General features: G+C 71.4%; 85 protein-coding genes and 2 pseudogenes. 37 read left to right on the forward strand and 50 right to left on the reverse strand.

All coding sequences use genetic code 11. The annotated features are described in order from the left end of the window. The first annotated feature begins 191 nt into the window (after positions 1-191). Entirely contained in the window at positions 192-680 is a 489-nt protein-coding gene (locus KUA19_RS32960) for a M48 family metalloprotease (protein WP_217402413.1), read from the forward strand. Between the two features lie 54 nt (positions 681-734). After that, a pseudogene (locus tag KUA19_RS45070) lies at positions 735-1256 on the forward strand (M48 family metalloprotease); the annotation flags it as partial. On the opposite strand, the gene KUA19_RS32970 reads toward KUA19_RS45070, so the two are convergent. Both KUA19_RS32970 and KUA19_RS32975 read right to left on the reverse strand, forming a co-directional pair. Beyond that, positions 1224-1409 (reverse strand): hypothetical protein, encoded by a 186-nt coding sequence (locus KUA19_RS32970; RefSeq protein ID WP_217402415.1) that lies wholly within the window; start codon positions 1407-1409, stop codon positions 1224-1226. The pseudogene KUA19_RS45070 and the gene KUA19_RS32970 overlap by 33 nt on opposite strands. A gap of 28 nt (positions 1410-1437) precedes the next feature. Beyond that, complete coding sequence (locus KUA19_RS32975) at positions 1438-3225, reverse strand: ABC transporter ATP-binding protein (protein ID WP_217402417.1); 1788 nt, start codon at positions 3223-3225, stop codon at positions 1438-1440. An 82-nt stretch (positions 3226-3307) separates the two neighbouring features. Here KUA19_RS32975 and KUA19_RS32980 point away from each other — a divergent pair, with 82 nt between their 5' ends. Genes KUA19_RS32980 through KUA19_RS32990 form a run of 3 tightly spaced genes read left to right on the forward strand, consistent with a single transcriptional unit; the run spans position 3308 to position 5949 of the window. Beyond that, on the forward strand, positions 3308-3967 hold the full coding sequence (locus KUA19_RS32980; RefSeq protein WP_217402419.1) for a ThuA domain-containing protein: 660 nt from the start codon (positions 3308-3310) through the stop codon (positions 3965-3967). 30 nt (positions 3968-3997) lie between these two features. Further along, positions 3998-5311: a M48 family metalloprotease gene (locus KUA19_RS43370; protein WP_217402421.1), complete on the forward strand. Its 1314-nt coding sequence runs from the start codon at positions 3998-4000 to the stop codon at positions 5309-5311. Positions 5312-5316: 5 nt separating this feature from the next. Beyond that, positions 5317-5949 (forward strand): MBL fold metallo-hydrolase, encoded by a 633-nt coding sequence (locus tag KUA19_RS32990; RefSeq protein ID WP_217402423.1) that lies wholly within the window; start codon positions 5317-5319, stop codon positions 5947-5949. Between the two features lie 160 nt (positions 5950-6109). Here KUA19_RS32990 and KUA19_RS44765 read toward each other — a convergent pair whose 3' ends face one another. Beyond that, positions 6110-7801, reverse strand: coding sequence for a stealth family protein (locus tag KUA19_RS44765; RefSeq protein ID WP_217402425.1), 1692 nt, complete (start codon positions 7799-7801; stop codon positions 6110-6112). 108 nt (positions 7802-7909) lie between these two features. On the opposite strand from KUA19_RS44765, the gene KUA19_RS33000 reads away from it, so the two are divergent. Beyond that, the gene (locus tag KUA19_RS33000) at positions 7910-9484 is read left to right on the forward strand and encodes a glycosyltransferase family 39 protein (RefSeq protein WP_217402427.1); all 1575 of its coding nucleotides are present in this window, start codon (positions 7910-7912) and stop codon (positions 9482-9484) included. On the opposite strand, the gene KUA19_RS33005 is transcribed toward KUA19_RS33000, so the two are convergent. Further along, on the reverse strand, positions 9481-10119 hold the full coding sequence (locus tag KUA19_RS33005; protein ID WP_217402429.1) for a pyridoxamine 5'-phosphate oxidase family protein: 639 nt from the start codon (positions 10117-10119) through the stop codon (positions 9481-9483). The two genes, KUA19_RS33000 and KUA19_RS33005, sit on opposite strands and share 4 nt — an antisense overlap. A 294-nt stretch (positions 10120-10413) precedes the next feature. Between KUA19_RS33005 and gltX the strand changes: the two genes are divergently transcribed. Next, positions 10414-11847 (forward strand): glutamate--tRNA ligase, encoded by a 1434-nt coding sequence (gene gltX, locus KUA19_RS33010; protein ID WP_308167782.1) that lies wholly within the window; start codon positions 10414-10416, stop codon positions 11845-11847. Positions 11848-11908: 61 nt separating this feature from the next. On the opposite strand, the gene KUA19_RS33015 is transcribed toward gltX, so the two are convergent. Further along, positions 11909-12499, reverse strand: coding sequence for a copper resistance CopC family protein (locus tag KUA19_RS33015; RefSeq protein WP_217402431.1), 591 nt, complete (start codon positions 12497-12499; stop codon positions 11909-11911). 398 nt (positions 12500-12897) lie between these two features. Here KUA19_RS33015 and KUA19_RS33020 point away from each other — a divergent pair, with 398 nt between their 5' ends. From KUA19_RS33020 to KUA19_RS33060, 9 genes and pseudogenes are all read left to right on the forward strand, one after another. Beyond that, positions 12898-13539, forward strand: a complete 642-nt coding sequence (locus KUA19_RS33020; RefSeq protein ID WP_217402433.1) for a hypothetical protein — start codon at positions 12898-12900, stop codon at positions 13537-13539. A 42-nt stretch (positions 13540-13581) separates the two neighbouring features. After that, entirely contained in the window at positions 13582-14403 is an 822-nt protein-coding gene (locus tag KUA19_RS33025) for an LppM family (lipo)protein (RefSeq protein ID WP_217402435.1), read from the forward strand. Between the two features lie 542 nt (positions 14404-14945). Further along, positions 14946-16148, forward strand: coding sequence for a PucR family transcriptional regulator (locus KUA19_RS33030; RefSeq protein ID WP_217402437.1), 1203 nt, complete (start codon positions 14946-14948; stop codon positions 16146-16148). A 119-nt stretch (positions 16149-16267) separates the two neighbouring features. Continuing rightward, positions 16268-17194, forward strand: a pseudogene (locus KUA19_RS33035) (ACP S-malonyltransferase); the annotation flags it as partial. An 8-nt stretch (positions 17195-17202) separates the two neighbouring features. Continuing rightward, positions 17203-18153, forward strand: coding sequence for a beta-ketoacyl-ACP synthase III (locus KUA19_RS33040; protein ID WP_217402441.1), 951 nt, complete (start codon positions 17203-17205; stop codon positions 18151-18153). Between the two features lie 63 nt (positions 18154-18216). Next, complete coding sequence (locus KUA19_RS33045; RefSeq protein ID WP_212826145.1) at positions 18217-18459, forward strand: acyl carrier protein; 243 nt, start codon at positions 18217-18219, stop codon at positions 18457-18459. A 17-nt stretch (positions 18460-18476) separates the two neighbouring features. Next, entirely contained in the window at positions 18477-19703 is a 1227-nt protein-coding gene (gene fabF / locus KUA19_RS33050) for a beta-ketoacyl-ACP synthase II (RefSeq protein ID WP_217402443.1), read from the forward strand. Between the two features lie 31 nt (positions 19704-19734). Beyond that, on the forward strand, positions 19735-21147 hold the full coding sequence (locus KUA19_RS33055) for an acyl-CoA carboxylase subunit beta (RefSeq protein WP_217402445.1): 1413 nt from the start codon (positions 19735-19737) through the stop codon (positions 21145-21147). Between the two features lie 165 nt (positions 21148-21312). Further along, positions 21313-21843 carry an XdhC family protein gene (locus KUA19_RS33060; protein WP_308167783.1) on the forward strand — a complete coding sequence of 177 codons (531 nt, stop codon included), beginning with the start codon at positions 21313-21315 and terminating at the stop codon, positions 21841-21843. A 101-nt stretch (positions 21844-21944) separates the two neighbouring features. Here KUA19_RS33060 and KUA19_RS33065 read toward each other — a convergent pair whose 3' ends face one another. Both KUA19_RS33065 and KUA19_RS33070 read right to left on the reverse strand, forming a co-directional pair. Continuing rightward, positions 21945-23576: a glycoside hydrolase family 3 protein gene (locus KUA19_RS33065; protein ID WP_372451924.1), complete on the reverse strand. Its 1632-nt coding sequence runs from the start codon at positions 23574-23576 to the stop codon at positions 21945-21947. A 151-nt stretch (positions 23577-23727) separates the two neighbouring features. After that, the gene (locus KUA19_RS33070) at positions 23728-24222 is read right to left on the reverse strand and encodes a DUF3145 domain-containing protein (RefSeq protein WP_217402446.1); all 495 of its coding nucleotides are present in this window, start codon (positions 24220-24222) and stop codon (positions 23728-23730) included. 270 nt (positions 24223-24492) lie between these two features. Here KUA19_RS33070 and KUA19_RS33075 point away from each other — a divergent pair, with 270 nt between their 5' ends. After that, complete coding sequence (locus KUA19_RS33075) at positions 24493-24819, forward strand: hypothetical protein (RefSeq protein ID WP_217402448.1); 327 nt, start codon at positions 24493-24495, stop codon at positions 24817-24819. A gap of 119 nt (positions 24820-24938) precedes the next feature. Here the strand turns inward: KUA19_RS33075 and KUA19_RS33080 are convergent, their stop codons facing one another. Next, on the reverse strand, positions 24939-25583 hold the full coding sequence (locus KUA19_RS33080; protein ID WP_308167786.1) for a carbonic anhydrase: 645 nt from the start codon (positions 25581-25583) through the stop codon (positions 24939-24941). Between the two features lie 263 nt (positions 25584-25846). Here KUA19_RS33080 and KUA19_RS33085 point away from each other — a divergent pair, with 263 nt between their 5' ends. Next, positions 25847-26548 carry a DedA family protein gene (locus tag KUA19_RS33085; protein ID WP_308167787.1) on the forward strand — a complete coding sequence of 234 codons (702 nt, stop codon included), beginning with the start codon at positions 25847-25849 and terminating at the stop codon, positions 26546-26548. A 112-nt stretch (positions 26549-26660) separates the two neighbouring features. Then, positions 26661-28829 (forward strand): HelD family protein, encoded by a 2169-nt coding sequence (locus tag KUA19_RS33090; protein WP_217402450.1) that lies wholly within the window; start codon positions 26661-26663, stop codon positions 28827-28829. A 63-nt stretch (positions 28830-28892) separates the two neighbouring features. Here the strand turns inward: KUA19_RS33090 and KUA19_RS33095 are convergent, their stop codons facing one another. The 3 genes from KUA19_RS33095 to KUA19_RS33105 all read right to left on the reverse strand — a co-directional run bounded on the left by KUA19_RS33095 (position 28893) and on the right by KUA19_RS33105 (position 33859). Next, positions 28893-30170, reverse strand: a complete 1278-nt coding sequence (locus KUA19_RS33095) for a hypothetical protein (RefSeq protein ID WP_254550472.1) — start codon at positions 30168-30170, stop codon at positions 28893-28895. Between the two features lie 14 nt (positions 30171-30184). Then, on the reverse strand, positions 30185-31711 hold the full coding sequence (locus tag KUA19_RS33100; RefSeq protein ID WP_217402452.1) for an alkaline phosphatase D family protein: 1527 nt from the start codon (positions 31709-31711) through the stop codon (positions 30185-30187). Between the two features lie 174 nt (positions 31712-31885). Continuing rightward, positions 31886-33859: a beta-galactosidase gene (locus tag KUA19_RS33105; RefSeq protein ID WP_308167789.1), complete on the reverse strand. Its 1974-nt coding sequence runs from the start codon at positions 33857-33859 to the stop codon at positions 31886-31888. 184 nt (positions 33860-34043) lie between these two features. Between KUA19_RS33105 and KUA19_RS33110 the strand changes: the two genes are divergently transcribed. From KUA19_RS33110 to KUA19_RS33125, 4 genes are read left to right on the forward strand one after another with little or no spacing between them, the layout of a single operon-like run. Continuing rightward, positions 34044-35339: an ABC transporter substrate-binding protein gene (locus tag KUA19_RS33110; RefSeq protein ID WP_217402457.1), complete on the forward strand. Its 1296-nt coding sequence runs from the start codon at positions 34044-34046 to the stop codon at positions 35337-35339. A gap of 39 nt (positions 35340-35378) precedes the next feature. Beyond that, the gene (locus tag KUA19_RS33115; protein ID WP_308167790.1) at positions 35379-36269 is read left to right on the forward strand and encodes a carbohydrate ABC transporter permease; all 891 of its coding nucleotides are present in this window, start codon (positions 35379-35381) and stop codon (positions 36267-36269) included. Beyond that, complete coding sequence (locus KUA19_RS33120) at positions 36266-37135, forward strand: carbohydrate ABC transporter permease (protein ID WP_217402461.1); 870 nt, start codon at positions 36266-36268, stop codon at positions 37133-37135. Before KUA19_RS33115 ends, KUA19_RS33120 begins: the two co-directional genes overlap by 4 nt. Further along, entirely contained in the window at positions 37135-38148 is a 1014-nt protein-coding gene (locus KUA19_RS33125) for a LacI family DNA-binding transcriptional regulator (protein WP_217402463.1), read from the forward strand. Before KUA19_RS33120 ends, KUA19_RS33125 begins: the two co-directional genes overlap by 1 nt. A 217-nt stretch (positions 38149-38365) precedes the next feature. On the opposite strand, the gene KUA19_RS33130 is transcribed toward KUA19_RS33125, so the two are convergent. Next, positions 38366-40531 carry a carbohydrate-binding module family 20 domain-containing protein gene (locus tag KUA19_RS33130; RefSeq protein ID WP_308167791.1) on the reverse strand — a complete coding sequence of 722 codons (2166 nt, stop codon included), beginning with the start codon at positions 40529-40531 and terminating at the stop codon, positions 38366-38368. A gap of 487 nt (positions 40532-41018) precedes the next feature. Here KUA19_RS33130 and KUA19_RS33135 point away from each other — a divergent pair, with 487 nt between their 5' ends. Beyond that, complete coding sequence (locus KUA19_RS33135; RefSeq protein ID WP_217402465.1) at positions 41019-42404, forward strand: FAD-dependent oxidoreductase; 1386 nt, start codon at positions 41019-41021, stop codon at positions 42402-42404. A gap of 185 nt (positions 42405-42589) precedes the next feature. Here the strand turns inward: KUA19_RS33135 and KUA19_RS33140 are convergent, their stop codons facing one another. The 3 genes from KUA19_RS33140 to KUA19_RS33150 all read right to left on the reverse strand — a co-directional run bounded on the left by KUA19_RS33140 (position 42590) and on the right by KUA19_RS33150 (position 44809). Next, positions 42590-43378, reverse strand: a complete 789-nt coding sequence (locus KUA19_RS33140) for an oxidoreductase (protein WP_217402467.1) — start codon at positions 43376-43378, stop codon at positions 42590-42592. 51 nt (positions 43379-43429) lie between these two features. Then, positions 43430-43936 (reverse strand): DinB family protein, encoded by a 507-nt coding sequence (locus tag KUA19_RS33145; protein ID WP_217402469.1) that lies wholly within the window; start codon positions 43934-43936, stop codon positions 43430-43432. 180 nt (positions 43937-44116) lie between these two features. After that, complete coding sequence (locus KUA19_RS33150) at positions 44117-44809, reverse strand: HAD family hydrolase (protein ID WP_217402470.1); 693 nt, start codon at positions 44807-44809, stop codon at positions 44117-44119. Between the two features lie 87 nt (positions 44810-44896). Here KUA19_RS33150 and KUA19_RS33155 point away from each other — a divergent pair, with 87 nt between their 5' ends. Further along, complete coding sequence (locus KUA19_RS33155) at positions 44897-45808, forward strand: GNAT family N-acetyltransferase (RefSeq protein WP_217402472.1); 912 nt, start codon at positions 44897-44899, stop codon at positions 45806-45808. A gap of 7 nt (positions 45809-45815) precedes the next feature. On the opposite strand, the gene KUA19_RS33160 is transcribed toward KUA19_RS33155, so the two are convergent. The 7 genes from KUA19_RS33160 to KUA19_RS33190 form a co-directional block, all read right to left on the reverse strand. After that, entirely contained in the window at positions 45816-47045 is a 1230-nt protein-coding gene (locus KUA19_RS33160) for a hypothetical protein (RefSeq protein ID WP_217402473.1), read from the reverse strand. After that, complete coding sequence (locus tag KUA19_RS33165; protein ID WP_217402475.1) at positions 47042-47560, reverse strand: SigE family RNA polymerase sigma factor; 519 nt, start codon at positions 47558-47560, stop codon at positions 47042-47044. The genes KUA19_RS33160 and KUA19_RS33165 overlap by 4 nt, the downstream gene beginning before the upstream one ends. Positions 47561-47657: 97 nt before the next feature. Next, positions 47658-49211: a long-chain-fatty-acid--CoA ligase gene (locus KUA19_RS33170; protein ID WP_217402477.1), complete on the reverse strand. Its 1554-nt coding sequence runs from the start codon at positions 49209-49211 to the stop codon at positions 47658-47660. After that, entirely contained in the window at positions 49208-49675 is a 468-nt protein-coding gene (locus KUA19_RS33175; protein WP_217402479.1) for a MaoC family dehydratase, read from the reverse strand. The genes KUA19_RS33170 and KUA19_RS33175 overlap by 4 nt, the downstream gene beginning before the upstream one ends. Further along, the gene (locus KUA19_RS33180; protein WP_217402481.1) at positions 49672-50844 is read right to left on the reverse strand and encodes an acyl-CoA dehydrogenase family protein; all 1173 of its coding nucleotides are present in this window, start codon (positions 50842-50844) and stop codon (positions 49672-49674) included. The genes KUA19_RS33175 and KUA19_RS33180 overlap by 4 nt, the downstream gene beginning before the upstream one ends. A gap of 17 nt (positions 50845-50861) precedes the next feature. Further along, on the reverse strand, positions 50862-51614 hold the full coding sequence (gene fabG, locus KUA19_RS33185; RefSeq protein WP_217402483.1) for a 3-oxoacyl-ACP reductase FabG: 753 nt from the start codon (positions 51612-51614) through the stop codon (positions 50862-50864). Positions 51615-51711: 97 nt separating this feature from the next. Further along, entirely contained in the window at positions 51712-52863 is a 1152-nt protein-coding gene (locus tag KUA19_RS33190; RefSeq protein ID WP_217402491.1) for an acyl-CoA dehydrogenase family protein, read from the reverse strand. A gap of 112 nt (positions 52864-52975) precedes the next feature. Here KUA19_RS33190 and KUA19_RS33195 point away from each other — a divergent pair, with 112 nt between their 5' ends. The 3 genes from KUA19_RS33195 to KUA19_RS33205 all read left to right on the forward strand — a co-directional run bounded on the left by KUA19_RS33195 (position 52976) and on the right by KUA19_RS33205 (position 56260). Then, on the forward strand, positions 52976-53662 hold the full coding sequence (locus tag KUA19_RS33195; protein WP_217402493.1) for a TetR/AcrR family transcriptional regulator: 687 nt from the start codon (positions 52976-52978) through the stop codon (positions 53660-53662). 61 nt (positions 53663-53723) lie between these two features. Continuing rightward, positions 53724-55184: an aldehyde dehydrogenase family protein gene (locus KUA19_RS33200; protein WP_217402495.1), complete on the forward strand. Its 1461-nt coding sequence runs from the start codon at positions 53724-53726 to the stop codon at positions 55182-55184. Next, positions 55181-56260 (forward strand): zinc-binding dehydrogenase, encoded by a 1080-nt coding sequence (locus tag KUA19_RS33205; RefSeq protein ID WP_217402497.1) that lies wholly within the window; start codon positions 55181-55183, stop codon positions 56258-56260. The genes KUA19_RS33200 and KUA19_RS33205 overlap by 4 nt, the downstream gene beginning before the upstream one ends. Positions 56261-56334: 74 nt before the next feature. On the opposite strand, the gene KUA19_RS33210 is transcribed toward KUA19_RS33205, so the two are convergent. From KUA19_RS33210 to KUA19_RS33255, 10 genes are read right to left on the reverse strand one after another with little or no spacing between them, the layout of a single operon-like run. Beyond that, complete coding sequence (locus KUA19_RS33210; protein WP_217402505.1) at positions 56335-57657, reverse strand: MFS transporter; 1323 nt, start codon at positions 57655-57657, stop codon at positions 56335-56337. Further along, on the reverse strand, positions 57654-59012 hold the full coding sequence (locus tag KUA19_RS33215) for a circularly permuted type 2 ATP-grasp protein (protein ID WP_217402507.1): 1359 nt from the start codon (positions 59010-59012) through the stop codon (positions 57654-57656). The genes KUA19_RS33210 and KUA19_RS33215 overlap by 4 nt, the downstream gene beginning before the upstream one ends. Positions 59013-59043: 31 nt before the next feature. Continuing rightward, positions 59044-59508, reverse strand: a complete 465-nt coding sequence (locus tag KUA19_RS33220; protein ID WP_217402509.1) for a YbaK/EbsC family protein — start codon at positions 59506-59508, stop codon at positions 59044-59046. 58 nt (positions 59509-59566) lie between these two features. Next, positions 59567-60292: an ABC transporter ATP-binding protein gene (locus KUA19_RS33225; RefSeq protein ID WP_217402510.1), complete on the reverse strand. Its 726-nt coding sequence runs from the start codon at positions 60290-60292 to the stop codon at positions 59567-59569. Then, positions 60285-61070 carry an ABC transporter ATP-binding protein gene (locus KUA19_RS33230; RefSeq protein ID WP_254550473.1) on the reverse strand — a complete coding sequence of 262 codons (786 nt, stop codon included), beginning with the start codon at positions 61068-61070 and terminating at the stop codon, positions 60285-60287. The genes KUA19_RS33225 and KUA19_RS33230 overlap by 8 nt, the downstream gene beginning before the upstream one ends. Further along, on the reverse strand, positions 61063-62007 hold the full coding sequence (locus KUA19_RS33235) for a branched-chain amino acid ABC transporter permease (protein WP_254550474.1): 945 nt from the start codon (positions 62005-62007) through the stop codon (positions 61063-61065). The genes KUA19_RS33230 and KUA19_RS33235 overlap by 8 nt, the downstream gene beginning before the upstream one ends. Next, the gene (locus KUA19_RS33240) at positions 62007-62900 is read right to left on the reverse strand and encodes a branched-chain amino acid ABC transporter permease (protein WP_217402514.1); all 894 of its coding nucleotides are present in this window, start codon (positions 62898-62900) and stop codon (positions 62007-62009) included. The genes KUA19_RS33235 and KUA19_RS33240 overlap by 1 nt, the downstream gene beginning before the upstream one ends. Before the next feature lie 9 nt (positions 62901-62909). Then, on the reverse strand, positions 62910-64067 hold the full coding sequence (locus KUA19_RS33245) for a branched-chain amino acid ABC transporter substrate-binding protein (RefSeq protein WP_217402516.1): 1158 nt from the start codon (positions 64065-64067) through the stop codon (positions 62910-62912). Between the two features lie 14 nt (positions 64068-64081). After that, positions 64082-65365 carry a hypothetical protein gene (locus KUA19_RS33250; RefSeq protein ID WP_217402517.1) on the reverse strand — a complete coding sequence of 428 codons (1284 nt, stop codon included), beginning with the start codon at positions 65363-65365 and terminating at the stop codon, positions 64082-64084. Between the two features lie 17 nt (positions 65366-65382). Beyond that, on the reverse strand, positions 65383-66960 hold the full coding sequence (locus tag KUA19_RS33255; RefSeq protein ID WP_217402518.1) for a B12-binding domain-containing radical SAM protein: 1578 nt from the start codon (positions 66958-66960) through the stop codon (positions 65383-65385). A gap of 438 nt (positions 66961-67398) precedes the next feature. On the opposite strand from KUA19_RS33255, the gene pip reads away from it, so the two are divergent. Then, positions 67399-68400 carry a prolyl aminopeptidase gene (gene pip / locus KUA19_RS33260; RefSeq protein WP_217402519.1) on the forward strand — a complete coding sequence of 334 codons (1002 nt, stop codon included), beginning with the start codon at positions 67399-67401 and terminating at the stop codon, positions 68398-68400. Positions 68401-68422: 22 nt separating this feature from the next. Here pip and KUA19_RS33265 read toward each other — a convergent pair whose 3' ends face one another. Further along, positions 68423-71173: a helix-turn-helix transcriptional regulator gene (locus tag KUA19_RS33265; protein ID WP_308167794.1), complete on the reverse strand. Its 2751-nt coding sequence runs from the start codon at positions 71171-71173 to the stop codon at positions 68423-68425. A 72-nt stretch (positions 71174-71245) separates the two neighbouring features. After that, positions 71246-71860 carry a TetR/AcrR family transcriptional regulator gene (locus KUA19_RS33270; RefSeq protein WP_217402523.1) on the reverse strand — a complete coding sequence of 205 codons (615 nt, stop codon included), beginning with the start codon at positions 71858-71860 and terminating at the stop codon, positions 71246-71248. A gap of 412 nt (positions 71861-72272) precedes the next feature. Between KUA19_RS33270 and KUA19_RS33275 the strand changes: the two genes are divergently transcribed. Beyond that, entirely contained in the window at positions 72273-73493 is a 1221-nt protein-coding gene (locus tag KUA19_RS33275) for an acetyl-CoA C-acetyltransferase (protein WP_217402525.1), read from the forward strand. A 155-nt stretch (positions 73494-73648) separates the two neighbouring features. On the opposite strand, the gene KUA19_RS33280 is transcribed toward KUA19_RS33275, so the two are convergent. From KUA19_RS33280 to KUA19_RS33310, 7 genes are all read right to left on the reverse strand, one after another. Next, positions 73649-74929 carry an ABC transporter substrate-binding protein gene (locus KUA19_RS33280; RefSeq protein WP_254550475.1) on the reverse strand — a complete coding sequence of 427 codons (1281 nt, stop codon included), beginning with the start codon at positions 74927-74929 and terminating at the stop codon, positions 73649-73651. Positions 74930-75010: 81 nt separating this feature from the next. Further along, positions 75011-76069: a branched-chain amino acid ABC transporter permease gene (locus KUA19_RS33285; RefSeq protein ID WP_217402527.1), complete on the reverse strand. Its 1059-nt coding sequence runs from the start codon at positions 76067-76069 to the stop codon at positions 75011-75013. After that, positions 76066-76944, reverse strand: coding sequence for a branched-chain amino acid ABC transporter permease (locus KUA19_RS33290; RefSeq protein WP_217402529.1), 879 nt, complete (start codon positions 76942-76944; stop codon positions 76066-76068). The genes KUA19_RS33285 and KUA19_RS33290 overlap by 4 nt, the downstream gene beginning before the upstream one ends. Positions 76945-76971: 27 nt before the next feature. Next, entirely contained in the window at positions 76972-77688 is a 717-nt protein-coding gene (locus KUA19_RS33295; protein ID WP_217402531.1) for an ABC transporter ATP-binding protein, read from the reverse strand. After that, positions 77685-78482 (reverse strand): ABC transporter ATP-binding protein, encoded by a 798-nt coding sequence (locus KUA19_RS33300; protein WP_217402533.1) that lies wholly within the window; start codon positions 78480-78482, stop codon positions 77685-77687. Before KUA19_RS33300 ends, KUA19_RS33295 begins: the two co-directional genes overlap by 4 nt. Before the next feature lie 170 nt (positions 78483-78652). Then, complete coding sequence (locus KUA19_RS33305) at positions 78653-79777, reverse strand: acyl-CoA dehydrogenase family protein (RefSeq protein WP_217402535.1); 1125 nt, start codon at positions 79775-79777, stop codon at positions 78653-78655. Further along, positions 79774-80976: an acyl-CoA dehydrogenase family protein gene (locus tag KUA19_RS33310; protein ID WP_308167795.1), complete on the reverse strand. Its 1203-nt coding sequence runs from the start codon at positions 80974-80976 to the stop codon at positions 79774-79776. The genes KUA19_RS33305 and KUA19_RS33310 overlap by 4 nt, the downstream gene beginning before the upstream one ends. 225 nt (positions 80977-81201) lie before the next feature. Here KUA19_RS33310 and KUA19_RS33315 point away from each other — a divergent pair, with 225 nt between their 5' ends. Then, positions 81202-81417, forward strand: coding sequence for a DUF3311 domain-containing protein (locus KUA19_RS33315; protein ID WP_308167796.1), 216 nt, complete (start codon positions 81202-81204; stop codon positions 81415-81417). Beyond that, a complete protein-coding gene (locus KUA19_RS33320; RefSeq protein WP_217402536.1) occupies positions 81414-83045 on the forward strand; it encodes a sodium:solute symporter family protein in 1632 nt (543 codons plus the stop codon). The genes KUA19_RS33315 and KUA19_RS33320 overlap by 4 nt, the downstream gene beginning before the upstream one ends. A 163-nt stretch (positions 83046-83208) precedes the next feature. On the opposite strand, the gene KUA19_RS33325 is transcribed toward KUA19_RS33320, so the two are convergent. The 7 genes from KUA19_RS33325 to KUA19_RS33355 all read right to left on the reverse strand — a co-directional run bounded on the left by KUA19_RS33325 (position 83209) and on the right by KUA19_RS33355 (position 90523). Beyond that, entirely contained in the window at positions 83209-84102 is an 894-nt protein-coding gene (locus tag KUA19_RS33325; RefSeq protein ID WP_372451929.1) for an alpha/beta hydrolase family protein, read from the reverse strand. 222 nt (positions 84103-84324) lie between these two features. After that, complete coding sequence (locus KUA19_RS33330; RefSeq protein ID WP_217402540.1) at positions 84325-85536, reverse strand: hypothetical protein; 1212 nt, start codon at positions 85534-85536, stop codon at positions 84325-84327. Continuing rightward, positions 85533-86057, reverse strand: a complete 525-nt coding sequence (locus KUA19_RS33335; RefSeq protein WP_217402541.1) for a SigE family RNA polymerase sigma factor — start codon at positions 86055-86057, stop codon at positions 85533-85535. The genes KUA19_RS33330 and KUA19_RS33335 overlap by 4 nt, the downstream gene beginning before the upstream one ends. 210 nt (positions 86058-86267) lie before the next feature. After that, on the reverse strand, positions 86268-87656 hold the full coding sequence (locus KUA19_RS33340) for a DUF1996 domain-containing protein (protein WP_217402543.1): 1389 nt from the start codon (positions 87654-87656) through the stop codon (positions 86268-86270). Positions 87657-87998: 342 nt separating this feature from the next. Then, on the reverse strand, positions 87999-89201 hold the full coding sequence (locus KUA19_RS33345; RefSeq protein WP_217402544.1) for a hypothetical protein: 1203 nt from the start codon (positions 89199-89201) through the stop codon (positions 87999-88001). Continuing rightward, positions 89198-89722, reverse strand: coding sequence for a SigE family RNA polymerase sigma factor (locus tag KUA19_RS33350; protein WP_217402546.1), 525 nt, complete (start codon positions 89720-89722; stop codon positions 89198-89200). Before KUA19_RS33350 ends, KUA19_RS33345 begins: the two co-directional genes overlap by 4 nt. A gap of 165 nt (positions 89723-89887) precedes the next feature. After that, the gene (locus KUA19_RS33355) at positions 89888-90523 is read right to left on the reverse strand and encodes a hypothetical protein (RefSeq protein ID WP_217402597.1); all 636 of its coding nucleotides are present in this window, start codon (positions 90521-90523) and stop codon (positions 89888-89890) included. Positions 90524-90871: 348 nt separating this feature from the next. On the opposite strand from KUA19_RS33355, the gene KUA19_RS44770 reads away from it, so the two are divergent. The 3 genes from KUA19_RS44770 (at position 90872) to KUA19_RS33370 (ending at position 95799) form a co-directional block, all read left to right on the forward strand. Then, positions 90872-93913: a putative bifunctional diguanylate cyclase/phosphodiesterase gene (locus KUA19_RS44770; RefSeq protein ID WP_217402548.1), complete on the forward strand. Its 3042-nt coding sequence runs from the start codon at positions 90872-90874 to the stop codon at positions 93911-93913. Between the two features lie 22 nt (positions 93914-93935). Beyond that, positions 93936-95195 carry an aminotransferase class I/II-fold pyridoxal phosphate-dependent enzyme gene (locus KUA19_RS33365; RefSeq protein ID WP_308167797.1) on the forward strand — a complete coding sequence of 420 codons (1260 nt, stop codon included), beginning with the start codon at positions 93936-93938 and terminating at the stop codon, positions 95193-95195. A gap of 115 nt (positions 95196-95310) precedes the next feature. Then, on the forward strand, positions 95311-95799 hold the full coding sequence (locus tag KUA19_RS33370) for a DUF309 domain-containing protein (protein WP_217402550.1): 489 nt from the start codon (positions 95311-95313) through the stop codon (positions 95797-95799). 30 nt (positions 95800-95829) lie between these two features. Here the strand turns inward: KUA19_RS33370 and KUA19_RS33375 are convergent, their stop codons facing one another. Continuing rightward, positions 95830-96291, reverse strand: coding sequence for a T6SS immunity protein Tdi1 domain-containing protein (locus tag KUA19_RS33375; RefSeq protein ID WP_217402552.1), 462 nt, complete (start codon positions 96289-96291; stop codon positions 95830-95832). Positions 96292-96419: 128 nt separating this feature from the next. Continuing rightward, positions 96420-98534: an acyltransferase family protein gene (locus KUA19_RS33380; RefSeq protein ID WP_217402554.1), complete on the reverse strand. Its 2115-nt coding sequence runs from the start codon at positions 98532-98534 to the stop codon at positions 96420-96422. 438 nt (positions 98535-98972) lie between these two features. On the opposite strand from KUA19_RS33380, the gene KUA19_RS33385 reads away from it, so the two are divergent. Both KUA19_RS33385 and KUA19_RS33390 read left to right on the forward strand, forming a co-directional pair. Next, a complete protein-coding gene (locus tag KUA19_RS33385; protein ID WP_217402556.1) occupies positions 98973-99215 on the forward strand; it encodes a hypothetical protein in 243 nt (80 codons plus the stop codon). After that, complete coding sequence (locus KUA19_RS33390; RefSeq protein WP_217402562.1) at positions 99202-101652, forward strand: acyltransferase family protein; 2451 nt, start codon at positions 99202-99204, stop codon at positions 101650-101652. The genes KUA19_RS33385 and KUA19_RS33390 overlap by 14 nt, the downstream gene beginning before the upstream one ends. The last annotated feature ends 128 nt before the right edge of the window (positions 101653-101780 follow it).

The following is a 101780-nucleotide window of genomic DNA, read 5'->3' on the forward strand; positions in this document are numbered from 1 at the left end:
CCGCCGTCCCTGTGGGGGGGTCACCCGTTTGGGTTTGTACACACCCCACATCGGTTGTCCCCCCGCGGTGTATCTACCGCTCGTACCCGTAGCGGCACAGCATCGGCAAGGCCAGGGCGGTCGTCGCCGGGCGGGTCCCCCGCCCGGAATACCGTCTTGACCTGGTCATCGCGCGTTGGCAGGATGCGCCGGTGCTCACCCAGGAGATCATCGGCGTCCCGCCGCAGACCTGCCCCTGCTGCCACCACGCGCTGGAGCCGGACCCCCTGGTCGGCCGCCTCACGAACTGGCAGCGCAGGTGGACCCACCGCCTCGGCCACCGCCTGGACCAGGAGCATTTCGCACAGATCGCCGCGGCGGGCCCCGGCTGCCCCGGCCGCACCCTGAGCGGTACGGTCCTGGCCGCGGTCTCCCTGCTGGTGATGCTCGGACTGCTCGTCCTGGCCGGGACCGGCGCACTGTTCCTGGTGCAGGGCGCGCTGCCGTTGAAAATGGTCGGGCTGATCCTGCTCGCGCTCGCGGTGCAGCTGCGGCCCCGGCTGGGTCGGGTCAGCAGGGTCCGCGAGTCCTACGACGAGATCCGGCGCGACCGCGCCCCAGCTCTGTTCGCGCTGATCGACCGGACGGCCGACAGGGTCGGCGCACCCCGGCCGCATCATGTGCTGCTCGAATCCGAGTGAAACGCCGGCGCGTGGGTCGTCGGCCTGTCCCGACGCCGGGTGCTGACCCTGGGCATGCCGCTGTGGCTGGTGCTGCGACCGCAGGAGCGGGTGGCCCTGCTCGGCCACGAGTTGGGCCACTTCGTCAACAACGACAATCGCCGCAGCCTGCTCACCCAACCCGCGCTCACCGTCTTCGGCCGACTGGCGTACCTACTCGACCCGGACCACCTGTTCGACGGGTTCCGCGGCCGTGGCGGCCTCGTGCTGATCGTCGCCTGGCTGGCGCAACTGTGCACCTGGCCGCTGCTGTGGCTCTGCTCTCGGGCCTGCTGGCTGCTGGACCTGGGCTGGTACGTGCTCGGCGCCCACCAGTCGCAACGCGCCGAATACCACGCCGACTCGCTGTCCGCCCGAGTCGGCGGCAGCGAGGCGGCGCTGTCGCTGCTGGACGTGCTCACCGGCGACAGCGTGTTCCCCGCGATCCTGGGCAGCCGCGCACGCGGTGGCGGTGGCGCCGCGCAATGGCGCGAGTCGGTCGAGCTGACGCGCGCCGAGCGGACGTCACGCCTGGGCCGCCTGCGCCAACTGACGCTGCGCGAGCAGGCGTCGCCGTTCGCGTCGCACCCGCCGACCGGGCTGCGCCATCGGATGCTCGCGGCGCAGCCACCGACCGACCCGGCGGTGGTGCTCGCCGCAGAGCAGGCGGCGCAGATCGACGCCGAATTGGCCGAGCTGGTGGAGCGGCACCGGCGGATCATCGCCGAGAGGTGGTGCGTCAGTCGGCCTCGACCAGGGGTTCGACCAGGAACTGGTGGGCGGCGAGCTCGCGGTAGAGCGGGCTGGTCTCCAGCAGTTCGTCGTGGCGGCCGGTGGCCACCACCCGGCCGTGTTCGAGCACCACGATCTGGTCGGCGTCGACCACCGTGGACAGGCGGTGGGCCACGATCAGCAGCGTGCGACCGCTGGCGACGGTGTCGATCGCGGCGCGCAGCGCGGCCTCGTTGCGCGCGTCCAGGTTGCTGGTCGGCTCGTCGAGCAGCAGGATCGGCGGCCTGGCCAGCAGCGTACGGGCGATGGCCAGGCGCTGGCGCTCGCCGCCGGACAGCAGCACCCCACCCTCGCCGACCTGTGCGTCCAGGCCCAGCGGGGTGCGCTCGACCAGCTCGCCGAGGTTGACCGCGTCGAGCACCTGGCGCATCTGCTCCTCGGTGGCGTCCGGTGTGGCCAGCCGCAGGTTGTCGCGCAGGGTCCCGGCGAGCACGGGCGACTCCTGCTCGACGTACCCGAGTCTGGCCCGCAGGGTGTCGTGGTCCAGGTCGCGGATGTCGGTGCCGCCGACCCGGATGCTGCCGGAGCTGACCTCGTAGAAGCGCTCGACCAGCGACAGCAGGGTGGACTTGCCCGCACCGGACGGCCCGACCAGCGCGGTGCGGGTCCCGGCCGGGGCACGGAAGCTCACTTCGTGCAGCACCGGTGCGGGTTCGGTGCCCTCCTGGGCCGCGTACGCGAAGCCGACCTGGTCGAACTCGATCGCGGGGGCATCGGCCGCGACGGCGCGACGCGGCTCCGGCACGACCGGTGCCTGCTCACTCTCCAGCGGGATGACCAGGACCTCCTCCATCCGCTGCAGCGCCCCGAGCCCGGCCTGCAGCTGCGTGTACGCGTTGAGCGCCTGCCCCAGCGGCATGACCAGGAAGAACACGAACAGCACGAAGGCCACCAGGTCGCCGACGGTGATGGTCCCGTTGGCCACGCGGGCCCCGCCGACGCCCAGGACCAGCAGGAACGAGCCCTGGATCGTGGTCACCATGGCGGGCTCGACGATGGCCTGCAGTCGCGCGATGCGTACGCCCGCGCGGTAGGCCTGCTCGGCGCTGTCGGTGACGGTGGCGGTCTCGCGGGCCTCGGCCCGGCTGGCCCGGATGGTGCGCGCGGCGGTGATCGAGCGCTCGACGGCGGCGGTCATGTCGCCGATGCGCTCCTGGGCCTGCCGGGACATGCCCCGCACCTTGCGGGCGAAGTAGATGCCGCCGGACAGGCCGATGACCAGGCCGACCAGGGTCACCCCGAACAGGACCGGGTCCAGCACCACCATCGCGGTGGCGGCGCCGACCACCATGATCGCGCCGGTGACCGTCTCGAACAGGCCGGAGGTGACCACGGCGCGCAGCAGGGTGGTGTCGGCGCCGACGCGGGAGAGCAGGTCACCGGTGCGGCGGCTGTCGTACTCGGCGATGGGCAGGCGCAGCAGGTGTGCGGCCAGGCGGCGGCGTGCGGTGAGCACCAGGCCCTCGGCGGTGCGCTGGAGCAGGTAGTGGCGCAGCCCGTTGATCGAGGCGGCGCCCACCAGCAGCGCGACCAGCCCGAGGACGCTGGCGGTGACCGGGGTGCCGTGCTGCAGCCCGTCGATCACGTTGCGGGTGAGCACCGGCTGGGCCAGCGTGCCCAGGGTCGTGATCAGGGACAGGCCTGCCACCAGCAGCAGCGAGGAGCGATGGGTGCGCAGGTAGGGCCAGAGGGTGCGTAGGCCGACCTTGGGCGCGGTGGGGGGTTCCGCCGACATGCCCCGACTCTACCTGCCGACCGGTAAGCAACGTCGGAACCGCACTTTCCCTCGCGCCAGGTAAGCGCTTACCCTGTCCGGCATGCGCAGCGCGTTGATCGTCCGGGGCGGGGCCGAGTTCCACGACCCTGTCGGCACCACCGACAGCTTCCTGCCGTTCCTCAAGGAGCAGGGCTTCGCCGTCACCATCGCCGAGGACCTGGCCGTCTACGACGACCGCGACCTGCTGCACGCCACCGACCTGGTGGTCAACTGCTGGACCGCCGGCGGCGACGCACTCACCCCGCAGCGGGCCGGCAACCTCGACGACGCCGTACGGGCGGGCACCGGGCTGGCCGGGTGGCACGGTGGCATCGTCGCCGCGTTCACCGAGCGCCGCTACCAGTGGCTGACCGGCGCCTGGTTCGTCTGCCACCCGTCGAACTTCGTCAAACACACGCTGACCGTGCGGCCCGAGCGCGCCGACCACCCGATCGTGGCCGGGATCGACCGGGTAGAGCTGGACACCGAGCGCTACTGGCTGCTCGCCGACCCGCTCAACGACGTGCTGGCCACCATCACCTTCCCGGTCGAGGACGGCGAGCCCTGGCACGAGCCGGTGACCCACCCGGCAGTGTGGACGCGACAGTGGGGCGCCGGGCGGATCTTCGTGTCCACCGTCGGGCACCACCTGCCCGATCTGGACGTGCCGGCGATCCGTACCCTCACCGAGCGCGGCATGCTCTGGGCCGCCCGGCATTGACAGCGCGGCACGCGGTGATCAAACTGCCTCGTGCCCTTCGCCAAGACCGACACCGCGACACCCGTCCTGTGCCCCGCGTGCCAGTCCCCCCTGGTCAGCGAGAACGACGCGGCGCCCTGGTGCGAGCGGTGCGAGTGGAACCTCGCCCACTTCCCGGCGCCGCTGGGCGTGATCTGGCTGTTCCGGTGGCTGCACCGGCGGGAGCGCCACCTCGGCTTCGCCTCCCACGCCCGGCTGGTCCGGGAACTGGCCACGGTCCAGGCGCGACAGTCGCTGCGCCCGCAGACCGTGGTGCTGGTCGGCGTCTCGGCACTGCTGCTGCTCATCCCGCTGGCCGCGGTCGCCGCGGGGGCCTGGCTGATCGCGGTCAGCGGTGGGTTCTTTCCGCCGATCCTGCTCGGGCTGCTGCTGATCGCGGCGGCCTACGCGCTGCGGCCCCGGGTCACCCGGTTGACGGATGTCACGCACGACACGTACCCGCTGTCGGCGGACAAGCAACCGGAACTGTTCGCGCTGATCACGCGTACGGCCGCGGCCGTCGGCGCGCCCATGCCCGACCATGTGGCGCTGACCGAGCGGGCCGAGGCCTGGACCGCCGTCGCCGGTCTGCGCGGGCGCCGGGTGCTGGGGCTGGGCATCCCGTTGCTGGTGGCGCTGGATCCGCAGCAGACGGTGGCGTTGCTGGCCCACGAGCTGAGCCATTTCACCCACCGCGACAGTCGGCGGGCCCTGCTGACCATGCCCGCGCGGACGATGTTCGGGCGGCTCGCCCGCGCCCTGCGGCCGCCCCGGCGCGACGCCCTGGAGCTGCACCTGCGCGGCGCCTACGCCCTGGTCATCGGCGTGTGGCAGCTGGTCGGCGGGTTGCTGTGCTGGCTGCTGTACAGCGCGCACTTCGCCATGAACCTGCTGGCCGAGCGGGTCAGCCGTCGCGACGAGGCACTGGCCGACCTGGGTGGCGCCCGAGCCGCGGGAAGCCTTGCGGCGCAGCGGCTGACCGAGCAGTTGGTGCTGCTGCCGGTGATCCTGCCGGTGGTCGACGGCCGGGTCGAACCGGGCGAGGCGCTGGCCCGCTGGCGGGCCGGGCTGGCCGCGGCGCGCGAACGGCACGCCGGGCGTACCGGGCGGCTGCTGCAGCTGTCCAACCGCACCTACGCCTCCCTGTTCAGCAGCCACCCGGCGCCGGGGCGGCGCCACGACCTGCTCAAGGCGGCCCCGTTCCAGCAGGCCACGGTGGTGGTGACGCCCGAGCAGGCGCTGCGGCTGGACGCGGAGCTGCACCCGTACGCCGAGGCGCTGCGCGGCGAACTGGCCAAGCGGCAGCAGGCATTCGAGCTACTGTGAGCCGCATGCGTCTGATCAAGTACACCCACGCCTGCGTCCGGATCGAGCACGACGGCCAGGTGCTGGTGATCGACCCGGGCACGTGGAGCGAGGACGAAGCGCTGACCGGGGCGAACGCGGTGCTCGTCACGCACGAGCACGCCGACCACATCGACGTCGACCGCGTCGCCGCCGCGGCGGCGGCCGATCCGGACCTGCGCGTCTACGCCCCCGACCCGATCGCGTCCCAGCTCGGCGAGCGCGGTGCGACGGTGGTCAAGGTCGCCGTGGGCGACACGGTCACCGCGGCGGGGCTGCCGGTGGAGGTCGTCGGCGGCCTGCACGCCGAGATCTACGAGGGCCTGCCGGGCTGCGCCAATGTCGGGTTCGTCGTGGCGGGCGACGTCTACCACCCAGGCGACTCGTTCTTCGTGCCGCAGCAGCAGGTCCGCACGCTGTTGGTGCCGACGTCGGGCCCGTGGTTCACCATGGCCGGGATGCTGGACTTCGTCCGGGCGGTCAAGCCGCAGCGGGCCCACTCCATCCACGACGCCATGCTCAGCGAGCGCGGCCTGAACGGCGTCGACCGCTGGATCGACTGGAAGGGCGACACCGAGTACACCCGGATCGACCTCGGCCAGTCGGTAACCCTCTCCTGACCGACCCTCCCCGCGAACGCCAGGTGCCCGGCAACCCGAAGATCATCGGAGGTGCCGGGCACTCGTGCGTATCAAGGACCCTCTTTCCCCCGATTGCCCGGCAAGTCGAGCGATCTTGGGCCCGGACCCGGGGCCTGGACCCCGGGACCGGAGTGGACGGTCAGGCGGTGACCTTGGGCTGGGCGGTGTCGGGCTCGCGGCGCTGCTGGGTGAGCTCCATCCGGCCCACGTTGCCGGTCAGCTCCCAGGGCGCCTTGAACGGGAAGTACGCCTCCATGAACTCCCGCACCATCTGCGCCTGCTCGTCGAGGTCGGCGACCGACGAGTTGGTGTCGTTGAGGCAGAACACGTCGGTGTTGCGCTGGCGCACCAGCCGGGCCAGCATCACCGGCGCGACCAGGCGGCCCAGGTCGATGTAGACGTGGGCGATGCCGGCGGGCACCGAACGTCCGGTGCTGTGCGCCCAGTAGTGCGCCAGCGACGAGGGAATGGACAGATCGCCGCGGTCGCGGAACTGGTGCGAGGCGGTCGCGTGCGACTCGTCGCGCATCTCGGTCTCGATCTCCTCCAGCACACTGCGCAGCAGCGGGTACGGCACGTGCCGCATCTTCTGGTAGACCTGCGTGCCGAACCGGGACTGGATCAGCCGCCGGTTGTTCTTGGCCGCCACGTCCACCGGGTGGTCGGCCGGGGCGGGCGGGTTGAGGTCGACCAGCGAGCTGGACGGGAAGAACTTGGCCACCCCGTTGGCGAAGAAGAACTGGCTGGGCAGCACGGGGCGGCCCAGGATCATGTCGTCGTTGAAGTAGAGGAAGTGCTCGGACAGGCCGGGCACCCGGTGCAGCCGCGACTCGATGGCGTGCGAGTTGAACGTGGGCAGCACGCCCACATCGCCGAAGATCTCCCGGTGGGTGACCAGGGTGACCCGCGATGAGGACAGGTCCAGCCAGGACGGCACCTGGTCGTCGGTGACCAGGTAGATGTGGTTCACCCAGGGCGCGAAGGCGTGCAGCGAGCGCATCGAGTAGAGCAGCTCGTCGCGCGAGGTGAAGCGGGAGGCGTTGGTGGCCAGTCCGTTGAACGAGTCGTCGGCGCCCATCGCGTTGGACTTGCGCGCCAGCCAGGCCGGGTCGTCGCCGTCGACCCAGGTGTAGACGACGTCGATCGGGAACCGCACGTCGTTGGGGCCGGGCTCGGCGTAGACGGCGCGGCTGCGGAAACGCGGTTCGGCCGTGGCGGGCATGAACTGCGACAGGCGCTGCGCGGGGACGTACTCGACCGGCGTGTCGACGCTGACGACGGTGCCGACGCGGTGCGGTCGCGGTCCGACCAGGCGCGGGCCGTCCCAGCCCGGCCCCTGCACGGTCTCCCAGAACTCGATCTCGCAGGCGTACGCCCCGTCGAGCAGCGCGTTGCCCTCGGGGCTGGTCACGGCCTGGTAGACCTGCACCACCCGGCACCGCTGCGGGCTGGTGCGGCGGCCGTTGCCGTCCATGGGACGCACCACCATGCCGGGCGCGGCGGGCTGACCGCGCAGCAGCCGCAGCACGGCGGCCCGGTGCTCCACGCCGACCGCGACGACGCTGCACCGCGGGTCGATGTGCGGCACGCAGAAGTAGTCCAGCCCCTCGTCTTCCAGCAGACCGAGCACGATCTGCAGGTTGCCGTGCCACGCCGTGGCCGGGGAGGCGCCGGGGATGGCCACGGCGGGCACCCCGTGGCTGCGCACTCGACCCTTACCTGAGCCGCCGACCAGCAGCTTCGCGATGCGGACCCGCTGGCGCAGCGGAAGACGGCACGCCGCGGCACGCAGCGCGGGTCGGGGCAGGAGGCGTTTGACAATCTGCTTCACAACGACCCAACATAAGCGATAAGGGCCCAAAGCCCGTGTATTGCCGCAATAAGGACTTTTCATGTTCACGCGCCCCACGGCGCATTCGCCCTGCACAGGAGACAACGCGTGACCCGCCTATCCGTGCACGCCGACAATCGGCTGACGCGCAGCCTGCCCGTCACGGGCCCCGCGCTCGTCACCCTGCTCGCCGTCCTACTGGGGCACGACCGGCGGGCGCTGTGGCGCGACGAGTACGCCACCTGGTACGCGGCGACGCTGTCCCCCGCCGACCTGAAGCACCTGCTCTCCAACGTAGACGCCGTCTTCGCGCCGTTCTACCTGTTCACCCGCGCGTGGATCACCCTCTTCGGGGACAGCCTCACCAGCCTGCGACTGCCCTCGGCCCTGGCGATGGCGGTCACCGCGGGCCTGCTCGGGGCGCTCGGGCGGCGGCTGTTCTCGCCCGGCACCGGCCTGGTCGCGGGCATGCTCTTCGCGGTGCTGCCGTCGGTGTCGCGCTACGGCGAGGAGGCCCGGCCGTACGCGTTCGCGCTGGCCACCACCGCCGGGGCGACCCTGCTGCTGCTGCGCGCCCTGGAGCGGCCCGACCTGGTGCGCCGCTGGGTGCCGTACGCCCTGATGGTGACCTTGATCGGCTGGTCGCACCTGGTCGCGCTGACGGTGCTCGGCGTGCACGCGCTCGCGGTCCTGGCCACCGCCGCGCCGCGCCTGGTCGCCCTGCGCAACTGGACCGTGGCCGCCTTCTGCGGCGGCCTGCCGGTGGTGCCACTGCTGCTGCTGGGCAGGGGGCAGAGCCGCCAGATCGGCTGGATCGAGACCCGGGAGGAGTCGATCCGCTCGTTCGTCACCGCGGTCTTCGGCTCACTCACCGTCGGCCTGCTGGTGCTGGCGCTGGGTGTGCTGGCGATCCGGCTGGGCGACCCGCGCCGGCGGCTGCTGCTGGCCTGGGCGCTGCTGCCCCCCGCCCTGGTGCTGGCGGCCACACCCGTGGTGAACCTGATGCTGTCGCGGTATCTGCTGTTCACGCTGCCCGCGTGGGTGCTGCTGGCCGCCGTCACGCTGCGGCGGGGCGCGGCGCTGGGCGTGACCGCGTTCGTCGCCGCCGCCAAGGGCCGGTTCGCGCCGGTCACCCCGCGCAGCGGGCGGGCCTGGGCCGTGGTGGCGGCGAGTCTGGCCGCGCTGGGCGCGTTGGCGCTGCCCGGTCAGCTCGACGCGCGTACGCTGCCCGCGGGCAACCAGGCCGACCTGCGCACCGCCGCGCAGATCATCAAGGCACGGCTGGAGCCCGGCGACGCCATCGCCTATGGCGGCACCTCGCACGGCGGACCTCGGGTGTTCCGCCGCGGCATGGCCTTCGAGCTGCGCGACGTGACCGCGCCGAAGGACGTGTTCGTCAGCGTCCCGGCCCAGGCCGCCGGCACCTTCAACGCGGTGGAGTGCACCGACCCGGTGGCCTGCGCGCGGGGCGTACGGCGGCTGTGGCTGGTCACCTCGGCCCCGGACACGAACCTGTACGGCTGGCTGCCCGCCACTCGCGCCGAGCTGATGCGCACCGAGTTCACCGCGCAGTTCGAGCAGCGCACCCAGGGCGTGGCCGTGGTGCTGCTGGTCCGCTCGCCGCAGCCGAAGCCACAGGTCCCGGCCGGAGCCGAGCCCGCGGCGGCCAAGGTCCAGCCCTAGGGCTTGGGCGTGACGTACAGCTTCTCGGCGTACGAGGGGCCGTAGTACTCCCGCAGCTCCTCCAGCGTCTCGACGGTGTACTGGACGCTCTTGATGATCTCCGGGTGCGGGGGCACCGCGTCGGGGTTCCAGTCCTCGTGCTGCCACAGGCGCGAGCGCAGGAACGCCTTCGGGCAGTGGTGGAAGACCTGCTCGATCTCCACCAGCAGGGCCAGCTGCGGCCGGTGCCCCTTCACGATCATCTGATCGAAGAACGGGGCGTCGCGCAGCAGTCTGGCCCGCCCGTTGATGCGCAGCGTGTCGGTGCGCCCCGGGATCACGAACAGCAGCCCGACGTGCGGGTTGGCCAGCACGTTGCGGAAGCCGTCCGCGCGGCGGTTGCCCGGCCGCTCCGGCAGCGCGATGGTGGTGTCGTCGACGACGTGGGCGAACCCGGCCGGGTCGCCCTTGGGTGACACGTCGCAGGTGCCGTCCGCGTTCGCGGTCGCCACCAGGCAGAACGGCGCCGCGGCCAGCCATCGCCGGTCCATCTCGTGCAACCGGGTCCGCTCCTTGGCCACCGACCGGGGCTGCGGCTCGCCCAGCAGCTCGCGCAGCTCGTCCTCGGATGTGATCTCCACGTACTCCGCGCGCATCTGCCACGCTCCTTCCGGTGGAAAACTATTACATTGCGCCCGCCTTCGCGGGGGCGGCGATCGGCTCTACTGCTGGCGCCCGCCTTCGCGGGCGCGGCGATCGGCTCTACTGCTGGCGCCCGCCTTCGCGGGCGCGGCGATCGGCCTTTGAAGCCGACCGCACCGGCGCGTCGCTACATCGCTGCGCGATGCCACGCTCCTTTACCGGTGCGGTCGGCGGCCGATCGCGGGTCGGCGGGGCGGGCCGATAACCTCGTGGCGGGGGGACGGGGGTGGCGCCGTACCCTGGAGACCGTGACGGTACGTGTGCGATTCGCCCCATCTCCCACCGGCATGTTCCATGTCGGTGGCGCCCGGTCAGCCCTGCAGAACGCGGTCTACGCCAAGCAGCACGGCGGCGTGTTCGTGCTGCGCATCGAGGACACCGATGCCGCGCGCAACCGCCCCGAGTGGACCGAGGGCATCCTCTCGGCGCTGGAGTGGATCGGCATCGCCCGCGACACCTACGAGGGGCCGCTGTTCCAGTCGTCGTACCTCGCCGAGCAGACCAAGGCCGCCCAGCAGCTGTTCGACGCGGGCCGGGCGTACTACTGCGACTGCACTCGCGACGACGTGCAGGCCCGCACCGAGAACAAGTTCTCCGGGTACGACGGCTTCTGCCGCGACCGCGGCCTGACCCCGGGCGAGGGGCGCGCGCTGCGCTTCCGTACCCCCGACGAGGGCGTGACCAAGGTCGTCGACCTGATCCGGGGCGAGCCCACCTTCGAGAACAAGCTGATCGAGGACTTCGTCATCGCTCGTGGCGACGGCTCGCCGGTGTTCCTGCTGGCCAACGTGGTCGATGACGTGACCATGGGGATCACCCACGTGATCCGGGCCGAGGAGCACCTGCCCAACACGCCCAAGCAGCAGCTGCTGTGGCAGGCGCTCGGGCACGAGCCGCCGGTCTGGGCGCACGTGCCGGTCGTGGTCAACGAGAAGCGGCAGAAGCTGTCCAAGCGCCGCGACAAGGTGGCCCTGGAGATGTACCGCGACGAGGGCTACCTCGCCGCCGCCATGCGCAACTACCTGATGCTGCTGGGCTGGGCGCCCTCGGGCGACCGCGAGATCGTGCCCTGGTCGGTGATCGAGGACGAGTTCCGCCTGGAGCAGGTCAACCCGTCCTCGGCGTTCTTCGACGAGAAGAAGCTGCGCGCGTTCAACGGCGAGTACATCCGGGCGATGAGCGTGGCCGAGTTCACCGACGCGTGCGCGCCGTGGCTGACCGGGCCGTTCCCGACCGAGCAGGAGCGGGCCGACCGGGGGTACGGCATCGTCGCGCCGCCGTGGGACCCGGCGAAGTACGACCCGGCGGTGTTCGCGCAGGTGGCCGAGCTGGTGCAGACCCGCATCGCGCTGCTGTCCGAGGTGGTCTCCTACGTGGACTTCCTGTTCCTGGACGAGCCGCTGCTGGACGAGGCGGCCTGGGCCAAGGCGGCCAAGGACGCGGGCATCCTGCCCGACGTGACCGCGGCGCTGCGGGACCTGCCGTCCTGGGACGCCGAGTCGATCAAGAACACGCTGGTCACGGTCGGTGAGGCGCATGGGCTCAAGCTGGGCAAGGCGCAGGCGCCCGTGCGGGTCGCGGTGACCGGCCGGTCGGTCGGCCTGCCGCTGTTCGAGTCGCTGGAGGTGCTGGGCCGCGAGCGTACGCTCGCCCGCCTGGCGAAGCTGACCCCCGCGTCCTGATCACGGACGAGAAAGGGCCCGCCGGTGTCACCGGCGGGCCCTTCTTCGCTCGGTACGGCCGTCAGGCCTGACCCCGTCGCCGCTTGACCAAGTTGAGCAGTCCACCGACGAGCAGACCAGCCACCACCGCCCCGCCGATCCAGGGCCACCACGGCTTGTCGTCGCCGCTGTTCGGCTGCGCCTGCGCGGGGCTGGGCGAACCGGGTGCGGCGGTGCTGGGCGAGGCACTGGGTACGGTCGCCGACTCCGTGACCGGCGCCGGGCTGGGCTGCCCCGCCAGCGTGAACGTGTAGCTGCCCTGCACCACGTGGCCGTCCTCCGAAGACACTTCGTAGGCCACCTGGTACGCGCCCCCGGTCGTCCCGGAGAACTTCGCCGAGATGGTCTTGCCGCTGATCGCCGGAGCGTCCGCCGCGCTCGCGCCGTCCGGGCCGGTCACGGTGAGCTTCGCGCCGTCCTTCTTGAGCGTGGCCAGGAACTTCAGCGTCACCTGGGCGGGCGGGGCGGTCAGCGCCGCGTTCTTGGCCGGGGACGCCGACACCAGCGAATTGTGCGCCCAGGCAGGCTGCGCCACCAGCGCCAGCAGGGCGGCCGCCACGGCTGCCACGAGGGCGTATGCCCAGGTGCGGGTGCGCTGGACGGGGTTGGTCACGTCGTTCTCCACTCGATCGGGCAGGTCTGTCCGCGGTTGGTCGACGGTACCCGGCGATTGGTTCCCGGACGGACGTCCTTTCCCTCCCGCGTTCGATCGTCACCCGTGGCACATGTCACGATCACGCGCCGTCCAGAACGGAGCCCCATCCGGATTTCGTGTCCTAAACGTGACTATCCATTCGGCAACCTGACGCCCTCCGCGCGGGTCTTTGACTGGTATCACCAGTCACACTGTTCTCAGGTGACGCCACCCACCCCCGGGTGGGTTCAGGTGACACGCGACCCGTCCCGCCGGGCGGGTCTCAGGTGAAACCGCCCACCCCTCGGGCGGGCCGAGGTCGTACAGCGAACGGGGCAAGTATGGGCCGGAGCATCCGCCGGAAGATCATCGCAGGGATGTTCACCGCATTCCTGCTGCTGGCGAGCGCCCCGGCGGCGCACGCGTCGGCGCCGAGCCCGGCCCCGAAGCCGCCACCCCGGCCGTCGGCCAAGCCCAGCCCCTCGCCCGACCTGAAGACCATCACCATCACCGGCGACGGCATCACCGCCCCGCTGACCATCAGCTCGGCCGCCAACCAGCGCGTGTTCGCGCTGGTGATCAGCGAGGTCGACTGGCTGGCCAGCCGTACCTCCGCGCTCAAGGCGCCCGCCGCCGACAAGCTCGGCCCCAAGTTCACCGTGGTCACCACGGTCAACGGCGCGGTCAAGCAGAGCTACGACCTCTACCCGATGGCCGCGGGCGGCCCCCGCGTCTTCCGGCCCCAGGCCCAGCCCGACAAGCGCAAGGTCACCGCGGCGTGGTTCTACGGCCGCCTCAGCATGCCGTCGAGCCTGCGCGCCGCCGGTGTGGCGCTGGGCACCCCCGGCCTGAACGAGGGCGGTGGCGGCGGCGGCATCGTCGAGACCCCGCAGGCCGAGCCCGACATCGAGGCGATGGTCGGCGACTGGCAGAAGTTCGTGGGGCTCAACGGCGCGGTCGTGGTGGTCATCGCGATCGGCGTCTTCGCCATCGCGTACCTCATCCGCCGCCGCGTCTAGCCGCCGCTTCCGGTCCCGGTCGGGTCGGCGGATACTGACGCGATGCCACAGCTCCGCCGACCAATCCGCGCCCTGGCCGCCCTCGCGCTCGTCGCGTTCGGCCTGTCCGGCTGCATGAAGCTCGACATGGACCTCACCGTCAACAGCAACGACACCCTGGACGGGACGGCCATCGTCGCGCTGGACCGCTCACTGTTGTCGATGAGCGGCAAGAGCCCCCAGGAGGCGTTCGACAGCGCCGGGGACAGCGTCAAGGACCTGCCCAAGGGCTCCCGGACCGAGGTGTACGACGACGGGAAGTTCTACGGCAAGAAGATCATCTACGACGACCTGTCCTTCGCGGCGTTCAACTCCGGCGCGGCGGGCGCCCCGCGGATCGAGCACGCGAACGGGAAGTACACCTTCACCGCCGACCTCAAGACCGGCGCCAGCGACCTCGGCCCGCAGGCCGAACTGGCGCGGCCGTTCCTGAGCGGCATCCAGATCACCATCGCGCTCACCTTCCCGGGCGACATCGTCGAGCACGACTCGCGCGCCCAGGTGGACGGACGCAAGGTCACCTGGCGCCTCAGCCTCGGCGAGGACAACCGGCTGCGCGCGGTCGCCGAGGACGGACCGGCGTTCCCGTGGGTGGTCGTCGCGGCCGTCGGCGGCGTCGCGGGCCTGGCCGTGATCGTCGGCATCGTCGTACTCGCCGTCTGGCTCACCCGCCGCCACGCCACCCCGGCACCGGCCGATCCCGCCTCACCCGCGTACCCCGCCGACGAGTCCCACCCCATGAGCGCGCTCACCGCCCCGACTCTGCACACCCCCACCCTCGGCGATCCCGCCTCACCCGCTCCCCCACACCACGACCAGCCCTGACGCCCCCAGCCGCCGACCCGACCCGGCTGGCGGCTGGCGGCTGGCGGCTGGCGGCTGGCGGCTGGCGGCCAACGATGATCGCCGTCTTCGGTCACTATCTCGGCTGTAGGACGCCCTTTTGACCGACGACGGCGATCATCGACCGGAACAGCCCCGAAGATCGCGGTCTCCGGTCACTTCGCTGCACAGGCCATGGCCGAAAACCCGGATTCTGACCGGAAACGACGATCACCCACGACGGCACCCGGCACAGCACCCACGAAGATCACGGTCTCCAGTCAAAACGCTGCACGGGCCATGAGCTGCCTCCGCGCCCGAAGATCGTCGGCCGCCATCGTCACCTGCCGTCAGCGCGTCGCGCCGGACCGCAGCCAGCGCGTCGCGCCGGACCGCAGTCAGCGTCGCTCCGGACCGCAGCCAGCGTCGCGCCGAACCGCGGTCAGCGATATGGGTGGACCGGACCGCGGTCAGCGATTGGGGTGGACCGGGTGGGTGGCGGCGTGATCGGGGTTGGGGCACGGGCGGCTACCTATCATTGGCGCATGACCCTCGCGCGGCCGGAGCCGCTCGCCGCGACGCTGCGCCAGATCGAGCGCGCCGCCGGAGCGCTGGCCACCGCGAGCGTGTCGCGCATGGACGAGACGCTGCCCTGGTTCCGCGAGCTGCCCGCCGACCAGCGTTCCTGGGTCATGCTGGTGGCTCAGGCGGGCGTGCAGTCGCTGGTGAACTGGCTGCGCCAGGGCGGCAGCAGCGGCGGCCCGCAGGCGGTCTCCGACGAGGTGTTCGACGTCGCGCCGCGGGCGCTGGCACGCAGCATCAACCTGCAGCAGACGGTCGCGCTGATCAAGGTGACCATCGACGTGGTCGAGGAGCAGGTGCCGTTCCTGGCGGTCAAGGGCGAGGAGCAGCAGCTGCGCGAGGCGGTGCTGCGGTACTCGCGGGAGGTCGCGTTCGCGGCCGCGCGGGTGTACGCGCGGGCCGCCGAGTCGCGCGGCGCCTGGGACGCGCGGCTGCAGGCACTGCTGGTCGACGCGCTGCTACGCGGCGACTCCGCCGACGTGCTGGCCAGCCGGGCGGCGGCGCTGGGCTGGACCGACGCGCCACCGGTGGTGGTCGTCGTGGGCCGCTCCCCGGGCGGGGAGGCGGCGGTGGTGCTGCACGGGGTGCACCGGGCGGCGCGGCGCGCCGATGTCGAGGTGCTCGGCGGCGTACACGGGGATCGGCTGGTGGTGGTGGTCGGCGGGGCGGTGGATCCGCTGGCGGCGGCGGGCAAGCTGCTGCCCGCGTTCGGGCCGGGCCCGGTGGTGGTGGGCCCGGCGGTGCCCGCGCTGGAGGCGGCCACCGAGTCGGCGCGGGCGGCGATGGCGGGCTACCGGGCGGCCCCGGCCTGGCCCGCGGCGCCCCGGCCGGTCAACGCCGACGACCTGCTGGCCGAGCGGGCCCTGGCGGGGGACGGGGAGGCCCGGCGCATCCTGCGCCACTCGGCGTACGGGGCGCTGGCGCGCACCAGTGGTGAGCTGTTGGAGACGCTGGACTCGTTCCTGATCCACGGTGGGGCTCTGGAGGCGACGGCACGCGCCCTGTTCGTACACCCGAACACTGTGCGTTACCGCCTGCGTCGAGTGGCTGAGGTCACAGGGTTCGCACCGCTGACTCCCCGTGACGCTTTCACGCTCAAAATCGCCCTCGCGTTGGGCCGCCTGGAGCCTGGTACGCAGGGAGAACAGCACTCCAAGAGCCCCTAAACCAGGACAGAATTCCGCGCCTACTCGCCGATCTTTGTCGACTACCGACAACAACGGTAGGAGGATTTAGTCATCCCCGGCAACGGCGCGCCCGGCCGAGATCCCTCAGGGTGGAATACGTGCTCGCCGTACTCTCCCCGGGCCAGGGTGCCCAGAAACCAGGTTTCCTCAAGCCGTGGCTCGCCCTCGAGGGAGCCGAGGCGCGCCTGCGCTCGTGGTCCGACCTCGCCGGGGTGGATTTGGTGCATCTGGGCACCGAGGCGGATGCTGAAGAGATCAAGGACACTGCGAAGACCCAGCCGCTGCTGGTGGCCGCGGCGCTGCTCGCCGCAGACCACCTGCCGATGGCGGACGTGTCGGTCGTCGCCGGCCACAGCGTCGGCGAGCTCGGCGCCGCCACGCTGGCGGGCGTGCTCACCCCGGAGTCGGCGATCACGCTGGCCGGAGTGCGCGGCCGGGAGATGGCCGCGGCTTGCGCCGTGGAGCCCACCGGCATGGCCGCCATCCTCGGCGGCGACGAGGCCGAGATCCTCGCCGCACTGGACGAGCACGGCCTCTACCCGGCCAACCGCAACGGCGCCGGGCAGATCGTCGCCGCGGGTGCGCTGAGCGCGCTGGACGCGTTCGCCGCCGCGCCGCCCGCCCGGACCCGCGTGATCAAGCTGCAGGTCGCGGGCGCGTTCCACACTCCGTTCATGGCCCCGGCCCAGGCCGGGCTCACCGCTGCCGCTGCCGCGGTCACCCCCGCGCAGCCGCAGCGCCAGCTGCTGTCCAACGCTGACGGTGCGGCCGTCACCGAGGGTGCCGAGGTGCTCAGCCGATTGGTCCGCCAGGTCACCTCGCCGGTGCGCTGGGACCTGTGCATGCGCGCCCTGGCCGACCTCGGCGTGACCGCCGTGATCGAGCTGGCGCCCGCGGGCACGCTTACGGGTCTGGTCAAGCGCGAGCTGAAGACCGGTACCCCCGAGATCGTCAACCTGAACACCCCGGACGACCTGGCCGCTGCCCGCGACCTGATCGCCCGGCACGGTTCGAGCCCGTCGGGAGAGCACGCATGAGCACCACCGCCACTGGCAGCAAGGTCCTGGCCTTCGGGCACTACCAGCCCGCACGGGTCGTCACCAACGACGATCTGGCGCAGATGGTCGACACCAACGACGAGTGGATCCAGTCACGGGTCGGCATCAAGGAGCGGCGCATCGCCGACTCCGAGACCGTCGCCGACATGGCCGGGTTCGCCGCCGAGAAGGCACTGGCCGCCTCGGGCCTGACCGCCGCCGACATCGACCTGGTGATCGTGGCGACCTGCTCCTCGATCGACCGCAGCCCGAACGTGGCCTGCCGGGTCGCCGACAAGCTCGGCATCAACGGCGCCGCCGCGTTCGACCTGAACACGGCCTGCTCGGGCTTCTCGTACGCGCTGGCCAACGCCGACCACGCGATCCGCGCGGGCGCGGCCCGGCACGCGATCGTCATCGGCGCGGAGAAGCTGTCGCAGATCACCGACTGGTCCGACCGGTCCACCTGCGTGATCTTCGCCGACGGCGCGGGTGCCGCAGTGGTGACGGCCACCGCCGAGGGCGAGGAGCCCGGCGTCGGCCCCGTGGTGTGGGGTTCGGAGCCCAGCGACGCGATCGCGATCGAGGGCTGGCAGCCGTACATCGTGCAGGAGGGCCAGAAGGTCTTCCGCTGGGCCACCGGCACCGCGCCGTCCATCGCGCTGCAGGCCTGTGAGAAGGCCGGGGTCTCCCCCGCCGACCTGGGCGGCTTCGTCCCGCACCAGGCCAACCTGCGCATCATCGAGCCGCTCGCCCGCAAGATCGGCGCCGACCCGTCGGTGCTGTCGCGCGACATCATCGAGTCGGGCAACACCTCGGCGGCGAGCATCCCGCTGGCACTGTCGAAGATGATCGAGCGCGGCGAGGTGAAGTCCGGCTCGCCGGTGCTGCTCGTCGGCTTCGGCGGCGGCCTGACCTATGCCGGTCAGGTCATCCGCTGCCCCTAGTACGACCGACCCGCGCTCGCGGGAACGGATCGAAACCACCAACCCGAAGGGAAACACAGATCCATGGCTACTCGTGAAGAGGTCGTCAGCGGCCTGGCCGAGATCCTCGAAGAGGTCGCCGGCGTGAACCCCGACGACGTCTCCGAGGAGAAGTCGTTCACCGAGGACCTCGATGTCGACTCGCTCTCCATGGTCGAGGTCGTCGTGGCCGCCGAGGAGAAGTTCGGCGCGAAGATCCCGGACGACGAGGTCCAGAACCTGAAGACCGTCGGTGACGCTGTCTCCTTCATCGTCGCCAACTCCTGAAGTTTGCGAGAACTGACGTGACCAAGCCTGACGTTGTCGTCACTGGTCTGGGCGCGACGTCCCCGCTCGGCGGGGATGTCGCGTCCACCTGGGACGCGATGCTGGCCGGCCGCTCCGGGGTCAGCAAGATGACCCAGGAGTGGGCCGAGCTGCTGCCCGTGAAGATCGCCGCGCAACTGGCGGTGGAGCCGATCGAGGTCATCGACCGCGTGAAGCTGCGCAGGCTGGACCGGTCCGAGGCGACGGCGCTGATCGCCGCCGCCGAGGCGTGGGCCGACTCCGGCCTGGCCGCCGCGGGCATCGACCCGGAGCGGCTCGGCGTCGTGGTCGGTTCGGGCATCGGCGGGGCACAGACCCTGCTGGCCCAGGACGACATCCTGGAGGCGTCCGGCGCGCGGCGGGTCAGCCCGCACACCGTGCCGATGCTCATGCCCAACGGTCCCGCCGCCTACGTCGGGCTGGAGTACGGCGCCCAGGCCGGGGTGCACGCCCCGACCAGCGCCTGCGCCACCGGCGCTGAGGCGATCGCGTGGGGTCTCGACATGATCCGTTCGGGTCGTGCCGACGTCGTGATCGCCGGCGGCACCGAGGCGGTCATCCACCCGCTGCCCATCGCCGGTTTCGCCTCGATGCGCGCCATGTCGACGCGCAACGACGAGCCGGAGAAGGCCTCGCGGCCGTGGGACAAGGGCCGGGACGGTTTCGTGCTCGGTGAGGGCGCGGCCGTGCTCATCCTGGAGCGGGCCGACCATGCCGCGGCCCGGGGGGCGCGGGTCTACGCGCGCCTGGCGGGCGCGGGCATGACCTCCGACGGGTACGACATCGTCCAGCCGCACCCCGAGGGCACCGGCGCCGCCCGGGCCATCGCCAAGGCGCTGCGCGACGCCGACGTGGCCAAGTCGGACGTGGTGCACGTGAACGCGCATGCCACCTCCACCCCGGTGGGTGACATCGCCGAGATCGCGGCGCTGCGGGCCGCGCTGGGTGAGCACCCGGTGCTGACCGCGACGAAGTCGATGACCGGGCACCTGCTCGGCGCGGCGGGGGCGCTGGAGTCGATCGCCACGATCCTGGCGATCCGCGACAGCGTCGTGCCGCCGACGATCAACCTCGACGACCCGGACGACGCCCTGACGATGGACGTGGCCGCGCACAAGGCCCGTCCGCTGCAGATCCCGGCGGCGCTGAACAACTCGTTCGGCTTCGGCGGGCACAACGTCGCCCTGCTCTTCACCCGACCCTGATCGGACGAGGAGACCCCGCAGGAGACCCGGGATGACCACCACCTCGGCGGCCGTCGACTCGTCGGCGGCCGACCACCGGGACCCGCAGGCACGGCTGCGCGCGCTGTTCGACGCGGGCACCGTGCGCACACTGGTCGGCACCGACGAGTCGGGCGTGCTGAGCGCCCGCGGTGAGATCGACGGCACTGCCGCGATCGCCTTCGCCACCGACGCCACCCGCATGGGCGGCGCGCTCGGAACCGAGGGCTGCACGCGCATCGTGGACGCGGTCGACGCGGCGGTGCGCGAGCGGCTGCCGGTGGTCGGCCTGTGGCACTCCGGTGGTGCCCGGCTGGCCGAGGGTGTGGTCGCCCTGGACGGGGTGGGTCAGGTCTTCGCGGCGATGGTCCGCGCCTCCGGCCGGGTGCCGCAGATCTCTGTGGTGCTCGGCCCGGCGGCGGGCGGAGCCGCGTACGGTCCCGCGCTGACCGACATCGTGATCATGAGTAACGCGGGCCGGATCTTCGTGACCGGCCCGGAAGTGGTCCGCAGCGTCACCGGCGAGCAGGTCGACATGGAACGGCTCGGCGGCCCCGAGCCGCACGGCCGCCGCTCCGGGGTGGTGCACGTGACCACCAAGGACGACGCCTCGGCGCTGGCCGAGGCGCGCCGGGTCGTCAAGCTGCTCGGGGCGCAGGGCCGCCTGTCCCCGGCCGACGTCGCCGACGCCCGGGACCTGTCGGCATCCATGCCCCCGCAGACCAACCGGGCGTACGACGTCAAGCCCGTGGTCAAGGCGCTGCTCGACGAGCCCGGGGTGGAACTGCACGCCAAGTGGGCGCCTAACGTGGTCACCGTGCTGGGCCGCTTCGCCCGGCGCACCGTCGGCGTCGTCGCCAACAACCCGATGCGGCTGGGTGGCTGCCTGGATGCGTCCGGTGCGGAGAAGGCGGCCCGGTTCGTGCGCATGTGCGACTCGCTGGGCGTGCCGCTGATCGTCCTGGTGGACGTGCCCGGCTACCTGCCCGGCCTGGGCCAGGAGTGGGACGGCGTGGTGCGGCGCGGTGCGAAGCTGCTGCACGCGTTCGCCGAGGCGGTCGTGCCCCGGGTGACCCTGGTGACCCGCAAGGCGTACGGCGGCGCGTACATCGCCATGAACAGCCGCGCGCTGGGCGCCACCGCGGTCTTCGCGTGGCCCGGCGCCGAGGTCGCCGTCATGGGCGCGAGCGCGGCCGTGAACATCCTGCACCGCCGCAAGCTGGCCGCCGCCCCGGCCGAGCAGCGTGAGGCGCTGCGCGTACAGCTGGTCGAGGAGCAGGCCAGAGTGGCCGGCGGGGTGCAGCGCGCCCTGGAGATCGGCGTGGTCGACGACATGATCGAGCCGACCGAGTCGCGCAAGCGGCTCGCCGAGGCGCTGGCCAACGCGCCCGCCGCCCGCGGCGCCCACGGCAACATCCCCCTCTGACGGAGTGCCCACGGCAACATCCCCCTCTGACGGAGTAAGGAAGGGCCCCTTCTTATCGCTTTCCGTAGCAGAAGGGCCCTTCTTAACCCCGGCCACGGGCGGGGCGCCGGCCCGCTCGGGCGGGACGAAGGCGAATCGGGGCGCCGGGCGGCATAGGGTGGCGGGGTGGGACACACGCACACCGATCCGGCCTGCGCGGCGGCGCACGGCGAGATGATCGCACCGGCGGGCAGCCGTACCCTCGTCGCGGTCTTCAGCTCTCCCGTCGCCGCGCATCTGCTGCACATCGGCCGGGATCTCGGCTATCGGACCGTCCTGGTCGAACCGGACCTGGGCCGGGTCGCCGACGGCGGCCACGGCGGACCGTCGCAGCTGGCCAGTAGTGTGGACCCGTCCTTCGCCGACGGCGACGCCGACGTGGTGGTGACCGATCACGACCGGCCGGAACTGGGCACGCTGCTCTACGCCGCGCTGCAGACTCCGGCCCGCTGGATCGGCGTCATGGGCAGCCCCCGGCACACCGCCCCGCACGTGGCGGCACTGCGCGGGCTGGGCGTGGACGAGGCGGGCGTGGCCCGGGTGCACCGTCCGATCGGGCTGAACATCGGCAGCCGTACCCCTGCCGAGATCGCCGTCGCGACCCTGGCCGGACTCATCGCCGACCGCAACTCCCGCCCCGGCGGCTTCACCTTCTGACCGACCGGACCGCCCTCGATCATTCAAGTTGCCGGGCAACCGGGCGTATGACCCCGCAAGATATCCCCGATTGCCCGGCAATTTGAATGATCGACAAAGCGTCAGGCGCAGGTGGTGCGGGAGAGGCCCGCCACCTCGACAGGGGCGCGGCCGGACGGTTTGGCCTTGCCCGCCAGCACCTGCGCCAGCGCGTCCATGGACAGGTCGCTGGAGGAGTACGTCGCCAGCAGCACCTTCGCGTTCGACTGCCCGAGCAGGTACGGCGTGTCCATCGCGACCGTGACCGCGGCCCCGGTGTTGAGGTCGGCCTTGGCGTCGCCGTAGCCGACCAGGTGCACCACGCTGCCGCCGGTGTCCACCACGGTCACCCCGGCCTGCTTGAGGGCGGCGGTCAGCCGCGCCTTGGCCTTGTCCCGCCCCTTCGCCGTGGTGACCCGCAGCGGCCCGCTGACCAGGGGCAGCTTGCACTCGCCGCGCAGCAGGGTGATCGCGGCCGCGGCGGCCGGAGCGACCTGCGGCGAGTGCGTGCCCACGATGGACAGCGCCGGGGCCTCGCGGTCCAGGCTGAACCTGAGCTTGAGGATCCGGCTGACGGCCTCGACGATCCGCGAGCGCGGCAGCGTGCCCGCGCGCAGCGCGTCGACGATGCCCTTGTGCGCGGCGGAGACGTTCGGCGTCATCAGGATCAGGTCGTTGCCCGCCAGCAGCGCCTTCACGGCGGCGTCGCCGGGCGAGAACTTCATCGCCGGGGCCATGTTCATGCCGTCGGTGACCACGACGCCGTCATACTTCAGCTCGCCGCGCAGCAGGTCGGTGAGCACCTTGTGCGAGAAGGTGGCCGCGACGCCCGGGTCGATCGCCTGCACGTCCAGGTGGCCCGACATGATCAGCGGCACGCCCGCGCGGATGCCCGCCTTGAACGAGGCCAGGTCGTCGCTGTCGAGCAGCTGCCGGGTCTGCTTGAGCACGGGCAGGTCGGTGTGGCTGTCGGCGGTGGTGTGCCCGTGTCCGGGGAAGTGCTTGAGGGTGGCGGCCACGCCCCCGGCGCGCAGGCCGCGTACGGCGGCGGCGACCTGCTCGCCCGCGGCGCGCGGGTCGGAGCCGAACGAGCGGGAGCCGATCACGGCGCTGCCCGCCGGGCCGAGCACGTCGGCGACGGGCGCGAAGTCGACGTTGACGCCGACGGCCGACAGCTCGGCACCGGCGGCGCGCCAGGCGCTCTCGGTCAGCCCGGGGTTGTCCGCGGCGCCGAACGCCATCGCGCTGGGCAGCATGGTCACCCCGTCGGTGAGCCGGGTGACCACCCCGAACTCCTGGTCGGTTCCGATGAGCAGCGGCAGGTCGGCGGTGCCACCGGTGGCGGCGTTCTGCAGGCCGGTGGTGAGCGCCCGCACCTGGGCCGGGTTCTCCACGTTGTTGACCGGCTGGTTGGCCGCGGTGGGGTCGTTGCCGCCGAAGCCGACGAGGATGAGCCCGCCGAGGTGGTACTTCTGCACCATCTGCGCGGGGGTGTCGACTCCGGCCAGGGCCTGGTTGCTCTTCGCGGTGCCCGGGGAGACGTCGGTCGCGGAGCGGCCGTAGGCGTACGGCATCAGCACCTGACCGGCCAGCTCCTCGTCGGACAGGTGCTTGACGATGCCCGCGACCTTGGCCGACAGGTCGGACGGGTCCTGCATGGGCAGCGCACCCCCGTTGGTCGGCGCGGTCCCGCAGCCGCCCGCCGCGACCGCCACGGCGCTGAGCGCACAGACAGCGGCACCGATTCCTCTGAGTTTCCGCGTCGACGAGGTCACGCGCACATCCCACCAGCCGGGCAGTGCGGGGTCAACCGTTACACGCGATCCGTATCGTCCTTACGGACGATCCCGGCCTGGCTACGATGGGCTAACCCGCCCTGGTCAACAGGGTTACCGGGGCTCCTTCGGCGGCGTAGCGGTACGGCTCGAGCTCCGCGTCCCAGGAGGTCCCCATCGCCTGGTCCAGCGCGTGGGCCAGCGACTCCGGGCTGCGGGCGGACGCGATGATGCTGCGCAGCCGGTCCTCGCCGAGTTGGATGTCGCCCGCCGCGCCCATCGCCGCGCGGAACAGGCCGCGGCCGGGCACGTGCATGAAGCGCTCGCCGTCCACGCCCGGACTCGGCTCCTCGGTGATCTCGAAGCGGAGCATCGGCCACTGGCGCAGCTCATGCGCGATCTCCGCCCCACTGCCGGGGCGGCCGGACCAGCCGCACTCGGCCCGCCGGGCACTGGGCTCGACGGGCTGCACGGTCCAGTGCAGGTTAACCGCGCCACTTTTCAGGGCGCGCGAAATCGCCCACTCGACGTGAGGACACACGGCGAGCGGGCTCGAGTGGACGTGTACGACGCCACGCGTAGGCACGTTGACCTCCCGAGACTGAACAGGCTCGTCTTCCCCTACGGCCTGGTGCCACGGACGATCTCCACCATGATGACGGCTGGGGCTGATGTGGCGCCAGCGAATCGCGAAACTCGCCGGATGAATTGTCCGTGCGGGCCATCTCGCGCGCGGCGGACGGTGTCACGGTGGTGACGCACCGACGTCGGTCACCGGACGACCCGCCGCCCGTCGAGGTCACCACGGGTGTCGTGTAGAGTTGGCGGGTCAACCAGACTTTCCAAGGAGTACGTCGTGGCGAGCAACACCTCCAAGACCGCGCGCGCCTCAGTCCGGGCCGGTGAGGCCAAGGGTGGCGCGCTGAGCGTGCTCGGTGAGTTCAAGTACATCATCCCGCTGAACAACGGCAAGCACGCCTACGTTCGCAACCTCACCAACGGCAAGACCGTGCACCTCAGCACGTCGTCGGACGCCTTCGTCGAGGAGATCCGCGTGCTGGCCGGTGCCGGCCACGCCGCCAAGATCCGGGTTGAGCTCGCCGCGCTGAACACCGCCCACCCGGGCCACGGCTGGGACGCCACCGAGAAGCGACTGGCCGAGGCCGGCGTCTTCGGCGAGTGAGTCGTGCCAGGACCGCCCGCGGCTGAGCTCGCAGGCTGGAACTGAAAGCCCCGGTCACCGAATGGTGACCGGGGCTTCTTTCATGCCCGTGGCAGGGCAGCTCAGGTGGGTCGGACGGGTCAGATCAGGCTGACGACGCCGGTGTCGAGGTCGTACACGGCGCCGACGACCTGGACCTTGCCCTCGGCGACGGGAGCGGCCAGGCGCCCGACGGAGCGCAGCTGCGCGGCGGTGCGTTCGACGTGGCGGCGCAGCGCCTTGGGCACCGCCTGCGGGTCGTCCGCGCCGACCTCGGTGACGGCCGGGGCGATCTCCTCGACCAGGTAGCCCAGGAAGCCGTCGGGCCGCGATCCCGTGCGCACGGCCTCGACGGTGGCGGCCACGGCGCCGCACCGCTCGTGCCCGAGCACAAGAATCAGCGAGGCGTGCAGCTCGGTGACGGCGAACTCGACCGAACCGATCACGGACCGGTCCAGTACGTGTCCGCCGGAGCGCACCACGCAGATCGAGCCGAAGTTCTGGTCGAACACCGCCTCCAGCGGCACCCGCGAGTCGATACAGCCCACGACCACCGCGTACGGCTCCTGGGTGCTGGAACGGGCGGCCGCCTCGCCGATGTGGTGGCCGTAGCGGGGACGTCCCGCCGCGAACCGGCGGTTACCCGCCAGCAGGTCTGCCAGCGCCTCAGCCGGCCCCGGGTTTTCCCCCGGGCCGTCGTCGGGCACGGTCTCTTGCATCGTCGGCGCAGTCTCGGACAGCGTCATGCCCTTACTCTGGCTGGTCTGCGGTACGCGCGGGAAGGTTACGCGAGGGTAGTGCGACGATTCTCACCGGCGCGGCCCCTGCGCGCGGCGGCTCTACGGTCGCGGATCCGACTTACGGGAAACCCGGAGATTCGGATGATTCGCTGCTCCGGCGATGTTCTCGCGTTCCCCGGTCGGGTATCTTTTCGGCGGCGCCGAGCCGTCGCGACCGCGACGATCGCCGCACTCGCGCGAGTTCTGCGCGGCCGTCGGAGGGGGTGCTCGTGGATTCCGTCACCGCGTGGTTGGAGACCCTGCCGCCGCTCGTGATCTACATCATCGTCGGGCTGGTCATCGGCACCGAGAGCATGGGCATTCCGCTGCCCGGCGAGATCGTGCTGGTCAGCGCGTCGCTGCTGGCCGCGACCACCGACTACGCCTCGCCGTGGGGGGTGGCGATCGGCGCCGCGATCGGCGCCATCGTGGGCGACTCCATCGGGTACGCCGTGGGCATGCGCGGCGGCCGCCCGCTGCTGGAGCGGCTGGGCCGCAAGTTCCCCAAGCATCTCGGCCCGGCGCAGATCGCCCGCGCGGAGACGATGTTCGGGCGCTGGGGCACCTGGGCGGTGTTCTTCGGCCGCTTCGTCGCGCTGCTGCGCATCCTGGCCGGGCCGATGGCCGGGGCGCTGCGGGTGCCGTATCGCAAGTTCCTGGTCGCCAACGCCGCGGGCGGCATCGTGTGGGCCTTCGGCACCACCTTCGCCATCTATGCGCTGGGCGCGGTGGCCGAGCACTGGCTCAAGCGCTTCTCCTGGGCCGCGCTGATCGTGGCGCTGGTCTTCGGCCTGGGCTCCACCTGGTATCTCAAGCGCCGCGCCCACCGGCACGGCGCCGAGGACAATCTGACTGAGACGGTCGAACCGGACATCGCGCTCGCTGAAGTCGCCCCGAACGCCAAGAAGTCCGCCAAGGAGCGGGTCGGCTGACGTCCAGCCTATCGGGTGCCACCACCGGCCGCATCGCCCCGGTGATCGATCTTCGGTACGGGGCGAGCCCGTACCCTATCGGGGCACCTTTTGCCCGCGGCCCGGGAGACTCATGTCAGACAACACCCTGCACGAAGAGATCGCCTCAGAGCAGCAGCACGTGGACCGGGTCTACGCCCGGCTCGCCGGGCTGCGCGCCGAGGCGGCGCAGGCGGAGGCCGACGGCTACCAGCTCGCCCGCGTCGGCAACTACGGCGCCCTGGTCGAGCGCGACGCGATGGTCTTCCACGCGGCCCGGCGCCGCCACAGCTTCGACACCGAGCACGAGGGCCTGGTCTTCGGACGGCTCGATCTGCACCCGGACCGGGTGGAGACGGAGCCGACCGATGCGGTGGCCGACCCGGAGGCGGCGGGCTGGGACGAGCGGCCCCGCTACATCGGCCGCCTCGGCGTGCGTACCGAGCAGGCCGAGCCGCTCCTGATCGACTGGCGTGCCCCGGCCGCCGCCGCCTTCTACCGGGCCACCGCCGCGCAGCCGCTCGGGGTGATCCGTCGCCGCATGATCTCGTCGTTCGGCGAGAAGGTCACCGGCATCGAGGACGACCTGCTCGACCCGGCCAACGCGCCCGAGAGCATGACCGTGATCGGCGACGGGGCACTGCTCGCGGCGCTGAGCCGGGCCAAGGGCACCGGCATGCGCGACATCGTCGCGACCATCCAGCACGAGCAGGACCTGGCGATCCGCTCCCCCGCGTCCGGGGTGACCCTGGTCGAGGGCGGGCCGGGCACCGGCAAGACCGCGGTGGCGCTGCACCGCGCCGCGTACCTGCTCTACGCCGACCGGGCCCGGTTCGCCGGGGGCGGCGTGCTGATCGTGGGCCCGTCACCGGTGTTCGTGGAGTACATCGAGACGGTGCTGCCCGCCCTCGGCGAGGACTCCGCCACGCTCAAATCGACCGGCCAGCTCGTGGTGGGCGTCAACGCCGTACGGGAGGAGACCGCCGCCGTACGCGCGGTGAAGGGCTCGCTGCGGATGCGCCGGGTGCTGCGCCGCGCGGCCGAGGACGCTCCGCCGAGCAACCCCGACGGCCTGCGCATCCGCTACCGGGGCGAGTGGCTGGTGCTGACCCGGCAGCAGGGCGAGGAGATCCGGCGGCGGGTGGGGCGCGGCAACCGCCGCAACGAGATCCGGGCCAAGGCGTTCGGTGCGGTGCTCGACCAGCTGTGGGCCCAGGCCAAGCCGAAGCTGGCCCGGCTGGAGCAGTCGCGGTTCGACGAGGAGCTGACCGAACACGAGGGCTTCCGGAGCTTCCTCAAGGCGTGGTGGCCGATCGTGCGCCCGATCGACGTGCTGGGCTGGCTGGGCGACCCGCGCCGGCTGCGCCGCTACGCCGAGGGCACGTTGTCGGGCGAGGAGCAGCGGCTGCTGAGCCGTGCCCTGGCGCCGCTGCGCGAGTCAGGGCCGAGCATCGACGACGTGCCGCTGCTGGACGAGCTGAGGGAGCTGGTCGGCCTGCAGCCGGTGCCCAAGCGGCGGCGCCGGGAGGCGTACACGGTGGGCGGGGTGCGCGAGGTCGCCACGGCGTACGAGCGGGCCCGCGCGAGCCTGGCCGCCGACCCGCGCGAGCGTGACTACCGCGACTACGCGCACGTGGTGGTCGACGAGGCGCAGGACGTGACCCCGATGCAGTGGCGCATGATCGGCCGCCGGGGGCACGCGGCGAGCTGGACCATCGTCGGCGACCCGGCCCAGTCGGCCTGGATCGGCGACCCGCGTGAGCCCGTCCGGGCGCGGGACGAGGCACTGGGCGGCCGCAAGCGGCACCCGCACCGGCTGACCACCAACTACCGCAACTCCACCGAGATCTTCGAGGTCGCCGCCGAGGTGATTCGACAGGTCTCGCCGGACCTGCCGCTGCCGAAGGCGGTGCGCAGCACCGGCGTGGCCCCGGTGCACCGCCTGGTCGAGCCGGCCGGGCTGGAGCAGGCGGTCCGGGAGGCGGTGGCGGCGCAGCTCGGCGAGGTCGAGGGCACCGTCGGCGTGATCACCGCGGACGCGAGCGTACGCGAGCGGGTGCGCGAGTGGCTGGCCGAGCACGCGCAGGAGCGGCTGCGGGTGGTCACCGCGCTGGAGGCCAAGGGGATGGAGTACGACGGTGTCGTGCTCGTCGAGCCCGCCGCGATCACCGCCGGCACCGACGCGGGCCGCCGCACGCTGTATGTGGCCCTGTCCCGCGCCACCCAGCGCCTGGTGACCATCGCCACCCAGCCGTGGCGCTGAGACTGTGGGTTAAGAAGGGCCCCTTCTTCTACGCAATGCGATAAGAAGGGGCCCTTCGTTGCCTCACCAGTCGGAGTTGGCGGCGCCGAGGCCCAGGCGGACCTGGTCGAACAGGTTCCCGTCGTTGTCGTCGGTGAACGACAGCGCGATCTCGCCCCAGGCGGAGACGGCGACGGCGCCCTGCTCCTGGCGGCCGGTGGTCGTGTCGGTGTAGGACTGCGCGGCCAGGCGACCGGCGGTGGTGCCGTCGGGGTTGTAGCCGCGCGCCCACACGTCCAGGCCGTTGGCCGGGGTGGTCCAGGCGACCACGGTGGCGGCCTGGTCGTCGATGCCGACGCTGGGCGAGATGGCGCCCGCCTCGCTGGACACCTCCAGGTCGCCGTGGCGGGCGGTGCCGTCGGCCTTGAACGAGCGGGCCCACACCCCGGCGGTGCCGGTGTGGTCGGACTCCCAGGCCACGGTGAAGTCGCCGGTGAAGTTCGCCGCGATCGAGGCGTGCCACTGCTGGTTGCCGCCGTTGACGTTGGCGGTGCGGCGGGTCAGGTTCACCGCGCCGTTGGCCCTGGCCAGGCGGACCAGGCCGATGTTGTAGAACGCGTTGGCGTCGGAGTCCTCGTCCCAGACCACGAGCGCGTCACCGGCGGCGGAGACGGCGACGTCCGGGCGGTGGTGGGTGCCGGTGGTCTGGCTGGCGGTCACCTCGTACGCCTTGGTGGTGACGTTGGTGTAGCCCGCCGCCTTGACCAGGGAAACGGTGGCGCCCTCGGCGATGTCCTCCCAGACCACGGTGAAGGCGACCGCGGTGGTGCTGTTCGGGGTGCCGTCCGGGTCGACCGCCACCTTCGGCACGATCTGCTGCCCGGCGGTGTCGGCGTTGGCGCGGCCGGAGCCCAGCACCGTGCCGGTCGGACCGACGACCTGGTAGGGGATGTTGAAGAACCCGTTGCCGTCCGGGTCGTCGGCCCAGACCACCACCGCGTTGCCCTTGTCGTCCAGGCCGACGTCGGGGGTGATGTGCTTCCAGTTCGTCCCGGCGGTGCCGCCGGTGGACAGCTTCTTCTCGTAGACGGCGACGCCGTCCTTGAACAGCCGGAGGTAGACCTCCGAGTGGTTGTTGTCCTCGGGGGCGGCGGTGTCGCGGTCGTCCTCCCAGACGACGGCGACGTAGCCGTTGCGGTTGGTGGCGATCGCGGCGCCGTCCTGGTCGCCGGTGGCGACGCTGTTGGCGGTCGACCAGGTGACCGTGGCGGGCGCGGCGTACGCCGGAACAGCGGTCAGGGTGAGCGCGGCAGTGGCCAGCGTGGTCAGCGAGACCGCGGCCAGGGGTGCGAGGCGGGTCATGGGAACGGGTTCTCCTAGATCTGCTGCAGGCCGGGCTGGCCGTCGGCGATGGCGTACGAGCGCAGCGTGGTCACCGGCGCGCCGTGCTCGGTGACGGTGGCCACCGAGCGGAAGTCGGCCCGGACCTGGCTCTGGCTGATCGTGGTGAGCACGTAGCCGCGCCGGTCGGAGTAGAACTTCAGGTGCGGGTTGGTCGCCACATCGGGGATGGTGGTGGTCGCGGTGCCGTTGCCGCCCGAGGTGATCGAGGTGCAGACCAGTTCGGTGCCGATGGTCGCCGAGTTGGCGTTGGCGTAGTCGGCCTTGAGGTTGTTGGCCCAGGCGGCGTGCACGTCGCCGGTGAGCACCAGCGGGTTGCGCACCTGCCGGTCGAGCCAGCCCTGTTGGATGCGGGCGCGCGAGGCGCGGTAGCCGTCCCAGGCGTCCATGCTGGACGCGCCGGCGGCGTCGAACCGGCGGGCGAAGAAGACCTGCTGGCCGAGGATGTCCCAGGTGCCGTAGTGCTGGGCCAGGCCGTCGAGCAGCCACGCCTCCTGGGCGGTGCCGGGCAGGCTGCGGCTGGCCAGGTCGGCGTCGGCGCAGACCTTCCAGCCGTCGCCGCAGGCCTGGTCGTTGCGGAACTGGCGGGTGTCGAGCATGTGGAAGGTGGCCAGGTTGCCCCAGCGAACGCGGCGGTAGAGGGGAATGCTGTTGCCGACCGGCGCCTGGGCGGGCCGCAGCGGCATGTTCTCGTAGTACGCCCGGTAGGCGTCGGTGCGGCGCTGGGTCCACTGCGCGGTGGTCAGCGCCGGGCTGCTGTCGTTGCGCACCATGTTGGCGTAGTTGTTCTCGACCTCGTGGTCGTCGGGCACCACCAGCCAGGGTGCGACGGCGTGCGCGGCCTGCAGGTCCGGGTCGGACTTGTAGAGCGCGTACCGGCGGCGGTAGTCGGCCAGCGACACGATCTCGCTGCCCACGTGCTCGCGTACCGAGCCGGCGGTGGCGGCGTCCTCGTAGATGTAGTCGCCGAGGTGCAGGATCAGGCCGGGGTTGTCCTCGGCCATGCGCCGGTAGGCGGTGTAGTAGCCCGACTCGTAGTGGGCGCAGGAGGCGAAGGCCATCACCAGGTCACGGCCGAAGGTGCCCGTGGCGGGGGCGGTGCGGGTGCGCCCGACCGGGGAGATGTGGCCCTGGGCGCGGAAGCGGTAGTAGTAGTCGCTGTCCGGGCTCAGACCGCCCGCGACCACGTGCACCGAGTGCGCGTCGGCGTAGCGTGCGGTCACCGTGCCCGAGGCGACCAGCGTGCCGAAGGTCGAGCTGGTGGAGACCTGCCAGTCGACGGCGACGTCGGCGTTGGCCATGCCGCCCTGGCCGTCGGCGTTGAGCGGGGTCGGCGCCAGGCGGGTCCACAGGACCACGCTGCTCGCGTCGGGCTCACCGGAGGCGACACCGAGTTTGAAGGGGAAGGGCGCCGCCGCGTACGCGAGGCTGCCGGCGGTGAGCGCGGACCCGATTGTGGCGAGTCCACCCAGGACGAAAGTGCGACGACCGAGGGGGTTCATGGGCCGTAGATTCATTGATACATATGAACATAATCTTGAACGTAGGTGAACCCAGAATGTCCACAGACCCTCCAGATCGGCCACAGAACCACTACACGAAGGAAGGGCCCCTTCTTATCGCTTTTCGACGTAGAAGGGGCCCTTCTTAACCAAGTCGGACTGGCTCGACCGTCCTCACCGGATCGCGCGGACGCCACCGGGTGGGATGGTCACCGCCCCGGGCCACACACTGCCGTCCAGCAGATCCGTGCCAGATGGCTCCGACACCACCACTTCGGTGTCGCCGTGGTTGATGAGGAACACCACATCGCCGCGGCGGACGTACTCCAGGTCGTCGGGCAGGCCGTGCGGGCGGCGTACGCCCGCGGTGTCCAGGGCTCGGGCCAGCAGCGGCCGCAGCCGGTCGACGGCGGTCGCGACATACCAGGCGGTGCCCCGGCCCAGGTCGTGCCGGGTGACCGCGGGGTGGCCCGCGTCGGGTCCGGCGGCGAAGTCGACCACCGGAACCGCCCCGGCCGGGCGCACCCGCTCCGACCACACCGCCCCGCGCGACCCGTCACCGAGCTCGACCGTCTCGCCCTCGCGCAGCGGATGGAACTCCTCGATGGACAGCCCCAGCACCTCCCGCAGCGCCCCCGGATACGCCCCCGGGTGCACCGTCTCGTGCTCGTCGACGATCCCGGAGAAGTACGACACCAGCAGGTGCCCGCCCGACTCCACGTAGCGGCACAGGTTCTTGGCCGCCACCTCCCCCAGCAGATACGCGCTGGGCGCCACCACCAGCCGGTACGCCGACAGATCCGCCGCCGGATGTACGAAGTCGACGGTCGCGTGCTCACGCCACAGCGCCTCGTAGTACGCGTCGACCCGCTCCCGGAACCGCAGGTCGACACTGGGCCGCCACTCCAGCTCCAGGGCCCAGAACGATTCCCAGTCCCACACCACCGCCACCTCGGCGGCGACCCGGCTGCCGCGTACCGGCGCCAGCTCGCGCAGCTGCGCACCCAGCTCCACCACGTCGCGCCACAGCTGCGAGTCGGTGCCCGCCTGCGGCAGCATCGCCGAGTGGAACTTCTCCGCGCCGTAGCGGGAAGCCCGCCACTGGAAGAACAGCACCGAATCCGAGCCGCGCGCCACATGGGCCAGGCTGTTGCGGCGCAGCTCGCCCGGCCGCTTGGCCAGGTTGCGCGGCTGCCAGTTCACCGCCCCGGTGGAGTGCTCCATCAGCAGCCACGGGGCGCCGCCCGCCAGCGACCGACTCAGGTCGGCCGACAGGGCCAGCTCGATGTGGTTGTCGGGGCGCTCGGCGGTCAGGTAGTGGTCGTTGCTGACCACGTCCACCTCGGGCGCCCACCGCCACAGGTCCATGGACTTGCAGTTGGCGGTCATGAAGTTGGTGGTGACCGGGGTGTGCGGGGTGCTCGCGCGCAGGATGTCGCGCTGCAGCGTGAAGCAGGCCAGGTGCTCGTCGGAGGTGAACCGCGCGAAGTCCAGCCGCTGGGCGGGGTTGACCGCGGTGTGGTTGGCGCGCGGGACGTCGATCTCGTCCCAGTCGCCGTATCGCTGGCTCCAGAAGTCGGCGCCCCAGGCCTCGTTGAGCGCGTCGAGGTCGCCGTAAATGGCGCGCAGCCAGGCCCGGAACGCGGCGACGCTGGCTTCGCAGTAGCACTCGCCGAGCGGAGCGCCGTACTCGTTGTGCACGTGCCAGAGGACGACAGCCGGGTGGTCGCGGTAGTGCTCGGCCAGGGCGCGGGCGATCCCGGCGGTGGCGGCGCGATACTCCGGCGAGCTGGGGCAGGCGTTCTGGCGGCCGCCGACGCCGATGCGTACGCCCTCGCGGTTCACCGGCAGGGTGTGCGGATACGCCCGGGAGAACCAGGGCGGCGGGGCGGCGGTCGGGGTGCCCAGATCGACGGCGATCCCGGCGGCGTGCAGCCGGTCGATGATCTCGTCGAGCCAGCCGAACTCGTACCGGCCCGGGGCCGGCTCCAGCCGGGCCCAGGCGAAGACGCCGAGGCTGACCAGGTTGACCCCGGCCGCGCGCATCAGCGCGACGTCCTCCTCCTGCACCTGGCGGGGCCACTGCTCGGGGTTGTAGTCCCCGCCGTAGGCCAGACCCCCGAGCCGGGTGCTGATGCTGTCGACCACCGGTCCCCCTTTGTTCTGTGAACGTGCACAGTAGCGGAAGCACTCCGAGCGCGGAAGCCACCATGCGGCAAATCCCGACCGTGTAACGAGTTTGCGAACGTGCCTTGACGGCCGCGTTACGGCCCCTCCACACTGTTGCGCACTGTGAACGTTCACAGAAACTCGCCATTTTGACGGAGGACCCATGCGTACGAAACGGCTCAGGACGGTACTCACCGCCCTGCTGGTCGGGGCCCTGGCGGCCGGCTGCTCCAGCACCCCGGACGAGGCGGCGCCGCAGGAGACCGGGCCGGTCGACCTGACCTTCTGGACCTGGGCACCGAACATGGACAAGCTCGCCGCGGCGTGGAACGCCGACCACCCCGACATCCACGTCACGGTCAGCAAGCAGGCCGGCGGCGACGAGGCGGCGGCCAAGTTCCTCACCGCGGCCAAGGCGGGCAACGCGCCCGACCTGGTGCAGGCCGAGTACCAGATGCTGCCGTCGTTCGTGGCCGCCGAGGCCGTCGCCGACATCAAGGCCGAGGTCGCGGCCGCCAAGTCGCAGTTCAGCGACGGCATCTGGGGCCTGGTCACGCTGGGCACCGACGGCGTCTACGGCCTGCCGCAGGACAGCGGCCCGATGATGCTCTACTACCGCACCGACCTGTTCACCAAGTACGGCATCGCCGTCCCCAAGACCTGGGACGAGTACGCCGCCGCGGCCCGGACCGTGCACGCCAAGGACAAGAGCGTCTACCTGGGCGGCTTCTCCAGCAAGGACCCGGGCTGGTTCGCGGGGCTGGCCCAGCAGGCGGGCGGCCAGTGGTGGTCGATCCAGGGCGAGTCCTGGAAGGTCGGCATCGACGAGGGCCCGACCCGCAAGGTGGCCGACTTCTGGGGCGGCCTGGCCGCCGAGGGCGTCGTGGACACCCAGGCCCCGTGGACCCCGGAGTGGAACGCCGCGCTCAACAATGGCAAGGTGCTGTCCTGGGCCTCGGCCGTGTGGGCGCCGGGCGTGCTGAGCAGCAACGCCCCCGACGGCAAGGGCAAGTGGGCCATCGCGCCGCTGCCGCAGTGGAGCGCCGGGGAGTCGTACAGCGGCTTCTGGGGCGGTTCGTCCATCGCGGTCGCCGCGGGCTCCAAGCACCGCGCCGCCGCCGCCCAGTTCGCCACCTGGCTCAACACCGACGCCAAGGCGCTGGACCTGCTGATCAAGGAGGCGGCGATCTACCCGGCGGCCAAGGGCGGCCAGGCGCTGCTCACCACCGCCCCGGAGTACTTCGCCAACCAGCCCGACTTCTGGGCCCAGGCCACCACGATCTCCTCCTCGGCGCGCGGCTTCACCTTCGGTCCGAACGTCAACGTCGCCTACAGCGCGTACAAGGACGCCTTCGACAAGGCGGTGCAGCAGAAGTCCTCGTTCGGGGCCGCGCTGACCACCGTGCAGGAGGCCACCGTGGCCGACATGAAGAAGTCCGGCTTCACGCTGGTGTCCTGAGCGATGACCAAGGCAAACCGGGGCGCCCGCGCATCGCGCGTGGGCGCCACCCCATACCTGTACCTGGCCCCGGCGGTGGTGCTGTTCACCCTGTTCGTGGCCGCGCCGATCGGCTACACCGCGTACCTGAGCCTGCGCCGGGTCAAGTTCTCCGGCCTGGGCCTGGGCAAGAAGTCGCGCACCGAGATCTTCGTCGGACTGGACAACTACCGCGCCGCGCTCGGCGACGGCGAGTTCTGGGCCGGCTGGTTGCGGGTGCTCGGCTACGCCGCGATGGTGCTCACGCTCATGCTCGGCCTGGCGCTGCTGTTCGCGCTGCTGCTGGACTCGGCGCGGGTACGCCTGCCCCGCTTCTCCCGCATCGCCATCTTCCTGCCGTACGCCGTCCCCGGCGTGGTCGCGACCCTGCTCTGGGGCTTCCTCTACCTGCCCAGCCTGAGCCCGATCCACGCCGCCCTGCACGCGGTCGGCGTCGACGGCGTCAACCTGCTCAGCCCGTCCACGGTGGTCTTCTCCATGGTCAACGTGGCGGTCTGGGGCGGCACCGGCTTCAACATGCTGGTGCTCTACACCCAGCTGCGGGCCGTGCCCCGCGACTACTACGAGGCCGCGCGCATCGACGGGGCGGGTGAACTGGCCATCGCGCTGCGGATCAAGGTACCGATGCTGGCACCCGCGCTGGTGCTGACCACCGTGTTCTCGATCATCGCGACGATGCAGGTGTTCACCGAGCCGACGACGTTGCGCTCGATCTCCAACTCGGTCAGCTCCACCTGGAGCCCGCTGATGAACGTGTACGGCGACGCCTTCGTCACCGGCGACCTCTACTCCGCCTCGGCGACGTCGCTGGTCATCGCGCTGATCGCGCTCGTGCCCTCGCTGGGCTTCCTGCGGCTGGTGCGCCGCCGCGCGTTCGGGGAGGAACGATGAGCATCACCGCTTCCGCCAACGGGGCGGGCAAGGTCCGCCGCCCGCTCGGCCTCATGCCCACCGCCGTGCTGCTGCTCGGGGCGCTGTACTGCCTGCTCCCGGTCGGCTGGGTGCTCGTGGCCGCCAGCAAGACCCGGGGCGAGCTGTTCTCCACCAACGCGTTCACCCCCGGCACCGGCCTGCTGGAGAACCTGTCCGACCTGTCGGCCTACCGCGACGGCATCTTCTGGCAGTGGATGGCCAACACGGCCCTGTACGCCGGGGTCGGCGCGGTGCTGTCGACCGCGGTGTCGGTGCTGGCCGGGTATGCCCTGGCCAAGTTCCGGTTCGTCGGCCAGGGCCTGATCTTCAACGTGCTGATCGGGGGCATCCTGGTGCCGTCGGTGGTGCTCGCGGTGCCGCAGTACCTGCTGCTGGCCAAGGCGGGGCTGGCCGACACGTACTGGGCGGTGCTGCTGCCCAGCATCCTGCACCCGTACAGCATCTATCTGGCCCGCATCTACGCCGCCGCGGCCATCCCGGACGCCCTGCTGGAGGCCGGGCGCATCGACGGAGCCGGCGAGGGGCGGCTGCTGCGGGTGGTGGCCGTGCCGCTGATGGGGCCGGGCATGGTGACGATCTTCCTGTTCCAGTTCGTCGCCATCTGGAACAACTTCCTGCTGCCATTCATCATGCTCGCCGACGACCACCGGTTCCCGCTCACCGTGGGGCTCTACACCCTGTTGGTGACCGGTGCCAACCAGCCCGCCCTGTACAACCTCGTCATCACCGGCGCGCTGCTGTCGATCATTCCGCTGATCGCGCTCTTCCTCACCATGCAGCGGTACTGGCGCACTGACCTGTCCGGCGGGTCTGTGAAAAGCTGATGCCTGTGACCAACAGCAGGCGGCGGCCGACGATCCACGACGTGGCCCGTGCCTCGGGAGTCTCCCGGGGCACGGTGTCCCGCGCCCTCAACGGCGACCCGTACGTCAGCACCGCCGCCGCGGCCGCGGTGAAACGGGCCGTCGCCGAGACCGGATACGTGGTCAACCGCAACGCGCGCAGCCTCGTCACCCAGCGCACCGGCACCGTGGTCATGGTGCTGTCCGAACCGCAGGAGAAGCTGTTCGAGGACCCGAACTTCAGCGTCCTGCTGCGGGTCGCCACCCGACGGCTGGCCCAGCGCGACGTGGCGCTGGTGATGATGGTCGCCGGCGACGACGGCGACCGCGAGCGGGTGGTGCGCTACCTGCGCGGCGGGCACGCCGACGGGGTGCTGCTGCTGTCGGCCCACGCCGGTGACCCGCTGCTGGAGGAGTTGGAGAGCCTGGCGCTGCCCGCGGTGGCGTGCGGGGCGGTGCTCGGGCGCGAAGGGCTGCCGTACGCGGCCGCCGACGACCGCGAGGGCGCCCGGCAGATGACCCGCTACCTGGTCGACCTCGGCCGCAAGAAGATCGCCACGATCACCGGGCCGCTGGACACGCCGGGCGGGTTGAACCGACTCGAAGGCTACTGCGACGTGCTCGGGCGCAAGGCGACCAAGAAGCTGATCGCGCACGGGGACTACACCCGGCACGGCGGCGAGGCGGCCATGCGCGAACTGCTCGACCGCGTGCCGGGGCTGGACGCGGTGTTCGTGGGCTCCGACCTGATGGCGGCCGGGGCGCTGGCGGCGCTGCGCGAGCGGGGCCTGCGGGTGCCGGAGGACGTGGCGGTGGGCGGGTTCGACGACTCGGCGGTCGCGGGGTCGACCCATCCGCGGCTGACGACGGTGCGCCAGCCGCTGGAGCAGGTGGCGACGGAGACGGTACGGATGCTGCTGGAGCTCATCGACGGCGCGGAACGGGTGGAGCCCGTCGTCCTGCCGACCGAACTGGTCCCCCGCGAATCCGCCTGATCCGGCCGCGCCGACCCGGCGCCGCCCCCTCCTCGCGGGGGGGGTGTTATCGACGGTGGCCTATCCACTGGAAAGCCGGTGCACGCGCGCTGGGCCGGGTGTCGACCCGTTCCACTCAGCATCGACGCTGGCCTATCCAGAAGACGGATTTCACGAAATCGTCTTCTGGATAGGCCAGCGTCAATTTAAAACGGGGTGGGGCTCAGCCGAGCCGGTGTCAGCGCCAGGTGTCGGACCGGGTCAGGGTGCACGGGGCGGTGGTCGGGGTGGTGGCGGACCGGTTCGGGTCGCTCTCCCAGGTCACGTTCCCAGAGCCGTCCTTCTTGATGTACTTGTACGTGAACGCGGTCCCCACCGGCAGCGACACCGACCCGGTCCACACCGGGTACGAGGCGCTCGACAGCGCCACCGCGCTGGCGGCGTTCCACGAGCCCAGCGCCGGGATCGACCCGACCACGTAAACGTTCTGCCCCCACGTCGTGGTCGCGTTGACCGCGAACGACCCGGTGACCGTCGAGCAGTTCGACCCGGTCGGCGATGGCGACGGTGACGGGCTGGTCGTGCCCGCCACGTTCCACGTCTCGCTGTAGGTCACCGCGCACACCCCGGTCGGCACGGTGCGGCTCCGGTTGGCGATGCTCTCCCAGGTCACGTTCCCGGACCCGTCCTTCTTGATGTACTTGTACTCGAAGGACGTGCCCGCCGGCAGACTCACGGTCACCCGCCACACGGGGTAGGACGCGCTCGACATCGCGACCGCGCTGCCGGTGTTCCACGAGCCCAGGGCCGCGACGCTGCCCGCGACGTACACGTTCTGCCCGGTGGTCGTGGTGGCGTTCGACTCGAACGTGACGGCGACGCTGGTGCACGCGGTCGAGGTGGGGCTGGGGCTGGCCGAGGTGGTCGGTGACGGCGAGCCGGTCACCATCGCGCCGGTGTGGATCGCCAGCGCCGTGTTGCCCGCCACGCTCACGGTGGCCTGGCCGGAGGCGTTGACCGACACGGTCGCCCCGGAGCAGGTGCCCCCGGAGAAGTTCGCCACGGCGACGTTGCAGTACGTCCCGGCGGGCAGCCCGGTGCCGAAGGTGGTGCTCCAGGCGGCGCTGTCGCGGTTGAACGCGGCGAAGCCGGTGGCCCCGCGGCCGAACGCGATGCGGTTGGCGGCCGGGGAGGTCCAGTTGGTCACGGCCGTACCGCTGACGGCGTTGTGGAAGGCGACCAGGTTGGCCACCACGGTCTTGCGGTGCTCGCACTCCCAGCCCGAGCCGCAGACGACCTGGCTGGTGACGCCGTTGGCGGCGGGCGGCCCGGCGTCGTTGTTGCTGAAGGTGAAGCTGCTCATCAGCGCCGGGGTGCCGTACGGGTAGGCCAGGCTGAACGCCGCTGCCAGCGCGTGCGTCTGCCCGTCCTTGTACGTCAGCTTCGCCCGCCCGTTGCGCTGGGTGTCGTGGTTGTCCACGAAGTTGACCGCGTCACCACTGCCCAGGGCCATCTGACCGGCGAGGTTGTTCAGGTTGGACAGATTCGCGTCGCGAAACGCGTTGCCGACCACGTCGCCGTAGCGGAACTCGGTGACGTCGCCGAGTCCGGCGTACTCGGTGGGCGGGAACGCGGAGTCCTCGATGACCTCCTGGTAGATGTACGGGCTGCCGGACAGGCCGCCGTAGATCGCCTGCAGGTCGGCGACGGGGATGTGCTTGGCCGCGTCGACCCGGAACCCGTCCACGCCGATCGAGATCAGGTCGTTGAGGTACGCGGTCAGCTTGCCGCGCACGTACGAGCTCTCGGTGGCCAGGTCGGACAGGTCGACCAGCTCGCAGTTCTGCACCTCCCACCGGTCGCCCCAGGACACGATGTCGTCGTTGCCGTTGCGGCCGCAGTGGTGGAAGTCGGCGTTGGAGTACAGGTTCGGGTAGCTGTAGTGCGAGTAGGTCGAACCGGCCGAGCCGGTGCCGGTGGAGGCGCCGCCCGCCATGTGGTTGATGACGGCGTCGACGTAGATCTTCACGCCCGCCGCGTGGCAGGTGTTGACCATGTTGGTGAACGCGGCTCGGTCGCCGCGGCGGCTGATCAGCTGGTAGCTGACCGGCTGGTAGTCCTGCCACCACGGGTAGCCCGAGCCACTGAGCACCACGTGCTCCTGCGGCGGGCTCACCTGCACCGCGCCGAAGCCCTTGGGGCCGAGCACGGTGCTGCACTCGGTGGCGATCGAGGCCCACGGCCACTGGAACAGGTGCACGATGACGTCGCGGGCGCCCGGGTTGGCGTCCGCCTTGGCGGGAGTCAGGCGGGGCGCCGGCTGCCAACCGGCGAACGCGGCCAACAGAGCCGCGAGCAGCAGCGACAACGCCGCTGCGGCGAGGGGACGGGTGCGGGTGGTCACGAGTTTCCTCCTGGGTCAGGGAGGGGACGGGCTGGAAACTCTTGCGCAAGTTTCATGGATGTTAGCCCCGCATTGCCCAGCCGTGAAGAGACAACCAGCGCCCGATGTATCCGTTCTATACACACATATAGGGGCCAGACTTACAGGTGATCGACCACTCTTGGCCCCGCGCGGCCCATCACCCCAGATCGCCGCCCCCAGCTCGCGTCGAGATACTGCAAAATCTTTCAAAGATTCTTTCCGGGGTATAGCCGGAGCCGTGCGCGCACTTTCGGGGAAGGTGTCGGAATCCCGGCTCCGATTCGCGCAGTTTCCCCGATAGTGCCGCACTGATGTCGCGGAATGCGCTCAGCGCAACGGATTTCGTGGCGCAGGGTGCCGGTGAGCGCGCACACAGTGTCGTTTTCCAGACGCGATATTCGTTTTCATGATTGCGTCACCCCTCCTTACCGTGAGTACACACCCCTCACCGATACGGAGAGTCGCCTTGTCTGCCAAGGAGAAGTCCGGGCACGCGATCGTGCTCGGCGCCAGCATCGGCGGTCTACTGGCCGCCCGAGCGCTCAGCGAGTCGTACGCGAAGATCACCGTCTTCGACCGCGACGAGCTACCCACCACCAACATCGACCGGCGCGGCGTGCCGCAGGGCGAGCACTCGCACGGCCTGCTCGCCCGGGGCCGTCAGGTGCTCGAGGAACTGTTCCCCGGCTTCGCGGCCGACCTCGCCGCCGCTGGCGCGGTGCCGCTGGACATCCAGGGCGACGTCGTGTGGCTCAACGACGGCCACCGCATGGTGCGCGAGGCGACCGGCCTGCAGGGGCTGGCCGTCAGCCGCCCGGCGCTGGAGTCTTATGTGCGTACCCGCGTCCTGGCCCTGCCCAACGTGGAGCTGCGCCCCCGGCATGAGGCGCTGGGCCTGCTCGCCACCGAGGACCGCGGCCGGATCACCGGCGTGCGGGTGCTGCCGGTCGGCGGCGACGAGGAGCAGCGGCACGAGGCGGACCTGGTCGTCGACGCGACCGGGCGCGGCAACCGCGGCCCGACCTGGCTGGCCGAGCTCGGCTACGACAAGCCGGTAGAGGACCTGGTCGACCCGAAGACCGTCTACATGTCGCGCAACTACAAGCGGGTGCCGGGGCAGGGCGACTTCACCGCGTTCCTGTGCAGCCCGTCGCCGGAGCAGCCGTACGGCGGCGTGGCGATCGCGGCCGAGGGCGACCGCTGGATGGTCACCATGATCGCGGCGGGCGGCTCGCCCGCGCCGTCCGGCGACCCGGAGACCTTCCACGAGTTCGCCAAGCAGTTCCCCGGCCAGGAGCTGTACGAGCTGCTCAGCGTGGCCGAGCCGCTCGGCCCGCCGCACCGGATGCGGCTGCCGGTCAGCGTGCGCCGCCGCTACGAGCACATGAAGCGGCTGCCGCTGGGCTTCCTCGCCGTCGCCGACGCGGTGTGCAGCTTCAACCCGGCGTACGGCCAGGGCATGACCGTCGCCGCGGCCGAGGCCGCGGTGCTGCGCGACTGCCTCGCCGAGGGTCGCGAGAACCTGCAGCAGCGCTTCTTCAAGGCGGCCGCGAAGGTCATCGACGTGCCGTGGGACATCGCGGTCGGCGCCGACCTGCGCTACGACGCGGTGGTGGGCAAGCGCACCGCCAAGGGCAACTTCCTCAACGCGTACGTCGGCAAGATCCATGTCGCCGCCGCCCGCCACGCCCGCGTCGGCCACGCCTTCCTCAGCGTCGCCAACCTGATGACCGCCCCGCAGAGCCTGTTCGCCCCCGCCGTCCTGCGCCGGGTCCTGCGCCCCGGCACCCCCACCACCCCCACCCACCCGGCGCCCACCCCCGCCGCCGCCACCCCAGCCCCCGCCGCCTGACCCCCTCACCCCACCCCACCCCACCCCCGCCCCCCGACCTCTCGGTCGATCATGAACTTATGGCACGGTTCAACGGCGTGTCATGTGCACAGCTTCCTGATCAACAACCGCCACCAGCGCAGTCGATCAGGAAGCTGTGCCGCCGACACACCGTCCAGCCGTGCCATAAGTTCATGATCAACGGGTCAGAGGGTGGGGGTGTAGCCGCCGTCGATGGTCAGGTCGGTGCCGGTCAGGTTGGCGGCGCGGGGGCCGGCCAGGAAGGCGACCACGTCGGCGACCTCGTCCGGAGTGGTGAAGCGGCCGGTGGCGGCGGAGGCGGCCACCTGCTGTTTGACCTGGTCGGCGGAGACACCGGCGGCCTTGGCGAACTGGTCGGCGACGCCGCCGGAGTCCAGCCACAGCGGGGTCGCGACCGGGCCGGGGCTGACCGTGTTGACCCGGATGTTCTTCGGGCCGAGCTCCTTGGACAGGGCCTTGGAAAAGTTGGTCAGGGCCGCCTTCGACGCGGTGTAGTCGATGATCGTCGGATCCGGGTAGAACGCGTTGATCGAGCTCACCGTCACGATCGCGCCACCGCCCCGGGCAAGCAGATGCGGTACGGCGGCACGCGTCGCCCGTACCGCCGACATCAGGTTGATGTTGAATCCGGCGAGCCAGTCCTCGTCGGTGACGCTGGTGAACCCGCCCAGCCGCGGGAACACCGCGCCGACGTTGTTGACCAACACGTCCAGCCCGCCGTACGCCGACACCGCCGCCTCGACCAGCTCCCCCGGCCCGTCCGGCGTGCCCAGATCCACCGGCAGCGCGGTCACCGCCCCGTCGGCGGTGAGCTCGGCCAGTTCGGCCGAGACGGTACGCGCCCCGGCGGCCACCCGCGCCCCCTGCGCCGTCAGCGCCCGGACCACGGCCAGCCCAATGCCCTTGCTCGCCCCGGTGACCACGGCGACCTTGCCCGCCAGCTCCTGCTCCATGGCGCTCAACGCTACGCGCGGACCGGCGGCCGGGCCGGGGAAACACACAGGTCAGACGCCGGTGGTGCCGTCGACGAGTTCGCGCACCACGTCGAGGTGGCCGTTGTGCCGGGCGATCTCCTCGACCAGGTGGAACAGGATCCAGCGCAGGGTGACCGGGGCGCCGTTGCTGCGCATGCTGCGCTGCGACAGCGTGTCGAGGTCGGTGGCGGCGACCAGGGCGCGGTAGCGCTCGGACTGGGCGTCGTACTCGTCGAGCAGTTGGCCGATCGGGTGTTCGAGGGCGACGGTGAACTCGCGGTCGGGCTCCTCCTCGGTCCACGGTCCGGCGTCCTCCTCACCCAGGAACACGACCTGGAACCAGGAGTACTCCACCCAGCGGACGTGGTTGACCAGCCCGGCGACCGTCATCAGCGGTGAGCCGGGCAGCGGCGCGGTGCGGGCCGCCTCTTCGGTGATGCCCTCGCACTTGGCCCGTACGGTGGCGCGGGCGTAGTCGAGGAACGTGGTCAGGGTGCTGCGCTCGTCCCAGCTGGACGGCAGATCGGTTCGCGTCATGGCGCCGATCATGCTGGGCCGGTCCGGCTCCTGTCGAACTCGTTACGCCGGGCCGCCGCTGGTGGCACGGCCGGGCGACGCGGTCGGAGTCAGCTGACGCGATCAGGCGACGCGGTCACGTGACGCGGTCACGTGACGCGGCCAGGCGACGCGGCCAGGCGACGCGGTCAGGCGACGCGGTCAGGCGACGCCGATCGCGCGCAGCAGCGCGGCGGTGTCGGCCAGCGACTCGAGCACCGTGTGCGCGCCCGCGGCGTGCAGCTCGTCCGCGGTGGCGCCGCCGGTGGCCACGCCGATCGCGGTCACACCGTTGCGCAGGGCGCCCTCGATGTCGTGCGGGGTGTCGCCGATGACCACGATCCGGTCGCCGGACAGGGCCACCCCGTGCTTGCGCTCGGCGCGTTCGCGGGCCAGCCGCACCAGCACCGCCCGGACCGGGTCCTCGTCGCCGTACCCGCCGATGTCCAGGTCCATCGGGTCGAGCAGGTCGAACACGGCCAGCTTGATCCGCGCGGCGTCGCGGATGTTGCCGGTGACCACGGTCTGCACCACCCCCGGGACCTCCGCCAGCGCGGCGACCGCCGCCGCGGCCCCGGCCAGCACCACCCCGTGTTCGCGGATCCGCTCGCGCGCGGCCTCGGTGTGCGCGGCGAGCGTGTCCAGGAACAGGGCCACCAGCTGATCGTCGACCGGGTGGCCGTGCCCGGCCAGGGCGGCGGTGAAGAGGTAGTGGTCGGTGCGGCCGCCGAAGTCGGGCAGGCCGGGCGGTTCGGCGCCGACCACCTCCCGGTACGCCGCCAGGAAGATCGCCTTTCCGCCACCGCCCGCGTTGATCAGCGTCCGGTCGATGTCCCACAGCACCAGGCATTTCACGGTGTGAAGGCATCACACCGGCGCTCGCGCTGTCAAGCCGCGCGAACTCTGTGGCGCCGCTCGCGCACGCGACATAGGGTCGCGGGCATGGTGAGCGTACGGGTGGCGACCGAGGCCGAGCAGCAGTCGTGGCGCGAGGACTGGCGCGAGCGGCTGCACCGCCATTTCGCCGGGTACGCCGATCCGGGCGCACGGCACCAGATGGTGGAGCGGCGACTCGGGGCCCAGCAGCGCGCCGAGCCCGGCACGGTGCTCGTGGCCGAATCGGACGGACGCACCGTCGGGCACCTCGCCCTCGGCCGCTCGCCCAATGCCGACCCGTCCGAGGTGTTCGTCTTCGACCTACACGCCCCCGGCGGCGAACAGGTGGCCCGGTCGCTGTTCGACCACGCCCGGCGGTACGCCGCGGAGCAGGGGGTGCAGCGCCTCGGTGCGATCACCCCGACCGGCGACCCGGCCGTGGACGCGCTGCTGACGCACTACCCGCTGCGGGCGCAGCAGATGGTCAAGGACGTGTCCCTGCCGGTCGTGCTGCCCGACGGGCTCACCGGCCGCCCGATGGCCGCCGCGGAGTACGGCCCCTGGCTGGCAGGTGAGATCCGCGGCTACGCCGATGACATCACCGAGTCCGGTTCGGCCACCGCCGAGGCGGCCCTGGCGCGGTCGCAGCGCGAGTTCGCCGAGCTGCTGCCCGACGGGCTGGGCACGGCCGAGCACAGCCTGTGGACGCTGTGCGACGGCGAGCGGGCGGTGGCCCACATCTGGCTGCGGCACGGATACATGGCCGGGATGGGCTACGTCTTCGGCGTCAACGTCCACGAGGGTGAGCGCGGCAAGGGGTACGGCCGCGCGGTGATGCTGCTCGGCGAGCGGGAGACCGCGGCCGCCGGAGACGCCCAGCTGGGGCTGAACGTCTTCGGCGCCAACACGGTCGCCCGCAACCTGTACGACAAGCTCGGCTACCAGGTCGTCGACCAGTTCCGCTCCGACGACCTGTGACCCGCCCTCACCGGCACCGCCACCGCACCGCGACCACGAGCACCCCGTCGCCCGGCATCGCCTGGTAACCGCCGACAGTTCGCCCGTCCGCGCTGATGCTCCGGAAGTCAGGCCGGTCGTACGGGTCGTCCCGCGCGCCGGGCAGGTCCGGCAGCGGCACCGTGCCCGACGGCGACACCAGCACGTTGTTGCCGAAGCCATCGGAGCCCACCGCCCAGCCGTCGGCGCCGAGCAGGCCGCCGCCATGGGGCATGCGCTGCAGCTGGAGCTGCGATGTGCGCCGCTCCCACCGGGCCAGCCGGATCACCCCGTCCGCGCCCGCACCGGCGTAGACCAGCGCCGTGACGAAGTCGTCCCCGAGCTGTGGATCGCCGATCCTGGCCACCGGCCTGTCGGCGATCTCGTCCGGCAACTCCAGCACCCGCTCCGTGCCGTCGGGCAGCAGCAAGACCGGTTGGTCAGGCAGGGTGGACACCTCCCCGTTCCGCTCCGTCACCGGTCCGGCGATGGAGTTGCGCAGCACCCCCACGATCGTTCCGTCCTCAGCGAGCCCGGTGACGTCCAGGGGCACCCCGCTGATCGAGGTCAGCCGCTGCGGGGCGGCGTAGGGCGGTCGCCAGACGACGGCGTGGCCGCCGGAGGCGCCCACGATGACTCCCGCGGTGTTGACCGCGGTGATGACCGGGTCCTGCCCCACCAGCCGGGTCATCCGGCCGTCCCGGTACAGCCAGGCCGCCTTGGTGTCGCCCTGGAAGGCGGTGATCACGCCGGTGCCGTCGGTGGCGATCGCGTCGAACCTCGCGTCCGCGCCCGGCTCGCGGATCGCGCGCACCCTGCCGTCGTCCCAGATCAGCAGACGCGGGCGGCCGTCACCCGGATACGCCCGCCCGGCGAGCAACCGGCCGGTCGGATCGCCCGCCGTGAGCACGCTCTTGGCTGGATAGCCCTCGGGCATGGGCAGTTGCTCCGGCTCGCACGTGTTCAGCACCGGCTTCGGTGCGGGCGAGGAGGTGGCCGAGGCCGACGGTGTCGGCGTGGCCGGGTCGGGCTTCGGGTTCACCCCCAGGTGCACCGTCAGCAGTACCGCGACGGCGGCGACGGCCGCCGCGCCGGCGCTCGACCCGGCGACGCGACGCCGCAGCGTACGCTGCCGCCGTCGGGCCCGGATCCCGTCCAACACCTCGTAGCGGGGCGCCTCGGCCGCGATGCCGCCGAGCAGTTCCCTCAGCTCGCTCATGCCCACGCCTCCCGTGCCCGGCCGACCAGCACACGCAGCTCCGGCGCCACCTCGCGCAGGCGGGCCAGCGCCGCCGAAGACTGACTCTTGACCGTGCCGATCGAGACCCCGAGCGCCTCGGCGGCGTCGGCTTCGGACAGGTCCTCGAAGTAGCGCAGCACGATGACAGCGCGCTGCTTGCGGGTCAACTTCGCCAGCGCCTGGCGCAGCAGCAGCCTGCGGACGGTGTCGGCGGCGTGGTCTCGCACCGCTCCGGGCTCGGGCAGGGTGTCGGTGCTGCGCTCGCGGCGCAGGTGGTGGCTGCGCCGCCAGATCGAGACGTGCTCGTGGTACATGATCTTCCGCAGGTACGCGTCGGGGGTCTCCACCCTCACCCTGCGCCACTGCAGAGACAGTTTGAACAGGGCGTTCTGCAGCAGGTCCTCGGCCGCGTGATGGTCGCCCGTCAGCAGGAACGCCACCCGTGACCACCGGGCGAGCCCCGCGTGAACGAACTCCTCGAACTCCTCGTCCACTCCCGCCTCCCTTCGCCGATCGTCCGGTTGCCGCTCCCTAGACGACAGCCCCCGCCCCGATGGTTGGGGCGGGGGCCGAGTCTTCCGTATGACGGGGTCAGGCGGTGCCGGTCTCCGCGGCGACGATGCGGCGCAGCTCGCGCTTGAGCACCTTGAGGCTGGGCCCCATGGGCAGTTCGGCGACGAACCGGAACCGGCGCGGGTACTTGTGTCGCCCCAGCCGCTCGCGGGACCACTCGGTCAGCTCGGCCTCGGTCGGCGCGGTCTGCGCCGGGTCGAGCACGAGCACCGCGCAGATCTCCTCGCCGTGCAGCTCGTCGGGCACGCCGATCACCGACACCTGCGCGATGGCCGGGTGCCGGGCCAGCACCTCCTCGACCTCGCGCGGGTACACGTTGAAGCCGCCCCGGATGATCAGGTCCTTCTTGCGGTCGACGATGGTGATGAACCCCTCGGCGTCCTTGGTGCCCAGGTCACCGGTGCGGAACCAGCCATCGACGACGGCCTGCGCGGTGGCCTCGGGCCGGTTGAGGTAGCCCGCGAACACGTTGTGCCCCCGGATCACGATCTCGCCGAGCTCGCAGTCGGGCAGCAGTTCGACGCGGTCGTCCACGTCGGCGCGGGCGATCTCGGTCTCGACGCCCCAGACGGTGTGGCCGACGGTGCCGGGGCGCACGCCGAAGTGCGGCTGGTTGGTGGTGGCGGTGGGCGAGGTCTCCGACAGGCCGTAGCCCTCGTACACGGTGGTGTCGAAGGCGGCGCTGAACCGTTCGAGCGCCGCGACCGGCAGCGACGCGCCGCCGGAGATGCACAGGCGCAGCTTGGGCAGGTCGTCGCGGCCGGCGGCGGCTTCGAGCAGCCCCAGATACATCGTCGGTACGCCGTGGAAGACGTCCACCTTCTCCCGCAGCATCAGGTCGATCGCCGCCGCGCCGGTGAACCGGGCCAGCAGCACCAGCGTGGCCCCGAGCCGGAACGCGCCGTTCATGCCGACGGTCTGCCCGAACGTGTGGAACAGCGGCAGGCAGCCGAGCACCACGTCGGTGGGGCGGGCGTCATTGCAGTCGAACACGTTGACCACGGTGTTCATCACCAGGTTGAGGTGCGTCAGCACCGCGCCCTTGGGCTCGCCCGTGGTCCCGCTGGTGTAGAGGATCACCGCCGGGTCGGTCGGCCCGGTCGACTCGTATGACCGCAGCGGCGGCACGCCCGCGCTGAGGTCCTCCAGCCGGGGCGGCACCGCGCCCCCGTCGGGCCGGGGTCCGACGCTGACCAGCGGGACGCCCGCCTCGGCGGCGGCCGGGGCACCGAGCGGCAGCAGCGCGCTGTGGCATACCAGCACCTTCGCCCCGCTGTCGCGCAGCACGTACGCCGCCTCCGGCGCGGTGAGCAGCAGGTGTACCGGCACCACCACGGCACCGGCGGCCAGCGCCCCGTAGTAGGCGCGCGGGAACTCGATCGTGTTCGGCGCGATCAGGGCCACCACGTCGCCCTTGCGTACGCCCAGTTCGCGCAGGGCCGCCGCGTACGACAGGGCCTGCTGCCACAGGTCGGTGTAGCTGACCCGCAGGTCGCCGTCGACGACGGCGGTCTTGTCGCGGTGTCGCCGCGCGCCCTCGGCCAGGACGGCGGCCAAAGACAGGCTGCTCACGGCTGCTCCTCGGGGTAGTACACGCGGCTGACGGTCTCGGCGACGCAGGCGGGCTTGTCGCTGTCGTCGGTGCGTACGGTGGCCTGGGCGACCAGCTGCACCCCGCCGGGCACCGGCTCGACCGACACGATCTGCACGGTGAGCCGCACCTTCGCGCCGACCCGCACCGGCGCGGCGAACCGCACCCGGTTGAGCCCGTAGTTGACGCCCATGCTGGCGCCGTCGAACCGGTACAGGTCCCGCACCAGCAGCGGCAGCAGCGACAGGGTCAGGTACCCGTGCGCGACCGTGCCGCCGAACGGGCCCGCCGCCGCCCGCTCCGGGTCGGTGTGGATCCACTGGTCGTCGCCGGTGGCGTCGGCGAACGCGTCGACGCGGCCCTGCTCGATCTGGTGCCACGGGCCGGGGCCGATGACCTGGCCGACGGCGGCGGCCAGTTCCTGCGGGGAGTGGAAGACTCTCATGCCAGGTGACCTCCGATCTTGGTGTACCCGCGCAGCAGGTCGCGGGCGATGATGAGCCGCTGCATCTCGTCGGTGCCCTCGTAGATGCGCAGCAGGCGCACCTGGCGGTACCAGCGCTCGACGGGCAGCTCGCGGGTGTAGCCCATCCCCCCGTGGATCTGCATGACGCTGTCGACCAGCTTGTTGATCATCGCGGCGCCGTAGAGCTTCGCCATCGACGACGCGTGCCGGGGGTCCAGGCCCTGGTCGACGGTCCAGGCCGCCCGCAGGATCAGCCAGCGCGCCGCCTCCAGCTCGGTCTCGGCGTCGGCGAGCATCCACTGGATCGCCTGGTTCTCGCCGATCTTCTTCCCGAACGTCTCGCGGGTGTTGGCGTAGTCGACCGCCATCCGCAGCGCGCGCTCGCCGATGCCGACCGCGTGCGAGGGGATGATGTAGCGGCCCTTGCCGATCCACTTCATGCCCAGCTCGAAGCCCTGGCCGACCTCGCCGAGGATGTTGCGGTGCGGCACCCGCACGTCCGCGAAGACCAGCGAGGCCGGGCCGCCCTCACCCATGGTGGCGATGAACTCCGAGCGCCAGCCCATGGCCCGGTCCACCAGGAACGCCGTGGTGCCGCCGCCGCGTACCCCCTTGTCCCGGTCCGTCACCGCGACCACGATGGCGAAGTCGGCGTCGTTGCCGTTGGTGATGAACGTCTTCTCGCCGTTGAGCACCCAGTCCTCGCCGTCGCGACGCGCGCTCAGCTTGATGTTCGCCGCGTCCGACCCGGCACCGGGTTCGGTGATCGCGAAACAGGAGATCCGTTGCCCCTCGATCGTCGGGACGAGGAACTCCTCCCGCTGTGCCGCGTCGGCGTGAAACAGGATGTTGTCGGCCTCGCCGCCGAACCGGAACGGCACCAGGGTGTGCCCGATCTCGGTCCAGACCAGTGACTGGAGCACGGCGGGCAGGTCCATCCCGCCGTACTCGGCGGGGGTGGCCAGGCCCCAGAAGCCGAACGCGCGCGCCTTGGCCTGCAACTCGCGCAGCTCGTCGCGGCGCAGGCCGGGCTCATGCGCCCGTTCGCGGCGCAGCAGCTCCGCCTCCAGCGGCACGACCTCCTTGCGGATGAACGCGCGCGCCGTGTCACGGATGGCGCGCTCCTCGTCGGTGAGGGAGAAGTCCACGGTGGTCCTTTCGGGGGTTAGCGGGCGCCGCCGTTGACGTACAGGGTCTGGCCGGTGACGAAGGACGAGTCGTCGCTGCTCAGGAACGCGACCACGGAGGCGATCTCCTCGGGCTGGGCGACCCGGCGCAGCGGGGTGTGCTCCGAGGCCCACGCCTGGTGCGCCTCCGGCGTCGAGCCGACGCGCTGGGCGGTGGCGGCGGTCATCGCGGTGGCGACGTACCCGGGGGCGACGGCGTTGACGGTGACGTTGTACGGGCCCAGCTCGATGGCGAGCGTGGCGGTGAGGCCCTGCACCCCGGCCTTGGCGGCGGCATAGTTGACCTGGCCCCGGTTGCCCAGCGCGGACCGGCTGCTCAGGTTGACGATCTTGCCGTACTTCGCCGCCACCATGTGCTGCTGCGCCGCCTGGCAGCACAGGAACATGCTGGTCAGGTTGGTCTGCAGCACCGCGTTCCAGTCCGTGTAGCTCATCTTGAACAGCAGGTCGTCCCGCGTGATCCCGGCATTGTTCACCAGGATGTCCAGGCGCCCGAAGGTCTCCACGACCCGCTCGGTCATCGCCCGCACCGCCGCCTCGTCGGTGACGTCACACGCGACCCCGATCGCCCCCGCCCCGATCTCGGCCGCCGTCGCCTCGGCCCGCTCCCCGCTCAGATCCACCACGGCGACCTTGGCCCCCTCGGCGGCCAGCCGCCGGGCCGTGGCCGCCCCGATGCCCTGCGCGGCGCCGGTTACCACGGCCACCCGTCCACTGAAGCGTGCGTTCATTGCTCTCGTTCCTCCCAGCTAGGGGTTGGCTCCGCCGGTAAGGAAGGGCACCTTCTTATCGGAATACGTGGTAGAAGGGGCCCTTCTTAACCTCGGGTCAGGTGAAGGCGTTCACGCCCGTGAGGGCGCGGCCGATGAGGAGTTGCTGGATCTGGCTGGTGCCCTCGTAGAGGGTGGTGACGCGGGCGTCGCGCAGGTACTTGCCTACCGGGTACTCGTCGATGTAGCCGTACCCGCCGAACACCTGCAGGGCGTCGTTGGCGCAGCGCACTGCGGCCTCGCTGGCGTACAGCTTGGCCATCGACGCCTGGGTGGCGAACGGTTCGTGTCGGTCGACCAGGTCGGCGACCTGCCAGACCAGCAGCCGGGCGGCGGCGGTGTCGACCGCGATCCGGGCGAGCAGCTGCTGCACCAGCTGGAAGCCCGCGATGGGGCGGCCGAACTGGGTCCGCTGCTTCGCGTAGCCCACCGCCGCGTCCAGGCAGCCCTGGGCGATGCCGACGCAGCCCGCGGCCACCGACATCCGGCCCTTGTCCAGGGTCGACATGGCGATGCGGAAGCCCTGGCCGACCTCGCCCAAGCGGGCGCTGTCGGGGATCCGTACCCCGTCGAAGACCAGCTCGGCCGTGGGCTGCCCGCGCAGGCCGAGTTTGCCGTGGATCTCGCGCCGGGTCAGGCCCGGCGCGTCGGTCGGCACCAGGAACGCGGTCACGCCGCGCGGTCCCGGCTCCCCGGTACGCGCGCACAACAGCACCACGTCGGCCCAGGTCCCGTTGGTGATGAACAGCTTCGAACCGTGCACGGTCCAGCCGTCACCGTCGCGGACCGCCCGGGTGGCCAGCGACCCGGCGTCCGAGCCGGTGCCGGGCTCGGTCAACCCGAAGCAGCCGAGCAGGTCACCCGCGCACAGGCCGGGCAGCCAGCGTTCCTGCTGCTCGGGGGTGCCGTACGCGGCGATCGGCTTGGCGACCAGGCCGAGGGATACCGAGACCAGCCCGCGCACTGACGAGTCGCCCCGGCCCAACTCCTCCAACACCAGGCAGTACGCCAGGTGGTCCCCCCCGCTGCCGCCCAGCTCCTCCGGGATGGTCAGCCCGAGGAAACCCAGCTCACCGAGGCGCTTGACCACGCCCCGGTCGACGCTCTCGGCCCGGTCCCAGGCCGCGGCGTGCGGGACGACCTCGCGGTCGACCCAGTCGGCGGCCAGGCGGCGCAGTGCGGCGTGTTCGGCCGCCAGTGTCAGGTCCACGGGAATAAAACTAACGCTGGAAGTTTTAATTCGTCCAGACCCCGATATGGGAGAGTTGTTCTCCCGCCCGGACCACCACCCCGGACCACCGCTTCCGACCAGGAGGACAGCCATGCCCCGCCCGAGTCAGGCGCTGCTGAGCCGCCAGCGCATCGTCGAGACGGCCGCCCGGCTGATCGACGCCGACGGGCTGGAGACGTTCTCCACCCGGCGCCTGGCCGCCGAGCTGGGCGTACGCGGGCCGTCGCTGTACAACCACTTCGCCAACAAGGACGAGATCCTGGACGCGGTCGCCGACGCGGTGATCGCCGAGGTGGACGTCTCCGTCTTCGGCACCCACGGCTGGCGCGAGGCGCTGCTGGGCTGGGGCACGTCCTACCGCGACGCGCTCGCGGCGCACCCGAACATCGTCCCGTACCTGGCCCAGGGCCCGGGACGGCGCCCGGCCGCGCTGGCCATGGCCGACGCGGTCTACGGCGGCCTGGTCAAGGCGGGCTGGCCGCCCGCGCGGGCCACCCACATCGGCGCCGTGATGCGCTACCTGGTCGCGGGCTCGGCGCTGGGCTCGTTCGCGCGCGGCTTCGTCGAGGATCCCGAACTGTACGCGGCCCACTACCCGCACCTCAGCCAGGCCCACCGCCTGGCCGGGCACCAGCGCAGCGTGGACGAGGGCGCGTTCCGGCTGGGCCTGCGGGCGCTCATCACCGGCCTGGCCGCCGAGTACGAGGCCACCATCGGCCCCCTCCCGCCTCTGGAGCCGGGCGCCGACTCGTATTACAGTCGAAACTTGCAGCGCTAGTTTTCGCGGCCCGCCCCCTCCCCCGCACGTGTGCGGCAGGCCGCTCGACGGGAGGAACAGCATGGATCTCGACACCGCGGTCGCGCATCCCGGACGGGCCACCCCGATCGCCGACCGCACTGAGCTCTACCTCGACGGGCAGTGGGTCGCCCCGCACGGCACCGGCCGCATCGCCGTCGTCGACCCCACCACCGAGCAGGTCATCGCACACGTCCCCGCGGGCGACGCGGTCGACGTGGACCGGGCCGTGGCCGCCGCGAAGACGGCGTTCCCGGCCTGGTCCGGGCTGGCGCCCGCCGACCGGGCCGCGCACCTCGACCGGCTGCACGCCGCGCTCAGCACCCGCGCCGCCGACATCGCCACCACCGTGGCCCGCGAGCTCGGCACCCCGCTGCGGGTCGCCACCCGGGTCCAGGCCGGACTGCCGCTGACCGTGCTGCGCAGCTATGTGGAACTGGCCGCCGCGCCGCCCGCCCCGCACACCGTCGGCAACTCGCTGATCGTGTCCGAACCGGTCGGCGTGGTCGGGGCGATCACGCCGTGGAACTACCCGCTGCACCAGATCATGGCCAAGGTGGCCGGGGCGCTCGCGGCGGGCTGCACGGTGGTGCTCAAACCCGCCGACCTGACCCCGCTGGTGGCGTACCTGCTGTTCGACGCGGTACACGAGGCGCAGCTGCCGCCCGGGGTGGTGAACCTGGTCAGCGGCCCCGGGTCGACCGTGGGCAGTGCCATCGCCGCCCACCCGGACGTGGACCTGGTGTCGTTCACCGGCTCCACCGCCACCGGCGCCCGGATCAGCCACCTGGCCGCCGACCGGATCGCCCGGGTCGCCCTGGAGCTGGGCGGCAAGTCCGCCAACGTGATCCTGGAGGACGCCGACCTGCCCCGCGCGGTCAAGACCGGCGTGGCCAACGCGTTCCTCAACTCCGGCCAGACCTGCACCGCCTGGACCCGCATGCTGGTCCACCGCTCCCGCTACGAGGAGGCACTGTCCCTGGCCGCCGCGGCCGCGAACGGGCAGACCCTCGGCGACCCGCTCGACGAGGGCACCCGGCTCGGTCCGCTGTCCAGCGCCGCGCAGCGCGAGACCGTACGCGACTACATCAGAAAGGGGCTGGCCGACGGGGCGCGGCTGGTCGCGGGCGGGCTGGACGCGCCAGTGCCGTCGACCGGCTACTTCGTCGCGCCGACCGTGCTGGCCGAGGTGGACCCCGACAGCACCGTCGCCCAGGAGGAGATCTTCGGGCCGGTGCTGGTGGTGCTGCCGTTCGACGACGACGAGCAGGCCGTGGCCATCGCCAACAACTCCCGCTACGGCCTGGCCGGAGCGGTCTGGTCAGGCGACGAGGACCGCGCGCTGGCCGTCGCCCGGCGGATGCGCACCGGCGCCGTGGACGTCAACGGGGCCGCGTTCAACCCGCTCGCGCCGTTCGGCGGGTACAAGCAGTCCGGCATCGGCCGCGAGCTGGGCGCCCACGGGCTGGCCGAGTTCCTCGAGACGAAGGCGATTCAGCGATGAGCCGCGTACGTGCCCTGCTGTGCCGCGAACCGAACGCGGCCCTGGAGATCGCCGAGATTGAGCTGCCCGCGCCGGGACCGGGCGAGGTGCGGGTGCGCATCGCCGCCGCCGGGGTGTGCCACTCCGACCTGTCCATGGTCAACGGAACGCTGGCCGCGCCGTACCCCCTGGTCCTGGGTCATGAAGCGGCCGGCGTCGTGCTCGAGGCCGGACCCGGCGCGCGGGTCGGGGTCGGCGCGCACGTCGTGCTCGACTGGGCGCCGCCGTGCCGGACCTGCTGGTTCTGCACCCACGAGCAGCCGTGGTTGTGCGAGACGGGCGGCGTTCCGGCCGCCCAGCGCGGCACCGTCGACGGGCAGCCGCTGCACGTCACGCTCGGGCTGGGCGCGCTGGCCGAAGAGGTCGTCGCGCCGGACTCCGCCGTGATCGAGGTGCCCGCCGCGCTGCCGTTCGCCGACGCGGCGCTGCTCGGCTGCGCGGTGCTGACCGGGACCGGGGCGGTGCACCGCACCGCCGGCGTGCGTCCAGGCGAGTCGGTGCTGGTCATCGGGCTCGGCGGGGTCGGGCTGGCGGCGGTCATGGCGGCGCGCGCCGCCGGGGCCGATCCGGTCATCGCCGCCGACCTGTCCGAGGCCAAGCGGGAGCTGGCGCTGGCGGCGGGCGCGACCCACTTCCTGGTCTCGGGGGACGAACTGTCCTCGGGGGTACGGTCGTTGACCGGGCGGCGGGGCGCCGACCACGCGTTGGAGTGCGTGGGGCGGGCGGCCGCCATCCGGGCGGCGTGGCGGGCCACCCGGCGCGGCGGTCAGGTGACCGTGGTCGGCATGGGGGCCAAGGACGACCTGCTCACGCTCGGGGCGCTGGAGATCTTCCACAACGCGCGTACGCTGCGCGCCTCGGTGTACGGCTCGTCCGACCCCGACCGGGACGTACCGGCCCTGGCCGCGTCCGTCCTGGACGGCACCCTCGACCTGGCCCCGCTGGTGACCGACCGCATCACGCTGGAGCAGGCGCCCGCCGCCTTCACCCGCATGTCCCGCGGTGAGGGCGCCCGCTCCATCATCCAGTTCCCCTGATCCGCACGGCGGCGTGTTCCCCTGATCCGCACGGCGGCGTGTTCCCCTGATCCGCACGGCGGCGTGAGCAGGGCTCACCCGCCGGGCTGGTCGTCGTATCGGGCGGCGGCGGCGTACACCATTCCTGGTTCCACCGGAACCGGCTGGTCTGGTCGCGCTGCCGCATCGAGTGAACGGAGTCGGGGCACCTTCGAGAAAAGGATCCACAACGGTGCCGACAGGAACGCCCCGGCGATCACCACCAGCGCGACCCGCAGGCCGGCGGCGTCGGCGAGGAACCCGCCCGCCAGCGCCCCCACCGGCATCACCCCCCAGGCCACGAACCGGTAGCTGGCGTTCACCCGCCCGAGGGTCTCCTGCGGCGTCACGGCTTGGCGCAGGCTGACCATGTGCACATTGGCGATGCTGAGACCCGCTCCGCCGAGGAAGAACGAGACGATCATCAACCCGAGGCCGACCGGCCGCTGGTCGTGCACGACCGGTAGCAGTACGGGGGCCGCACCGCTCAGCAGGGTCGCCGCCAGGATCGCCGGGCCGTGTCCCCACCGGTGCGCGAGTCGGCCCGCCACGACGGCCCCACCGACCGAGCCCACCGCCCCACTGCCCATGACCAAACCCAGCAGGCTCGGCGTCATACCGAGTCGCTCGGTCGCGTAGGGCAGGAACACCGTCTGCTGGGCCAGCCAGCACATGTTGTACGTGGCCGCCTGGCCCAGGCAGGCGCGGAGCAGGTTGTTGGTGAAGGTCAGCCGCAGGCCGTCGCCTATGTCGCGCCAGAGGTTGCCGCGGTGCTCCCGCGCGACAGGCGGGGCCTCCGGGCGGCGGATGAGCAGCAGCGACCACAACGAGACCAGGTAGGACAGACCGTTGGCGACCAGCGCGATCGGCGCGGTCAGCAGGTCGACCAGGATTCCGGCCGCCCCCGGACCGGCGACCTGGGCCAGCGCCGCGCTGCCCTCCATCCGGCTGTTGGCGCGAACCAGTTCCGCCGGACCGACCAGCGAGGGCAGGTACGACTGGTAGGCGACGTCGAAGATCACCGAGCAGGCGCCGAGGACGAGCGCCGCCCCGTAGACGAGCTCCAGCCGGAGCTGGCCCGACCAGGCGAGCAGCGGCAGCGTGAGCAGCACACCGGCACGGATGACGTTGCTGCCGATCATCGCGTGTCTGCGGCGCACCCGATCGATCCACACCCCGACCAGCAGCGCCCCGGTGAACGGGATGAAGGTCATCGCGTTGAGCAACCCGACTTCGCGGACCGACGCGTGCAGGATCTCCAGCACGGTGAGCGGCAGGGCCAGCAGGGCAACCTGGGCCCCGATGAGAGAGACGCTCTCGCCGAACCAGAGCCTGCCGAAGTCGGCGCCTGCTCCGATCCGGGCCTGTGCGAGCCTCATGGCTGCCCGGCGTGGAAGACGCAGCCGAAGCGGGCTCCGCGGTCGACGCTGACGACGCCCGCGTCGTGGTCGGTGGTGCCCTTCACGTAGGCGCCCGCGTCTCCGGACGAGACTCCGACGAAGATCCCCCAGTTGAGGATGGCGTGGGTATAGCCGCCCGGTGCGGTCGGATCCACCACGCGTTCCCGCACGGGCACCACCCGTCGCTGAACGATGTACGACCCGTCGAGGGCCGCCTTGACCAGGTCGGCCCACTCCTGGTCGTCGACGGTCCAACCGGCGGTCACGCCGTGGCCGTCGTACGCGCAGTTCGGCTTGAGGATGAGTTCACGCCGGTTGGCCAGGACGTAGTCCACCAGGTCGACCTCTTCGCCACCGGCGCGAACCCGTTCCCGGCGGACCTGCCGGGTCCACGGCAGCATCCGCTCGACGAGCTCGAGTTCGTCGGGCTCGAACGCGCCGCGGTGCCGCTCATCGCTCAGCAGCGCCATGCACGCCTTGTTTCCGTAGAGCTCGATGTCGAACGGGGCGCACAGCCCCACCGCGCCGGTCTCGACCGCGGCGAGCAGCGGACGCAGGAGTTCCGTCGGCTGCGGACCCTCCAGCAGGTGGTCCAGCAGGTACATCCGGTAGATGACGTCCACGCGGCGCCCGGCGAGGTAGACGCCGCCCTGGCGGTATTCCAACTGTCCCATGTGGCACGCCTGCGCATCCACGCCCATCGCACCCATCAGCGAGGCCATCGTGTGCATCCGCTGCTCTTCGATGGGGAAGCTGGTCGGCCAGTCGGTCACCGCCACGAACGGGCGGGACGGGGCATCCTTCGGCAGGCTGGTGGCCAGCATCGTGTCGACCAGGCCGCGCAGGCTGTCGCCGTATCCGAGGAACTCCTCCGCCACGAACTCACGCAAGCGATCGTCGTGCAGCATCACCCGGTTGAGCAAGGTGCCGTGCCAGCCGCCGAGCCCGCTGGTGAGGTTGTACTCGAGCATCCGGAAGCCGGACTGCTCCTGGTAGAGGTCAGCTCGGCCGATGCGCACCGGATCGGCGGTCGCGGTCCGCAGGATCGCCTCGGCCTGCAGCGCCGGGGTGTCCGTCGCGTCGGCGAGCGCGCGTATGTTCCCGCCGAACAGGCGGTCCGGCAGCGAGCACATGAGCGTGAACATGGCGGCGAGATCGGCCCGGATCTGGGCGTGCTGCGCGGCGTCCAGGAAGAACGGCCGGTTGAAGTTGCGATCACTGCCGTAGGTCATGAAGTCGGGGAAGTCGGCGAACCTGACGGACGCGACCCGTCCGGCTCCCCGCGATTCATGGAGGAAGCGCTGCGTGATCCCGTTCTCCGCGATGGTGGCCATTGTCATCCTCTCCGGCGCCCCCGGGGGGACGTCATTCGATGTCGGCGACCTTGCCGCCGGTGATCCGTTCCAGTTCCCTGAGTGAGGTGCAGAACATCGTCATCTCGTCACCGGCGCCGGCCCACACCTGCTCGTAGCGGCCCAGCCAGGTGTCGACGACGGTGCGAATCGCCGCCGGGTGTCCGACCGGCGCGACGCCGCCGACCTCCTGACCCGTGGCCGCCAGCACGAACGCGGGGGTGGCCCGACGGATCCGCTGGGCGCCCAGCAGCGTGGCCACTTTGACGGTGTTCACGCGGTGTGCCCCGCTGGCCAGGATCAGCAGTGGTTCCCCGTCGGCATCGAAGACGAGGCTGTTGGCGATCGCGCCGACCGCACAGCCGAGCTGGGCGGCGGCCGCCGCGGCGGTGGGGACAGGCTCGGTGAAGGTGCGGATCTCTCCGGCCACGTTGAGTTCGCGCAGGGCGGCGGTGGTGCGGGCGACAGCGTCGGACATGTCAAAACCTCACTCTGGTGACGACCGATACGGTTCCTGACATGGTAAGGGTGACTTTTCATGCCAAACGAGTTGATTTTCTGGCACGTCCTAGGTAGGCCTTGACGACCGCTTCGTCGGACAGGAGGTCACGGGCCGATCCGGACGTCGTCGCCACACCGTTCTCGATGACCACACCCCAGTCGGCGATACGCAGGGCCGCTCGGGCGTTCTGCTCCACGAGCAGCACGGAGACACCCTCGGCACGGAGCCGGCCGATGATGCCCATGACCAGCTCGACCATGATGGGCGCCAGCCCCATCGACGGCTCGTCCAACAGCAGCAGCTTCGGACCGGCGACCATCGCCCGCCCGATGGCCAGCAGCTGCTGCTCGCCGCCGGAGAGGGTGCCGGCCGGCTGCGCGCGTCGTTCCCGCAGCCGCGGCAGCAGCTCGTAGACGTGCGCGATCCGCTCGGCCACCGTGTTTCGGGCGACCAGGTGCCCGCCGAGCTGGAGGTTCTCGTGGACGGTCATCGTGCTGAAGACCCGGCGTCCCTCCGGCACGTGCACGATGCCGGCCGCGACGATGTCCTTGGGGCGCGCCCGGGTGATGTCGAGTCCGTGCCAGCGGACGGTGCCGGCTGACGGCCGGACCAGCCCCGACACGGCGAGGAGGGTCGTGGTCTTACCGGCCCCGTTGCCGCCCAGCAGGGTGACGATCTCCCCTTCGCGGACGACCAGAGACAGGCCGGCGACCGCCCGTACTCCGTCGTAGCCGACTTCCAGGTCCGTGATCTCAAGCATCCGCCGCCCCGTCCGTCTCGTCCTCGTGCTCGCGGCCCAGGTAGGCCTCCACCACGACCGGATCCCGGCTGACGTCCTCGGGTTTGCCCTGCGCGATCACCTGGCCGAAGTTCAGCACCACGACCTGGTCGGAGATGTCCATCACCAGGGACATGTCGTGTTCGATGAGGAGCACGGCGATGCCCAGGTCGCGGATGCGCGAGATCAGATCGGCGAGGGTGCCCTTCTCGCTGTGGTTGAGCCCGGCGGCGGGCTCGTCCAGCAGCAGCAGGCGGGGTCGGCAGGCCAGCGCCCGAGCGATCTCGACCAGACGCCGGTTGCCATAGGACAGCGTGCCGGCCGCCCTGCTCCGATCCGCGTGCAGCCCGACGAAGTCCAGCCACCGCTCGGCCTCGGCGGTGCTCTCCCGTTCGGTACGCCCGAACCGGGGGGTGTGCAGCAGCGCGTCGAGCACACGCTGGCCGGTGCCGCGGTGGGTGCCGGCACGTACGTTCTCCAGCACGGACAGCTCGCCGAACAGGCGCAGGTGCTGGAACGTGCGGGCCACTCCCCGGGTCACGATCGCCGAGGGGCGCAGTCCGACCAGGTCGCGCCCGTCGAACCGGACGGCGCCCTGCTGCGGCCGCGCGAATCCCGTCACGCAGTTGAACAGTGCGGTCTTGCCGGCGCCGTTCGGGCCGACCATCGACCACACCTCGGCCGCGCCGATGGTGAGGGATACCCCGTCGAGGGCGTGCACCCCACCGAACGACAGGCGCACCCGGTCGATCTCAAGCATCGCGCCTCCCGAGGCCGACCCTGCCGGGCCAGACACCCTGCGGTCGGATGATCATGATCACGATCAGGAGCACCCCGAAGGCCGCGTACTGATAGTCGGCCACGTCCCGCAGCAGCTCCGGGCCGAGCGCGATGAACACCGCGCCGACCACCACCCCGCGCGACGCGCCCTGTCCGCCCAGCACCACCGCCACCAGCACGAGCACCGACTGCAGGAAGGTGAAGCTGGCCGGGGAGATCGCCGACAGCTGGGCCGCGAAGAGCACGCCCGCCAGGCCGCCCCAGACGGCCCCCGCCACGTACGCCGCCAGCTTGGTCCGGTACGTGTCGATGCCGCACGCCTCGGCCGCGTCCTCGTCCTCGCGGATGAACCGCCAGGCCCGACCGAGACGCGACGAGGCCAGGCGGGCGGCGCCGACGACGGCCACACAGACCAGGACGACGACCGCGTAGTAGAAGACCACCGGATCGCTCAGGTCCAGACCCCCCACCGCCAGCCCGGGGATGCCATAGATGCCCGACGGACCGCCGGTGATGTCGAGGTTTCCCGCGGTGACTCGGATGATCTCGCCGAACCCGAGGGTGACGATGGCCAGGTAGTCACTGCGCAGCCGCAGCGTCGGCAGGCCGATCAGGACCCCGGCGGCCGCGGTCACCAGCACCACGGCCGGCACCGTGGCCAGCAGCGGCAGGTGCAGCCGCGTGGACATGATGCCGGCCGTGTAGGCGCCCACGGCGAAGAACGCGGCGTAGCCCAGATCGAGCAGACCGCAGTATCCGACGACGATGTTCAGCCCGGTCGCGAGCATCACGAACACGGCGGCGCTGGTCATGATGGACATCGCGTACGGCGTGGCGATGACGAAGGGTGCCAGCAGCGCGGCGGCGAAAGCGAGCCAGCCCACCCAGCGGGCGTTGAGCATCGCGGGCAACGACATCAGGCACGCTCCGCGACCGGGGTTCCCCACAACCCGGTCGGCCGGATCGAGAGGAACAGGATCAGCACACCGAAGGTGAGGACGTCACGCCATTGTCCGCCCAGCACCGAGGTGCCCACCGACTCGACCAGGCCGAGCAGGATCCCGCCGGCCATGGTCCCGTAGATGTTGCCGATGCCGCCGATGACGGCGGCGGTGAACGCCTTGAGTCCGATGACGAACCCCATCAGGAAGTCGATCTTGCCGTAGTACGCTCCGGCCATGAACCCGGCCGCACCGGCCAGCGCCGACCCGATGAAGAACGTCTGTGACACCACGGCGTTCACGTCGATGCCCATGAGCGCGCTCGCCCGCGGATCGAGCGCGATGGCCCGCATCGCCCGCCCCCGCCTGGTCCGCGAGACCAGCACGTGCAGTGCACCCATCAGCGCCAGCGCAAACCCGATGAGCGCCAACTGCTCACCGGACAGGCGCACCTCAAGCACCTGGATCGCCGCCCGGTCGAAGCGCACCGGGTAGACCTGCGGATCAGCACCGGCCACGAGCCGGACGCCGTACTCCAGGGCGAATGAGGCTCCCACCGCCGTGATCAGCAGAGACAGCCGGGACGACCCGCGCAGCGGGCGATAGGCCAGTCGCTCCAGCGCCACGCCGAGCAGACCGGTGGCGAGCATCGTGGCCAGCAACGCGAGGATCAGCAGCGGAATGCCGACGCCACCGGCGCCCGCGCCCAGCGCGCTCAGCACGACGAAGCCCACGAACGCCCCGACCATGTAGAGATCGCCGTGGGCGAAGTTGAGCAGCCTGATGACGCCGTAGACCATCCCGTAGCCGAGCGCGACAAGCGCGTAGAAGGAGCCGACGAAGATCCCGTTCCAGAGCACCTGCAGCATCGGACCCGCCTACGTCAGGGGGTCGGCCAGCGTGAACCCGCCGTCCTTGACGACGAGGATCTGGAAGCCGCCGCTGCTGAGGGTGTGCTCCGGCGTGAACCGCAGCGGGCCGGAGAACATCGGGAATCCGTCGACCTTGGTCAGCGCTGTGATGATCTTCTTGCCGTCGGTGCCGCCTGCCGCTCGTACGGCCTCGGCCGCGAGCCGCACCGCGTCGTAGCTCTGGTTGGAGTAGGGGCCCGGGTCCTGGCCGAACTTGGCCTTGTAGGCCGACACCCAGCCCTGTGCCGCGGGCAGCGTGTCCGGGGTCTGAGTCATGGTGGCGAAGACCCCAGCGGCCTCACTCGCGCCCGCGATCTCGACGAGCTTGGCGGACACCGCACCATCCCCCACCATGATCGCGCCGTGGTAACCGGCGTGACGCAGCTGACGGATGATGAGCCCGCCCTCCTGGAAGTAGCCGGTCCAGTAGATGAAGTCCGGTTTGGCGCGCAGCGCGCCGGCCACGTTCGCGGAGTAGTCGCTCTCCTTCGGGTTCACCGTCTCCATCGTGACCTTCACGCCCGACGAGGCGAGCCGGCTCTGCGTACGCACCGCCATGTCCCGGGGGGCGCTGGTGTTGTCGTGCATCACCACGACCGAGGTCGCGTGCTGCTTGCCGATCCACGTCGCCGCCGCCGCGGCCTGCTGGTCGCCGGTGCCATTGATCATGAAGACGTTATCGAGCTTCTGCTCGACCAGTTCGTACGAGTTGGCCGCCGGAATGATCATCGGGATGCCCGCGCGGTGGAACACCGGCAGGGTCGGCAGCGTCGCCCCAGAGCAGTAGCCACCCACCGAGAGATGAACGCCCGCGGCGATGAGCTTGTTCGCGCCCGCGACCGCCGTCTTCGGGTCGCAGGCGTCGTCCTCGACGACGAGCTCGAGCTTGCGGCCGGACACGCCACCCTTGGCATTGATCTCGTCGATCGCCAGCTGCGCCCCGTTCTGCATGTACGGACCGATCGCGGCCTCACTGCCGGTCCGCGGCGCGAGCATGCCCAGCCGGATCGGGCCGTCGTCGGACGCCGCGCCGCCGCGGTCCCCGAGCAGCCCGTTGCCGCATCCGGACAGGATCAGCCCGGCCGCGACCAGCACGACGGTCCACCGCAATGACCTGCGCCTCATCAAATCGAATCTCCTCATCTCGTGAACGGTGTGCAGACGGCGTGCCTGCCGAGGTGGACCTTGCGGCTGGTGTTGACGAACGTCGCGTGGCCGCCGAGCATGCTGCTGCCGGCGCCGACACGGGTGAAGATGGGCGTCAGCCGCAGCCGGGCCCGGGGCATCAGGCACAGCTCGCCGGAGTTCGGATGCAGGAACTCCACGTCGAAACGGTCGCTGTCGGCCAGGTCACTGATCAGGAACCTGGTGCCCGTGTGCTCCGGATGGCCCGGGACGTGCCCGGCCGCCGCGGCGTCCACGGCGGCATGCCACCGGCTCGCCGACTGGTCGCCGAAGTAGACGCCTCGACTGCCCCAGGTGAACTCGACGCCGTCGGAGTCAACCACCTTGAGCACCTTGCGGCGGCCGTGCGCCTTCAGGTCGTCCAGGAACTCCGGCGTCGGATCCTCCGGCATGAACGCGGAGCGCGGGACACCCGCACGCAGCACCGCCAGCTGCGAGGCGCCCATCCGCGCCGCGAGTTCGTCCTCGAGCCGCTCGTCCCACGCCAGCGAGAGCAAACCCTTCGTGCCGTATCCGTGGAAAAGCGGGTTGACCAGCCGCTCGGCGCTGTCGAGGATCTCCGCCCGGAGCTTGGCGTCGTACTGGCGGAACTCCTTGACGTAGCAGAACCGCCAGCCCATCCGGCCGTCGTCACGGAACCGGGAGAACGGCTCGACGTCGACGTCCATGCCGAAGTCCTCGCCCATCCGCTGTGCGACGAGCTCGTTCTCCGAGCGGTACATCGGGTAGCCGTCGTCCAACCAGATGTGGGCGATGCCCAACCGACGGAACGTCTCGAACAGCGGTGCCGCCGACACGCCGTACGCCCGCTCGAACGCGTGTGCCTTGCCTGCGTTGCCGAAGATCTCCTCGACCTCGGTGAGCAGCGGCCTGCCCTCGCTCACCACGACGTCCAGCCGGAACATCTCGATGTAACGTGCCAGGTCGAAGCCCCGCAGGTCCTCCGGCACACCGGTGTCCAGGTGTCCGCGCACCGCCGGGTCGCCCTCCCGGTAGAGGTCCTGCGCGACGTCGAGCAGCGCGAAGACCGCGCCGCCGAGCCGCTCCAGCCGCTCCCACAGGTCGTCGCCCAGCACGAAGGGCCGTGCCGCCACGAGCCAAGGCGCCTTGTCCCGGTCGGAGCCGGTGAAACTGACCCCAAGCTTGACCAGGTTGTCGGTGGCGTACCTGGCCGCCTCGCGTAGCTCGCCATCCGGCTCGGCCGGCGTGTAGCGGACGTCGGCGAGGTCGTCACGCATGTCCCGCTTCGCCGCCTTCACACGCCACCTCCGATGACGATCTCGTACTTGTTCGCCAGCGCCGAGATCTGGTCGACGTGCTCGTCGACGGCGTCAGCGGAGATGTCCGGACAGCAGCCCAGGATGAAGTCCTTGATCAGCTCGTCCATGTCGAACATGTCGCCCGTGCGGTACTTCTCCTTGACCGACTCCAGGTAGTCGCGGTCCACCCGCAGCCCGAACTCCTTCGCCCTGCTCTCGGCATGCTCGGGGTGGGTGAGGTAACGGAAGGACTGCGATCCCGGGATCGGGCAGAGCGGGCCGAAGTCCAGGGCGGCGAACGTCTTCGGGTGGCTTTCCACGATCCGGGTCAGCACCGACAGGTTCTCCGCCATCAGGCTCGGCGTGATGCCGAGATGGGTCAGCACGAGGCCTGCCGTGACCATGCCGCCCTGGCTGACCACGCTGTCCAGCGCGCGCAGGTTGTGGTCCATCGGCGCGTCCTTGCGGCCTCGGCCGCCCGCCGACTGCTTGTTCATGACCCGCAGGGAGATGTCGGAGAGCCCGTCGAACCCGATGAAGAAGTGGTCGAAGCCGAGCACGTTGATCAGCGTCGCCACCCGCTGCGGGACGGTGGCGAAGGCCTCCGCGCGGGTGTATCCGAACATCCGCGGCCGCTCGTCCGGCGGCAACTCGGCGAACCACGGCGGCACGTGCTCGGCCATGCCGCGCAGCATGCGCCAGAGCGTGAGCGGCAGCTCGTCCGCCGTGATGTAGAAGTAGTTGAAGCCCTGCCGGTAGACGTTCTCCAGGATCCGCCAGGCCCGGTCGGCCTCCGGCGCGATGATCTCCCGGCTACCGGGGATGATCCCGCAGAAGTCGCAGGCGTTCAGCGGGATGCCGTCGAGCCGCTCGCCGGCGAACTTGATGCAGCCGCGGCCGATGTCGACCACCTGGCTGCGCAGCTCCCGGTCGCGCATGAAGAAGTAGACGTCCTGCTGACCGCTCAGGTAGTGCTCCTGGTGCGGGAAGAGGGTGTCCGCCAGGGAGTAGTCGACCAGCGGGAGGAAGCCGTACTCCGCGGGGCGCTCGGGGTTTCGGAGCACGGTGCCGTCCGGGGCGCGATACACGAGGCCGGCGTATCCGGACAGGGGGCCGCGCGAACCCGTGGCGCCGTCCCGCATGAAATCGGCGAATCCGGTGACGACGTCGTTGCCGTAGAAGCCGAAGTCGATCGCGGGCTGGCTGAGCATCGCGTTCTCGTAGACCGCGGAGAAGTGGTCGTTGCCGAACACCGTGGTGACCGCGGGATTCAGTTTCTTGGCCCTCGCGGCCAGCTCGACCGATGCGCCGTAGTTGGCGGTGAGCACGCTGAAGCACATCGCGTGAATACGGTGGGCGTTGCCGTCGATGAAGTCGGAGAGCTTCTGGTTTCCGTACACCGTGCCGTCGAAATAGGCCACCCGCACCGGCCCGTCGCCAAGCTTCTCGCGCAGGGCGCTCATCAACGTCAGTAGGCCGAGATTGGGGTAGATGGAGGCGTTGGCACTTGAGGTGTGCCTCGAGGTGTCGGCGGCATTGATGAACACGATTAATCGGGTCGAGTCAACGGACATGACAGCGAGATCCCCGTTTCAGCTCTTGCTCTCCTGGAGCGGACTCGGTCCTTGTTGACCGGTCAACAACTGGCTGGGGGAATACCTCGGGCGGCCGCAGCGCCACACCATGGCCAAGAACCGGCAAAGCCGATCGCCACCGAAACCTCCCCCGTTCGGTTGCCAGGAGGCACCGTACCAAACATCGATCCGCGCCCGCAACGTTCGTCGATGTCCACTCCGGACACACTTGCGCAAGCACATAAATTGATGTCTATCGCCAGCCCGGCATCACCCGCTCCAAATGTGTCTCCACCTGGACTTTCGCGGGCATCGGGCGATGTCGGTCAGCACCTGCCGTGGCGGTCAATCCACTTTGCTCACTTGACGGCTCGACAACTTCGGCTACTCTCTACCGTCGAGCACGTATGACACGAGACAGCCTGCGGGGAGGCACTCATGCGCACGTTCTATCCGGAGATAAGTCCGTACATGGAGGGTTTCCTCGATGTCGGCGACGGCAATTCACTGCACTGGGAAATCTCTGGAAATCCTTCCGGAAAACCCGTGGTATTTCTTCACGGCGGGCCCGGGGCGGGCTCCAAGCCGGAGTACCGGCGCCTGTTCGACCCGCGCCACTACTCGGTGATCCTGTTCGATCAGAGGAATTGCGGAAAGAGCCTGCCACACGCCAGTGAGCCGGGCGTTGACCTCAACGCCAACACGACCTGGCACCTGATCGCCGACATCGAGAAACTGCGCGAGAGTCTGGGCATCGAACGGTGGATGGTCGCCGGCGGATCATGGGGGGTGACCCTGGCACTCGCCTATGCCCAGAAGCATCCCGACCGCGTCACGGAGATGATCCTCCGGGGCATATTCACCGCCCGCCGCGCCGAGCTCCTATGGGCCTACCAGGAAGGCGCGAGCTGGCTCTTCCCGGACCACTTCGAGGACTTCGTCGCACCGATTCCGGAAGACGAGCGGCACGATCTGCTCGAGGCATATCACCGTCGGCTGTCGCATGAGGACCGCGAGACGCGGCTGACGGCGGCGGTGGCCTGGGGGCGGTGGGAAGGGACGATTCTCACGCTGCTGCCCGACGCCGAGCTGGTGCAGACCTTCTCGCAGGACGACTACGCCGCCGCCATCGCCCGCATCGAGAACCACTACTTCGTGCAGGGCGCCTTCCTGGAGGAGGGTCAGCTGATCAACGAGGCGGCCAAGCTCGCCGGCATCCCGGTGGTGCTGGTCCAGGGGCGGTATGACGCGGTCTGCCCGGCTCGCACGGCCTGGGACCTGCATCGCGCACTACCCGACAGCGAGCTGTTCCTCGTCGACGACGCGGGACACGCCTATGACCAGCCCGGCATCCTCCACCAACTGATAGAGGCGAGCGACCGCTTCGCCAGACGCAATGTGGACCACACCTGGCGCACCCCCACGGTTGCGCCCATCTAGTCCCGGTGGGAGAGGCCCTGGCTCACGTCAGGGCCTTGTGGAGTTCGATGCGGGAACGGATGCCCAGGCGGCTGAAGATGTTGCGCATGTGGTGGTCGACGGTGCGGGTGCTCAGGAACAGCTGCGCCGCCACCTCGCGGTTGGTCGCCCCGTCCACCACCAGCCGGGCGATCTGCAGCTGCTGCGCGGTCAGCACCTCGACCGCGGTCACCTCCGGCGCCTGCACCGCCTCCCCGGCCGCGCGCAGTTCGGCGCGAGCCTGTTCGATCCAGGTCGGCATGTCCAGCCTGGTGAACGTCTCCAGGCACCGGTGCAGGTGCTCGCGGGCGTCCCGGGGACGGCGGCTGCGCCGCAGCTCCTGGCCGTACAGCAGCTCGGTGCGGGCGCGCTCGTAGTCGGACTCGGCGGACCGGTGCAGCAGCAGCGCCCGCTGGAACCACTCGTCGGCCTCGACACTGGCGCGCGGGGCGAGCAACGCGCGGCAGCGCGCGGCCAGCGCCCGCCGGGCCGGGTCGCCCGTGGCGGTGGCCCAGCTCTCGAAGCTGTCCAGCACGGGCAGCGCGCGTTCGCGCTCGTCGGCGCGTACGGCCGCCTCGACCAGCCACGGCGTGGCCAGTGCCTGCACCACCACGTGCCCGCGCCCGGTGACCGGGTCGGCGATGGCGGCGATCCGGGTGACCGCGTCGGCGGGTCGGCCGCCGAGCAGGTCGAGCACCGCCTGTGCCCACTGGGTGAGCGCCTTCGGGCGGTTGGCGCGGCCCGCGCCGGGGGCGAGTTCGATCTCGCGGACGCGGCGCAGGCAGGCGTCGCGGTCGCCGCGTACGGCGGCGAGCACCGCGAGCATGCCAAGGTGGTCGGCGGCGTAGTTGTCCTGGCCACCGGCGCGGGCGGCGCGCAGTCCGTGCAGGCTGGTGGCGGTGGCGGCCTCGTGGCGGCCGAGCCAGTACTCGGCGTACGCGGTCATCTCCAGGGCCAGCGGCAGCTCGCACACCTCGCCGGTCTCGCGGACCACCTCGGCGGCGCGGGCGGCGAGCCGGTGCGCGCCGATGTCGTCGGCCAGCAGCAACGCGCTGGCGGCGGCGCAGGTGAGCGTGGTGGCCCGGTCGAGCTGCCCGGCCAGGTCGATGACCCGCCGCAGCGGCGCCACCGCCTTGTCGTGCCGCCCCAGGAATGTCGCGGCGAACCCGGCGAAGTGCTCGAAGATCACGTTCAGGTACGGCGGGTCGTCGACTCGCCGTAGCCGCGCCGCGCGCAGCGCCACCTCGCCGAAGCGGGTGTAGTCGCCGGAGAAGCACAGCGCCTCCCCGGCCCGCAGCAGCGCATGCACCGCCAGGTCGCGGTCGGTCGCGGCGAGCCGGTCGGCGGTGGCCAGCAGCGCGTCGGCGGCGGTGGCGGTGGCCCCGGCCCGCAGCTCGATCTCCCCGGCCAGCACCTCGCTCTCGCCCACCACGGTCCGGTCCCGGGTGGCGGGGCGGGCCTGGCGCAGCAGCCGCCGGGCACGCTGCGGGCTGCCCGACTGCCAGGCGTACCGCGCGGCGGTGACCAGCCGGATCGCCGCCCCGACCGGCTCGTCGCTCAGCTGCGCGGCGTGCTCCAGCGCGGTGGCGGCCCGGGAGTAGCCGCCACCGGCCGAGCCGCCCGCCGCGGCGGCGTGCTCCAGCTCCTCGGCCAGCGCCGGGTCGGGTCCGTGCGCGGCGGCGGCCAGGTGCACCGCGCGGCGCAACCGGTCGCGGTCGGGGTCGAGGACGTCGGCCAGGTGCAGGTGGGCGGCGCGGCGGCGGGCCAACGGCGCCTCCTCGTACGCCAGGGTGCGCACCATCGGCTGGGCGAAGACCACGGCGCCGCGGTTGACCCGGACCAGGCCCTGGCGTTCGGCCGGGGCCAGCGCGCCGATGTCGACGCCGTCGGCGCGGGCGGCGCGCAGCAGCCCGGCGGCGTCCATCTCGTCGTCGGCGGCGGCCAGCAGCAGCAGCCAGCGGGTGTCGGCGGGCAGCCGGTCCAGTCGGTCGCGGTAGGCCCGGCGCAGCACGCTGGCCTCTGGCAGCCGGGTCGGCAGCGGCGCGTCGCCCGCACGCTGGGCCGGGGTGAGGCAACGGGCCAGTTCGGTCAGCGCCTGCGGGTTGCCCGCCGCGACCGCGGCCAGCGCGGCGGCGGCGTCCTCGTCCAGCGGGGCGCCGCCGTCGGCGAGCAGGTCGGCCAGCAGCTGCCGGGACGCGTCCGGGTCCAGCGCCTCCAGCGAGTGGTACGGCACGCCCGCCAGGGCAGTGCCGGGGCTGGCCGTGAGCAGCATGGCCAGCCGCTGGCCGCGCAGCCGCCGGGCGGCGAAGCCGAGCACCGCCATGGACGGCCGGTCGACCGCGTCGGCGTCGTCGACGCAGCACAGCACGGGCCGCTCGCGGCCGAGCGCGCCGAGCAGCGTGAGCACGGCCATGGACAGGGCGAGCCGGTCGGGTCCGGCGCAGCCGCCGCCGGTCAGCACCCGGTGCAGCACCTTCGCCTGGTGCGGCGGCAGCAGGCCGGGGCGGTCGGCGACGGACTGCAGCAGGCCGTGCAGGGCGGCGTACGGCAGGTCGGCCTCGTCGTGCAGGCCGCCGACGTGCAGGACCGTCCACTCGGGAGCGTGCTCGGCGGTGTGGCGCAGCAGCGCGGTGCGGCCCGAGCCCGGGTCGCCGTGCAGCAGCAGCGCGCCCCCGGCGCCCGCCTCGGCGCGTACCAGCAGGTCGGCTATGACGTCCTGGACCCGGTCGCGCCCTCGCAGCGTAGGTATGTGCACTGAAGATGCATTTACCATGCCCGCCAGTGTTACCTATAAGTAACGCGATGGAAAGAGTGTGAACGTGCCGTGTCAGGCGAGCCCGGTCGCCATGGCGTTGAGCAGCAGCGCCGTGACGGTACGGAGCATGACCGCGGCCGCCTGCTCCTCGTCGAGCCCCAACCCTTCGCGCAGCATGGACCACGCGGGCCACATGGTCGAGGCGATCAGCGCGTGCAGCAGCTGGTCGCGGCCCGCGCCCGCCATCTCCAGCTCCGGCGCGAACAGCGCCTCGACCTCGTCACGCACCCGCGCGATGTGCTTGAGCCGGTTGCGGTGCAGCTGCGCCGAGTACGGCTCGCGCAGCTGCGCCGCCCGCGCCATCGGGGCGATGAGCTGCAGCAGCCGCACCCGCTGGGCGCAGAACTCGGCCACCCGCTGCCGCAGCGGCAGCGTCGGCGGCACCGGCTGGAACGCCGCGTCCTGCTGCGCCAGCACCTGGCGACCGCTCGCCTCGAACAGCGTCTCCATGTCGGCGAAGTTGGTCCACAGCGCGCGCAGCGACACCCCGGCCCGCTCGGCGATCCGCTCCCCGGTCGGCCGCAGGTCACCCTCCGCGATCAGCGCCAGATGCGCGTCGACGATGGCAGCGCGGGTCCGCTCCGCCCGAGCCGTCCGCCCGTCGACCCGCCCCTCAGTCCTGGCCATGCCGCCCCGCCTTCGTACGTTGATCATGAACTTATGGATGCCGGTGGGGAGTTCGTCGGCGGTCCGCCGTTCAGGCGGGCCGCCGGGACGAGCCACTGGCAGAGTGTTCGACGGCGTGCCCCCACCCCGGCACCGTGATCGTCGCCGGGGTGACCGGTGGTCGGGCGCTCGGTCCAGCGTCGGCGTTGGTCGGTGCGCTCGCAGAGTGTAGTCGCGCGCACAGCAGCCGAGCGACAATATACATGCACCGTCAGTGCTTACTCCATCGCGCGTCGCGCCAGAGAGCCGATCGGGCCATTCCAGGCCACCGGCATGGTGACCTGATCCACGGGTGGCAGGCGTTGACATCGTACGGAAACAAGTCGCAGTTTTAGTGCAGATAGTTTGCCCGTACCCGCGAAAGGAAAACCCTGTGCCTGAAGCTGTCGTGGTGGCCGCCGCCCGCACGCCCATCGGCCGCGCCAACAAGGGGTCGCTGATCGACCTGCGCCCCGACGACCTCGCGGTCACCGCGGTGCGCGCCGCCCTGGCCGCCGTGCCGCAGCTCGACCCGCGCGAACTCGACGACCTCGTGCTCGGCTGCGGCCAGCCCGCAGGCGAGCAGGGCCACAACCTGGGCCGCGTCGTCGCGGTGATGCTGGGGCTGGACCGGCTGCCCGGCACCACGATCAACCGGTACTGCGCCTCGTCGCTGCAGTCCACCCGCATGGCCCTGCACGCCATCCGCGCCGGGGAGGGCGACGCGTTCCTGTCGGTCGGCGTCGAACTGGTCTCGCACTACGGCAACGGCCGCAGTGACGGCATGCCCGGCACCCGCAACCCGCTCTTCGAGGCCGCCGTCGCCCGCAGCGAACAGCGGGCCGCCGGCAGTGCCGAGCCGTGGCACGACCCGCGCGAGGACGGCGAGCTGCCCGACGTGTACATCGCGATGGGCCAGACCGCCGAGAACGTCGCCGAGCGGTACGGCGTCTCCCGGCAGGAGCAGGACGAGTTCGCCTGCCGCTCGCAGAACCTGGCCGAGCAGGCGATCGCGGCCGGGTTCTGGACGCGCGAGATCACCCCGGTGACCAGGCCGGACGGCACCGTGGTCAGCACCGACGACGGCCCGCGCCCTGGCGTCACCATGGCCGCGCTGGCCGGACTGGCACCGACGTTCCGCCCCGACGGCACGGTGACGGCGGGCAACTGCTGCCCGCTCAACGACGGCGCCGCGGCCGTAGTGATCATGTCGGACAAGCGGGCTCGGGAGCTGGGCATCACCCCGCTGGCCCGGATCGTGTCCACCGGCCTGTCCGCGCTGTCGCCCGAGGTCATGGGCATGGGCCCGGTCGAGGCGTCGCGGATGGCGCTGGCCCGTGCGGGCATGTCCATCAACGACGTCGATCTGGTCGAGATCAATGAGGCCTTCGCGGCGCAGGTGGTGCCCAGCGCCCGCGAACTGGGCCTGGACTGGGACCGGCTGAACGTCAACGGCGGCGCGATCGCGGTCGGTCACCCGTTCGGCATGACCGGCGCCCGCATCACCACCACCCTGCTCAACTCGCTGAGCTGGCACGACAAGCAGATCGGCCTGGAGACGATGTGCGCGGCGGGCGGCCAGGGCATGGCGATGGTGCTGGAGCGCCTGTCCTGACGGCGGCAGGCCGACCGCCCCGGCACCCATCGAGGGTGCCGGGGCGGTCGCCTAGTTGATCAGGAAGTCGTGCACATGACACGCCGTCGAGCCGTGCCATAAGTTCATGATCAACGCGTCAGGCGGGTCTGGTGGGTCGGGCGGGTCGGGTGGGGTCAGGGGAGGGTGATGGTGGGGGGTTGGGGGCGGGTGGTGGTGTATTCGGTGACGGGGCTGGTGGGGGTGTCGTCGGTGGTGTAGACGGGGCCGAAGAAGACCTGGGTGTCTTTCTCGATGCGGGTCAGGCGGTAGCCGCCGTAGCCGGAGTGGTCGGTCTTGGAGTAGCGGAAGGGGGCGTAGCCGGGGCCGGTGATGCCGTTCTTCTCGATGGCGGCGAGCAGGCCCTCGCGGGTGAGGTCCTTGCCTGCCGACTGGAGGGCCTGGACGAAGGTGTACGCCACCGACATGCCGTAGACGGTGTTGCCGTTGAACGGGGCGCTGCCGTTGTACTTGTCGTGGATCTTCTTGAACATCGCGGTCCACGGGTCGTTCAGGTCCACCGGCGAGGGCAGGTTGGACGCGCCGACGGCACCCTCCAGCAGCACCTTGCCCGCACCGAGCAGCTTGGCCAGGGTCTGGTAGTCCGAGCCGACGTTGGAGACGACCCACTGCGGCTTGAAGCCCAGGCGGGCGGCGGTGCCGACCGACAGCGCGGTGAAGCCCGGCACGGTGGCCAGCACGACGACCTCACACCCGGCCGCCTTCAGCGCGCCGATCTGCGGGGCCACGTTCTGGTTGGTGACGACGTACTTCTCCTTGGCGACAACCGCGCCCGCGCCGAGCACGGCCTCGACGCCGACCAGGCTGTCGCGCCCGAAGTCGTCGTCCTGGCCGAAGAAGCAGGTCTTCTTGCCGGCGAAGTTGGCCTTCACATGCGTGGCCAGGATCTTGCCCTCGACCGTGTAGTCGGTGTTGAAGCCGAACGTGCCCGGGTACTTGTCGGGCTGGTTCCAGTTGCGGCTGCCCGAGGCGACGAACAGGTCCGGCACCCGGTTGGTCTTGAGGAAGTCGAGCACCCCGCTGTGGGTGGGGGTGCCCAGGCCGTTCAGGATCGCGAACACCTTGTCCTGCAGCACGAGCTGCCGCACGACCGTCTGGGTGTTGGCCGGGTTGTACCCGTCGTCCATGATCTTGTAGGTGATCTTGCGGCCGTTCACGCCGCCGTTGGCGTTGACGTAGTCGAAGTACGCCTTGCTGGCCGGGGCGATCTCGGAGTATCCGGCCGCCGCGGGACCGGTCAGCGGCATGTGCGTGCCGACGACGATCTCGGTGGCGGTGACGCCGGGGACCTGCGCGCCCGCGGGCGGGGTCTGGCCGTCGTCGCTGCACGCCGCGACGGCGGTGAGGAGCGCGGCCGTGGTGGCGATTGCCAGCGTACGGCGCATCAGGCGGTTCATGACGACACCCTTCTGTCGCAATAAATTGATACTTATCGATATTGTTCCGTGGAGCCGTGCCATGAGCGAGGAAAGTCGAGGTCAGCGGCTCGGCAGCCGCCGTCGGGCCCAGCCGGTCAGGCGGCGCAGCAGGCTCTGCACCCCGCCCGGCATGGCGATCATGACGACGATCAGGGTGAGCCCGAAGACGAGCAGCGGCAGGTTGCCCTCCAGCCGCTGCGCCGCGCCGGGCGAGGAGGCGACCAGCCCGCTGCTCACCTCGTGGGCCAGGTCCGGCAGCGCCACCAGCAGCAGCGCGCCCCAGACCGCCCCGGACAGGCTGCCCAGCCCGCCGATGACCACCGCCATCAGCAGGAACAGCGACAGGGTGAGCGAGAACGCGCCCGGCGACACGCTCTGCGCCAGCACGGCGAGCAGTCCCCCGCCCAGCCCGGCCCCGGCCGCGCTGACCACGAACGCCAGCACCTGGGCGCGGGCGACGTTGATGCCGGACAGGCGCGCGGCCACCTCGTCGTCGCGCACCGCGCGCAGGGTCCGGCCGAACCGGCCCCGGGTCAGGTTGGCCAGCAGCAGCATCGTCAGCAGGGCGCCGAGCAGCGCGATCCAGGCCTGCCAGCGCTCGTTCGGGAAGTACGGCCCGAGCGACAGCGGCGGCGGTTCGACGTACACGCCGAGGCCCTGCTCGCTGTTGAACAGCTCGTCGAAGGTGACCGTCGCGGCGGGCACCGCCACGGCGACGGCGAGGGTGACGCCCGCCAGATACGGTCCGCGCAGCCGCGCCGCGGCCAGCCCGATCACGGCCCCGGCGGCCATGGTGACCAGTACTCCGGCCAGCAGCGACAGCGGCAGCACGCCGTTGCCGGTGACGTCATGCTCGGCCAGCGCGTTCTGACACAGCGCGACGGTGTACGCGCCGACCGCCATCAGCGCCCCGTGCCCGAGCGACAGCTGCCCGCTCAGCCCGGTCAGCACGGTCAGTCCCGCCGTCGCGCACAGGTACGCCGCGACCGTGGCCAGTTGGAAGTTGCGGAACGGGTCGAGTTCGAGCGACAGCAGGTACAGCGCGAACCCGGCAAGCAGGGCCAGCAGCAGATGGCGCAGCAGGGTGGAGGCGCCCAGCAGGGCGCGCACGCGGTTCACGCCTGCCTCGCCACGGTTGCCGCGAACAGGCCGCCCGGCCGGACCAGCAGCACCACCAGCAGCAGCACCAGCACCGCCATCGGCGTGACGTCGCTGCCGAGGTAGCCGCTGACATAGGACAGGATCAGCCCGACCGACAGGCCGCCGACGACCGCGCCGGGCGGACTGTCCAGCCCGCCGACCACCGCCGCCGTGAACGCCGACACGAAGACCAGGTCCATCGCGTGCGGGTGCAGGCCCAGTTCGGTGGGCAGCACCAGCATCGCGGCCAGCGCGCCGACCGCCGAGGCCAGCGCCCAGCCGAGCGTCAGCATGCCGCCGACGTTCACCCCGAGCAGCCGCGACACCTCGGGCGCGAAGGCTGCGGCGCGCATGCGCAGACCGATCGCGGTACGGGTGAACAGCAGCGCCAGCCCCAGCAGCACCAGCAGCACGGCTCCGAACACGAACAGGTCGTAGCGCGACAGCAGCGGGATGCCGCCGAGCTCCAGCGCGGTGCGGCTGAACGGGGCGGCGGCGGCGCGGAACTCGTTGCCGTACAGCATGCCCAGCCCGGCCTGCACCACCAGCACCAGTCCGAGCGCGACGATCACCTCGGCCAGCGGCGAGCGGTGGTCCACGAAGCGCATCACCGCCCGCTCCACCAGCGCCCCGAGCAGCAGCCCGCCGACCAGCGCCGCGAGCAGCCCCAGCCAGTACGACCCGGTCGCGGTGGTGACGCTGTACGCCACGTACGCGGCGGCCACCGCCATCGCGCCCTGGGCGAAGTTGACGATGCGCGCGGCGCGCCAGATCAGCACCAGTGCCAGCGCGAACGCCGCCAGCACCGCCCCCTTGGACAGGCCGTCGAAGGTCAGGAACACGAACCGGTCCACCAGGCACCTCCCCTCGCAGTCATACGGTCAGAAACCCAGGTACGCATGGCGCAGCTCCTCGTCGTCGCGCAGCCGATCGGCGCTCGTCGCGACGACGACCTTGCCCAGCGCCAGGACCACGCCGGTGTCGGCCACCGACAGCGCGCTGCGCACGTTCTGCTCGACCAGCAGCACGGTCAGCCCGGTGCGGTCGCGCAGCTGCCGCAGCAGCGCCATGATCTGCGCGGTCACCTTCGGGGCCAGGCCCAGCGACGGCTCGTCGAGCAGCAGCAGCCGGGGCCGGGCCACCAGGGCGCGGCCCAGCGCCAGCATCTGCCGTTCGCCGCCGGACAGCTGGTGCCCGGCGCTGCGGCGGCGCTTGGCCAGGGGCTCGAACAGCTCGTACACCTCGGCCAGGGCCTTGTTGGCGTCGGCGCGGTCGCGGCGCCACAGGCCGCCCAGCCGCAGGTTCTCCTCCACGGTCAGCTCGGCGACCACGCCCCGGCCCTCGGGCACGTGCGCCATGCCCAGGTGCACCAGCTTCTCCACCGCGACGCCGGTCAGCGGCCGCCCGTCCAGCAGCACCCGCCCGGCCGACGGCCGGACCAGGCCCGACAGCGTACGCAGCAGCGTCGTCTTGCCCGCGCCGTTGGCGCCGAGCACCGCCGCGATCGTCCCGGCGGGCACGGTCAGGTCCACTTCGCGCAGCACCGGCGCGGCGCCGTACCCGGCGGTCAGGCCCTCGACCCGCAGCAGCTCACTCACGCCTGCGCCCCTTCCTCGACCGCCGCGCCGAGGTACGCCTCGGCCACGGCGGGGTCGTCGCGGATCCGGTCCGGGGTGCCCTCGGCCAGCAGGCGACCGAAGTCCAGCACCGCGATCCGGTCGCAGACCCGCATCACCAGGTCCATGTGGTGCTCGACCAGCATCACCGCGCAGCCGCTCGCGGCGGGCAGACCGGTGATCACCTCGGCCAGCTCCTCGATGTCCTGCGCGCCCAGGCCACCGGCGGGCTCGTCGAGCAGCAGCAGGCGCGGCCGGGCGGCCAGGGCGCGGGCCAGCGCGACCCGCTTGCCCACCGCGTACGGCAGCGTGCCCGGCAGCGCGTTCGCGTGCCCGGCCACCCCGAAGCGGTCCAGCAGGGCGAGGGCCTCCGCGCGCAGCCGCCGCTCGTCACGGTCGCCGCGCGGCAGTCCGAACAGGCCCGACCAGAAACCGGCCCGCGCGGTGTGCCCGGCGCCGGTCATCACGTTCTCCAGCACGGTCATGCCCTTGAACAGGCCGACGCCCTGCAGGGTGCGGGCGAGGCCGAGGCGGGCCAGCCGGTGCGGGCGCGGGGTCAGCGGGGCGCCGTCCAGCGTGATCGTGCCGCCGGTGGGGCGGACCAGGCCGCAGACCACGTTGAACAGGGTGGTCTTGCCCGCGCCGTTGGGCCCGATCACGCCGACCACCTGGCCGGGCGGCACGCGCAGGGACACGTCCTCCAGCGCGGTCAGGCCACCGAACCGCACCGTGATGCCGTGCAGGGCCAGACCGGCGGATTCGTCGGGCGGTGTCATCGTCACCTCGATGTGGACGCGAGCCGGAAGGGATCAAGTAATTACACTTGGAGTGTATGTTTGAGCAACGTCTCGTCAATAGCTTCGTTACAGGGCCGTGATTTCCCCTGGTTGCGCGGCAGACCAGCGATCATCGAACCTGATCTCGTTGCACCAGCGGTGTATGAAGATCAGCCCGGCGGCAGGTCGACCAGCTCGGCCAGGCGGGCCCGGTGCCGCCCCGCGCCGCCCAGCGCCAGCGCCGCGCTGCGGGCCCGCTTCAGGTAGACGTGCGCCGGATGCTCCCAGGTGAAGCCGATCCCGCCGTGCAGCTGCACGCACTCCTCGGCGGCGCGTACCGCCAGCGGCGAGCAGTGCGCCTGCGCCAGTGCCGCCGCCACGGGCGCGTCCGGGTCTCCGGCCGCCAGGCACGCCGCGGCGTAGCGCGCCACGGCCCGCCCCTGGGCCAGCTCTACCCACAGATCCGCCAGCCGGTGCTTGATCGCCTGGTACGAGCCGACCACCCGGCCGAACTGCCGCCGGGTGCGCAGGTGCTCGACCGTCGCGTCCAGACACCACTGCGCCGTGCCGAGCTGCTCCGAGGCGAGCAGCGCCGCCCCGGTGACCAGCGCCGACTCGACCGCGTGCGCGGCGGTCGCGCCCAGCGCCAGCGGCCGGGCGGGCACCGCCGACAGGGTCAGGTCGCACAGCGGCCGGGTCTGGTCCAGCGACACCACGGCGGTGCGGCGCACCCCGGCCGCGGTGGCGTCCACCGCGTACAGGCCGGTCTGCAGACCCGAGGCGGCGGGCACCAGCAGCACGTCGGCGGCGAGCGCGTCGGCGACGCTGGTGACCGTCCCGGCCAGCACGTCCCCGGTCGCGGCGACCGTCGTGACCGGACCATCGCCAGCACCGCCGCCGGGCGCGGTGCTGAACGGCACCGCCAGCGCGACCACGGACCCGGCCGCGATCGCGGTCAGCAGCTCGGCCGCGTCGGGCACCTCGGCGCAGGTGGCCAGGGCCGCCACCGCCATCCCGGCCATGCCCAGGTACGGCACCGGCGCGGCGGCCCGACCCAGCTCCTCCAGCACCACGGCGACCTCGCCCCAGCCGGCCCCGGCGCCGCCCAGCGACTCGGGCACCGCCAGGCCGGACAGGCCCAGGTCGACCAAGCGGCGCCACAGGCGCGGGTCGGGCGCGCCGGACTGCTCCAGCCCGGCCAGCACGGCGGCGGGCCCGCAGTGGTCGGACAGCACCGCGCGCACCGAGGCGCGCAGCTGCTCCGCCACCTCGCCGTAGCGCAGGTCCAGGCTCATCTAGGCAGGTCCTTCCAGGCGAGGTCGAGGTCGACCCGGGGTTCGGCGGGCAGGCCGAGCACCCGCTCGGCGATGATGTTGCGCAGGATCTCCGAGGTGCCGCCCTCGATCGAGTTGCCCCGGGCGCGCAGGTACCGGTAGGTGGCGCCCCGGCCGGTGAAGTCGACGACATCGGGGCGGCTGAACTCCCAGCTGTCGTGGCGCAGCCCGGCCTCGCCCAGCAACTCCACCTCCAGGCTGCTCAGCTGCTGGGCCAGGGTGGCGAAGGACAGCTTCACCGCCGAGCCCTCCGGGCCGGGCTGGCCTGCGGCGAGTTGCTGGCGCAGCCGTACGCCGGTCAGCCGAGCCGCCTCGGCCCGCACCCACAGCCGCAGCAGCTCGTCGTGCAGGGCCGGGGTGCGCAGCTCCGGGTGCTCGCGCCAGGCGTCGGCCAGGATGCCGACCAGGCCGCCCTCGCGCGGCACGGGCGCGCCGCCGATGGCGACCCGCTCGTTCATCAGCGTCGTCTGCGCCACCGCCCAGCCCTGACCGACCTCGCCCAGCCGCAGCTCATCGCCCAGCCGCACCTCGGTGAGGAACACCTCGTTGAACTCGGCCTCGCCGGTGAGCTGCCGCAGCGGCCGCACCTCGACGCCGGGGGCGTGCATGTCGCAGACGAAGTACGTCATGCCCCGGTGCTTGGGCACGTCCGGATCGGTGCGCGCCAGCAGGATGCCCCAGCGGGCCCGGTGCGCCATCGAGGTCCACACCTTCTGCCCGCCGACCAGCCAGCCGTCGCCGTCGCGCACCGCCCGGGTGGCCACCGCGGCCAGGTCGGACCCGGCCCCAGGCTCGCTGAACAGCTGGCACCAGATCTGCTCGCCGGTCCACAGCGGACGCAGGAAGCGTTCGCGCTGCGCGGCGGTGCCGTGGCGCAGGATGGTCGGGGCGGCCATGCCCAGGCCGATGCCGATGCGCCGGGGCGTGTTGTCGGGCGCGCCCGCGGCCGCGAACAACGCGTCCACCAGCGGTTGCAGCTCACGCGGACCGGCCAGGCCGCCGAGGCCCACCGGGTGGTGCACCCAGGCGAGTCCGGCGTCGAAGCGGGCGCGCAGGAACGTCAGGCGGCCGTCCTCGTCGCCCGGCGCCGGGATCGGCCGCCCACCGAGGAAGTTCTCGACCCGGCGACGCACCTCGCCGTCGGTGACCGTGTCGTCCACGCGTACCCCTGCCCTCTGCCACCGGAACGGAAAGCCGCCGCAACGGAAAAGAAATCTGCACTGCGAGTGCAATATAGGCGAGGCGTGGTCACCGGGGAAGGCCTGAACCCCTCCGGCATACCGGCTTTCACCAGGCAGTACGGCAGACCGGTGATTTCGCCGATGGCGTCGGCCGATTACCGGCCGACACTGCGCTGATCACCCTGCGTCCTGAGAGGAGCCACCGTGGTCGACCGTCCCTCCCCCGCCCGCCGGGGGCGCGCCTGGCAGTTGCTGCTGCTGGTCCCGGTGCTCGCACCGCTGCCGGTCGGGTTGTACAACCGGCTGGAACCGCGGCTGTGGGGCATGCCCTTCTTCTACTGGTACCAACTCGCGAACGCGCTGCTGGCCATGCTCGTGATCACCCTCGTGTACCAGGCGACCAAGGCGCGGCGGCGATGACCGACCGACAACTGGAGATCGGCGTCTTCGCCGCGCTGCTCGCCCTGATGCTGCTGCTCGGGTTCTACGCCGCCCGCTGGCGCCGCCCGCACACCCCGCAGTCGCTGGAGGAATGGGGGGTGGGTGGCCGCGCGTTCGGCAACTGGGTCACCTGGTTCCTGCTCGGCGGCAGCATGTACACCGCGTACACCTACATCGCCGTGCCCGCCCTGGTGTACGGCGTCGGCGCGGTCGGCTTCTTCGCGGTGCCCTTCGCCATCGTCACCGCCCCCATGGCGTACGTCATCAGCACCCGGACCTGGTCGGTGTCGCACGCGCACGGCTTCGTCACCTCGGCCGAGTTCGCCCGCGCCCGGTTCGGCTCCCGCAGCCTCGCCGCGCTGGTGGCGGTCACCGGCATCGTGGCCACCCTGCCCTACATCGCGGTGCAGCTCATCGCGCTGCAGGCGCTGCTCAAGACGCTCGGCGTCGACGGCGAGTGGCCGCTGCTGGTGGCCGTCGGGGTCGCCTCGCTGTGCACCTTCCGGGCCGGGCTGCGAGCCCCGGCGCTGCTGTCCATCGCCAAGGACGCGCTGCTGCTGTGGCTGCTGCTGTCGGTCGCACTGCTGGTGGCCATGTCCGGCGGCTGGACAGCCGCCTTCCGCGGCGCCGGGACACGACTGGACGGCGACACCTCCCCCGCCACCGGGCTGCTGCTGCCCCAGGGCGGGACGTTGGGCTACCTCACCCTGGTGTTCGGGTCGGCGCTGGCGATCTTCGCGTACCCCCACGCGCTCACCGGCATCCTCGCCGCCCGCGACCGGGCCACGGTGCAACGCAACACCGCCGCGCTGCCCGTCTACTGCCTGGCCCTCGGGCTGCTGGCGCTGCTCGGCTTCTTCGCCATCGGCCAGGGCGTCCGCCCCGTCGGCGGCGACCTCAACACCGTGATGCCGCAGCTGTTCCACGACGCGTTCCCGGCCTGGTGCGCCGGAATCGCGTACGCCGCCGTCGCGGTCGCCGCGCTCATCCCGGCCGCGGTCATGTCCATCGCCGCGGCGAACCTGTTCACCCGCGGCATCTACCGCGAGTACCTGCGCCCACACGCCACCGTCGCCGAGGAGGCCGCGGTCAGCCGCTGGGTGTCGCTGCTGGCCAAGGTCGGGGCGCTGGCGTTCATCGTGCTGCTCGACCCGCGCTTCTCGGTGGAACTGCAACTCGTCGGCGGCGTGATCGTGCTGCAGACGGTGCCCGCGGTGGTGCTGGGGCTGTGGACCGGCTGGTTCCACCGCTTCGCCCTGGTCGGCGGCCTGCTCGCCGGGCTGGGCAGCGGGGTGCTCCTGCTGTGGCGGGTGCCGCAGCGGGCCGCCGACGGGAGCGTGGTCAAGGCCCACTTCGGCGGCTCGAACCTGCCGCTGTCGGAGCTGGGGCTGGGCGGCGGCGCGGTGTACGTGGGGCTGCTCGCATTGGCGGTGAACCTGCTGGTGGTGGTCGCGGCGACGGTGCTGCTGCGCGGGCTGCGGGTGCCGGGCGGGGTGGACCTGACCCGGCCCGAGGACTATTACGCCGACGCGGGCGACGGGGCGGCCGGACGGGCCGAGGAGCTGATCGACGGCCGCAGCGCCCGCGCGCCAGCCCACGCCCGCTGATCCCGGGTCCTCCGTCCTCCAGCTCGCTGGCCTGGCGCCGCCGCGCGGCGCGTTTTTAATAGACGCTGGCCTATCCAGAGGGCTATTGGAGATCATTTGTCCTCTAGATAGGCCAGCGTCGATGCTAAGTGGGGCACGTCGCGCCCCGACGGGTCTGGACCCCTCAGCTCACCAGGGGGCAGGTGATGCGGAACTCCTCGATCGACGAGCTGCTCGGGGCCGGGCAGAGGAACTGCTCGTACCGGGTGTCGTTGTCCACGAACCGCTTGTACCAGGAGATCATGTTTCGCGCGACAGTCGTGTTCGCCGTCTGCGGGAAGAAGTGGCTGGCGTTGTTGAGCTCCAGGTACGCCTTCTCCGTCGCGGCCGGGATGCTGTTGTAGAACGGCTCGGAGTGCGAAGCCACCGGTGCGACGGTGTCACTCTCGCCACCGATGATCATCGTGGGTACGCTCAGCGTCGACCACGACTTGGTCAGGTTCCACGGCGCCAGGGGCACCGCGGCCTGCAGCGACGGCCGGGACCGGGCCGCCTCCAGGGTGCCGCCGCCGCCCATCGAGTGACCGCCGACCGCCAGCCGGGACGCGTCCACCCGCGAGCGGACCGAGCTGGAGTTGACCAGGTAGTCCAGCGCCGCCAGCAGCTGCCTGCCGCGGCTGTCGGGCTGGTCGTACACGGAGTTGGTCTCGATGCCGATCACCACGAAGCCCTGCGAGGCCAGGCGCGGACCGAGCCAGCTGATGCTGGACCAGCTCGCGGTGTAGCCGGGGCACAGCGCGATCGCGCCGAACGTGCCCGCGCTGGTGGTGGTCGGGTAGTAGATGACGCCCCCGCCGAAGCCGCTGACCTGCAGTCGGGAGACGCTGACCGAGGACGTGGCGAACGGGCCCTGGGCGGCCTCGACGCTGGCGGTGGTCGGGGCGGGGCCACGCTCGTACGGGTTGTCGGCGGCGTGCGCCGGTGCCGTGGCGACGGCACTGGCCGCCAGCGCGAGGGTGAGCGCGAGCAGAGTCCGTACGCCGAGGGAGCGGCGCGTACCTGGTTGCGATGTCTGCACGGGAGTGCCTCCATCCACATGGAGCCGGGCGGCTCCGGTCGACATTGACGGTCGCCAGTCTTTGCGGTCGGGCACTCCCGGCGCATCGGTGTAATCGCCCGTATCGGATGGGCACGCCCCGCCGTAGACGTGAAGAAGGGCCCCTTCCTATACGCGAAGCGATAAGAAGGGGCCCTTCCTTACTTCAGGAGCAGCGCCAGACTTCAGGAGCAGCGCCAGACTTCAGGAGCAGCGCCAGCGTAGGGGGATGCCGGGTTCGTTGACGCGTAGTTGCACGCCGCCGGCCAGCACCCGGCCGTCGTCGCTGATCGACGACACGACCGGGTCGAACTCCGCGCTCACCCCGGACAGGGTCGGCAGCGGCAGCAGGTCGGTGCCGGACGTGACCGCCGTGCCGCCGGTCCACCTGGCCACCCAGCCCTGCGCGTTGATCTGCCCGCCCCAGAGCCCGGCGGGCAGGCGGCTCACCGCACCGGTGCGCAGGTTCCACACGACTGCCGTCATCCTCGGGCCACCCGCCAGTGGGCCGTCGAAGTACATCATGCCGAGGACCCAGCCGTTGCGGATGCTGCCACCGTGCGCGGCGACGCCGTGCCGACCGTCGACGGTCAGCGACAGCGACAGTTCCTGCCATGAGCCGTCCGGCCGCAGCGCGAACGACCTCCCGTCCTCCGTGAGGGTGCCCACGTTCATGAGGATGGTGCCGTCGTCGTCGAGCCCTGACACACCCGCCCCCGCAGGCCAATGGCCCGGCGGAAGCGGCAGCGGTTCAGGGTCGGCGTCCGGCGTCGCCCACCGGACCGGATGCAGGGTCGGGTTGCCGAACCGCACCTTGCGGGTCGTCATGATGCCCACCACCACACCGCTGGAGTTGATGGCCACGGCCTGCGCGTCCGCGCCCTTCAACCTGGTCAGTCGGCCGTTCCGGTAGATCCAGGCCGAGTCCTCCTCCTCGTGCAGCAACGTCCCGGCGATCGCCACGCCACTGGAGTTCACGTCGGTGAACCCCTGGGCCTGGCCCGGCAGCGACAGCCGCCGGACGCTGTCGCCCTCCCAGTAGAGCAGCGCGTTCTTCGTGACGCCGGTGCTCGCCGACCCGACCAGGTAGCGCCCGGTCGGGTCGGCGGCGCTGACCGAGCCGTTGTGCAGGCCGGACGGCAGCGGCAGCCGGGCCACGGTGCAGGATGCGGGCAACCCGGGCGGTGCGGACGGCGGCGGCGACGCGGACGGCGCCAGCGGCTCGACGGCCTGGTGCGCGTCGCGCGGCCACAGGCTGACGCCCGCGACGAGCGCGATCGCGAGCGCGGCGGCCGCGATTGCGCCGGCACGTAGGTGTCGGCGGCGGCGCTTGCCCAGGTGCAGTGCCCGTTCGGCCAGGTCCAGGGCCGGGGCGCGCTCGGCGATGTCGTCGAGCAGTTCCTTCAGGTCGCTCATGCCCGCACCTCCTGCGGCTCGCGGACCAGCACGTGCAGTTCGGGGGCGAGTTCGCGCAGCTTGCCCAGGGCGTACGAGGTCTGGCTCTTGACCGTGCCGACCGACACGCCCATCGCGACGGCTACGTCGGCCTCGGACAGGTCCTCGAAGAAGCGCAGCACGATCACCGCACGCTGCTTGCGGGACAGTTTCGCCAGCGCCTGCTCCAGCAGCACCCGGCGCACCGTGCTGGCGGCGATGTCGGTTCCGGCCGCCCGCTCGGGCAGGTGTTCGGCGGAGAACTCGTTGCGCAGGTGACGACTGCGCCGCCAGATCGACACGTGCTCGTTGTAAAGAATCTTGCGCAGGTACGCGTCGGGGTTGCCGCCCTTCGCCACCGAGGGCCACTTCGCGGCCAGCTTGACCAGCGCGGTCTGCAGCAGGTCCTCCGCGCCGTGGTAGTCACCGGTCAGCAGGTACGCCACCCGGGACAGCCGTTTCATCCTCGCGTGTACGAAGTCGCGGAATCCGTCGTCGTCCACTATCGCCGCCCTTTCGTCGGCCGAAGGCTACTCACGTCCCTCCTTCACGAAGGCAGCCCCGTGCGAGGTTGGAAAGAGCCAGGCCCGGCAAGGGCGGAGTACGCGCGGCGGCGACTCCACGACCACCCGGTCGAATGTGCCCGTCGGCGCAGGGACGTGGCCCTGGCACAGGGCCAGGGCCACGTCCTCATCCCGTGGTCGGGAAGCCGGTCAGAACGTACCGGCGGTGTTGCACTTGGCCTTCTGGACGATGCAGTCCTTCACCCGGTGGCCCATGGCCGCGTTGTCCCAGGCGAGGAACACGTCGCCGTGGATCGAGGACGCCATGCCCGAGGACAGGGTGTAGCCGTCGGCGCTGCCGTGGGTGGGGTAGTCGATGACGAACGAGACGTTCGGGATGGCGATCGGGAACGGCGCGACACACTGGCCGTTGACGGTGTTGTAGGACACGTGCGACTTGTGGTCGGGGCTGTCCAGGTGGACGCCGTCCCAGCAGTCCTGGAACACCAGCTGGTAGGTGAGGTTGGCGGTCGGGGCGCAGATGGGCCAGTTGCCGTCGGCGCTGCGGCCGATCTCGCCGCCGGGCCCGGCGCACCAGAACTGGTTGGGGACGCCGGCCGGGGTCGGCGACTGCTTCTTGGCGTCACCGGCGATCATCCGGAAGCCCTGCGGGAAGGGCAGCGTCTTGGTCGGGTCGGGCAGGCGCGAGCTGTAGTACACGGTGACGCCGCGCGGCTCGATCGCCACGCCCCGCTCGTACAGGGTGGGGATCCAGTACGCGGAGGGGTCGCCCACCGGCCCGCAGCTCGACGCGGTGTTGCCGAGCAATGACGCGGTGGTGGTGTTCGCGTTCACGCCACGGTTGCCGAAGAAGCTGTGCATGTGCGACGCGCCGGGCAGCCCCGGGAAGACGATCGGGTCGTCCTTGAGGGAGTGGCTGTAGACGCACGCGGCGTTGAACTCGGAGACTCGCACGGCGTTGGGGGGCGCCGGGTTCATTACCATCGCGTTGAACGCGGCGAGCTGGGCGTTCCACGCGGCCTGGTCGATGTTCACCCAGCCGCTGCCGGACGACGTGCTGGGGCTGGGCTGGACCCCACCCGTGCCGAAGACCTGGAATTCCCACACCGACGCGCCGTACTGCGTGGCGCGGCGGGTGGTGTTCAGCCGCACGTACCGGCCGGAGCCGCTGACGTTGAGCGTCTGGACGCCGCCGGTGCCGTTGACCGTGGTGTTGATCGTGGTCCAGGTCGAGCCGTTGGCGGACGTCTGGATGGTGAAATCGGGCGCGTAGGCGGTCTCCCAGTTGATGACCACGCGGTTGATGGTGGCCGTGGCACCGAGGTCGACCTGGAGCCACTGCGGGTCGCTGAACGCGCTCGACCACCGAGTGCCCAGGTTGCCGTCGACCGCGGCGGATGCGGGTGTGCCGCCGTTCTCCGTCGACGACGCGGTCGCCGGGCGTCCCTGCGAAAGCGGGGTCTCGGCAGCGGTGGCGCGCACCGCCTGGTTGAGCAACGCGCCGATCAGCGCGGTGATGGCGACACCGAGCACGAGGGTGCGCGGCCGAATTCTGCCCGTGTGGGCACTACTTGACATGACGGATCCTCCGGTTCTGCGGGGACGGTCGCGGCGGGGTTCCACTGGTGCATGAGGTCCTCCTCGTGGGGCGCGAGGAGGGGATCTTGCCAGAGAGCGCTCTCTATAACTGCATGGTGAGCGCATCGCCGATCGGTGTCAATAGGTCAAAATCGATTGAAGTCCGCTTGCCAAGATTCGTTTTCTTCGCAAATCGGGCCCAAGATGCAGGGCCGACCTGGTCGCGGGCGCTTTGGCCGACACGCCTTCAGGGAGCGCTCTCCAGATGACTGCCGGCACCACGTGGGGCAGTCCCCACGCGCCGGGGCGGCCGCAACCACCGGCCGCCCCAGCTGTATCTCGTCAGCCGCACCGCCACCGGACAGGGATCTTTCCACCGCCGACGACTTGCTGATCACCGGCGAGGAGGCGGCCGTCGTCGCTGATCGCCACCACTTCGGGCAGGGCTGTCGCGACGGCGTCCGGTCCCTGCGGCAGCAGCACCTGCTGCCGCGACGAGGCCAACCTCGCCTCGAGACCCTGGTCGACGACCAGCCAGCCCTGGGCGTTCAGGTCAGCGCCGTCCAGCCGACCGGACACGGAGACGGTCGGCTGGCCGTCCGGGGTCCAGAGCAGCCGGTCGCGCCAGTCCTGGCCTTTGGCATCCACGAGCCCCGTACCCGTGATCCAACCGTTGCGGATCTTGTAAGGCCATGCGGAGGTCGCGCGGAACCCCCTGATGTCGACGTCGAACCTCAGCTCCTGCGGCGAGCCGTCCGGGCCCCACCTCATCGGAAGCCGCGTCGGGATTTCGAAGTCCCGGCTCTGCCGCCAGCCCACGATCGTCCCGTCCTCGTCGATGTCGCTCGCCATCCCGTCCCAATCCCGCGGCACGCCGGGCAGCGGTTGGGGCGCCTGCCCTGGCGATCGCCACACGACCGCCTGCTCTGTCAACTGATCCGAGCGGTCGTCGTGGGTCGTGCCGACGATCACGCCCTGTTCGTTGACCGCCAAGGGCCGGACCCGGTCACCAGGCAGTCGGGACACGGTCCCGTCGTGGTATGTCCAGGGGACGAACTCCCCGTCGAGTTTGCTGAAGCCGACCGCGAACCCGGTGGCGGTGACGTCGGTGAGGCGGTCGTACTCGCCAGGCAGGTCCACCACGGTCGGGGCGCCATCGTCCCAGAACAGCGCGGAGCGGTCGGGAAACGGGCCATCGAGCCCGGACAGACCGACCACGAACCGGCCGCTCGAGTCGCCGTTGACGATCCGCCCGTGGTCCTGCCCGAGGGGCAGCGGCAGCCGCTCGACTGTGCAGTGGGTGGGAAAGGCGACCGCGCCAGGCGAGGTGGACGGAGACGGGGTGACCGGCTGCGGACGCGGACCGATGCCAGGCCGCAGCATCAGGACCGCGATCAGGCCTGCCACGAGCACAAGGGCCCCGGAGCCGCCGGCCACGCGGCGGCGGTGCCGGATGGTGCGGCTGCGCGCCAGGGCGCGTTCGGTGACCTCGTACCGCCGGGCCTGGGCTGCCATACCCTCGAGAAGCTCTTTCAAGTCGCTCACGCCAGCACCCCCCGCGCGCTCGTGCGGATGAGTTCGTGCAGCTCGGGCGCTTGGGTACGCAGCCTCGTCAGGGCGTGGGAGGTCTGGCTCTTGACCGTGCCGACGGAGACGCCGAGCGCGTCGGCGGTCTCGATCTCGGACAGGTCTTCGTAGAAGCGAAGCACCAGGACCGCGCGCTGCTTACGGGTGAGCCGCCCCAACGCCTGATCCAGCACCAGGCGGCGGACTGTGGCCCCGGCCTCGTCAGCCCCGGCGGGCTCGGGAAGCTCGGCGGTCGTGTACTCGTTGCGCAGGTGGCGGCTGCGCCGCCAGCTCGACACGTGCTCGTGATACATGATCTTGCGTACGTACGGGTCGGGGGCGCCGGACTCGGCCACCCGCTTCCACTTCAGCGCGAGTTTCACCAGCACGTTCTGCAGCAGGTCCTCCGCCGCGTGATGGTTGCCCGTCAACAGGTACGCCACGCGCGACAGCTGTCCCAACCTCGCGTGCACGAAGTCTCGGAACCCGTCGTCATCCACTCTCGCCCACCCTCCCCGTTCCGCCGCGGTGTGCCGTCGAGGGATCTACACGAGCGCGGGACCGCTGGACGTTGCGTCGCGACACGGGGAAGTTTGCGCCAACGCGAGAGCCCCCGGTTTCCCGGGGGCTCTCGCGAGGGGTGTATCAGGGGTGCTGGGATGGGGTCAGCCGGCCAGCGGGCCCTTGCCGTACTTGGCCAGCACCAGGTTGGCGGCCAGCTTCTCCCACTTGGCGTAGTGGTACGGGAACGCCGAGACCTGGACGGCCTGCGCGGCGTCGGTCAGCGCCATGTCCTGCCAACCGGGCACGTTGACCAGGCCCTCGTAGAAGGCGCGGGCGGCGTACTCCGGGTCGGTCAGCTGGTCCGGGCTGCCCCAGCCGGCCGACGGACGCTGCTGGAACAGGCCCAGCGAGTCATGGTCGTTCTGGTCACCCAGGTGACCCAGGTTGTTCAGGGTCGACTCCTGCGCGGCGGTCGCCACGGCGATCACCCACGCGCGGGGCGGGAGCTTCATCTCCTGGCCGACCTTGATGATCGCCTCCGCGTTCGCCTTCTGCTCGGCGGTGGGGACGAACGACGCCTGCTCGGCGTTGACGCCCATCGGCATCAGCTGCGTGGCGGTCGGCGTCTTGACGGACTTGGCCTTCTTGTGCGTCTGGGCCTGCTCGGACTTCACGACGGGCTTTGCGTCGGTGGCCTGCGGCGTCGCGGCAGTCGCCGGGGCGGCGAAGCCGGTCAGCACGGCCATGCCGGTGGCGGCAAGGACGGCGCGGACGCTGGCGCGCTTGACGGCGGGCATGTGCTTGCGGATCAGGTCGACGTTGACCACGGGTGGAGATCCCTTCGTTGGGTTCACGTACGAAGTGCGTTCACGTACGAAGTGCTGCAACCAAGAGTGCAGGTCCGACATGTCGGATGGGTACCCCTTGTGAAGCAGGTCTCAGGCATGATCACTTCGTGCCGAAACCGCGATTACACAGGGTGATTTCGGGGTCGGACGACCGGGCGCAAGCGGACATATCGAGTCGACAAGGCCGCATAACTCCGGCTAGCCCCTCCGTACCGCGATAACGTATATGAAAACGTGTCATACTCGGTTAATTCGGACCAGCGCGCTGCCCGGCCTGGCCGCGCCGGAAGGAGGAGCGTGTCCGCCCGCAAGGTGATGGCCTGGTACGCCGCCTGGATGGCGCTCCTGGCCGCTGCCTTCTACCGCTTCCCCGACCAGCACATCCTCATCTGGAGCCTGATCGGCTTCAGCGGGGTGGGCGCGATCATCTACGGCCTGGTGCACTACCGCCCCCGGCGGTGGCTGCCCTGGATATGGCTGATGCTCGGGATGGCGCTGCTCTGCGTGGGCGACACCCTCTATAACGTGCTGACCGACCTCTACGGCGAGGTCAACCCGTTCCCCTCCCTCTCCGACATGCTCTATCTGGCCATGTACCCGCTGGTCACCCTGGGCATGCTGGGCCTGTCGAAGGCGGGAGCGGCCAGCCGCGACCGGACCGTGCCGCTCGACGCCATGATCGTCACCGCCGGGCTGGGCCTACTCTCCTGGGTCTTCCTGATCAGCCCGCAGATCCTCAACGAGCAGCTGACCATGAGCCAGCGTCTGGTCTCGGTGGCCTACCCGCTGGGCGACATCCTGCTGCTGGCCACGGTGGGCCGCCTCATCGCGGTGGTGCCGTTCAGCCCGACCGTGGCGCTGCTGACCGCGGGCTCCGTCGGGCTGCTGGCCGCCGACGTCCTCTACGGCCTGGTCCAACTGCACGGCTTCTGGCGCGTGGGCGGCCCCGTCGACCTGGGCTGGATCATCTTCTACGCCTGCTGGGGCGCGGCCGGCCTGCACCCGTCGATGGCCGATCTGACCACGCCACGGGTGGTCCGGCCACGCGAGATGACCACCTTCCACCAGGTGCTGCTGACGCTTTTCGTCCTCATCCCGCTGATCGTCCTGATCTATGGGGTGGGCCAGGGGCGGTTGCAGTACCCGATGGTGATCGTGGCGTTCGTGGTGGCCACCTTCCTGCTGGCGCTGATCCGGCTGTTCGGGGTGATCAACAGCTACCGGGGCAACACCATCCGCACCGCGGGCATCCGGTCCAGCAACGCCGCGCTCATGTCGGCGACCACGGTCGACGGGGTGACCTGGGTGCTCAAGCGCACCGCCGAGCGGCTGCTGCCGGCGGGCACGCCGTACCGCGCGGCCATGGTCATGAACGACGGCAGCCAGCCCGACCTCTTCCCCCCGGCCCCGACCACCGGCTCGCGGATGCGCTTCACCCGCTCGCTGCCCCCGGAGATCGCCGGCCAGCTCGGCGACTTCGAGATCACCCTGCTGTGCCCGCTGGCGCTGGACGACCGACCCATCGGCGACCCGAACATCGGCGTTCTGCTGATCTCCGCCGACGAGATGTCGCTGAGCTACCTCCAGCTGCCGATGGAGGTCGTCGCCTCACAGGCCGCGCTGGCCATCGAACGCATCATGCTGAACAACGAGATCACCCGCCACAACAGCGAGCAGTACTTCCGCACCCTGGTCCACAACACCGCGGACGTGATCCTGATCGTGGAACCGGACGGCGGGCGCGTCCGGTACGCCAGCCCCTCGGCGCCGACCGTCTTCGGCACCGCCGACCTCGACGGCAAGAACCTCTCCGACCTGGTCGACAGCCCGCACCACACCCTCGTGGCCGACCTGCTGACGCTCGCGGCCGCCGAGGACGAGGCGGTCGACACCGCCGACTGGACCGTACGCCGCCCCGACGGCAGCTCGGTGCGCACCGAGGTCTCCTGCCGCGACCTGCGCGACGAGCCGACCGTCGGCGCCCTGGTGGTGACCCTGCGCGACGTCACCGACCAGCGCCGGATGGAGGCGGAGTTGACCCACCTCGCCTACCACGACTCGCTCACCGGGCTGGCCAATCGGGTCCGCTTCTCCGAGCGCATCGCCCAGGCCATCACCCGCGCCGAGCACGACGGCACCGTCGTCGGCGTCCTCTTCATCGACCTGGACGACTTCAAGGTGGTCAACGACACCCTCGGCCACGAGCACGGCGACGAGCTGCTGCGCGCGGTCGGTGAGCGGCTGGCCGAAGTGCTGCGCTCCGACGACATCGCCGCCCGGCTGGGCGGCGACGAGTTCGCGGCCCTGATCGAGGGCGCGCACGACGCCGCGACCATCGACGAGGTGGCCGGGCGGATCGTGGCCTCGCTGAGCGAGCCGTTCACCATCGACAACCGGTTGGTCTCCGGCATGGCCAGCATCGGCATCTCCACCAGCGCCGACGCGGGCAACGCGCAGGACCTGCTGCGCCAGGCCGACATGGCGCTCTACGTCGCCAAGGGCGAGGGCAAGGGCCAGTGGCGCCGCTATCTACCGGAGCTGCACACCGCGATCGTGGAGCGGCTGGAGCTGCGTACCGAGCTGGACCAGGCCATCGCCGACCAGTCGTTCACGCTGGAGTTCCAGCCGATCGTCGAGCTGCGCACCGGCATCACCGCCGGGTACGAGGCGCTGGTGCGCTGGCACCACCCGACCCGGGGGCGACTGCTGCCCGGCGAGTTCATCGAGGTCGCCGAGGAGTCGGGGCAGATCGTGTCCATCGGCGACCAGGTGCTGCGCAAGGCGATCCAGGAGGCGGCCCGGTGGCGGCGCGAGGCCGCCGCCGACGCGCCGTACGTCAGCATCAACGTCTCGGCCCGGCAGTTCCGCGCCCCCGGCTTCGTCCGCAGTGTGCACGACGCCCTCACCGACGCCGGGCTGCCGCCGCACCAGCTCATGCTGGAGATCACCGAGAGCCTGCTGCTGCGCGACGACGACCAGATCTGGGAGGACCTGACCGAGCTGCGCGCCACCGGGGTGCGCGTGGCGATCGACGACTTCGGCACCGGCTACTCGTCGCTGAGCTACCTGCGTCACGTACCGCTGGACGTGGTCAAGATCGACCGGCTGTTCACCAGCACCATCGCGTCGTCGGCACAGCAGGCGGCGCTGGTCGACGGCATCGTCCGGCTGGCGCACACGCTCGGGCTGCAGGTCATCGCGGAGGGCATCGAGCGCACCGTCGAGCGCGACCTGCTGTCGCGCATCGGTTGCCGGTACGGCCAGGGCTTCCTCTTCGCCCGACCGCTGACCAGCGAGGACGCCATGAAGTTCATGACCGCCCAGCACGTGCCGGCCTGACGATGAGCAGTAGGGAGACCGCGTGAGCCCCGCCGCATCCGGAGTGCACACCCCCGACGCCCACCGGGTGCCCTCCACCGACCAGCTCGACCGGCTGCGCGCGGGCACCCGCATGTACGACGCCGTCATCGAGGAGATCGACGGTCGCCGCATCCGCATCGGCGACCACTGGCTGGTCGACTACGCCTCCTGCAACTACCTCGGCTTCGACCTCGACGAGCAGATCATCGAGGCGTCGGCCGCCGCCATGCGCCGCTGGGGCACCCACCCGAGCTGGTCCCGGCTGCTGGGCAACCCCCGCCTGTACCCGCTGATCGAGGAACGGCTGACCGAGCTGCTCGGCGCACCCGACACCCTCGTGCTGCCAACGATCACGCACATCCACATGTCGGTGCTGCCCGCGCTGGTCGACGGCGGCACCGTGTTCGTCGAGGCCACCGCGCACAAGACCATCTACGACGGCGGCGCCTACTCCCGTGGCCTGGGCGCCCGGCTCTACCGCTGGCACATGAGCGACCTCGACGAGCTGACGCGGCTGCTGCGCTCGGCCGACCCGGACCGCCCGCGCGTGGTCTGCCTCGACGGGGTCAACAGCATGACCGGCAACGTGCCCGATCTGCCCGCCCTGGCCGCCATCTGCCGCGAACACGACGCCCTGATGTACGTCGACGACGCCCACGGCTTCGGCGTCATCGGCGAACACACCGACGACGAGCGCTGCCCGTACGGCTCGCGCGGCAACGCGGTGGTGCGCCACTGCGGGGAGAGCTACGACAACCTGGTGCTGGTCGGCGGGTTCTCCAAGGCGTACTCGGCGCTGCTGGCGTTCGTGGTGGCGCCGACCAAGGTCAAGGAGCACCTGAAACTGGCCGCGCCGCCGTACCTCTACTCCGGGCCGTCGCCCACCGCGTCGCTGGCGGGCGTGCTGGCCGGGTTCGACGTCAACGCCGACCGCGGCGACGCGCTGCGCGCGCACCTGTACCAGCTCACCAAGCGGGTGCTGGACCACCTGCGCGGGCTCGGCGCGCACACGCCCAACCGGCACGGCACACCCGTGCTGGAACTGCCGCTGGCCGCCGGGCGGGACCTGGCCGAGGTCGCCGACCTGCTCTGGCGGCGTGGCATCTACGTCACGCTCGCCGCGTACCCCCTGGTCCCGCGCGGTCAGGTCGGCTTCCGCCTCCAGTTGACCTCCGCCCACACCCACGAGCAGGTCGACGCCCTCAACGCCGTCCTGACCGAACTCGCCGACCGCGGCGCCCTCCGCCCCGCCACGCCCTGACCCCCACCCAAGATCGACGACCAAGTTGCCGGGCAATCGGGCGAAAGAGCGGTCAAGATACGCACGGTTGCCGGGCAACTCGAGCGATCTTGGGGGCGGGCCCCATGATGGGGGTATGGCCGAACGACGCGACCGGGACCAGGCTGGGCGCCCACGCAACGCCCGACCCCGCGACGAGCTGGGACGACCGCTGCCGCGCGGGGCGCAGGGCATGGCGACCACGCCCGACGACCTGCACCTGTCCCCCACCGAGTCGCTGGCCGAGGCGCAGCGGCTGCTCGCCGCGGGGCACGCGTTCCACGCGCACGAGGTGCTCGAGGCGGCCTGGAAGGACGCGCCCGATGAGCAGCGGGAGCTGTGGCGGGGGCTGGCACAGCTGGCGGTCGGATTGACCCACGCCCGGCGCGGCAACGCCACGGGCGCGGCGCGGCTGCTGGGCCGGGCCGCCGACCGGATCGCCGAGTACGCCGGCGAGCCGCCGTACGGCATCGCGGTCGCGGAGCTGGCCGCCTGGGCCCGCGCGCTGTCGGCCCGGATCACCCCCGCGACGCTGCCCGACCTCGCCGACTCCGACCTCACTCCCCGCCTGCTCCGCGCCGGCTGACCCGTCCCGGGGTGCGGCTGCGGCGGCAGGTCAGGCGATCTTGATGCTGCCGATCGGGGTGCCCGGCGGCAGCGCCCGGATCTGGTCGTGGATCTGGCCCGCGATGTCCACGGCCATGACGAAGTCGTACACCTCGATGCTGTCCAGTCCGACCTTGCCGCCGAGGACCGGCGGGGGCATGAACGTGTAGACCTGGTCCGGGCCGAGCAGCAGGCCCCGGGCCTGGGCGCCGAAGGCGAGGCCGCCGAGCAGGTAGCGGTCCTGGCCCTCCTCGGTGTTCAGCGCGGCCTCCAGGGCGGCGCCGTCCGGCCACAGTCCGGTCGTCAGGCGGCCCTCGATCACGTCGAGGTAGCTGACGCCGTCCGGGCCGACCAGGAAGACGTCGCCGAACAGCGAGGTGAAGACCGGCTTGCGGTCACCCAGGTCGAGCCACGCCCACGACTCCAGAGCCTGGGCGTACTGCGCGTCGGTGAACGTCTTGGTGAGCTGCATCCAGGCATTATGCCCGCGTTCGGCGTACGCCGCCTCCGGCTGACGGTTAAGAAGGGCCCCTTCTTCTACGTAAAGCGATAAAGAAGGGGCCCTTCCTTATCTCAGGGTGTGGGGAGGTGGGGGGCATCTCAGAGTGTGGGGAGGTGGGGGGCGAGGACGGGGGTGAGGAGTTTGGCGTAGGTGGCGGTGAGGTGGCTGTTGTCCTTGTAGACGAGGGTGTTGCCGACGATCACCGGGCAGCGGGCCTGGGTGCACAGCCACGGCAGGGGGTCGATCACGGTCACGCCGTCGAGGACGGCGGCCTCGGCGACCAGGGCGCGGCGGCGCCCGTCGCCGATCGCGGCCTGGGTCGGGCGGTGGCAGGCGTCGACGTTGCTCAGGTGGGCCGAGACGCATTCGGGGGCGTCCCCGGCGGGCCAGGCCGTATCGCTGATCAGCACCTGTCTGGTGCCGGGCTGGGCCAGTCGGGAGAAGGTCTTGCGCCAGGCGTTGGCCCAGCCGACGGCCTGGTCGGCGCCTATGTCGACCGCGTCGCCGTTGCCGTTGGACGACATCACCACCAGCGCCGGACGCAGCGAGCGGATGTACTCCACCGCCGCGTCGCGCCACTGCACGCACTCGGTGTAGTTCCGCTTCATGTTCGGCATGTAGATCAGCGTGGACGCGGCCGAGCAGGCCGACTTGGTGACCACGGCCAGCCGCCAGCCCCGGTCCTTGGCGATCTGCTCCAGCGGCGGGAACCAGTGCCCGGCGTGCGAGTCGCCGAACAGCACCATGGTCACGGCCGCGTCGGTGTCGCCGTACATACAGGGTTTGCGCACGTCGGACTCGGTGAAGGCGGGATCGCAGCCGTCGCGATAGAGCTGCGGCACATCGACCTCGGCCTTGTCCACCGTCGGGGTCAGGTTGGCGGGCACGTTGCGCGAGTCCGCACCCGCCGCGACCGCGTTGATCAGCTGGCGTTCGGCGCCGGTGGCGTCGCGCAGCGCCGCGGACATGTCCAGGCCCTGGCCGACGCCGGTGCTACGCGGTGGGACCAGCACCGGCGCGGCCACGGCGGCCGCCGCCAGCACCGAGGACAGCCCGACGCCCAGGACGATGCCGTGCCAGGGGCGGCGGCGCAGCCGCGGCGCCGAACGCAGCGGATCCTCGATCCGGCGCAGCGTCGCGGCGGCCAGCAGGTACGACAGCCCGGCCAGCACGATCAGCTTCCCGGTGGGCAGGTCGCCGAAGACGTACGGCGCGACGACCAGCACCGGCCAGTGCCACAGGTACCAGCCGTACGACAGCCGCCCGGTGAGCTGCACGGGAGCCAGGCTCAGCACGGTCGACCACGGATGCGCGCACCCCGCGCCGAGCACCAGCACGGTCGCCAGCACCGGCAGCGCCGCCGCGTACCCGGGGAAGGCCGTGGCCTCGGTGAACGTCAGCGCGGCGAACAGGATCCCGGCGATGCCGAGCCAGCGCAGCGCCACGGCCGGCCGCACCGGCAGCCGCTCCCACCGGTGCACCGTCGCCGCGACCAGCCCGCCCGCCGCCAGTTCCCAGGCCCGGGTCTGCATCCCGAAGTAGGCCCACGGCGCCGACACGCTCGTCTGCCACACCGACAGCCCGAACGACACCGCCGCGATCAGCGCGAACACGGCGAGCACGACCCGGGGGCGCAGGTGCGGGCGCCGCCGGGTGAGCAGCACCGCGGCGACCAGCAGCAGCGGCCATACGACGTAGAACTGCTCCTCGACGGCGAGGCTCCAGAAGTGCTGCAACGGCGACGGGGTCTGCGCCGAGCCCAGGTAGTCGGTGCCCTGCACCGCGAGCCGGTAGTTCATGCCGTAGAAGGTGGTGGCCAGCGCGTCGCCCGCGATCTGGGCGAAGCGCACCGGCGGCAGCCACAGCCAGGACACGAGCACCGTGACGGCCGTGACGAAGGTGGCCGCGGGCAGCAGGCGCAACGCCCGGCGGGCGTAGAAGCCGGAGATGGAGATGGTGCCGGTCTGGCGCACCTCCTTGAGCAGGTGGCCGGTGATGAGGAAGCCGGAGATCACGAAGAACACGTCGACGCCGACGTAGCCGCCGGACAGCACGCCCAACCCCGCGTGGAACAGCACCACCACGGTCACGGCCAGCGCGCGCAGCCCCTCGACGTCCGGGCGGAACGCGGGCTGCCGGTCCGGTCGGTGGCGGCGGGTCGGCGCGGGTGCCGGGTCGGCTGCGGGCGGAGCCTCGTACACGGTGGCGGTCATGGTGTTCCTGTCGGTGCGGCGGGGTGGAAGACCTCACGATTGCTATCAGCGGACCGCGCCGACAGGACGCGCGAAAAGCCGCCCGAAATCGCATTCGCGAAAGTTCCGCCCGATGGGATTAGTCCGGTTGGACAACGAATTGCGGCCGCACCGCGACCACCGTCCAAAAGGCACTGCCGACTATCTGACAGTCGACGTCAACCGAGGTCAATGGCCAGTTCACCGCAAGTTTGACACTCCGCCGTTCGGCCAACCCGGCACCGGTACCTCACGTTGTTCACGCAGCTATAGGTGACCTAATCCCGACGCATGGATCGTCGCGCCACCATCTGCCATCGGGCTGTTCGCCTCGTTGCTGTGGATAGATTCCGCGGGTCCACTCCGGACCTACATCGACGCGCCGCTTCCCCCGGCGCGTCCACACAGGGGAGCCTCTCGATGGCGTTCGGCTCGAGCCAACACATCCTGCCGGTGACGGGCGTGAGCATGCTGCTCGCACCCGGTGTCGTACTCAAAGTCATCTCGGCCGCGCTGAGCGCCGTGCTGCTCGCCATAGTGCTGCTGCGGGCGTTCAGCCAGCGCGAACGGGCCGTGATCGCGGCCCGGCCGCGGGCGCGCCACCGGGCCGTCGGCCGCGCGGCGGTCCGACCGGACGGGCGGGGTGCCGGTGCGCGCTGGTAGCCAGTGGGCGCGGTTCGCGGCGGCGGGAGTCTGCGCCGCCGTGACCGTCGCCTACGTGAAACTGGTCGGCGTCGACTCCGCCGAGCGGATCCTGTCCCTGGTCGTGCTGCTGTACTCGTTGGGCATCCTGGTCGCGGGCCTGCTGCGGCGCCACCGCAACCTGCCGCTGCCGCAAGGCCGGATCATCGCGGTGGTGCCCGCGTACAACGAGGACCCGGAGATGCTGCACGACACGGTCCGCAGCCTGCTCAACGGGACCGTGGTGCCCGACGTCATCCACGTCGTCGACGACGGGTCGGCCGCCGAACTGCCGCCGTTCCAGCACGCGCGGGTCATCTGGCACAAGCGCGAGAACGGCGGCAAGCACCACGCCCAGGCCACCGCGCTGGTCGCCGAGCTGGAGAACTTCGACTTCGTCGTCACCGTCGACAGCGACTCCGTGGTGGACCGGCACGCGGTGGAGCGCTGCCTGCGCCGCTTCGCCGACCCGAAGATCCAGGGCGTGACCGGCGTCGTGTACGCCATGAACCGGGCCGAGAACCTGATCACCAAGGTCACCGACCTGCACTACCTGCACAGCTGCCTGGTCATCCGGGACGGCCTGTCGGCCACCGGCGACATCTTCACCGCCTCCGGCGCGCTGGCGGTGTGGCGCGCCGAGGTCGTCATGGACAACCTCACCGAGTACCTGCGCCGCGGCGTCGCCGACGACCGGCACCTGACCCACTTCGCGCAGCGGCGCGGCACCACCGCCGCCGTCGCCGACGCGATCGTGCACACCGCAGTGCCCGACAACGCCCCCGACCTGTTCCGGCAGCGCATCCGCTGGGCCCGCGACTACTACCGGGTCACCGCGCTGGACATCCGCTACCTGAGCGGCTGGTCGTTCTGGCTGCGTACCTTCGACTTCGCGCTGATGTGCCTGGCCCCGATCTTCATCCTCGGCGCGCTGATGGTGTTCCCGTTCGCGCAGTGGCGCGTGCCGTGGGTCGGCGTCGGGCTGTGGGTCGCGTTCCTGTACGCGCAGACCACCATCTACCTGTTCGACCGCAAGGGCGTCCCGCTCGGGGAACGGTTCACCACCTGGCTGTTCCTCACCCCCGCGCTGTACGTGTTCCAGCTGGTCGTGGTCGGTCCGGCGGTGCTGGCCGGGCTGATGAACCTGCGCCACAAGTCGTGGCAGACCCGCAACGAGGCCAAGCAGGCGGCACGGCCCGAAACGCTCGAACCGGTCGTGGTCACCACCGGGCGGCTGTTCTACCTCGACCTGCTGCGGGCACTGGCCATGGTGCGGGTGGTGGCCTTCCACGCCACCGGGTTCGCCTGGCTCGGGTTCGCACTGCCGTCGATGGGCGTGATGTTCGCGCTGGCCGGGTCGCTGATGGCCCGGTCGATGATCAAGGTGAAGGACCGGCCGGAGATCGCCATCTGGAGCCGGTGGCGGCGGGTCATGCCCGCGGTATGGGCGGCCGGGCTGGTGCTCGTACCCCTCATGTGGGTCATGGGCTGGGACGGCCGCGACGCGCGCCCCTTCAACGAGACCGCCGTGCTCGCGTGGATCTTCCCGCTGTCCGACCCGCCCGGCAACGACTGGGCCGTACCCATCACCGGCGTGCTCTGGTACATCCGCACCTACCTGTCGCTCACCCTGCTCGCCCCGCTGCTGTGGTACTGCTACCGCCGCCGCCCCCTGCTCACCACCCTGGCCCCGGCCGCGCTGCTGCTGGTCTCCCCGCACATCGGATTCAGCTCCTGGCTGGCCGACGTCACCCAGACGCTCGGCATCTACGCCCCCTGCTGGGTGCTCGGCTACTGGCACGCCACCGGACGACTGCAACGCGCCCGGCGCGGCCTCGTGCTCGCGTTCGCCGGACTGCTGATCGGTGCCGCCCTGGCCTGGCTGCAGGCGTTCCCGCCCGAACGGGGGCTGCTGCAGGCCAGCCCGGTCGGGCAACTGCTGTGGTGCGCGGCGTTCATCGTGCCGATGCTGCACTGGGACCCGAAGCTGACCTGGCTGTCCGCCCGGACCCGGTTCCGGCGGCTGATCGAGTGGATCAGCGGGCGGTCACTGACCATGTTCCTGTGGCACCAACTCGCGGTCATGACCGCGATCCTGCTGCTGGAGAAGTCCCGGGTGTGGAGCCTCAACAACGAGGCGCTGGCGATCGCGTTGAAGCTGGCCCTGTCGTGCCTGCTCATCGGGGCCGTGTGCTGGCTGGTCGGATGGGTGGAGGACCTGCCCCGGCAGCACCTGAAGTCACGGCCGCGGGTGGGGCGGCACCACCGGGAGGTGGTCGCGGTCATCGCGCCCGCGCCGGAACCGGACCAGACCATGGTCCTGTCCGTGCTCGGTGCCCCGACGGTACGCGGCCGCGCCCCGGTCCCCGGCGCCCTCGACCCCGACCAGTTGGTCACCTCCGCCCCGAACCCAACCTGACCTGGCGGCTGGCGGCTGGCGGCTGGCGGCTGGCGGCTGGCGGCTGGCGGCTGGCGGCTGGCGGCTGGCGGCTGGCGGCTGGCGGCTGGCGGCTGGCGGCTGGCGGCTGGCGGCTGGCGGCTGGCGGC

This window comes from Catellatospora tritici, from assembly GCF_019083965.1.
GTDB classification, from domain to species: Bacteria; Actinomycetota; Actinomycetes; order Mycobacteriales; family Micromonosporaceae; genus Catellatospora; species Catellatospora tritici.

Excerpts from the sequence above, each read along its gene's own strand:
- KUA19_RS33320 (WP_217402536.1), top strand. The coding sequence starts at position 81,414 with ATGACCGACCGACAACTGGAGATCGGCGTCTTCGCCGCGCTGCTCGCC.
- KUA19_RS32990 (WP_217402423.1), top strand. The coding sequence starts at position 5,317 with ATGCGTCTGATCAAGTACACCCACGCCTGCGTCCGGATCGAGCACGAC.
- pip (WP_217402519.1), top strand. The coding sequence starts at position 67,399 with ATGCGCACGTTCTATCCGGAGATAAGTCCGTACATGGAGGGTTTCCTC.
- KUA19_RS33080 (WP_308167786.1), bottom strand. The coding sequence starts at position 25,583 with ATGACGCTGTCCGAGACTGCGCCGACGATGCAAGAGACCGTGCCCGAC.
- KUA19_RS33385 (WP_217402556.1), top strand. The coding sequence starts at position 98,973 with ATGGCGTTCGGCTCGAGCCAACACATCCTGCCGGTGACGGGCGTGAGC.
- KUA19_RS32975 (WP_217402417.1), bottom strand. The coding sequence starts at position 3,225 with ATGTCGGCGGAACCCCCCACCGCGCCCAAGGTCGGCCTACGCACCCTC.
- KUA19_RS33375 (WP_217402552.1), bottom strand. The coding sequence starts at position 96,291 with ATGCAGCTCACCAAGACGTTCACCGACGCGCAGTACGCCCAGGCTCTG.
- KUA19_RS33005 (WP_217402429.1), bottom strand. The coding sequence starts at position 10,119 with ATGCGCGCGGAGTACGTGGAGATCACATCCGAGGACGAGCTGCGCGAG.
- KUA19_RS33145 (WP_217402469.1), bottom strand. The coding sequence starts at position 43,936 with ATGACGCGAACCGATCTGCCGTCCAGCTGGGACGAGCGCAGCACCCTG.
- KUA19_RS33205 (WP_217402497.1), top strand. The coding sequence starts at position 55,181 with ATGAGCCGCGTACGTGCCCTGCTGTGCCGCGAACCGAACGCGGCCCTG.
- KUA19_RS33255 (WP_217402518.1), bottom strand. The coding sequence starts at position 66,960 with ATGTCCGTTGACTCGACCCGATTAATCGTGTTCATCAATGCCGCCGAC.
- KUA19_RS33100 (WP_217402452.1), bottom strand. The coding sequence starts at position 31,711 with ATGAACCCCCTCGGTCGTCGCACTTTCGTCCTGGGTGGACTCGCCACA.
- KUA19_RS33230 (WP_254550473.1), bottom strand. The coding sequence starts at position 61,070 with ATGCTTGAGATCGACCGGGTGCGCCTGTCGTTCGGTGGGGTGCACGCC.
- KUA19_RS33040 (WP_217402441.1), top strand. The coding sequence starts at position 17,203 with ATGAGCACCACCGCCACTGGCAGCAAGGTCCTGGCCTTCGGGCACTAC.
- KUA19_RS33340 (WP_217402543.1), bottom strand. The coding sequence starts at position 87,656 with ATGTCAAGTAGTGCCCACACGGGCAGAATTCGGCCGCGCACCCTCGTG.
- KUA19_RS33195 (WP_217402493.1), top strand. The coding sequence starts at position 52,976 with ATGCCCCGCCCGAGTCAGGCGCTGCTGAGCCGCCAGCGCATCGTCGAG.
- KUA19_RS33270 (WP_217402523.1), bottom strand. The coding sequence starts at position 71,860 with ATGGCCAGGACTGAGGGGCGGGTCGACGGGCGGACGGCTCGGGCGGAG.
- KUA19_RS33215 (WP_217402507.1), bottom strand. The coding sequence starts at position 59,012 with ATGGCCACCATCGCGGAGAACGGGATCACGCAGCGCTTCCTCCATGAA.
- KUA19_RS33175 (WP_217402479.1), bottom strand. The coding sequence starts at position 49,675 with ATGAGAGTCTTCCACTCCCCGCAGGAACTGGCCGCCGCCGTCGGCCAG.
- KUA19_RS33160 (WP_217402473.1), bottom strand. The coding sequence starts at position 47,045 with ATGAGCGAGCTGAGGGAACTGCTCGGCGGCATCGCGGCCGAGGCGCCC.
- KUA19_RS33300 (WP_217402533.1), bottom strand. The coding sequence starts at position 78,482 with ATGACACCGCCCGACGAATCCGCCGGTCTGGCCCTGCACGGCATCACG.
- KUA19_RS33025 (WP_217402435.1), top strand. The coding sequence starts at position 13,582 with ATGCCACAGCTCCGCCGACCAATCCGCGCCCTGGCCGCCCTCGCGCTC.
- KUA19_RS33235 (WP_254550474.1), bottom strand. The coding sequence starts at position 62,007 with ATGTCGTTGCCCGCGATGCTCAACGCCCGCTGGGTGGGCTGGCTCGCT.
- KUA19_RS33125 (WP_217402463.1), top strand. The coding sequence starts at position 37,135 with ATGCCTGTGACCAACAGCAGGCGGCGGCCGACGATCCACGACGTGGCC.
- fabG (WP_217402483.1), bottom strand. The coding sequence starts at position 51,614 with ATGAACGCACGCTTCAGTGGACGGGTGGCCGTGGTAACCGGCGCCGCG.
- KUA19_RS33090 (WP_217402450.1), top strand. The coding sequence starts at position 26,661 with ATGTCAGACAACACCCTGCACGAAGAGATCGCCTCAGAGCAGCAGCAC.
- KUA19_RS33225 (WP_217402510.1), bottom strand. The coding sequence starts at position 60,292 with ATGCTTGAGATCACGGACCTGGAAGTCGGCTACGACGGAGTACGGGCG.
- KUA19_RS33155 (WP_217402472.1), top strand. The coding sequence starts at position 44,897 with ATGGTGAGCGTACGGGTGGCGACCGAGGCCGAGCAGCAGTCGTGGCGC.
- KUA19_RS33055 (WP_217402445.1), top strand. The coding sequence starts at position 19,735 with ATGACCACCACCTCGGCGGCCGTCGACTCGTCGGCGGCCGACCACCGG.
- KUA19_RS33280 (WP_254550475.1), bottom strand. The coding sequence starts at position 74,929 with ATGAACCGCCTGATGCGCCGTACGCTGGCAATCGCCACCACGGCCGCG.
- KUA19_RS32980 (WP_217402419.1), top strand. The coding sequence starts at position 3,308 with ATGCGCAGCGCGTTGATCGTCCGGGGCGGGGCCGAGTTCCACGACCCT.
- KUA19_RS33370 (WP_217402550.1), top strand. The coding sequence starts at position 95,311 with ATGGCCGAACGACGCGACCGGGACCAGGCTGGGCGCCCACGCAACGCC.
- KUA19_RS33020 (WP_217402433.1), top strand. The coding sequence starts at position 12,898 with ATGTTCACCGCATTCCTGCTGCTGGCGAGCGCCCCGGCGGCGCACGCG.
- KUA19_RS33220 (WP_217402509.1), bottom strand. The coding sequence starts at position 59,508 with ATGTCCGACGCTGTCGCCCGCACCACCGCCGCCCTGCGCGAACTCAAC.
- KUA19_RS33330 (WP_217402540.1), bottom strand. The coding sequence starts at position 85,536 with ATGAGCGACCTGAAGGAACTGCTCGACGACATCGCCGAGCGCGCCCCG.
- KUA19_RS33110 (WP_217402457.1), top strand. The coding sequence starts at position 34,044 with ATGCGTACGAAACGGCTCAGGACGGTACTCACCGCCCTGCTGGTCGGG.
- KUA19_RS33355 (WP_217402597.1), bottom strand. The coding sequence starts at position 90,523 with ATGCCCGCCGTCAAGCGCGCCAGCGTCCGCGCCGTCCTTGCCGCCACC.
- KUA19_RS33200 (WP_217402495.1), top strand. The coding sequence starts at position 53,724 with ATGGATCTCGACACCGCGGTCGCGCATCCCGGACGGGCCACCCCGATC.
- KUA19_RS33095 (WP_254550472.1), bottom strand. The coding sequence starts at position 30,170 with ATGACCCGCCTCGCACCCCTGGCCGCGGTCTCGCTGACCACGCTGGCC.
- KUA19_RS33240 (WP_217402514.1), bottom strand. The coding sequence starts at position 62,900 with ATGCTGCAGGTGCTCTGGAACGGGATCTTCGTCGGCTCCTTCTACGCG.
- KUA19_RS33030 (WP_217402437.1), top strand. The coding sequence starts at position 14,946 with ATGACCCTCGCGCGGCCGGAGCCGCTCGCCGCGACGCTGCGCCAGATC.
- KUA19_RS33305 (WP_217402535.1), bottom strand. The coding sequence starts at position 79,777 with ATGAGCCTGGACCTGCGCTACGGCGAGGTGGCGGAGCAGCTGCGCGCC.
- KUA19_RS33140 (WP_217402467.1), bottom strand. The coding sequence starts at position 43,378 with ATGGAGCAGGAGCTGGCGGGCAAGGTCGCCGTGGTCACCGGGGCGAGC.
- KUA19_RS33045 (WP_212826145.1), top strand. The coding sequence starts at position 18,217 with ATGGCTACTCGTGAAGAGGTCGTCAGCGGCCTGGCCGAGATCCTCGAA.
- KUA19_RS33380 (WP_217402554.1), bottom strand. The coding sequence starts at position 98,534 with ATGACCGCCACCGTGTACGAGGCTCCGCCCGCAGCCGACCCGGCACCC.
- KUA19_RS33120 (WP_217402461.1), top strand. The coding sequence starts at position 36,266 with ATGAGCATCACCGCTTCCGCCAACGGGGCGGGCAAGGTCCGCCGCCCG.
- KUA19_RS33245 (WP_217402516.1), bottom strand. The coding sequence starts at position 64,067 with ATGAGGCGCAGGTCATTGCGGTGGACCGTCGTGCTGGTCGCGGCCGGG.
- KUA19_RS33210 (WP_217402505.1), bottom strand. The coding sequence starts at position 57,657 with ATGAGGCTCGCACAGGCCCGGATCGGAGCAGGCGCCGACTTCGGCAGG.
- KUA19_RS33250 (WP_217402517.1), bottom strand. The coding sequence starts at position 65,365 with ATGCGTGACGACCTCGCCGACGTCCGCTACACGCCGGCCGAGCCGGAT.